Below are 115,343 nucleotides of genomic sequence, written 5' to 3'. Positions count from 1 at the left end.
CCTCTGCCACCATATCTATCATGCTCTTGGGTGTGACTTCAAAATGACACTGCCAGCCCATTACCCAAGTATTCAGCTGTTTGTGTTTTTCACTTTGATAAATAAACCCTTGGTTGCCCCAAAACTGTGAAGTTGCAATAGGGACGGTCCCTTTGGGTCTATCAAACCCATCGCCGTGCCAATGGAAAACGTTAAACGCCTCTTTTGGCAACTGTTGCAGTATGGGATGTGCCTTGCCCTGTTCGGTTAACTCAATCGGCATCCAGCCAATTTCTTTCACCCCTGAAGGTTCCACTTTCGCACCTAAACAGTCTGCTATCAGTTGTGCCCCTAAACATACACCTATTACCGTTTTTCCAGCATCTATACTATTTTTGATAAATTGTTTTTCGTCAATCACCCATGGATAACTGGCTTCCTCATAAATGCCCATAGGCCCGCCCATTATTATCAACCAATCAAAGCTATTGAGGTCAGGCAGTTCGTCGTTTTCATAAAAACGTGTGGTAGTAATACTGTGACCGTTATTGCTAGCCCATTGCTCTATATAACCTAGTTTTTCAAAATCGACGTGGTATAAGGCGTGTATTCTGAGTGGCATGAACGGTTTCCTTGAGAGTAAGTTGGCGTACTAGTAATGACTATACCTGATTCTTCGCAGCAAAGTTTATGCCAAAAAAAACCGCCTAGCCAAAAGCTAAGCGGTTTTTTTATTTAAAGCGTATAAGCAACAGCAAATCTAATTACTGGTTGCGCCCGAACATAGACAACTTGAAATTAATAAATTTATTGTTTCCATTGATTTTGTATAACCAAACTGCTGGCAACGTTCTCACACAAAGGCCGCAATTTTTCAGCTCTTAATTGAGCATACGTATTTGCTTCTGAGCTATCATATACCGTACATTGAATTGAAATCATTTTATTTTTATAAAATATGTTATAAAGTGTTTGGTTAATATAAAAGCTATTATCCAAACGTTGCATATTCCCTTCGACCTGCATCCAATATCCAGGCAGTCTATCTAAAACTATCGGGGCCCCCTTATCTACAACAGACATACCCTCTGGTACCATATCATATATCTCACCTGTATTATAAAGCTCATGCATATCGTTAAGGCGGATATCAGATACAGGCATGTCTTTTATTAGCAACATTATGCTATCTACGCCCGTGCCATTTTGACTAATCCATTTTTTAGCAATATTAGGTCTAGATGCTTCTTGTTCCTGCCAAGATTTGGGTGTCTTGATAGTGACATTCAAACCTTTTGCCTTACTCAGCCCTTGCGATGAAAAAGTGTTGTAAAACCCATCAAGCATTTCCTGTTGCGGCTTATCATTATACTGAATTATCAAAAAATTCTCTAAAAACGGAGACTCAATATCGCCATTCGCTCTGTTATTGACCTCATTAATAAAGTCTATAGCCTCTAATTTGGAGAGATTTTTATTGTTTGCAGATACTAATGCTTGTAACTGCTTGGTACTTTCTTTGAATGCTTGATTAACCTCAGGGATATCTAGTGAGTTAATCACTTTAAAGTGCTTATCTTTTAGATTTGGAAACTTTGTATTAAACCTCGCTTTCGCTAAATATGCTTCTCTTGCTAAATCAGGGTATTGATTTGCAATATTATCTAGAAGGATTTCTTGTCCAAGAAGATAACCGTATCCAGAAGAAAGATTTAAAACAAACTGTCTATTAGTATTAAATGCTAAAACTGAAGAAGAAATAAAACAAAGTATAATAGCTATCAAAAAATGAATTGGTTGTTTAGTAGTTAGCATTGATTATAAGCCGTATTAAAGGTTAAGTATTATTAATAATACAATACTTAACAGCTTATAGTGAAAGGATTGTACAAAAAAACCACCTAGCCAAAAGCTAAGCGGTTTTTTATTTAAAACGTATAAACAATAGTAAAGCTAATTACTGATTACGCTCATATACAGGTAATTCTGCACAGATTTTCTCAACTTTAGCACGAGTGTCTGCTAGTACTTTCTCATCACCACGGCCGTCTAATACATCACAAATCCAACCTGCTAATTCAGCAGCTTGTGCTTCGTTAAAACCGCGAGTGGTAATCGCTGGAGTACCAATACGGATACCAGAAGTTACGAATGGAGATTTAGGGTCATTTGGTACTGCGTTTTTATTCACAGTGATACCCGCATCGCCTAACCATTTGTCTGCTTCTTTACCAGTCATGTCTTGCTTAACTAAGCTAATAAGCATTAGATGGTTTTCAGTACCACCAGAGATGATCTCGTAGCCACGCTCTTGGATAACTTTTGCCATCGCTTGAGCATTTTTGACCACTTGCTGCTGGTAAGTTTTGAAGTCATCTTGTAGAGCTTCTTTGAAACACACCGCTTTAGCAGCGATAGCATGCATTAACGGGCCACCTTGGTTGCCTGGGAATACCGCTGAGTTTAGTTTCTTAGCTAATTTATCATCACGAGACAGAATTAGACCTGAGCGTGGACCACGTAGAGTCTTGTGAGTGGTAGTAGTAACAACGTCAGCAAATGGTACTGGGCTTGGGTATACGCCAGCAGCAACCAGACCAGCAACGTGTGCCATATCTACAAATAGGTAGGCGCCAACGCTGTCTGCGATGTCACGGAAACGCTGCCAATCAACTACTTGTGAGTAGGCTGAGAAACCAGCGATAATCATTTTTGGTTTGTGCTCTTGAGCCAAACGCTCTACTTCATCATAGTCAATCAAACCGGTTTCTTCTACCAAACCGTACTGTACGGCATTATAGTTGATGCCTGAGAAGTTAACATGTGCACCATGAGTTAAGTGACCACCTGCGTCTAGGCTCATGCCTAATACAGTGTCGCCCGCTTCTAGCAATGCTAAAAATACCGCAGAGTTCGCTTGGCTACCGGCGTGTGGCTGTACGTTGGCGTATTCAGCACCGAATAACTCTTTGGCACGGTCAATTGCTAGCTGCTCGATGATATCAACGTATTCACAACCGCCATAGTAGCGCTTACCAGGATAGCCTTCTGCATATTTGTTGGTTAAGTCTGAACCTTGAGCTTCCATTACCGCTTGTGAGCAGTAGTTTTCAGAAGCAATTAGCTCGATGTGGCTTTCTTGACGCTTGGTTTCTGACACCATGGCTTGATATAAGTCAGGGTCATAGTCTTTAATGCTAATATCTTTAAACATATTTTCTATCCTATTAATAAGTCATATATGACATACAAAAAATTCAAGCGCTGAACCAGCCCACCGCTGTCTGCCTTAAAATCTTTTAAACTGCTTACTTAGCCTCTTTAATAACCATTATTTAATAAACATTAAAGAGGACGGAGTACCGCCTATTAAGGCTCAAGTGTAACATGAAAATTGATATATTTTCCCGAAAAAAGGACGCAAAAGTTGACGATTTTTTAAGGAAGGCTGACTAAGATTATATTGTGACGACCTAAACCATTTTTTAAAAGCTAACCCTTAAAAAATTCTGCCAAAAAAGTTTCGCTAATCAGTAAATGCCGTTGATACCAGTTATAAAGGGTATTGCGCCGCCAGCCCTGCTCTGTCCAGTCAATGGTTCGCTGATGAGGCAAGGTAGTTTGGCGTTTAAATAACACGTAACCGATTGGCGTCCCTTGCAAATGCTGCAACCTTTTTGCCTCCCCTTTTAAACTAGTTAAAGGAAAAATGCTTTGCGCTGCCACCCAAGGTTTTTCGCTATTTCCATACAATAAAGACTCCCGCACCCACGCCATGACCGGTCTATTCAATTGGGCGCCTTGATAACCCATCTGCTTTTTCTGCGCCAACGTTAATGCTCGATACCCTTCAAAAGTAGGAGCCACTTTCAAAGGTTGGCCCGCTTTGTCTTCCAATAAAGCGGTTAATGAACCGTCTGAGGTTAGCCAATACAGCGCCTCTTCTGATATAGACATGTTTTGTCCCTTAACTTAGTTCTAAGCTTATCCATTAAAGCTCGGCATATTATCAATATTAAACGGCAATGCTTGGTGGGCTTGCTCACGATACTGTTGCATATATGCGTTATCTTGCTCACAAAAGTTAGCAATCGCCGGCTCAAATCGCGTATCGTAAATCCGATGTAATGAGTGTGTTTTTTGCGGCACAAAGCCTCGAATCAGCTTATGCTCGCCTTGAGTTCCAGGATCGAAGTATTGCAGCCCTTTTTGAATCGCAAACTCGATGCCCTGATAATAGCACAGCTCAAAATGTAAGCTGTCATATTCCTCTAACGCCCCCCAATAGCGCCCAAATAAAGTGGCATTCGGCTGATTAGGAGTGTCATAGAAGAACAGACTGCTGGCCACTATCTCACCACTGTCGTCTAACCCCTGTGCCAACATAATGTGCTCAGACATCGTTTGTGCAATTTGCTCAAAAAACTCTGGCGTTAGATAAGGCGCACGGCCGCGAACCGCATATGTCATGGCATAACACTGATAAAAAATGTCCCAGTCTTCTGCAGTAATTTCTCCACCGGTTTTGATTCGGCACGATAAGTTCTGCTTGGCTATTTTTTTACGCTCAGCCCGAATATTTTTACGTTTTTTGGCGGTTAGCGTACTTAAGAAGTCCTCAAAGTCAGTGTACGCTTTTGGTCCACTATCTGCCTCATGCTCAGTTAACTTCTGGTTTTTCCATAAAAACTGACAGCCTTGACGTTCAAGTAGCTGATGCTCAAATATAGGGTTGGGCAGTTGCTTCGCGGCTGCGATTTGCTCAGATTCAATAAATAAACCGTGCCAACTTGACGCCCTCACTTGCTGTGCCACATCATCGACAGCAGCAATGGCAGCTTGCCATATAGCGGGGGCAATTTCTTCCCCTTCTACTAACCACAGCCGCTGACCCATGACTGGGGTGTAAGGCACACTGGTCACTAGCCTTGGATAATAATCCTCGCCATAGCGTGCATAGGCTTCTGCCCAAGCATGGTCAAACACATACTCACCTTGGTGATGGCCTTTAATAAACAGAGGCATGGTCGCAATTAAGCGATATTCTTTTTCAACTGATTTTGTCTTAATTGACTTTGTCTCAACTAACTCTACCTCAGTGGCTCTTATTTCATCAGCTGTCTCTGCCTGTTCGCTTGCTTTATAAATTTGTAGGTACAACGGTATCCAACCAGCACTCTGTCCAATAGCACCACTGTCTGTCAGCGCTTGCCAATATTCAAAAGACATAAACGGAGTATCAGGCTGCTGCCATTTGGCCTCGGTCTGCCAAGCTAAATCTTGAGTTATGCTGTAACTGTAAGTCATTGCGAGTCATCACTTTAAATCTGGTCGGCTTTATATTGGGTCGACATAAAAACCCTAGAGTAGCAAATTATTAGAATGATGCTGTCATAATTTGCAAAACTGGCACAATTTGCAAAAATAGTTTTCATCCCCATAACTGACCCATCCTGTATATTCAGAAAAGACATATTTGAGAAATAAAATACGCATAAAAAAAGTCATCTACAGTGAGTTAGATGACTTTTGTTAGCTATTTTGTTTTTTTGAAAATAACAATTGAATGTAAAGGATGATATCGACGCGTAGGACTGGTAAAATAGCAGTCCACTAGCTTAATATAATTCGTATACAGAGGGTATGCATAAAAATTGTATACTAAGTTCATTATACGAGATTGACAATCTACCGAATTTATAGTGGCTATCGAATTTATTGTGGATTGCCTATAATATCGCCATGATTGCTCAATTCACATTAGCTTGCACAGTAGGTTAAGCCGATTCTTGTGAGAAACCCTACTTACTTTGGGTCACTATAATTAATTTGGGTCCTTATAAAAAAGACCTAAGCTTACAGCCCTGATAGCCTAATAGCCCTAAGCTTATAACAAGGCCCCTGACCTATTTTATATCTAGTTCGTTGTTACAGCTGTAGATTGATTTTACTCAAGTTTTTTTATTAACTTCAGACTAAAGGAACCGATTACTATAATGTCAAAAATTATTTATACAAAAACCGATGAAGCACCAGCATTAGCAACTTTATCATTCTTGCCTATTGTTGAAGCTTTCACTAAACCAGCAGGTATTTCTGTTGAGACCAGTGACATTTCTGTTGCTGCTCGTATTTTGGCTGAATTCCCTGAATACTTAACTGAAGAACAACGTGTTCCAGACAATTTAGCGGAGCTAGGTCGTCTAACCCAAGATCCAAATACCAATATCATTAAACTGCCTAACATCAGTGCTTCTGTGCAGCAACTAAAAGCCGCTATCAAAGAATTACAAGGCAAAGGCTATGCCATTCCTGATTTCCCAGAAGATCCACAAACCGAAGAAGAAAAAGAGCTTCGTAAGCGTTATGGCAAGTCATTAGGTAGCTCAGTTAACCCTGTATTGCGTGAAGGTAACTCAGATCGCCGTGCGCCTAAAGCGGTTAAAAACTACGCCCGTAAACACCCTCACTCAATGGGCGAGTGGAAACAGTGGTCAAGCACTCACGTCTCTCACATGCATGGTGGCGATTTCTATAGTGGCGAGCAGTCAATGACGCTAGACAAAGCGCGTACTGTCCGTATGGAATTGCTATTAGAAGATGGCTCTACTGAAGTTTTAAAGCCAGAGATTCCTTTAAAAGACAAAGAAGTAATCGACCTTATGTTCATGAGCAAAAAAGCGTTGCTTGAGTTCTATGAGCGTGAAATGGAAGACTGCCGTGACGCGGGTATCCTATTCTCATTGCACGTAAAAGCGACCATGATGAAGGTGTCTCACCCGATCGTATTTGGTCATGCGGTTCGTATTTATTATAAAGAAGCGTTTGAAAAACATGGTGAGCTATTTGATGAGCTTGGCATTAACGTAAACAATGGTATGGCTGACCTGTACGACAAGATCAAAACCTTACCTGCGTCAAAACGTGAAGAAATTGAGCAAGATTTACATGCCTGCCAAGAGCATCGTCCTCGCTTAGCAATGGTTGATTCTTCAAAAGGTATCACCAACTTCCACTCACCAAGTGATGTGATCGTAGATGCGTCAATGCCTGCTATGATCCGTAACGGCGGTAAGATGTGGGGTGCTGATGGCAAACTATATGATTGTAAAGCGGTCATGCCAGAGTCTACTTTCGCTCGTATTTACCAAGAGATGATTAATTTCTGTAAATGGCACGGTAACTTTGACCCAACCACGATGGGTACCGTACCAAACGTAGGCCTAATGGCTCAAAAAGCAGAAGAATACGGCTCACATGACAAGACCTTTGAATCAAGCGCATCAGGTATTGCTCGTATTGTAGACGTTGATACGGGTGAAGTATTGATGGAGCAAGCGGTTGAGAAAGGTGATATCTGGCGTATGTGTCAGGTGAAAGATGAGCCTATCCAAGACTGGGTGAAATTAGCCGTTCGCCGTGCTCGTGAATCAGATACCCCAGTAGTATTCTGGTTAGACCCATACCGTCCTCACGAAAACGAGCTTATCAAGAAAGTTAAAACTTACTTGAAAGATCATGACACTGAAGGTTTACGCATCGAAATCATGTCACAAGTTCGTGCAATGCGTTATACCTTGGAGCGTGTGGCTCGTGGTCTTGATACTATTTCTGCGACAGGTAACATCCTACGCGACTACCTAACTGACTTATTCCCAATTTTAGAGCTTGGTACCAGTGCCAAGATGTTATCAGTAGTGCCTTTAATGAAGGGCGGCGGTCTATTTGAAACTGGTGCGGGTGGTTCAGCGCCTAAGCATGTTCAACAGCTTCTTGAAGAAAACCATCTACGTTGGGATTCACTGGGTGAATTCTTAGCGCTAACTGCGTCTTTAGAGCACTTAGCCTCTACTCAAGACAATGCCAAAGCAAAAGTATTGGCAGAAACACTAGATAAAGCGACTGAGAAACTGCTTGATAACGATAAGTCACCATCACGCTCTACTGGTGAATTAGACAACCGTGGTAGCCATTTCTATCTGGCCATGTACTGGGCACAAGAGTTAGCCGCTCAAGACGAAGATGCTGAGTTAAAAGCACAATTTGCACCAGTGGCTGAAAATCTAGCCAAAAATGAAGAAGCCATTGTTAAAGAAATGAACGAGGTTCAAGGCAAGCCAGTAGATATCAAAGGCTACTACTTCGCTGACGATAGTTTGGCTAAGAGCGTTATGCGCCCAAGTCAAACATTTAACCAAGTCATCGACGCTATTTAATCAGTCAGTTTGACATCGTTAAGTATGGCTAAGTTAGGTTTCAGGTAAGCCTAACTTAGTTGGCTAGATGCTTTTCATATTAATGTTTTTATAGAAATTTAAAATATCCTAAGAATCGAAAATACCCTGAGAGATGGCTCTTGGGGTATTTTTTTGACCTTATTTTGATACCCTAATGTATACATCTGACCTAAGACTTTTTTATTACACCTTCTCAAAGCTGTTAGCTTTATTCAAATCTCTTAACACTCATTCAAATCTATAAAGAATCTGTTTCAAACCTATAATGAGTTAATCCTAGCATAAGCTTTAACCTCATAGTACCCAGGGTTAGCCCTTATAAAAACATAATAATAAGTTGTGGATACGATTTCTAAACTGACGTTATCACCCACCCTTTAGTATCATTCAACTTAAGCGCTATTAAGCTAAGCTAATCCTTACCACATGTAATAGTACAGCTAACAGTTTAGCGCTTTAAAAACTTAGCATCTTATCTAAAGTTTTTTTACTTTCTCATATAAAAATAAAAAAGGATTGAACATAACCATGTCAAAAATTATATATACCAAAACTGATGAAGCCCCTGTACTGGCTACCTACTCATTGCTGCCTATTGTTCAAGCCTTCACCAAAAGTGCTGACATCAATGTCGAAGTCAGTGACATCTCTTTAGCCAGCCGTATTTTGGCGGTTTTCCCAGAATACTTAACTGAGCAGCAACGTGTTCCTGATGCCCTTGCCGAATTGGGTGAGTTGGTTGTTGAACCTGAAGCAAATATCATTAAATTGCCCAATATCAGTGCCTCTATTCCGCAGTTAAAAGCAGCGATTAAAGAACTCCAAGACAAAGGCTATGCAATTCCCGACTTTCCAGATAGCCCACAAACCGATGAAGAGCATGGCATTCGAGCGCGTTATGACACTATCAAAGGCAGTGCGGTAAACCCTGTATTACGTGAAGGGAACTCTGACAGACGTGCGCCGAAAGCGGTGAAAGCTTATGCCAGAGCCAATCCTCATTCTATGAAACCTTGGCGTGCTGACTCTAAGACCCACGTGGCCACCATGAGCCATTGTGATTTCGTTGACGACGAAAAATCAATCACCATAGATAAGCCAACACAGTATCGCGTCGTTTATACCGACGACAAAGGCAAAGAAACTGAGCTTAAATCACCTGCCCCTTTACTCGAGGGTGAGCTGATTGATACCTCTATCTTATGTTTTGATGTATTGACTGAGTTTTTGGAAGAGCAAGTACAAGATGCCAAAGACAAAGAGGTGTTGTTTTCAATCCATCTAAAAGCAACGATGATGAAAGTCTCTGACCCTATTATTTTTGGTGAAGCGGTCCGTGTCTATTTCAAAGATTTATTTGTTAAATATGGACCGCTGTTTAATGAAATTGGGGTTAACGTTAATAATGGCTTTGCGCAACTGCTGTCTAAAATTCAACAGCTACCAGAAGCAAAACGCCAAGAAATCGAAGCTGATATTCAGAAGATTTATGCCAAAAACCCACCGCTAGCAATGGTCAATTCAGACAAAGGCATTACCAACTTACATGTGCCTAGTGATGTGATTGTCGACGCATCTATGCCCGCTATGATTCGGGATGGCGGTCAAATGTGGGGGCCCGATGGACAGCTGCATGATACCAAAGCGGTTATTCCTGATAGTAGCTATGCCGCCCTTTATGAGGAGACCATCGAGTTTTGTAAGCAGCATGGTGCTTTTGATCCAACGACTATGGGCACGGTACCTAACATCGGACTTATGGCTCAAAAAGCGGAAGAATACGGCTCTCATGACACCACTTTCCAACTACCTGGTAAAGGTAAAGTTCAGGTCATTGATGAAGCCGGCAATGTGTTAACCGAACATGCGGTGAAAAAAGATGACATCTGGCGTATGAACCGTGTCAAAGATGCCCCAGTACAAGACTGGGTAAAACTTGCTGTGACACGCGCACGCGCCAGTGGCATGCCAGCCGTATTTTGGTTAGACAAAACTCGCGCTCACCATGCCGCTTTAATTGAGAAAGTAGAGCATTACCTGAAAGATCATGATACTCAAGGGTTAGATATCCGTATCATGTCTATTAAAGAGGCCACTCGTTTTACCCTTGAGCGTTTAAAAGCGGGCCAAGATACTATTTCAGTGACGGGTAACGTACTGCGTGATTATTTGACTGATTTATTCCCAATCTTAGAGCTGGGTACCAGTGCCAAAATGCTGTCTATTGTTCCGCTAATGAATGGTGGTGGATTATTTGAAACAGGTGCAGGCGGTTCCGCACCGAAGCATGTGCAGCAACTTGTCGAGGAAAACCATTTACGTTGGGATTCAGTGGGTGAATTTTTGGCTTTGGCCGAGTCTTTAGAACATGAAGCCAAGAACAACCCTAAAGCTCAGATATTGGCAGACAGCTTAAGTGATGCCACCGAGAAGCTATTGCTTAATAAGAAGTCGCCTTCTCGCAAAGTGGGTGAGCTTGATAACCGTGGTAGTCATTTTTACTTAGCTTTATACTGGGCTGAGGCACTGGCCAATCAAGACAAAGACCTTGAGCTTAAACAAAGATTTACGCCGCTTGCTAAAACGCTTACTGAGCATGAGGACACTATTGTCAAAGAGCTAAATGAGGTACAAGGCAAGCCTGTTGACTTAAAAGGCTATTACATACCTGATGATACGGCAGTAACGCAGATCATGCGCCCGAGTAGTACCTTTAATGAGGCGCTTGCTTCTTTATAAGCCCTCTGTCAGGGTCAGGCTATCTTTATAAGATACAGCCAATTAGGTTGGCCCTTTGTGCAAGCATCCCAGAGCAACACGCTGTGGGGTGCTTTTTATTTCACAGTCTATAAGCATGCTAAAATAAAGTTGCTCTTTAAACTATTTGTTTTTATAAGTACTATTTTTATAACTGTCACTGCTGATAGCTATCCTTTTTTATAACCACCACTTTGTTAATAGTAGACCTTTTATGCCCTCTGTTATCTTATTTAATAAACCTTACGGTGTACAAAGCCAGTTTAGTGATGATGCCAATAATAAATTTGCCCCTTTATCGCAGTTCTTTACTGATAAATCTTTGCGTGTGGCAGGTCGTCTCGATGCCACCAGTGAAGGCTTATTGCTTTTGACATCAGATGGTAGGGTTAACAAAGCCATCACTCATCCACCCAAAGCCAATGCAGGCCGTAAGCAAGGTAAGACTTATTTGGTACAAGTGGAAGGTGAGCCAACGGCAGAGCAATTAGAGCAGCTATGCCAAGGTGTGGTGCTCAAAGATGGTAAGACCCTACCCGCAGAAGTGAAACACTTGACTGAAGAAGAGTTACCCATGCCGCTTTGGCAGCGCGACCCACCGATACGTGAGCGTAAAAACGTCCCTGACTCATGGTTAATGATGACCATTTATGAGGGTAAAAACCGACAAGTACGGCGGATGACTGCCCATGTCGGTCTACCTTGCCTGCGTCTAATTCGTTGGTCAGTGGCCGGCTTTGAGCTAGGCGATTTGGGCGTTGGTGAGTTTGTCCGAGTACATTTAAATGCTAAGCGTTTACAGCAGTTAGGGGTTCAATAAACTCTCTATAACTCTTCCTTTAATAGGACAAAGACAACCAAAATGAACTTAAAAGAGTACTTCGACTGGGCGTTAGTAGAGCAGATAAGCGATAGAGCTTTGGCCATAGATGTCTCATTTCAGGTTAAAAAGTTTAAAGATGCGGTGCCGGCAGACCTGTTATCACTTGAAATGAAAGATCGAGTGAAAGCAATCGCATCAGCGCTCTACTTCTCTATTGATAAGCCCTATCCTGAAGCTCTAAAGCTAATTTTGGCTATGTTAGATGAGAGCGAAGATTTCAAGAGGCTTACAGGATTTCCTGTGTGGGTTATAGCGTATATTGTAGAGCTGTATGGTTTGGATCATCCTGAATTATCTCTGCAAGCCATTCATAAGATTACGCAACATTTCACAGGCGAATTTGCTATTCGTTCTTACTTACAACATCACCGTCAGCTTACGCTTAGCGTATTAGATAAATGGACCAACGATCCATCAGTTGATGTCCGTCGCTTAGTAAGTGAGGGCATTAGACCAAGACTGCCTTGGGGTAAGAAAGTTGACTGGCTAATCGATGATCCGTCAAATATTATCCAACTACTCGATAAACTTTACGACGATGAAAGTGAGTATGTGAGGCGTTCGGTCGCCAATAATCTCAATGATATTAGTAAAGATCATCCTGATAAGGTCATTGACTGTCTCAAAGCTTGGCAATCAAAACAAGGGGACTCGGAGCATCTTGACTGGATCATCCGCCATAGCTGTAGAAGCTTAATTAAGCAGTCTCATGTTGGTGCCTTACAGTTGCAAGGCTACTCACCTACGCCACAAATTAAGGTTAAACAATTTGATATTCAGCCCAATCAAATCAATTTAGGCCAAAAGTTTGAAGTGAGTTTAATTGTAGAGAGTCAGGCTAAGTCTGATCAAGCGCTTCTGATAGATTTAGAGCTATTATCCCCTGGTCTCAATGGTAAAAGTCGACGACGTGTGCTTAAGTGGTGTCGACGAGAGATAACCGCTGGCTCAACTCTATCCATTGCAAAGAAATGGCCTATCAAAGACACAACCATACGCAAAGAACGAGTAGGTATGCACTACATTAACTTGATAATTAATGGTCAAAAGCTCAGTCATGCTAGTTTTGAGGTTGTATAAAAGTGTTAAGCTTTAGTCTTTCAATAGTTAATAATTAAATTAAACCTGTCAATAAAGCCGCTTATTCGCTGCAAGTTGCCTGTAAGCTATATATTCATTAACAAGGAATGGTTGCATGCAACATATCACAGCTCTAGTATTTGATGAGTTCGAGACGTTAGATCTTTTTGGGCCTGTCGAAATGCTTGGTAGCCTGAAGGCCAACTACTCGTTTCAGTTTTGCTCCATGAACGGTGGACTCATTAATAGTGTTCATGGTGTGCCATTAGCGACGATAGCTGTAGCAGACTTGCCTAATCCTACTGATATTTTACTAATAGTTGGTGGGTTCGGTACTCGTCAATTAATCGAGGACAGTCAGTTTTTAGACACTTTAACTAACCTCGCCAATGACGCTAAGTGGGTTCTATCGGTTTGCACCGGTAGTGCTCTATTGGCAAAAGCAGGTTTATTAGACAACAGGCAAGCGACCTCAAATAAGATCGCTTGGGAGTGGGCCACTTCACAATCTGACAAGGTTAATTGGATTAAAAAAGCACGCTGGGTGGTTGATGGTAAATATTACACCTCAGCAGGCGTTAGTGCGGGTATGGATATGGCACTAGGCTTTATTTCTGATAGACAGGGCAATGACGCGGCTGTTCAGGTAGCTAAGCAGGCTGAGTATCGTTGGGCATCAGATAGGGGTTGTGATTAGACAGTTAGTTTAATCTTTTACCTTTTATTCGGTATTGCTGTGCGCCTCTTCCCAAAGCACCTTAACTGGGTTTTGGCGGCGTTCATAGTGAGTGACAAATATCACTGAAGCGATAATCAGTGCTGAGCCTACCCATAGCATGCCAGGCGGAACCCAGCCAAATACGATAAAGCCAGCCAATACATTTAGCGGCAGCTTAATGTGATCAAATGGCTGCACAAATGAGGCATCTGCCACCGAATAGGCTTTAGCAATAGCCCACTGTGCAAACGCGGTTAATGCCCCAATGAGAGCCAGCAATCCCCAGACATGCCAATCACTGGGTAAAGAAAATTTAGGCAGGCCAAATATCATGTTAAACGGCAGCATTAACACCAATAGATAAAAAACAATCGTGGTTGGGGTATCGCGGCTAACCGTAAACTTGGTCATTAACGACGCAATGGCCCAAAAAAACGCAGCGGCCACAGGGATTAAGCTTGCCCACATAAACGTATCTGACCAAGGCTGTAGCACCAACATCGCCCCAACAAATCCAGTTAAGGTCGCTATCCATCGTACTGGACTTACTGACTCACGTAGAATAAGCCCTGAGCCTAGAGTGGCGAATAATGGAGATACCATCAGCAGCGCAATACCTTGCCAAATAGGGACCGGATACGCCAGCGCCCACGTCCAAAGCTGGATACCAATAACCGATACCCCCACTCGTATCACATGCAACAAGCGAAAATCGGAAGTCATCGCCGACCGAATCGAACCGGTACGCATTAATGGTAAAAACAACAACAGCGCGATGCCGTACTGAAGCAGCACCGCCGCACTTGAGCTTACCCCGTAATTCATACCTAAATATTGTAAGGTAGTGTTGATAATGGCAAACATAAATCCTGCTGCCACCATCCAAAATGCGCCTTGTACAGGCTGATGAGTCGTCATACCGTCCTTCTATAAAATAAAAAACAGCACCTTATGCGAACATGAAGGTGCTGTTCCTGCCTTGAACTATGTGAGATGCTACCTGTATTGGGACAGTAGTCTATTTTTAAATAGCTAATCGCTTATATCTGCCTTATAAAGAACCCTATCTGCATAGTTTGGCCCCTCTATTTCACAAAATTTGGGCTCAACCAACTAAGCCCTACTGTCGACGTTTATTTTTTTGATAACCCAGTTAGCATTATAGCTATAACCCTAAAATCTATAGATTTATTTGCCTACTCTAATCCGATAACCTCATCAGCCATTAGCTAATTTGATTTATATCTTAGGGAAAAGAAGTTGTTGAGACGTGGATGAAGAAAATGATTGGCTAGAATTTATAAAAATGCCAAACATTTATAAACTAAACTTTGAAGAAGGCTATTGTGATGACATCAGCAAGTTTTCTGAAACTGTAAGCGAACCTATCAAACATACTCAACTAACAATAAGTATGTATTAAAAGGTTATATTCAGAACCTATAATTTGTATTACCTAATAAATAGAATAAATTATAATACTCCCGGAAAACTAGACCAAAAAATTGTAGCAAATAAGATAGAATAACCTTTAGAAAAAGAGGTCTATCTAATGACAAAAGTACGTAAGCGTCACAATGCTGAATTTAAAAGCAAAGTCGCCGTTGAAGCCATCAAAGAACACAAAACCCTCAACGAGTTAACCGCAGAATATGGGGTTCATGCAACCCAAATCAGCAACTGGAAAAAGCAGGCTTTGGCAGTTATCCCTACTGCATTCAATACCAAACAGCAAGCCAACGAACAAGCCCAGCAAGCTATTATCGATGAACTACATAGGCAGCTAGGGCAAGTCATCAGTGAAAGAGACTGGCTTAAAAAAAAGTCCTTACAGCTACCCTGAGCACTCGTAAACAACTGCTAGAACCTGATAACAAGGATTTTAGTGTTCGTAAGCAATGTGAATTACTCAGTATCAACCGCTCAAGTCTGTACTATCAGCCAAAGCCCATCAGCGAGCTTGATATTACCCTGATGAACCTGCTTGACCAGCAGTACACCAAGACCCCATTTTATGGGGTTAAACGCATGACAGCGTATTTGAGGCAACTAGGCTATCAAGTGGGAGAAGATCGAGTTAGGCGCTTACTACGGCAAATGGGGCTAGACGCTATTTATCAGCATCCTAACACGAGTAAGCCTAACTCTGAGCATCAAGTTTACCCGTACTTGCTTAGGCATGTACCGATTAGCCGTTGTAATCAAGTATGGAGTACTGATATCACCTATATTCGCTTAGCCAAGGGCTTCGTGTATTTGATGGCGGTGATAGATTGGTACAGTCGTTATGTTCTAGACTGGTCGCTATCTACCACGCTTGAGGCGGATTTCTGCGTTGATACGGTAAGTAGCTTACTGCACAATGGGTTACGCTGTGAGATTTTTAATACGGATCAAGGCTCTCAGTTTACCAGCCCAAGATTTACCAGACCGCTCATTGAGCAGGGTATTGCCATCAGTATGGATGGTCGCGGTAGGGCACTGGATAATATCTTTGTGGAAAGGCTTTGGCGATCAGTGAAGTATGAATGCGTGTATTTGCGACAGTTTGAGACAGTCAGTCAGGCAAGAGCAGGTTTGAAAGAGTATTTCGAGTTTTACAATCATGAGCGTTTACATCAGTCGCTCGATTACCATACTCCTGCACAGGTTTATCTGGCTAACAATAGTTCGGATAATAAATCGTTTTATCAACCCAATTCTATCTTAATTTTATGATAATTTGGTCTAGACATTGGGGAGTACCTTAAATAATATCTTTAATAGTAACCTTATTCCTAAAAATTTTTAAGGATTCCTATGAAAGTTTCTGATAAAAATTTCTTACGGTTTACAATTTTTCTTTACAATTTTTTTATTATTGTTGTCTTATTAATCAGTGGCATTTCAATCTACGATTATATGGTTGGTAATGCTAAATTAGGTGTAAATTCGACAATACTGCTTCTAGGCATAATACTGGTCATGTTTCTCAATAAAGCCGTTAATAAACTTAAGAATGACATGAAAGATTAGAATGTTTTTTAATGAAGTTTAGGCTAATAATAACTTACGGCTAATGAAAGAGTTTATAAAGCCTCTAATTGCTTGGTATAAATAAATACAAGTATTATTAGAGACTTTATTCAAAATATTAAAGGAAAATCAAAGTTTAATTTGAGCACTTAGAATAGTTTATAAGCTATTTCACAAAACTTGGGCTCAACCAAATTTCATGCCCAGACTCGTTTAAGCTGAGACTTACCTTATCTAAGCTTGGATTGGCGCTAATACCAGAGTGTGTTTTATTGGCCACATCAAATATCATGAGCTCATCACGGCGGAACGCATGGCAAGTTACCGACTCGAGATTTGACTCAGCCACGCTTTGAAGCTGTTTTTTAGTCGCTTTCACGCCATCAATCGCCACAATCACATCTTTGGCAGAGATGCCTGCTTCAGAGGCCACGCTGTCACGTAGCACCTTATTAACCATAAGCCCTTCCGGATTTTCACTAACTGCAATACCCCATGGTAGCGTATTGTCTTTATTATCATCATTCAGACTAATGCCATTGGCCTGTAGCAGCTCCTTGATAGGTAACTCCTCTACCCCATCTACATACTTGGCTTTGAAGTCTTGCCACACCTGCTTATCGATGAACTGACTGATAACCGCTTCTAAGTTATTGTTGTCCATACCGACACGAATACGATTGCCTGCCTCACCCTGCTCTTTGGCCAGTTGGTAGAAAGCTTTAACCACATCAAATAGGCGGTATTTACCCTCGCTATGTGCCATTAAGGTTAGGTCTAAACATAAGGCAACCAGTGCCCCTTTATTGTAGTAGCTAATCCCTGCGTTACCGGTATTTTCATCGGCGCGGTACAACTTAATCCAAGCGTCATAGCTCGACTCAGCGACGCTTTGTAAGGCACGACCATGTGTCTGGGTATAACGGTTAATTTGGCTTTGCAGTAGCTTCATATAGCTTTTTTGACTGACCACACCTGAGGCTTGAAGCATGAAGTCATCAATATAAGACGTGAAACCCTCAAACACCCAAAGTAAGGGGGTATAAGCTTCGCGGCGCAAGTCCACATTTAGCATCACGTCAGGACGCACTGTTTTCACCCACCAAGAGTGGAAGTACTCATGACTGCAAAGGCCTAGGAATCTTTGGTAGCTCTCGCTAGGCTCTTGCTTTTCCTGAGCGGTTGGCAAGTCACTACGCGGGGTTACCAAACTGGTTGAGTTGATGTGCTCAAGCCCACCATAATCATTACCGCTAGCGTAGGTCATAAAGGTATAGCCATCATAATCATCTGAGCAAAATGGCGCATCGCCTAGCCAATTTAGATAAGTTTGGCAAATCTGCTGTACATCTTGCTGTAGTCTGCCCATATTGGCACTGTGCTTACCTGAGATATAAAAACGGTGAGCAATTGTGTGGTGACTGTCATCGTGTACGATAAAATCAAAGGCATCTTGTGGCGCAATCTCAAATGGATAATCGATTAACTCGAGATAGTTCTCAGCCTGCATGTGGTAGTGGTGCGCGCTGTCACTGTGCAAATAAGTCGATTTAAGACCACAGGCGATTTTCACTTTTCTATCGCTTTGCTTGTCAGTCTGATTAAGTTCATAAAATGCTTGAGGCACGCTTAAAGTAACTTTAACCGGTATATCCTCTAGTCCCTCTATTGCCAACGCAAGCGACGTGAAGTTGCCATATAGACGGGTCTGATCTACGTAAGCGGTACGTACTGACAAATCATAGCAGTACACTTCATAGTCAACCTGTACGCTTTCTCCTGCCTTAACCTCAGTAAGCTGCCATTCATTTTTACTCAGTTTACCGGCTCTATGGCCATGTGACTGTATGCGGGCTTCATTTCCGAATTGGTTTTGTAACTGGTTATGAGACTCGTTTTGCGATTTGGCCTGATAATGAACTGCCGTAATGTTACGTGAGAATTCACGCATCAAATAACTGCCTGGAATCCAAGCCGGCAACCACAATACCGGTGCATCTTGGGCGGCGGTAAATGTCAAAGTGACATCGACTAAGTGTTGTCTAAAGCGGCTAAAATCTAAGTGATACTCAACGGTTGATAAGCTCGCATCAGGATTGTCTTTTTGAGGGTTGTTTTCTAAAGATATATTGTCATCTGTGTGCTGGAAAGTGCACATAATTATTACCGATATCCATGTTAATGAAGGTTTTTTTAATCGATCGTCTTTAATGGAAACTGTCGCTTAAACAAATCAATTGCCTAAATAATCAATTGCCTAAATCTAGTGTGGTTCAAAGTGCGCTGTAAAATACTATTCAAGATAGAGCGTTACCCACTGTATTTTTATTTTTTAACAGTTTTTAAATATACTACCGCTATAATTTACGCTTAGATAGGTTTTAGATTAGGTACTAAGAGGAAAACTTCAACCTCCAGTACTCGGATTACCCTCACACTTTATACTTATTTAAACCTATTATCGATAATAGTAGGCTAAAAAGAGGGCCTTTAAAGATTACTTCCTTAAGACGGAAATAGGAATTTTTTGGCATTTATACCTTCCATGTACTTCTCAAAATAATTTTATTATTTGTAAAAAACTTAGCAATTTAACAATTAATTTGAGAAGATGACTTGAAACTTTTGTCTATCATCGCAATCTATTAGGCAAGGCAATTTGAAGAGGTGTGGTATAAGTCACGTTTAACAGCTGTTGTTAACCGTAATTTTGGCCATCATAAGCACCCTACCTTATTGTATTACTGACCATATAGCACGCCTATATTTATTTGAGGAAATTTTATGACAACAATCGCAAAAGATACTGCCGTACGCTTCAACTATATTCTGAAAGACGAAAATGGTAACGTTATCGACCAATCACAAGGCGAGCCATTGGCTTACTTGCATGGTCACAACAACATCATCCCAGGTCTTGAAAGAGAGCTTGAAGGCAAATCTGCTGGCGATTCACTAACTGCGGTTATCGAACCAGCTGACGCTTATGGTGAATACCAAGAGCAAGCCGTACAACAAGTACCTCGTTCTAATTTCCAAGGCGTTGACAACATCCAACCAGGCATGCAGTTCCAGTCTGAAGCGGAAGGTCAAGTAATGCTAGTTACCGTTACTGACGTTAACGATGATACCGTTACTGTTGATGCAAACCATCCTCTAGCGGGCAAAAAACTAAGCTTTGACGTAGAAATCGTTGAAGTACGTGCAGCTACTGAAGACGAGTTAAACCATGGTCACATCCATGGCACTGGTGGCGTACAACACTAATAGCTAATCATTAGCTAAAGCTTTGAATCTGAGGATTAGATTTTCTATAAATTTAGGGCTGACTTAAAGTCAGTCCATCTCTCAGAACCAAAAAGAGCCGTTCACTAATAATGAACGGCTCTTTTTTATGGTATTTTAGATGTTGGGATTTTTATACTGCTATTTTATGAGCCTTTTAAAGACAGACGACTAAGCTAAAGCTATTTTAACTACTTTGTTTCATGACTCTTATTTTCTATCGTCTTAGTCAGTTCCTTGGGCAGGTTTTTATCGCTGTTGGAACTTTTTTCTTCTTTATAAATACATCGGTCTGGAAAAAAAACAGTAAAGGTTGAGCCTTTATTTTCTTCAGACTGAATGGTTAGTTTGGCACCATGCTGATAAAGCACATGCTTGACGATAGCCAATCCTAGGCCTGTGCCCCCTGTACTTCTACTGCGCCCACTATCCACTCGATAAAAGCGTTCTGTGAGACGATCAATATGCTCACTGGCAATGCCTATACCATTGTCCTGAACTGAAAAAGAGCACCCTCCCTTTACCTCTTGCCAATTAATTCTAATCTCACCGCCTTTGGGGGTGTATTTAATGGCATTGGTAACTAAGTTAAGCAGGGCACTATTAAGATATACCTCTGAGCCATACACATCTAACTGCGAATCAATATGTAAATCAATAAGATGTCCGAAGTCTTTATTATAGGCCTGAGCATCATCAAAGATACTGGTCATAAGCTTAGGCATATCAACACGTTCCGTACGAATAGACTCTTCATTTTCGAGACGTGACAATAGCAGCAAATCATTAATAATACGATTCATGCGCTCCGTTTGCTGAGTCATTAGATTAAACCCACGTCGCCATTTGGGGTCCAAATCGGGTTGGTCTGAAAAAGTCTCGATATAGCCCATGATTACGGTTAACGGGGTACGTAGCTCATGTGAGACATTACCCACAAAATCTTTACGCATTTGCTCAAGATGCTGTAGGCGCGTCACATCATAAATAATAAGCAGCTTTTCAGTGCCGAAGTGGGTTACTTCACACTGTAAGAATCGCTCATAATCTCGCCAAGAACGCAGTCGCAGTCCCTCGTTGGGCGAAATCGCATTGATATAGTAGTTCTGAAACTCTGGAACATCGATAAGATCAAGAATACTTCGTCCCTGATCTTCAGAGCGTAATGCCAACAAGGTCTCAGCAGATTGGTTCCACCATTCTAAGGTATCGTCTTTATCGAGCAATATCACAGCATCTTGTAGCGCCAGTAATGAGCTGCGAATCTTTTTAATCAGACCCATCATCTTCTGGTGCGTCATTTGTTCTTGCTTTTTACTGTCATAAAGCTGATTGGCCATAAAGGTCAAGCTTCCTGACAGCTCAGGCGGTGGCAAGGTTAATGACTTACTCATCCAGTTATAAAACTGCTGTACAGCATAAAGTCGCCAGGCATGATAGACCAGTAATCCGGCAATAATCCCCCATAGTACTGAACCAAAATATGCGCCCAACCCCATGCCTGATAATATCAGAGTGATTAGCCACTTAAAATCAGACCAAAATAAGATAGTGCCATGACGCTCTTTCTTTTTCTTTAAAGGTTTTGCTGGTTTCTGATAAAGTAGATTTGGTGCTTGAGTATTGTCCTTCACCCCAGTAGCGGGCTGAGAAGACTCAGGAGTAGGCGTTTTTGATTCAGCGCTGGCCATCTCTCGTTTATCAGTTTCTAGAGTGCCAGCTTCTGATTTAGACGGATGATCTGGCGATGAACTCATGGCATTCTCAACTTTAGAATTTTTAGCAATTTGGGTAGTTCTAGTAACTTAGTAACCTAAAGGCGTCATTAACCCAAGCCACTATCCCACTATCCAACTATTAATGATAAAAGGATTAAAAAGCCGATAGATTATACCCGCTTTTTAATCCTTTTATTTGTTCAATGGACTTGTGTCGAAAAGCGATACCCAGTGCCACGTACGGTTTGAATAAACCCAGCATAATTATAAGGCTCTAGCACTTTGCGCAAGCGTCTGATGTGCACATCAATGGTACGATCTTCGACATACACATTCCCACCCCACACCTGATCGAGCAGCTGTGTTCGAGTATAGGCACGTTCTGGGTGACTCATGAAGAAAGCCAGTAAGCGATATTCGGTTGGGCCTATTTCTACAGGAGTACCATCCGCCGAAAGACGCTGACTGACAGGATCTAGACTTAGACCTTCTGCCTCAATAGGTTTTTCACCAGATAGAACACTACTACGGCGAAGTACCGCTTTAATTCGTGAGACCAGCTCTCGAGTCGAGAATGGCTTAGTAATATAGTCATCCGCACCGGCGTCTAACCCTTGTACTTTATTATCTTCTTCGCCACGTGCGGTCAACATGATGATAGGAATTTCAGACAGCATTTCATCTTTTTTAAGACGACGGCATAAATCTATCCCTGATTGATTACCTGGTAACATCCAATCTAGTAAGATCATCGCTGGTCTATGGTCCACCACTTGGTTATGGGCGTCATTAACATCTTCAGCCTGCAAGCATTCGAATCCTGACATCTCTAAAGTAGTAACAATCATTTCACGGATGGCCGGTTCATCTTCCACAACCAATATGGTTTCGGTATTCATTTTATTGTTGTCCTATAGTTTTCGTCTCTGCGTTCGGTACGGTGAAGTAGCAGTACGCTATAAATCTGGTTCATATAATTATGACCGTTATATTACAGCTTATAATTATGACAAATAGATGACAATACTAAAACTTATCAGAACAAGCTTTATTTGATCGATGTTTAACAGACCACTTTAATTGTTCATTATCGGCCAGACAACCACGTTTCATTCCCTAGTTTAGCTAAGTTCTAAAATGAAATTCAGTGGCCCATCATTGTCTGCTTTAACCAACATATTGGCACCAAATTTACCCGTTTCCACGTGATGGTATTGCTGCTTAGCGTAGCTTACGAGCTGTTCAAACAGCGCATTTGCGGCATCTGGCGCCATGGCACCTCCGAAATCTGGGCGACGGCCTTTGTCGGTTTTGGCCATTAAAGTAAACTGTGAAACCAGAAGCAAACCGCCCTCGACTTGCTGCACATTTTTGTCAAGCTTGCCTGCCTCATTATCAAAGATACGGTAGGTCAAGATTTTATCGACCATCTTTTGAGCGCTTTGTAAGGTATCCTCTGGCCCAAGACCAATATAAGCCAATATTCCGTGCTCAATCTGCCCTACTGTCTCTGCATCCACCACTACGCTGGCCTGTTTTACTCTTTGAATTAATGCTCTCATTAATCGTCATCCTTTTTTCTATTGTTTCTATTATCTGTATTGCTTAAATACAAAGCTATCGTTTGAATTTTATGTTTCTGTATTTTTCCCTCTATTAACTAATAAGGGAGTCGAGTTCAGTAATGGTAAGTCTCAGTTACTGTCCTCTTATATTGAATAGAAATCATGATAAACTAGCCGTATATTATTTATATAAAGAACCAGCTATATACAGAACTGGCTATATAAAAACCTACTCCCCACTCTACGATGAATTTTATTATGAAAAATCTACTCAAAGACTCATTCAAAAAACAAGCGCAGCAACTACTGACTCGCGATGGTATCTTTACGGCGCTACAGCACGTTGTGCCTCAGCAGAAATTAAGTGAAACCGCAGGTCGCTTGGCTGCCAGTCAAAATCCAATTGTCAAAAAAGCATTCGTTAATACCTTTGCCAAAGCTTACGGAATTACTCTAGATGAGTATGGTAGAAAAGAATTTGGCGATTTTAAAAGCTTTAATGACTTTTTCACCCGTGAATTGGCAGAAGATGCGCGCCCCATCGATAGCACGGAAAAAGGCATCGTTTCACCCGCAGACGGTATGATTTCTCAAATAGGTTATATCGAGCAAAACCAATTATTGCAAGCCAAAGGCCGTCATTATAGCGTCGGTCATTTATTGGCAGATTCAGAGAATAAGGAAGCTAGCTATTTTAATGGTGGCAGTTTCGCCACTGTTTATCTTGCGCCAAGCAATTACCACCGCGTACATATGCCTTTTGATGGCAAGCTCATTGAGACCCGCTATGTGCCTGGTACGTTATTCTCAGTGAATAATGTCACTGCCCAAAATGTCCCTGACTTATTCGCCCGTAATGAGCGTTTGGTTTGTATTTTTGAAACTCAGTATGGCCGTGCTGCCGTAGTCTTAGTAGGTGCGATGATTGTGGCTGGTATCGAAACCGTTGCCACTGGCAAAATCGAGCGTACCGATAGCATTCAAACGCTTGAGCACAACCTTAGCCTCAAAAAAGGCGATGAACTTGGCCGCTTTTATTTAGGCTCAACCGCTATTGTGGTGATGCCAAAGTCTGCCGGCGTTGAGTGGTCACAAGACATGGAGCATGGCTCTGTGGTGCAAATGGGTCAGCTTTTGGGTGTCGCTGCTAAAGCCTAACCTGCTGATATCCATATATTTTCTAGCTCATTATTTTAAAGGTGCACCTGGTGCACCTTTATTTTTATAATAATATTTTTAGTTATCTTTATGCATTACGCATCCACTAGCCAACCCTGCTCGGTGGCATAATCAATCTGTTTTTCTATCCACTGATGAATGACCGGAAAACTGTCTGCGATAAAGGCATGCATACCGGCGACCTGTGAACGCTTAACCCCATGCTCGCTCCAAGTTTTACCGCCGGTATTCAGATTAAGCAAAAACGGCAATAGGCGATCAATAGCTTTTAACAGTTGCGTCTCTTTACTGCCCCCAGTCTCTTGCTCATCCCATACCTCAAGCAAATTATCAATGCCATTGCCCTTATGCGCATGCAAACGAACAATACCCTCTCGCTCCTCAATATGCGCCTCGCTACGAGTCTCGGCATACAAAAAAGTATCACCAGCATAAATTTCACCCAAATCATGGACTAAAGCAAGTTTTAGCAATCTCTCGTGATTGACCTCAAGCTGAAACAACTCAGCGATAGACCAACACGCCATTGCCAAATGCCATGAATGTTCCGCTGAGTTTTCCAGTCGATCAGTTTGAGTGACATAACTGCGTCGGTTAACCCGCTTTAGTGCATCAAGCTCTAACAAAAACTGAGTGACATTTTCAATATTAACGTGCTTATTATCAGTCAATGGCATAACTATTCATCTCATCATCTAAAAATATTTCGGTTCATTCTAAGCGTAAACTCTAGGCTTTATATAATAACAGACCCAATCCACCCCAACTTAGAGACCCATAGGTTTAAGTTGTTTAAACTTCTTGAAAAGCACATACTGAATTTAGTACATATTTAGTTTGTTACCTTTGCCAAATTCATAACTCATGTCACAGACAAGGATTGTCTATGTCACTCAATGACGCTTTAACTAACAGTACCCCTACCCTCATAGATTCTCAACTAGGCCAAAACAAACCGCCCCGTAAATGGCGAGTTATTGCCGGTTTTTCTTTATTGCTTGGGGTGAATCAGTTTTTATGGCTAACCTTTGCTACCATTATTATTAGTACCAAACAGCATTTCGGAGTCAGTGAATTTTTAGCCAACTTATTGACCCTAATGTTTCCTATCGTCTTTGTGATGCTGGCCATCCATTCGGGCAAGGTATTAGATAATGTCGGCTACAAGAAAGTGGTGGGCTACGCTGCTATTTTAATGTTAATTGGGACGATTATACGTTGGTTAGGGGTCAATAATTATTGGGTAGTACTAGCTGGCCAGCTACTTATTGCCATTGCCCAACCCTACATTACCAATGCCATCAATCTTGTTACCACAGATTGGTTTGATAAATCACAACTGGCCACTGTGACTGGTATTATCATGGGTGGTATGTTCTTAGCGACTGCGCTTGGTGCATTTGCTCCAGCCCCGCTAATTGAGCTGTTTGGTTTCTCACAGATGTTATTATTGAATGTCGGAATAACAGCCATCGCTGTGTTGCTGTTTTTCTTAATCGTAGAAGAAAAGCCTAGACAACAGGCGGTAACCGTATCACTTGTTGGAATCGAATCGTTACTTAAGAACAAACGCTTATGGCTGATATCGCTGTCAGTGTTTATTGCCATGGGTTATTTTAATGGGTTAAGCAATTGGATTGCTCCCATTCTTGCCCCAAGAGGTATCACTGAAACTACCGCAGGAACCATAACCGCGATGTTAATCTTTGGCGGCATATTGGGGGCACTAATTATCCCTTTATTGTCCGATTATTTTCAAAAGCGGCGTTTATTTTTAATACTGGCGACGGTGGTAGGTGCTACTGCTACCTACCCTCTCCTGTATTCAACTTCTGGCAGTACCACGCTTATTATCAGCTTTTTTCTAGGGTTCTTTTTACTGGCAGGCTACCCACTACTTATTGCAGCCGCTGAAGACACTGTTCATCCTTCACAGGCTGCTAAGGCAGTTGCGATGTTGATGATGATGGGTAACTTAGGCGGTGTGATAATGGTGCTGTTAATGCAAGGGGTTAAAGCAAGCACCGGTAGTTGGCTACCAACAGGTTGGGTACTGATTATTGCAGTTATTATCGCGGGATTTTTGGTGTTAAAAATTGAGGATAAACCGGTGATAAAAGTACCACCAATGGTCTAACCCTCAATTTCAATCTGGGTTCAATTGTTCAATTTTATGCTTTTTCTAACGTATTCGTCTTACTAAGAGACCAGTAAGGCTACTTCACTAACTGGCTAATCGCCTTAAAAGCAGGGTCTTTGCTTGAGCGACATAGCTCAAACAATATTGCCTCAGTGGTGGTAATCACTGCCCCTGCACGTCGCATACGGCGAATCGCTTGGCGACGATCATAAGCACTACGTGACCCTATCGCATCGGCGATAACTACAGGCTGCATACCGTTGTCTAATAAATCTAATACCGTTTGCATGACGCACACGTGGGCCTCTACCCCAAATACCAATACTGAAATTCGATTTTGTTGGGCTAAATAGTTCCATGTTTCATCGTTGTCACACGCACTAAAAGTCACCTTCTCGATGGTCTTAGACTTAGTGGTGTCTAATACTGCCATAATTTCAGGTACCGTACGGCCTAAACCTTCAGGATATTGCTCATTAAGCAAAATAGGTATGTTTAGAGTCTGTAACCCCTGAATGAGAATTAGGGTCTTTTTAAGGATATCGTTATAGCGGTAAATGTGCGGAGAAAGTTTCTCTTGCACATCAATAATCATGGCTTGACAGTTTTCCCGCTGGATACGATACGTTTTGTCAGTGGTAATCGTTGTTGACATAACACACTCCTTGTGTCGATTAAGAAAACAAAAATCCCTTATGCTTATTAAGTCATATTAAGCCACAGAGGTCAAACATTTGCCTTAGACTTGTTGTAATTACGGTCTTAAACCCTGTCGCCAAACTGAGCCGTTAACGTTCTGCCAATCCCACAACGGTAATCTGACGTTCATAGTGACCCATATGACCATAATTACCGGCCTTACTTATTAATGCTTTGACACGTACCCGATGTAACTCATAAAGAGGATGAACAACCCCTCTTTTCTTGGCTAGGTCATCTATAATATTGCTCGGATCAGAGATATGATACTGCACGCCCTGCTCAGTGGTGAAGCTAAATTGCTCCAAGCTTTTATTGACACTGCCGACCAACACTTGCGGCTGTACCGAATCTTGTCCTGCTTTGTCCGCTAAATTTGTTGCGACCAACTTAGTACTAGTTATCAGACTTAACCCCACCCCTACTGCAGAGATTAAAAACAGCTTGGTCAAAGCCGATTTACGATAAGGATTTTTAGAGGCAAACTGCTCTTTGGACTCAGTAGGGTCAGGTATATTGTAATTAGACATGATATTTCGACCTTTCAAACCTGTACGTTAACGGGTTAACAAATAAGATAATGCACATAAAAAAGCACCTCTAACATTACGCCAGAGGTGCTTTTGATGCAAGATAAATAAATGTTTACTATTTTACTTTTGAAGTCTATTAAAGACTAATTGTATATATCTAGCTACTTTATATAATGCTATAAATTAAAGTAATTTTGGTGGTTCGTCTTGACTCATTCTATTGATTTTATTTCGAACCAAATTTAGAAAATCATCTCTAGCTGGAATCATTCCAGTTTCGGTTAATAAATTTTTCTTTCTTAATGAGACATATAACGCAATAGCCTCAGCCTGACAACTAAAAGATTTCTTAGGATTAAATTCTATATCAGTAAATGCATCATACTGTAGCACTTCATTTTTCAAATCATTATTCAAGTTTAAAACATTTAAATATAACCAATTATAAAAGGCTGTTTTAGGTTCAATATCCCACAGGTCTTTTTTATGCATAAATCCTATAACTTCACCTGAGTTTTTCAGCCTCTCATCCCTTTTAGCGTCTAACGAAGATTTATATCGAATATCTATGAAAGGTCCACCCTGTTCAAAAACTTTTGATGCTTGGTAAAGGCTTTCTACACTTGCTTTATGACCATTTGATAACTCTAAATGTAAATTAAATGCACTAAGATTCACACCTAATTCCGACTCTGACTTGGACGATATCTCTAACACCTTTTTATTTTCATATTTATTTTGAAAAGCTTGATGCAATGATTCAATCGACTTTTTCTTTTGTGTAGCGCTAAAACCAGGAAACCATTCAAACTCAAACTCTTCTACCCTAACTAAATCATTACTTAATTCGCTAGTTATAAATACAGGTCGGCTAGCCATCTCTATATCTCCTCTTATCAAAAACCACTTCATTCTCAGAAACTTTATAACCTAGATTCCTAGCCCAGTTAAGACTGTTATCCTGATAACTAGTATATATCTCATCAATAAATTCTACAGGTATATTGTCTAGATATAGTATTTCTGCTTGATTGTCATATGTATAGGTAGGTAAGCTCATACCTATTGGCGATTCGAACATATTCAAGAAAGCATCACAAGTCATTCTTTGATGAATAGGCTGATTCTTCACCTTCATTGACGCAGCATTAGAACTACAAAAAATCGCCTTATTTAGATAATTGAAATTTAGAGTATTATACGAAAAGCTGTCCTCTCTCCCATATAGTAGTGAGGGTGATATTTTAAGAACCACCCAATTCTCATCACCCGTTTGCTTTCGATATTTATAGAACATTTTGAAATTAGGATGACTAAACGATAATGAAATAGAATCTAATACTCCATCCATTCTTAACTCATCATTAAAAACATACCTTAAATTCATATCATCAAGATTTTTACGTGTTAATATGCCATGCTCTAAAATAGAAGATAAGTTTGCCTTATGTGTAAAATGATACAAAGCACTAATATTCTTTAATTTATTATAATCTAGTTGAGTATTACGAATTATCTCGTCCCAAATTCTGGTGTAATGCTGGGTAGCTAATCCAGGAAACTTATGCGCAAAATAATCATCGATACAATATAACTTAGGATATTTGGTAGTACCAGATAAATAGAACCTAATCTTAAAAAAATCAACTAGATAATTGTCCACTTTATTAGCTAGAACTGCTGGCGATATATTAGTTTTAATCTCATTGGGAGATGATTTTTCAGCTTTTTCTCTCTCAGCTTTTTCTCTTTCAGCTTTTTCTCTTTCAGCCTTTTCTCTTTCAGCTTTTTCTCTTTCAGCTTTTTCTCTTTCAGCTTTTTCTCTTTCAGCCTTTTCTCTTTCAGCCTTTTCTCTTTCAGCCTTTTCTCTTTCAGCCTTTTCTCTTTCAGCCTTTTCTCTTTCAGCTCTTTCTCTTTCAGCTCTTTCTCTTTCAGCTCTTTCTCTTTCAGCTCTTTCTCTTTCAGCTCTTTCTCTTTCAGTTCTTTCTCTTTCAGTTCTTTCTCTTTCAGCTCTTTCTCTTTCAGCTCTTTCTCTTTCAGCTCTTTCTCTTGCGGCTTTTTCCCTTTCAGCCTTTTCTCCTTCAGCTCTTTCTTTATCTCTTAAATATCTACCATATTCACGATTAATGAAATATTTAGTATTTTTTGATGATGAGAATACTCCCTTGGAATGGACTTCTTCAATCACTAAGTGGGATATTTCTTCATAACGACCCTTTTCTTTAAAGTAATCTACGATATTCGTTACATCATCATATCTGTCTAAACCTAAGCCTTGTAGACTCTCATTGATACTATCAATATCTTCTTGCCTAGACATATCAAGTAAAAGTTCTTTATAATTTTTGACAATTTTTTCTTCTGATAGCCTAGACTTTTCAGCTACTGACTTTTCAAATTCTTTATTAAACTCATCTAAGCTACTATTCACATCCTCAAGAAGTCTACTAGTTTCCTTTGTAGCAGTCTTAAAAAAGTTCTTAGCTACTCTTAAATCTTGCAGTTTTGTGTTAGATGTAAAAAGCCATATAACTATGAATGCACCAAAAATAAATAATAGTTCCATAGTACTCTCAAAATAGTTCACGTAAAAAAACACCTCTAACATTACGTCAGAGGTGTCTTTTATACAAGATAAATAAGTAGAACTTGTCGCTCTACTATTTAACCTTTTTTTATTTATACACGTTCAATAACAGTGGCAATACCTTGACCTAGACCGATACACATAGTCGCTAGACCAATTTCAGTATCCATCTGCTCCATAGCGTTTAGAAGCGTTACAGTGATACGTGCACCAGAACAGCCTAGTGGGTGACCTAGAGCAATAGCACCACCATTAACGTTGACGATGTCTTGCTTGTCTAACAAGTTAAGTGCTTTTAGTACTGATAAGCCTTGTGCCGCAAACGCTTCGTTTAACTCAATAGTTTGCATATCATCTAAGCTTAGGCCAGCACGCTTAAGTGCTTTTTGAGTCGCTGGTACTGGACCATAACCCATGATAGCCGCGTCACAACCGGCAACAGCCATGCTACGGATACGAGCGCGAGGCTTAAGACCTAAATCTTTCGCTTTTTGAGCACTCATCACTAGCATTGCAGACGCACCATCTGATAACGCAGAAGAAGTCGCAGCCGTTACGGTACCATTCGCTGGATCAAATACAGGGCGTAGCTTAGCCAATGACTCTAGTGTGGTGTCAGGGCGAATCACTTCGTCAACGGTACAAAGCTGTAAACGGCCTTGTGCATCATGGCCTTCAACGCCGATGATTTCATTATCAAAACGACCTTGTTGAGTCGCTTCCCAAGCACGGCGATGAGATTCATAACCAAATGCGTCTTGTTGCTCGCGAGTGATGCCATTCATACGACCTAGCATTTCAGCAGTTAAACCCATCATGTTTGACGCTTTTGCATAATGCTTAGACGCTTCTGGGTTGATATCGATGCCATGCATCATGCCCACGTGGCCCATGTGCTCCACACCACCGATGATGAAAACATCACCTTGGTTGGTCATGATTTGAGCAGCAGCAGTGTGTAAAGCCTGCATTGATGAACCACATAGACGGTTAACCGTTTGGCCACCAGCAGTTTTTGGGATATCAGCCAACAGACCAATGTTACGGCCAATGTTCATACCTTGTTCTAGAGTCTGGTTCACACAACCCCAGATAACATCTTCAACTTCATTGGTATCAAAGTCGTTACGTTTAACTAAAGCACGTACCAGTTCAGCTGACATGCTGTCTGCACGGACATTGCGGAACATACCGTTTTTAGATTTACCCATTGCAGTACGCACGCCATCTACGATGACCACGTCTTTTGGACTTAATGTTGTCATGTAATACTCCTTGAATTTTTTATATCTTTTAGTTTTTCTGAGAAGGCTTCACCGTCTATCAATTAGAAGGTGAAGCTCAGTAAACTAATGAATTATTTGGTCATCCCTAGTTCATTATCAGCTTATTGATTTATAAGCCGATCAATAATAACTAGGCTTTTGGGTAGAAAGTCTCGCCAGCTGCTGCCATATCACGGATTTTTTGTGGCGCTTCATAAGCTTTACCTAGGTAAGCGTATTTTTCACACAGTGCTAAGTAGTTATCTAGACCTACTTGATCGATGTAACGGCATGGGCCACCACGGAATGCAGGGAAACCAACGCCCATAATCATCGCCATGTCTGCTTCTGCTGGAGTTGCTACGATGTTGTCTTCTAAGCAACGAACCGTTTCGTTACAGAAAGCAAGCATCATACGATCAATGATAGTTTGATCATCAAACTCTTTCTTATCGCTGTCTGTGGTCGCTTTTAATAGCTCATAAGTGGCTTCATCAGCGGTTTTCTTAGGCTTACCGCGGCTGTCAGTTTCGTATTTGTAGAAACCAACGCCATTTTTCTGACCCAAGCGATTGTTTTCAAATAGATGCTTGATTGCGCCTTTGTAGTCTGGCTTCATGCGATCTGGGAAGCCTTCTGCCATAACGTCTGCACCGTGTACGCCAGTATCTAAACCAACCACGTCGATTAAGTAGGCAGGACCCATAGGCCAACCGAATTTCTGCATTACTTTGTCAACATGAACAAAGTCTGCGCCTTCTTTTAATAGAAGATCAAACGCGCCGAAGTATGGGAATAATACGCGGTTCACTAAGAAACCTGGGCAATCATTCACAACAACAGGCACTTTGCCCATACGTTGAGCTAGAGCAACGGTAGTCGCAATCGCTTCTTCTGATGATTTCTCACCACGGATAACTTCTACCAATGGCATACGGTGTACTGGGTTGAAGAAGTGCATACCCACGAAGTTCTCAGGGCGCTCAAGCACAGTGGCCAAATGCGTAATAGAGATGGTTGACGTGTTAGAAGCTAGGATAGCGTTTTCTTTGACTAAACCTTCTACTTCTTTTAGTACCGCGTGCTTAACTTTTGGATTTTCAACAACCGCTTCGATAACGATGTCAGTTTCGCCAAAGTCACCATAGTTCAGTGTAGGACGGATACGGCTTAGCGTTTCACCCATTTGAGCAGGGGTCATTTTCTTACGCTCTACCATCTTACCTAGTAGTTTGCTTGCTTCGCCCATACCTAAGTCTAACTGCTCAGACTTAATGTCTTTCATGATAATAGGTAGGCCTTTTGAAGCTGCCTGATAGGCAATACCACCACCCATGATGCCTGCGCCAAGTACTGCTGCTTCATTGATTTCATGAGCATTCTTAGTGTGTTTTTTGGCCAATTTCTTAACGGTTTGATCGTTTAAGAATAGACCCACTAAGCTTTCAGCCTGAGGTGTTTTAGCAGCTTTAGTAAAACCTGCTGCTTCCACTTTAAGAGCTTCGTCACGAGGTAGGTTGACGTGATTTTCGATGGTCTCGATAGCAATGGCAGGTGCTGGGTACTGTTTAGGATTTGCTTTAGCAAAGATAGCGGCTTTGGCACTGCTGAACGCCATTGTTTGCTCAAGCTGATTTAGCTTAACAGGTTGCAGTTTCTCTTCACGCTTCGCTTGCCAATCTAAATCACCAGCGATTGCTTTTTTAACTAGGTCAATAGCGGCCGCTTCTAAATCGTCTGCAGCCACAACAGCATCCACCAAGCCTAATTTAAGAGCTTCGGCAGGTTTTTGTGCTTTACCTGTAGCGATTAACTCTAGAGCATTATCGATACCGATAACACGTGGCGTACGCACACTACCACCGAAGCCTGGGAAAATACCTAACTGAGTTTCTGGTAGACCGATTTGCGCCTTTTCGCTCATTACACGGTATTCACAAACCAGTGTCATTTCACAACCACCGCCTAGTGCTGCGCCATTAATTGCGGCAACTTTAGGGAATGGTAGATCTTCAAAGCGACTAAATACACCGTTGATTTCAACGATCCAGTTTTTAATTTCTTCTTCTTCTTTGTTGAAATGTGACACAAATTCTGTGATATCTGCACCAGCGATGAACACACCTTTGCTTGAAGTAACAATCAGACCTTTTACATTGTCTGCTTGCTCTAAAGCAGTAACAGCTTCGTCGAACTGTTTGTTGGTTTCGGCATCAAATTTATTAACGCTCTCACCTTCGGCGTTATACTGCATGTTGGCAATGCCATCATCTAACAGTGATACCGTAATGCGGTTACCTTGATATATCATGTAAATCTCCTTGTTATTTTAGCTCTTTATTTTAAGCTTTGCGTGCCGTTACACCACGTCATAAGCTGAATCACATTCATCATATTATAGTTGGCTTAGGTAAATCTTAAGCTTTAAAACACCTGCTGATATAATTCTATAGTACTTAGACTACACACAGTGTATTAAATTACTATTATACAACTTGCCCGTTTATATCTATGCCCCAGCATATTTATGTTGGTTAGATCTTTACGCCGGTTAGTGTAGGGGATTTAACCCCTTGCTGTCACAGCGCAATCACTGACTCATAGGTCATAAATTTTGTCATATAGTGCCAATAAATCCTTTACGTGACCGTTTAAAGTTGTTTCATTGACTGCTCTGCATTAAAAGTCATTGTTAACATATTTTTAAGCGTAATAAGTTTTTTAAACATAGGGCGCTACAACATAATTAGTCTATCAAGTCTTTGATTCGTAACTCAATTACTTTATTTTTCGTCCTACAGTAACTGACAGCAGGCGGCAAATCTGACTTGCACATGTTAAACTAACCCCCATAATATCCCCTATAAGTTAAGTCTGACTGCCCTATTCAAGCACGCTTTTTTTTATGCGGCTAACTGCGCCAGTAACGTCTTAATTTTTCACAACTCCCTTATCTGCATTGAGCATCGGTTCTATGATAAAACAGTCCGTCAATTTTGAAAGTTTAAGCCAACAGGTTATTGCCACATTATCGGCAGATATTGATACCTTGTTAAGCCACGCTGAACTACCCTCGCCCTTAAAAGAAGCGTGTCACTATGCAATGACCGGTCAAGGCAAGCGGGTGCGTCCTTTAATGGCGGCTTGTGCTTATCATACTGTCATCTATAGCAATACTGCTGTGGATTCAGGAGCTGAAGCTTTGTCTAACTCAGTACTGACAGACAACTGCCGCCGAGCGATGCTTGCGGTAGAGTTTTTGCACACCTATTCGCTCATTCATGACGATTTGCCCTGCATGGATGATGATGATTTGCGCCGAGGCCGCCCTACTTGTCATATTAAGTTTGATGAAGCCACAGCCATGTTAACCGGCGATGTATTACAAACACTTGCTTTTGAGATATTAACCGCAGACATTGAGGGGTTTCAGCCTATCTCAGATGAGCAAGCGGCTAAATTGCTGACCGTCTTTGCCCCCAGAGCCAGAAGAATGGTCTCCGGACAGATGCTAGATTTAAATGCTGAAAATAAAGAAATTACCCAAGCCGAGCTTGAAGCCATACATCGCGATAAGACTGGGGCTTTGATTGAGGCTGCCGTACTGATGGGCGGTGTTTGTGCCGAAGCTAGTGCTGAGCAACTGGCTGCTATGACTCAGTTTGCCACTAATATTGGTCTAGCTTTCCAAGTTCAAGATGATATCTTAGATGTGACGGCCAGTACCGATATTTTAGGCAAGCCGGCTGGCAGTGATGAAGGTTTAAATAAATCTACTTATGTCAGATTAATGGGAGTAGACAGCGCCACTGACTATGCCAAATCTTTATTCGTAGAGGCCAAGGAAGTTATAGACGATAGCTTTATGGACGAAAACGCCTTAAACGCTTTAGCAGAATGGCTATGGCAGCGTCAGAAATAACGCTTTTGAATCAACACTTTTGAATTAATAAGGTTGAACTAATAGGGTTGAAGTAACAAGGATACTACTATTAGGTGGATTGATATTTGATTATAATAGCGCGTTGATAGTTGGGTACAGATACCGAGCATTATTTGACTCATTATCTGTATCTCGTTATCGGTATAAGGCGTAAAGATACAGGCGCTATTAAGTCAAAGACAGCTGTGTTTATTTAGCCGCTGTAATGCTTAAATATTCAGAAAGTCTATGTCAGTTTACGCGCTTAACGGCCATGATCCGCTTTATTGTAGTCGCTTAGGCCAGGCTTGCGACTACAAGTCAGCCAAGTTAAGTTGAGTCATAATCCCCTTACTCACCATCAAAACAAATAGCACATAATGCTTGTTTTACACTACTCGGAAAATTATGCTTTTCTTACGTCAGACTGATGAACCTAAAGGGTTGCCAAAAAAGAGGGTCAGAACCGATTTTGACCTTAGTGAGACGCCTTTGCGCATGAGGATTAAACGCTCGCTTTTTGCTAAGAAAACAGCTTTGAACAAACGTGCAAAGGGTACGTTGCGCGGCAATTTACATCATAAAAAGCTCAATCAACGTCTAAACAATCAACGTCTGAACAATCAAAAAAAGTCATTTATTGTTACCCGTCAGCGTTTATTGCGGTTGTGCATCCTACTCAGTTTGGCAAGTATGGCAACGCATTCATTCTCTGCCAGTGCCAGTGTTCTAGACCCCATTCGTCGCGTTTTTTCACCGATTATTAATATCATAGATAAAAAAGACTCGCCTAAACCTTTACCTCAAGCCAATCAGTTGATTACTGAACAAGCAGCACTCGATCCTACGTTAAGCAGTCATCCAATTAATGAGTCTAATGCACGCTTGTCATTGACCAAAGACCGTCCAAGCATGCTTAATGTGATGCAGGCGGAGTTTTTGATCAATCGTGGTGAGATAGATGCAGGTCTTGAACTCTATAAGCAAGAGGCACTTAAGGATGATGCTACTGCTGTTTTTGAGCGTGCCCTTGAGCTATCGTTATTATATGACATGCCAAAAGAATCTCTGGCTTTTGCGCTACAGTGGCAACAGCAAAACCCTGAACATATTCCTGCCCTATTTTATGTGGCTCATTTGGCATTGAAGGCACACGATTATGAATTATCGGGCAAAGTGTTAACTGAGATTCTCGATTATGATACACAGGCTGATTTAAGCGAAATACTCATTGGTATCTATCCTACCAATCAAAAAGACCAACGCTCGCTACTAGAAACACTACTAAGCTTGCCCAAACACGATAATCCTTCTTTATTGGTGATGCAGGCAGGTCTCATGTCACAACTAGGACAGCCAGACATCGCCTTGGTCAGTGTCAATCGTGCCTTAAAGTTCCAACCTGATAATGCGCCTTTTATTGTGTTAAAAGCAGATATTTTGAAGCAGCTAAAACCTGATCGTCAGGTATTAAAATTTATCAGCGGTGAGCGCAAAAGACTAAAAGACAATAAAACGATATTCCTGTATGAAATCCGTTATCGTTTGGAGTTGGGCGAGACTCAGGAAGCTTGGGAGCTCTTACTACAAGCGCATGACTTATTCCAAGATGAGGAAGTCACTCTTTTAGCCGCTCTAGTCAGCATCGATATCGAGGCTTATACCAAAGCAGATGAGTTGCTATCAAGCTTAGCCTCCTCGCCAGCCTATATTGATCAAGCCTATTACTATCTGGGTATCAGTGCAGAGCGACAGCATAAATACGAAAGAGCAGAACGTTTCTTATCAAAAGTAATGCAAGAAAACTTGGTATTGAAAGCGCGTCAAAAGCTGGTGTCTATTCAACTATTGCAAGGTCATAGCGAACAAGCTTTAAATACCTTGACCACATTCAGCCAGCAATTTGATGTGTATGGGCCAGAGAGCGCCATCATGCAGGCCGATATTTTGCGTCAACAAGGCAAGCTGACTGAAGCCAAAGATGTCTTGGCTAATGCCAATAAGCGCTATCCTGATGATACCAAGCTAATGTTTGCGCGGGCACAATTGCTAGACAATGAGACAGATACTGAATTAAAACGCAGGTTACTGGATCGTCTGCTGTTAATTAATCCTGAGAATCCAGATTACATAGTGGCTTCTGCCACCTTGCTATTTGAAGTAGGTGATGAGAAGGAAGTAGAACAAGCAGTCAGTCTGGCAAAGTCCGTCTTAGAAGTGCCTTTTGATTCTCCTCAATTTAATCAAAAAAACTATTTGTCGGCTTTAAACCTTTTGGCAGCAGACGCTTTGTCTAAACAACAATATCAGGTGGTCATTGATTATTTAGAAGTGCCTTATGATATCTCTCCGACTTTAGACTCAGGAATTATCTTACTACGTGCTTACCAAGGTCTAAACCAGCAGGATAAAGTGCTTAGCTTATTTGAAGACATTCAACAACGTTTTGCCGTCGGTCAGCAGGATATCAGTGATAGACTGCAATCGTACTGATACGTTTTGTAAAAAACACCTGTTTATAGAATTAGCTTTAAAACTTTAAAAAGACTATGTCTATCAAAAATAGTCTTGACACAAAACTTGAACGGTACAGACTCCTAAAAATCACAAAGTCTTGCTAACATTGTTGCCCTTAGCCATTTTTTAACTAGCTTATTGTTAACTAGCTTAGTTATTAGCCTACTTAATGATTAGCACACCCTTTAAACTTATACCCCATAACTCATATCTAAGAATTAAAAATTAAGGACAATTATGACCTCAATATCTCGCTCAGTCTCTACAGCGTTAAAAACCTATTCAGCACCAAAATCGCTTGTTTCAAAGAAAAGTTTTGCAGGTCTTGTTTTAGCCGCCAGTGTGCTCGGTATTACCGGCTGTCAAACCACCCAAAATTTAGGCACAGCACCAAACTCAACCACTGAAATGGTAACGGGCGGTGCTTCGCAGTATCCTGCGTTACTTCAAAGCTTTAATATTCGCGGAAAAATTGGGGTCACAACTCCGAAAACAGAGACCAGTGCCGCTCAGACAGGTAGTGCTTTTTATGTGTGGGCACAAGAAGACGAGCGCTTCGCCATAGACCTAACGGGAGCGTTGGGAATAGGCCATACCGTCATTGAATATGATGGCAACAGCGCCAAACTGGTCAGTGAACGTACTGGAGAAATTACCGCTGCCACCCCAGAAGAATTATTACTACAAGCTACTGGTTGGCAAGCACCTATTTCACAGTTACGTTATTGGATTTCGGGTCGACCCGCACCTTCAGATACCAATAGTCAGCTAGATTCACAAGGTCGTATAGACCGCTCTCAAAATGGCGACTGGTTGGCACAGTTTAGTTATAAAAATAATGACCGTTTACCTAGCAAAATTACCGTGACGCGTGGTGATGGCCATAAAGTTATTATGACTATATCGCATGGTTAGAGGACTGTAGGGATGATTTAATATTCTTAAGTCATCCTTCAGCTTGGTTGTTAAAGATTAGTTCTTAAAGATTAACTGTTAAAGATTGGTTCTTAAAGCTTGAAGTTGACGCTTATAGTTGCTGTGATACCTTATAATCGTCTTTGGCCTTTAACTACTTTCAATTAATAAATGCCGTGAATTGTTGTCTATGGCTCGAACCTTTAGATAGGTCTGAGCAACCTCAATTGCACGGCCACTCTTTGTTTTTAATGTGATAACCCTATGACTTTCTTGCCTCAGCTTAGCTTATTCTCGCCTGCGAAAATCAACCTGTTTTTGCACATTACCGGCAAGCGGCCCGATGGGTATCATAACTTACAAACTGTGTTTCGCCTGCTAAACTGGGGGGATACCTTACAATTTAGTGTTAGTGATAAGCAGTTTGACCCTCATGCTAGCTTTGATAGCCACAACCTGCCTATCACTCTAAGCAGTAACGTCGATGTTACCGCAAACCTGATGGATAACTTAGTGACCAAAGCGGCGATTGCTTTGATTGTTTACCTTAAAAGCCAGGCTCAGCGTTCTGCTATACAGTTAACAGACTCGCTACCGGTCATTGATATTAATTTAGATAAGGTATTGCCTACCGGTGCCGGACTCGGAGGTGGCTCCTCAAATGCGGCCACTACCCTACTGGCTCTAAATCAATTGTGGGGATTTAAGTTAGATCAACAAACATTGATTGAGATTGGTAGCGTTGTGGGCGCTGATGTGCCTATTTTTATTCTAGGTACCGATGCCATTGCCGAAGGTATTGGAGAGCGACTAACGCCTATTTCTCTGCCTAAACAATACTACCTGTTGTTAAACCCAGAGGCACATGCTTCTACACAAGCACTGTTTGCTCACCCTCAGTTGCGTCGTGACCTACCGGTTATGAGCGTGTCAGACATCGAAAACAACGCTGAGGGCTATCTTGAGCGGCTATATCCGTCTTTTGGTAATGTCTTCGAGCCAGTGGTAACCGAAGTCGTGCCAGAGGTCAAACAAGCCCTGTTGTACTTAAAGCAGCTTGAATCGATGACTCACAGTAATGCTCGTATGACGGGTACAGGCAGCAGTGTGTTTTTACCGATTCCTGAAGCAATGACCTCTCAAATACAGACTCATATGGTGAACAACCCACCCCCTTGTCAGGCTGTTATCACTCACTCTTTGACACTATAAAAAACCGCTATTCTGAATATCTAAAATGATAATTATTAAAATTCTAGAAAAACAGTTGCAATCACTAAATTCTTCTGTATAATAACTCGCCCATAAAGGGGTATAGCCAAGTTGGTAAGGCATCAGGTTTTGATCCTGACATCCGTTGGTTCGAGTCCAGCTACCCCTGCCATATTCGTCATGGGCTAAGCCAGTAATTTATAAAATTAAACGCTTTAGTTTATTGACATATCTAGTTAGTTTTCGGTATAGTTCGCCTCGAACGCTACCGGGAAGACAACGAGTAAAAAGTATCAAAATATTAGTGAATCGAATTTATTAATATTTTGATAGTAAATTATCAAGAGACATGCTAATTTAACAACAGCATAAGACTTCTTGATAAAGTTTGTCTGTTACAGGGGTATAGCCAAGTTGGTAAGGCATCAGGTTTTGATCCTGACATCCGTTGGTTCGAGTCCAGCTACCCCTGCCATTTTCTACACGTTCAACTTTCTTCTTTATTTGTGCAGTCTTTACTGCTCCTCTCCTAAGTCAAATAAATAGGACTTGAACCATGCCATATCTGGCGATTTTTACGGGTAATGCCCACCCTGAGTTGGCAAAAACTGTCGCTGATCACTTACACATTCCTCTTGGCCGTGCTGATGTCACGCGTTTCTCTGATGGCGAAATAGCTGTTGAGATTAAAGAGCATGTTCGTGGTAAAGACGTCTTTATTCTTCAGCCTACTTGCGCCCCTACTAACGATAACTTGATGGAAATCATGGTTATGGCTGACGCATTGCGCCGTTCAAGTGCGGGCCGCATTACTGCTGTTATGCCGTATTTTGGTTATGCGCGTCAGGACCGTCGTCCTCGCTCAGCACGTGTGCCTATTTCAGCAAAAGTTGTCGCGGATATGCTTAACATCGTTAGCATTGACCGTGTGATGACTGTTGACTTGCACTCTGACCAAATCCAAGGTTTCTTTGATATCCCAGTAGACAATATCTACGGTACCCCTGTTTTGTTAAAAGACTTACAAAAGCAAGGGTATGACAACCTGTTGGTTGTATCACCAGATGTGGGTGGTGTGGTACGTGCTCGTGCTATGGCCAAAGAGCTTGGTGGCAGTACTGACCTAGCGATTATCGATAAACGTCGTGCACGTGCAAACGAATCACAAGTTATGCACATCATTGGTGATGTAAAAGACCGTGATTGTGTGATTGTTGACGACATGGTGGATACTGCAGGTACATTGTGCAAAGCCGCTCAAGCGCTTAAAGACAATGGGGCACGTCGTGTCTTGGGTTATATTACTCACCCTGTATTATCAGGTAATGCGATTCAGACCATTAGCAATTCAGTATTGGACGAGTTGGTAGTTACTGATAGTATTCCTCTTTCTGCTGAAGCGAAAGCTTGTGGTAAGATCCGCCAAGTAACCATTGCTTCTTTATTGGCAGAAAGCTTACGCCGTATCAATAATGAAGAGTCTATTAGCGCTATGTTTGAGTCTATTGACTGAACCAAAGCTGACCAATAGCCTGTATTGATACTAACAAAAACCGCTGTCTTTTAGACAGCGGTTTTTTTGTACTGGATTTTGACAGGCATTACCCGTATAATACGCCCTCTGTATCTACGCAAAACGTGTGAGTGATTATATTAATCATCACTTAATTTGCTGTACAGGACAAAGATGTGTGTCTGGCCACGTTGGTCGCAAGCGTCGCTTGAACGCATCACCAAACCAAATTATTTAATCAAGGATACTCTCATGAGTGATATTTTATATACGGTAAATGGCATTGCCCGTACCGACGATCAGCAGGGCAAAGGTGCGAGCCGCCGCCTGCGTAAGCAAAATCTTGTACCAGCCATTATCTATGGTGGTAACGAAGAGCCTACAGCTATCGCTATTAAAAACAATGAGCTTTGGAAACTTCTAGAAAACGAAGCTTTCTTCTCAAACATTTTGACTATCAACCTTGATGGCGAAGAGCATCTAGCGGTTATTAAAGACTTACAGCGTCATCCTTCTAAAGGCTTCCCAATGCATGCTGACTTCCAGCGCATTGTTAAAGGTCAGAAGATCAACATGAACATCCCTGTTCATTTCGTAGGTCGTGAAGAAGCACCAGGTATCAAAGCTGGCGGTATCTTATCTACACTAATAACTGACATCGAAATCGTATGTCTACCATCTGCTCTACCTGAGTACTTAGAAGTTGACGTATCAGGTCTAGAAATTGGTGAGTCTTTACACCTAACAGACATCAAACTTCCTGAAGGTGTTATCATCTTCGAACTTGACGTTGATGAGCCAGTTGACCGCACAGTGGTTAACATGCAGGCCCCAACTGTTGAAGAAGTGGAAGAAGATACTGCTGAAGAAGTTGACGCAGCTGACGTACCTGCTACTGAGCAAGGTGGCGAAGAAGACAAAGGCGAATAATAATTCTCCTTCTGTCAGTGAGCCAGATAGTTGCTTTATTATACTTTAAGGTAACTATCTAAGTCTCACTACTGACAGTAATACTTTATAATACAGTGAGAAAGCTATGTCCCAACTTAAACTTATTGTTGGGCTTGGCAACCCAGGTCAGCAGTATGTCGAAACAAGACATAATGCTGGCTTTTGGTTTGTGGCCCTGATTGCTGACCGATTTAATATCGAATTGGCAGCTGACAAGAAGTTTCACGGCTTAACCGGACGCGGTCGTATTTTTGACACCGATGTTCGCCTATTGTTGCCGGTTACTTTTATGAATAAATCGGGTCAATCTGTTGAGCCTATGGTTAATTACTATGGCATTAAGCCTCAGGAACTACTCATTGCTCATGATGAGTTAGACATTCCTGCTGGTAGTATCAAACTCAAGACAGGTGGCGGTCATGGTGGTCATAATGGACTTCGTGATATCACCCCTCATCTTGGTAACGACTTCCATCGCCTACGTATTGGTATTGGCCATCCAGGTCATAAATCCAAAGTAAGTGGTCATGTGCTATCTAAACCCTCCCCCGATGAGCAAATTGCTATTGAAGCGGCTCTCGATGCTGCCATGGACTCATTGCAGCTAATGGTTACTGGGGATATAGAAAAAGCCCGTAGCCAAGTTAATGGCTTTAAGCTTCCTAATGCCTAACGCTTGCACCCCTATTTTTTAACAGTGCGTTTTTCAAGCATGTGGTTTTTAAGAAATACCATATACAGAGTGCTGTCTTGATTGATAGCCCTCCCTTCCTATTTCGCTCATGTTTAAAAGCCAGATGTCTGTGTATTTTTTTGATAACTTGATCAAAAATAGCAGAAAATACCTTATTTTATGAGTATAATCTGCTTTCAAGTTTTTTCTGCACAACATCTAGTCCATTATTTCAAGGAAATCCCTTATGTTATTGACCTTATTAAAAGGCAAACTACACCGTGCCCGTGTGACTCATGCTGATTTGCATTATGAAGGCTCTTGCGGGATAGATGGCGATTTATTAGATTTGGCAGGCATCCGTGAAAACGAATCTATTGATATTTATAATGTCACCAATGGCAAGCGCTTTCGCACTTATGCCATCCGTGCTGAAGCAGGCTCTGGTATTATTTCATTAAACGGTGCTGCAGCTCATATGGCAGATTTAGGCGATATCGTTATTATCTGTGCTTATGTGCAAATGGATGAAAACGAAGCGGATACTCATAAGCCGAAGCTGGTTTATTGTAATGAAAACAATACTGTAAAAGATACGGCTAATATTATTCCTGTCCAAGTATCTTAATCCTTACCAGTTATTAATGTAATCATAAAATGCTAAGCGATATAATATCGCTTAGCATTTTTTTATCTATATCATTTTAATATAGTCATGGGAAAGTAAATAAAACATAAGGCAACTGAGTATAAATACTACTCTAGTGAGCTTAGCGAGGTTCACGCTGTCATGTTCTATCTGAACCATGATTATAGTGGAGAGAATTTATGGCATTAGCCATTATTGCTGTTATTATTGGTCTTGCTGTTTTAGTGTGGAGTGCTGACACTTTTATCGACGGTGCGACCAGTTTGGCAGTACGTTTTAATATGCCTAGCTTTTTAATTGGTGTTGTTATTTTAGGTATCGGTACCTCAGCGCCTGAACTGGTGGTTTCTGCTTTAGCTGCCGTAGCCGGTAGCCCAGATTTGGCATTAGGCAATGCTTATGGGTCTAACATTATTAATATTACTTTGGTACTGGGGGTAACCGCGCTTATCAGCCCAATTTTAATCCGTGCTAATGTTATTCGTCATGACTTAATATTACTATTGGCAGTGACCGCTTTAGCAGCTTTTCAATTGCTAGATGGCAACCTGTCGATGACCGATGGTATTGTGCTTATTGCCTCGCTGATTGGTGTATTACTCATTCAAATCTTTTTAAGCCTGCGTAACAATACCGCAGCGGATGTAGACGCCCCAAAAGATATCAATATTGCCAAAGCATTAGCCACTTTGACTTTGGGTTTGGTGTTGTTGATTGTCAGCTCTAGATCTATCGTTTGGGGCGCCGTAGAATTAGCTACTTTATGGGGCATGAGCGAATTATTAATTGGTTTAACCATCGTTGCTATTGGGACCTCTTTACCTGAACTGGTCGCCAGTGTGGCTGCTGCGAGACGCGGTGAACATGATATGGCACTGGGCAATGTCATTGGCTCAAACCTATTTAACACCTTGGGAGTCGTGGGCGTGGCGACTGTTATTAGTCCTATCAAAAATATTGCCCCTGAGATTCTATCTCGCGATGTGTTGATGATGGCTGGGGTTACTTTATTGCTGTTTGTCTTGGCCATTATTGCTTATAACCGTCAAGGAGAGATGAAACGAGGCAGTGGTCTCGTATTGATTCTGACTTTCATCGGCTACTCAGTTTGGCTAGGTACCTCAGCGGTTTAATGGCTTAGCTGTATCGCGTTACTGTATAAGTTACACATATATGCTTTCACATATATGCTTTGTATCTACCAAAAATTAAAACCGTCATAATCTAAGGTTATGACGGTTTTTTTAAGCCTACAAATAGTAAATAGCATCCCTATCTTGTTATATCGCCGTTAGAATAATTAGCCATCAGAAATGGTAGCCTAACTTTAGGCCTAGCGCATAACCTGTACCATCATCAAACTTGGCTAAGGTTCTTTCTGATAGCGATTTATCTATGGGCAATTTAGAGTAAGCTGTGCCTCCTTCAAACCACATATACTGAGCCCCGGCAGAGATGTCAAAGCGGTCATTAACCTTATATTTACCGCCGAGTGCTAAAGTTTTGATGCTGTCATAAGGTCCCAACAAGCTCAGGGGCTCAGCGGTTCCCGAATCGTAGCCTGCTCTTATTTCGCCAGAGAGTTGAGGGTTGAACTGCTTGGCCAGTGCCACTTCTATACTATAAGCATCGTCTTTATATTCGGCTAGCGGCTCTCCCACTACTTGGGTAATACCCGTCGGCGCAATGTTAAATTTGGTCCATTCTACCCATCGTGCATTAACCATTCCCAGTAATTGATACTTTTCACTAAGACCGGTCTGGAAATCTAGGTTTACCGATTGAGGGGTCTTAAAACTTAAATTGGTATCTCCAAATTCTACCTGAGGCAGACCAATTAGACCCTTAATATCTGGGGGAATATCATTATAGTTGGTAGGGCCTGTGGTACCCAAAACGCCATTTAAAATCGTATTATTGACTAGCAAATTCTCATGTGCTTTTAAGCGGTGCTCCCCTTCTCCGCGCCAAGTTACTGCCGCTCGAAGCATGATTTCAGGAACCTCGTAGGCTATACCAATAACCGGAATCATCGTGTCGCTTTTATCATTGATTTTAAGGTTATAGTAAATAGGGTCACCTTCAAAATTTTGAGCCAGCTGTACCGACCCTTCAGCCTCTTGATATTCCATCCCACCATAAAGCCATAAATTATTATTAACCTTGCCACCGCCAAGTAACGTCAAACTGCGCGTATCGACTCGAGCTTCGGTAGTGCCCATATCGTTGCTGAATTCGCTTCCCGATTGGTAGAGGGTATCGACGCCAAATGGTTCATCATAAATTAGAGCCAGAGCAGTGTTCTGACTTGGGGTAACTTTAACGGCGGCACCAAAGATATTGAAGTCATCCATCATATCCTTGATTTCGTTATTTTGTGGAGAACCAATGCCACCTTCTACGTCAAGGCCTTCAATCTTTGGATCGACATAGGCATAGGAAAGCTCAGCATAATTACCCTCTTCAAATAAGGGCAGAATAGATTGCTTGGTATATTCTAGACCAGCAGCGTGGGCGCCTATTGTCGTTAGCAGACTAAGTGTTCCTATAGTCGCTAAAGGCAGGCCCGTATTTAATATAAGTTTTTTCATGACAATTCCTTTTGTCAGAGAGAATAAAAGTACGATATGAGTTTGAAAAGGTACTGTATTTGCCTAAAAAGATAGTATTCTTAGAAAGCTACTATATAAGTTTGAAAAAGCCCTATATATGCTTAAAAAGTACTATATACGTTTAAATCAAACGATGGTCCTCTTTACCTACCAGCTATTTACTAGGCATTTATAACTCATACTGTATTTAATATACGCTTATTAGCGACTACTGCCCATAAAAAAAAGAGGTCGTTATTTTTAATAACGGCCTCTTTTTGTTTTTCTACTCTTCTATTCTGCTTACTGCTTACTGCTTACTGCTTTTAAGCATTACCTTTTATCGATACAAGGTTTGCTTAATAGGCAGTCCTTTAAAAGGATATTACTAAAGTAACACTATTAAAGTGAGGCGGCAAGCTCAGCGCCATCACGAATGGCACGTTTGGCATCCAGCTCAGCAGCCAACTTAGCACCACCAATAATGTGATACTGAGTTTTGCCTTTTTTAATAGAGGCATCTTTTTTGATATCTGTCACCGCTGGCATTAAGTCATTGACTGATTCTTGTCCGGCACAAACCACAATAGTATCTACTCGCAGCAGCTGACTGTGACCTTGTGGCGTTGTCACCCACAATCCTTCATTGGTTACTTTATCATAAGTCACACCTGGCATTTGCATCACGCCATGTGATTTAACATGCGCACGATGTACCCAGCCAGTGGTCTTATTTAGACCTTTACCCAGACTACCTGCACGACGTTGTAGCAGATATACTTGACGGGTTGGAACAATTTTTTCAGGTCGAGTCAGACCACCATCTGTTTGATAAGTGACATCCTCGTTCACTCCCCACTCTTTTTTCCAGTCAGTAACTGACTGAGGTTCAGGACGATAACTTGGGTCTTTTAAAGTTTCAGGACCTAGCTCATGCAAGGGTTGACCATGACGCGCTGTTAAGTACTCACTGACATCAAAACCGATACCGCCTGCCCCAATAACCGCCACCTTGTCACCGACCGCTTTCTCGCCAGATAACAAATCAGCATAGCTAATCACTTTCGGGTTGTCTGCGCCTTCAAGTTTGCCTTCTAGACTACGTGGTACCACACCAGTGGCCACAATCACATGGTCATAGTCAGCGTCATCGAGCATCTCTGAGGTTACTTTGGTGTTCAGCTTGATGGTCACGCCTTGGTGATTTAACTCATTCAGATAATAACGTGTGGTCTCAAAAAACTCTTCTTTACCAGGGATAACTTTGGCATAGTTAAACTGACCGCCTAAAATATCTTTGGCCTCATATAGGGTGACCTGATGTCCACGTTCAGCCGCAACGGTCGCAGCAGACATGCCAGCCACACCGCCACCAATTACTGCTACTTTTTTCACTTTCTTAGCGGGCTCATACCGCAATTCAGTTTCATAGCAAGCGCGCGGATTAACTAAGCAGGTCGAACGCTTGTTCTCAAAAGTATGATCAAGACACGCCTGGTTGCAAGCAATACAGGTATTGATGCGATCGGTTTCTCCGTTTTCCGCTTTGTTAACCCAATGTGGATCCGCTAAGAAAGGACGGGCCATTTGAATTAAATCTGCTTTACCTGATGCCACAATACTTTCAGCCGTTTCAGGCATATTAATACGGTTGGCTGCCATTACTGGAATCGACACATGTTTTTTGACCTCTGCCGTATAGTCGACAAAGGCAGCACGGGGTACACTGGTCACGATAGTAGGAACACGCGCCTCATGCCAACCGATACCAGTATTGATAATGGAGACGCCTGCTTCTTCTAGAGCTTTAGCTACCGTAATCACTTCATCCATCACGTTGCCGTCTTTGACCAAGTCAATCATAGAGAGACGGAACACAATGATAAAGTCTTCGCCTACTGCCTTGCGTACGGCATTGACCACAGCAATCGGGAATTTCATACGACCATGAATATCACCGCCATATTCATCTTTGCGCTGGTTGACATGACGCGATAAAAACTGGTTCAGCAGATAGCCCTCTGAACCCATAATTTCCACCCCATCATACCCTGCTTGCTTGGCCAAAGAGGCTGAGCGTGCATAGTCTTCGACTGTACTTTCAATATTTTTAATACTCATCTGACGAGGTTTAAACGGCGAGATAGGCGATTTAAATGGACTGGCCGAAACCACAAAAGGGTGATAACCATAACGACCACTGTGCAAGATTTGCATAATAATCTTACTGTCATGGCGATGTACAGCACGGGTTAAACGCTGATGATTAATCACATCGGCTCTGGTATTCATCGTGCCACCCGCAGGTATCAACCACCCTTCGCGGTTCGGAGAAATACCCCCTGTGATCATCATTGCCACGCCACCTTTGGCACGTTCTGCAAAGTAGGCCGCTAGCTTACCATAGTTATAAAAGCGGTCTTCCAAACCGGTGTGCATTGACCCCATGACAATACGGTTTTTTAACTTAGTATGACCTAAGTCTAGAGGCTCAAAAATGTGCGGATAAGCAATGTTGGTTGCCGCAATATTTTTAGATTTTGAAACGGTTTCTGCACCGTTATTTTCCAGATGATTATTGCGGTTATCTACGCCATTTGAGTTATTTGAATGATTTGAGGTAGCGGCTGCTGCCATAGAAAATATCCTTATTAAATACAGAGTAATTACTAAACCCAATGAGTAGTAATGTTTAACACAACTATGAGGCCAAGAAGACCAGACACACTAAGCATCTGATGACTGGGTCTATGATGGTATTAACCGATAAAATTATTTCAAAATAATGAGTTAAGACCAATTTATTGATTGTAAATTAGTGCCTATGAGTTGACTACACAAATTCGGTTAACCTATACTCATTGACTATAGTTTTCCACCCACTATTGTATCATAAGCTGACTAAGATGGCGCATGCAAAGGTTATGCAATGACCGTCTAGGCACGCTGATAGCGATACGAACTCCTAAAATTCTGATAAAGGACTATCATCAATGACCGACTATAGTACCGGCCTAGACAAGACTGATGCCAATCATCAACCGCTTACCCCTGTACAGTTTATCGCACGCACTGCCTCCGTCTACCCCAATAAGACCTCGATTATTTATGACGATTTGGTACACGCCCCAATTCATTATACTTGGTCACAAACCTACGCCCGCTGTCGTAACTTAGCTCATGGCCTAAGAAAGCTTGGCATTAGTAAAGACGACACTGTAGCGATTATGGCGCCCAATACCCCCGCTATGGTAGAAGCTGCCTTCGGGGTACCTATGTCTCAAGGCGTACTGTGTACTTTAAACACTCGGCTTGATATCGGCGCCCTCACTTTTTGTCTTCAACACTCTGAGGCTAAGTTACTTATTATCGACAGTGAGTTTGCTGAGCATATCGACCTTATCGAAGAAACCTTTCCTCATTTAATTCTTATTCATGCCACTGATAGAGCGTTTGCCGAGACCAAACCTTTTGGCAAGATGAGCTATGAAGAACTGATTCAGTTTGGCGAATTCGATGACGAGCAAGCCGCAAAAGACTTTGACCTTACGATATATCCAGCTGATGAATGGGATGCAATTGCTCTAAACTATACGTCTGGTACTACCGGTAAGCCTAAAGGCGTGGTGTATCATCACCGCGGGGCGACGCTAAATGCGGTGTCTAATATCTTAGACTGGGACATGCCTAAGCACAGCACTTATCTTTGGACGTTGCCGCTATTTCACTGCAACGGCTGGTGCTTCCCTTGGACCGTGGCCGAGCGCGCAGGTATCAACGTTTGCCTACGTCAAATCGATGCCAACTTAATTCTAAAACTCATCGCCAAATACAACATTAGCCATTACTGCGCTGCCCCTATTGTGCACAATATGATTTCAACCGGCGATGAGACTTTAAAGCAAGCCATTACGCATACGGTTAATGGCTTTGTGGCCGGTGCGCCGCCTTCAGAAGCTATGCTAGAGAAGATGGAAGCCATGAACTTCCACATTACCCATGTTTATGGCTTGACCGAAGTTTATGGCCCAGTGACTATCTGTGCTGAGCATGATGACTGGCAACAACTGTCCGTCTCTGAGCGCGCCTCCAAAAAATCTCGTCAAGGCACTACCTCACATCTAATGACAGGCTTTGAAGTATTAAAGCAAGGTACTAATGAACCGGTTGCTGCTAACGGTGAAGAGATGGGCGAATTGGCATTAAAAGGCAATATGGTGATGAAAGGCTATCTAAAAAATCCGAAAGCCACAGAAGAGGCTTTTGCCGGAGGCTGGTTCCGTACAGGTGACTTAGGGGTAAAACATGCTGATGGCTATATCAAGATTATGGATCGCCTAAAAGACATCATCATCTCAGGCGGTGAGAACATCTCTAGTATTGAAATCGAAAATATCTTATATGGCCTACCTCAAGTCAGTAGCTGCGGTGTGGTAGCAGCTTCTAATGACAAATGGGGCGAAGTGCCTGTCGCTTTTATTGAAATTGCCGAAGGTGCTACTTTAACCCGTGAGCAAGTTATCGAGCATTGTCGCCAACATTTGGCCAAATTTAAAGTTCCCAAGCATGTCATCTTCTGTGAAATTCCTAAGACCAGTACCGGTAAGATTCAGAAATTCGAATTGCGTAACGCCGCCCAATCCATGGCCAATGAAGAGCCAAAAGTTATGCACTAAGAGTTTATGACCTAGACTTTGATAAATAACTTTGCAAAAAAACACCCACTTATAAGTGGGTGTTTTTTTGATGAAAAGCACTCTACGTTAAGCAGGTTGTGCTTTATCTTAGGCAGGCTTTACTTTATCTAACACTGTTTTGAAGCGCTCTACCGCCCCATCAATGTCAGTTAGTTTATCTAGACCAAACAAGCCCAAACGGAATGTTTTAAAGCCATCAGGTTCACCCACTTGTAGCGGTACACCAGCCGCAATCTGCATGCCTTCGGCTGCAAACGCACTACCTTTATGCATCCCATCATCTTCAGTATAGCAAACCACAACACCTGGGGCCTGATACCCTTCGGCCGCTACGCTTTGAATACCACGGTCTTCTAACAGGTCACGAATGCGATTGCCCAGCTCCCACTGTGCCTCTTTTAAGGTATCAAAACCCACTTCTTTGGCTTCTAACATCACATCACGGAACATACGTAAGCTATCGGTTGGCATTGTGGCATGATAAGCATGCCCACCATTTTCATACGCGCGCATGATGGTTAACCATTGCTTTAGATCTAGGCTAAAGCTGTCTGACTCAGTTGCTTCTACTTCTGCAACCGCTTTTTCACTTAGCATTACCAGCCCGGCACATGGGGTGCTGCTCCAACCTTTTTGTGGGGCAGACACCAGTACGTCAATACCGAGCTGTTTCATATCTAACCAGATACAGCCTGAAGCGATACAGTCAATGACCAATAGACCGCCCACACTGTGTACCGCATCTGCCAGTTGTTTGATATAGTCATCAGCTAAAATCATACCTGATGCAGTCTCAACATGTGGCGCAAATACCAAAGCAGGCTTTTGCTCTTTAATGGCTGCCACAGCTTCCTCAATGGCCACTGGGGCGAAAGGATTGGGAGAACCGGCTTCTGATTCGCCTTCAACTTGGTGTGCTTTTAGGGCAGCGACAGACTTAGCAAATTTGCCTTTTTCCAAAATCTGAGTCCAACGGTAGCTAAACCAACCATTGCGCACGACCATGCAGTCTTTATCGGTTGCCAGCTGACGGGCAATTGCTTCCATCGCAAAAGTACCTGAGCCTGGAACGATAGCGACCGCATCTGCCGCATACACTTGTTTCAAGTTAGTGGATAAGTCATTCATAACTTGTTGAAAGGCTTTAGACATATGGTTTAAGGCACGATCGGTATAAACCACTGAATACTCTAACAAACCTTCTGGATCAACATCTGGACGTAATGCAGCCATACTTACTCCTATTTATTATTTAATAATCTTGCTGTGTTTGGGCAGCGCTACTGGTGCCACCTTTTTATCCTTGCGTTTTAAGTATAGCCCTAACTGGCTTGTGAGTACAATATGACGGCTAAATGGCTTATTCAATCAAAAAAGCCAGCTGAGTCAGCTGGCTTTATTTATTATCCTAACAATTAGACATTAAGACAATTAAACATCAAGTCTCTATCGTTCTCTTTAGTCGTCAATTTTTGCTTGAATATAATTCTCAAGACCCACATCACGAATTAAATCTTGCTGCGTATCTAACCAGTCAGAATACTCTTCATTACCGTCTTTTAAATCTAAAAGTAGCTTGCGTGAGACATAATCTTGTTTTTGTTCACACAATGTAATGGTATCAGTAATAGTGGTAAATTTCTGGTTCTCTAAACGCACATTACACTCAATCATTTCAGCGACATCTTCGCCGATAAAAAGTTTGCCATACTCTTGTAGGTTTGGCAGTCCCTCTAGTAACAAGATACGTTCAATCAGTGCATCTGACCATTTCATCTCTGCAATAGATTGCTTATAAAACGCTTCATTTAGTTCTTCAATACCCCAATTCTTAGCCATACGGGCATGCAAGAAATATTGGTTGATAGCGATTAGCGAATAACCTAAAACTTTATTCAAACTGCGAATGACTTCTTTATCGCCCTGCATAACTTTCTCCTACTTGTTATAGTTATTAATGACACATAATTTTTAATTAGAAATAACTGCCAATTAAACCAGTGACTGCCAAGCTCTATCTCATCTACTATGTATTTTAGAGTCTAGCTCTTAGCCATTCGCACTATTATTGTGGAATGTCACCCATTTGGCTTTGTAGGTAATTTTGCAGACCGACCATGTCAATCAGACGCAATTGTTGCTCTAGCCAATGTGCATGGTCTTCTTCAGTGTCCTCTAACTGGGCCACAAGCATATCACGCGTGACATAGTCATACTCTTGCTCGCACAGTGCGATGCCTTGTTTAAGGTGTTGTTGAACCTGATATTCTAAATCCAAATCTAGTTGTAGCATTTGGGGAACATTATCGCCGACATTGATTTCATCAACTGTCATATCTGGCTTACCGCCCAACATTAAAATACGACGAATAATGGCTTGCGCATGAGAAGTTTCATCTTCCATTTCGTGATGAATACGATCATATAACTTACCGTAGCCCCACTCACCATACATCTCTGAATGAATAAAATACTGATCGCGAGCCCCAAGCTCACCCCCCAGTAAGAAATTTAAATAGTCGATAACTTTTTGACTGCCGTTCATGGTATCCGTCCTAGTTTATTGTTTTTTATCATAGATTAACTGTTAGATTTACCAACAATAGACGCCACTCTATTTAAATCCGTAAGCACTATTCAATATAGTAACAAAAAACAGACATAAAGAATGTTATTTTCGGAACTAAGAATAGGGAGACAATAAAGAATGCATCTTAATACGGTTAACCCTTAGCACAAATATAACTAATGACTGTTTAAATCAAAATTAATAAATAGCTAAGGGTTAAGAATTGGATAATTGAAGGTTTTGAAGGATTTAAGACGATGACTTATTGTATAAGTAAAGAAACTTATAATAAAAGGGGCTAAAGTAATAAGAGCTTAGAATAAGTAAAGCATGCTATAGATTAAAGCATTTAAAACTCTTTCTTATTTTCCTCTATTTAAGCAGCGTTTTTGTCGTTGCTAATCTTTAGACTGCATAGGCCAGTTGACTTACTAAATCGACATCAATCTGATTGGCATGATGCTCCTCTAATAGATCATTAACCATCGGCTCGCAGCAGCCACAACAATTGGCCACATCAAGGGCTTCTTGTAAGGCTTGTAGCGAATCTAGTCCAGAAGCCATTGCGGCTTTTATTTGACGGTCTTTAACGTTATTACATATGCAAACTATCATGGGCATATCCTCAATCTATTACAGCAACGCATTGCTGTACATTGGGTATTTATTTTAGGGTAATACATATGATAACGATAACAATTCTTATTTACAATAATTTATTTTAGTCAGACACAATTTAAAGCAATCAAGAAACAATTGTCTTTGCCTCACCTCTTTACCTAACTCATGTCGCCTTCAAATAAACTCCTTATAAAATAAAAATAAAAAAGACCGAGCAATGCCCGGTCTTTTCTATTTCAGCGTCATGGTTCACGCCTTTACAGCAATAGTCTTTTAAGCAACTGAATCTAAAACCATTGTCTTAAAACTATTTGCCTGCTTTTAGATCTGTACGTACTTTTTTCACCAAATAATCGACAACTTTAGGCACTTGCTCAGACTCACCCTGTACCACGTACTTACCATGGACCACAACGGCTGGAACGCCTGTTAACTGATAGCGTTTGGCACCTGCTTTTGAGCGCGCTACTTTGGTACTGACCGCAAATGAATTGTATAAGTTGTTAAATTTCTTTTGATCTAGACCTTGGCTTGCATACCATTTAGACAATGAATTTTGATCAAACAAACGTTGGTTATCTTTGTGGATGGCATCAAATAATTTATTGTGAGTTTGTGATTGATAGCCCATCAATTGAGCGGCGTAGAAACCACGAGCATTGACTTCCCAAGTTGGGTTAAGCGCTGCTGGAGATTCTAAGAAAATCACATCATTAGCTTTAGTTTTAGACCATTTCTGCATATGTGGATTTAAAGCATAGCAATGCGGACAACCATACCAGAAGAATTCGCGCACGATAATTTTGTCGCCGCTGATACTTTCAGGATTATCCAATACTATATAGTCTTTACCGGCCACATAATCTGCTGCGAAAGCTGGCATCGAGGCGAAGCCTACAGCGGCAACTAAAGAGGCTAGAGCAAAACCTCGCTGAGAATAAAACTTCATTGTCATTCCTTAAGAATATGTATCTAGATAGATTGAGATCAATATTGAATTTGAAGTTCGCCACTCAAATATTTGTGATTCTTAAATTTTTAGCTGTTAACTTTATCACTGTTACCAAAATTACTGCTAACAACGGTCACAAATATCAAATAACGGTTAGCCTAAATATTCTATAATAAAGGCCAACAAGTCGTCGCTACTTATTCAGGTGTGGCTATGATAACGCATTTATCAGTACTCTGTGAACCGCGAGCATTGCTAAAACCTTAATAGATGGTTAAATAAGCGTTATTGACCTATCGCAATTACTGTCATATATAGCGTTAAATCTTGTAAAACACTGTAAATTATCGTCTGTAAACCCCGCCATGGAAGATGCCCTATTCCGGTAAGCATGATAAGATAGACCTTATATAATTGAATAATAAAGTTAACCCTTTTTGTAGTAAACCCGGTTAATACTTACATAACGTTAGGTTTAGGATAACTCATGACCCAGATCAATACAGAAAACAGCCCAGCACTTTCTGCTAATCAAGCGACCAATCAGTTCAATAACCAAGTTAATAATCAGGTTACTGATACGGATACGCAAGGTAGTAATACCACCTCACAGCAGCCAAATAGCAATATGGGCAACAACGTAGACATGAGTGAGATCGGTAAATTTACTCAACTTGCCAGCCAGTGGTGGGACAAACAAGGTCCTTTTGCTACTTTACATGAGATTAACCCACTTCGCCTTAATTGGATTGAAGAAAATGTTATTCGCTATATGAAGACCGGCCTAACAGGCAAAACTGTGCTAGATGTGGGCTGTGGTGGTGGTATATTAACTGAATCAATGGCACGCAGAGGCGCTGATGCGACCGGCGTTGATCTAGGTCTTGAGAACTTACAAGCTGCCAGTATTCATGCTGAGCAAAACGGTTTGACCGATCGTTTGCGTTATAAGCATATTGCCATTGAGCAACTCGCTGCTGAACAGCCTGAAAGCTACGATGTGGTCACTTGTATGGAAATGCTTGAGCATGTACCTGACCCTAGCCAAATTGTACAAGCCTGCTTTGACTTGTTGAAGCCAGGCGGCGTTTGTGTACTATCTACCATCAACCGTAACCCAAAATCTTACTTATTTGCCATTATTGGTGCAGAGTACGTATTGGGCTTATTAGACCGTGGCACTCATGATTATGCCAAATTTATTACGCCCGCTGAACTTGATAAGATGGCTATCACCGCCGGGTTTAACCGTCAAGACTTGATAGGGTTACACTATAATCCTATTACTAAGCGTTATTGGTTGGCACAAAACGTCGATGTAAACTACATGATGGCAGTGGTTAAACCTGCTTAGCTTGAGCACCCTTTGGCTTAATTAGAGCCTGCTTCAGTTAAGTTAAGCCTGAAGTGTGGCTCGCAGCCCTTAATACATTACTTCTTTACTATTAGACTCAACACTCAAAAAGAAAAAACTATGTCAACAAATTACGTTAAAGCCGTTCTATTTGATTTAGACGGAACCTTAATCGATACGGCGGCAGATTTTACCCGTATTATTGGTCGTATGTCCGAAAAAAATGGTTGGCAGACGCCTTCCAGTGATGCCATCCGTGAACAAGTTTCTGCCGGTGCAGGAGCTATGGTTAGTTTAATGCTTAAGCACAACAATCAGCCTTTAACCGACGACCAAGTACAACAATATCGTCAGCAATTTTTAGATGAGTACGCAGCCGATATTTGTGTTGATAGTCGTGTGTTCCCAGAGCTTGACGCATTACTAGAGTTCTATGAAAAAAATGATATTCCTTGGGGCATTGTGACCAATAAACCTCGTTATTTGGCCACTAAACTTCTCGAGTGTCTAAATCTAACTGAGCGTTGTTCAGTCTTGGTCTGTCCGGATGATGTTAGCAATACCAAACCTGATCCAGAACCTATGTACTTGGCATTAGAAAAGCTGGAGCTGCCACGTGGTGTTGCCAATAGTGTCATTTATGTCGGTGACCATATCCGTGACATTCAAGCAGGTGCAGCGGCGGGCATGACCAATATACTTGCCAGCTATGGCTATATCCCACCAGAGGATCAAGATACGATTGATTCTTGGGGTGCAGATTATATTGCAGAAACTCCGAAAGCATTGGTTAAGCTGCTACGCTCTAAAGAGTTTGACTATTTATAACTTAGAAGCCCGTCTTATAAGTTATAGGCCCATCTTTCGCATGCCCGCCCTACTCTTATAAACTAGCTGTATTTAGTTATCTTAGTTATAAAGTAGGACTAAGCTAATTTTTATATCTAACTTTTTGTGACTTACTTTTTGTAAATTACTTATTATAAATTAATAGTGAAATTATGACTCAACAACAGCCTTTAACACACGAACAAATACGTAACTTTATCCCTGAGCCAAATTGTTTAGAGGGTAAGACTATTTTGGTCACTGGTGCCGGAGCAGGTATAGGCCGAGTAGCGGCTTTAACCTATGCTAAGTATGGAGCAACGGTGCTACTGCTTGGCAAGACTTTAAGCAAGCTAGAAGCTGTATATGATGAAATCGAAGCAGCAGGCGGTAAACAGCCTGCGATTATGCCGATGAATCTTGAAACGGCAAGCTACAGCGATATGCAGCAGCTGGCCAATCTGATTCAAACAGAAATTGGTGAGCTTCATGGTGTGTTACACAATGCAGGAATTCTAGGCGCTTTAACCCCTCTTGAAATGTACGACATTGTGACTTTTGAGCAAGTGATGCGTGTAAACACTACCGCAACCTTTATGCTGACCCAAGTATTGATGCCCTTGGTCAAAGCAGTAGAAAACGGCTCATTTGTGTTTACTAGCAGCTCTGTTGGTACTCATCCTCGCGCTTTTTGGGGGGCATACGCCCTTTCAAAACAAGCTGTAGAAGGCATGAGCGATATCTTTACTCAAGAGACGCAAAATACAACGACCTTACGCTTTAACTGTATCAATCCAGGTGGCACACGTACCAACATGCGTGCTCATGCCTATCCGGGCGAAAACCCCATGAGCCTTAAAACACCTGAGGATTTAATGCCCGCTTATGTGTGTCTAATGAGTGATGCCAGTATTGGGGTAAGAGGTCAGGTAGTCGCCTTGCAACCTAAATAACTACTTATGTTGTGCTTTTATCGTGTTGTGCTCCTAATAGATTGTACTAGTCAAACCGCTTAAATAGCCTTAATAACTTAAGCAATAATAAACGCAGAAGCTCAGTAGAGTTTCTGCGTTTTTTGTGCCTTTAAGCTTATTCTAACCGCCAATCTCTACCTTGAAAAATCGCCTTATAGCCCCATATTATAAGGATACGCCCTTATTTTATTTGGGCAAATCTAAATAAGAAAAGGAGTTGAGTATGGCAGGAGGATGGGCGCGCGATGGCGCGGAACACGAGCAAATGGATGCCACAGTCAATGATGCTTTAGAGCGGGCTAGAAGAGCTTTACCTTCAGGTAAAAGTTTAGAGTTTTGTGATGAATGTGGTGAGCGTATACCAGAAGTACGTCGTCAAGCATTGCCAGGGGTTGAGCACTGTGTCAGATGCCAAACCGAGCTTGAAGCACATCTTAAAACGCAAGAGCTTTATAATCGCCGTGGCAGTAAGGACAGTCAGCTTCGCTAAACCTAGTTTAAAGACACTTATGGGTTTAACTCGTTTGTTGGTTTAACTTATGATCTTTAGTTAAGTAATATTTGATCACTGGCTTATATTTAACCTACAGCTCAAAAATAAAAAAGGCACTCTATATTGAATAGAGTGCCTTTTTTAATAGTTCGGTAATCTATTATATTAATAATAAATTACGCCATTATGCGCCATTTAGGCGTCTTCTTCATCGGGTACAAACACGTACCCCACACCCCACACGGTCTGGATATAACGGGCTTGAGAAGGATTGTCCTCAATCAAACGACGCAAGCGTGACACTTGAACGTCAATTGAGCGCTCCATAGCACCCCACTCTCTTCCACGCGCCAAGTTCATCAACTTATCGCGAGTTAACGGCTCACGAGGGTGTTGAACCAGTGCCTTTAAGACAGAGAACTCACCCGTGGTTAAAGTCACTACGTTGCCGTCTCTCTTTAAAGTACGGGTTGATAAATCTAGCGTCCAAGGACCAAACTCTACCACTTCCACTTGCTGCGAAGGTGCACCAGGTAACTCTCGGCTATGACGACGTAATACTGCTTTGATACGCGCTAACAGCTCTTTTGGATTGAAAGGCTTAGGTAGATAGTCATCAGCACCTGCCTCTAGTCCAGCGATACGGTCACTGTCCGAGCCTTTGGCGGTCAACATAATGATTGGAATGTCACTGTTGTCCTCGCGCAAGCGTTTACAGATACTGATACCATCTTCACCAGGTAGCATCAAATCTAACACCACCAGTGAAAATAACTCACGTTGCATCAGCTTATCCATTTGGCTGCCGTCGTGAGCGGTACGGACCACAAAGCCATCGTCTTCTAGGAAACGTTGTAGCAATGAGCGTAAACGAGCGTCATCATCTACCACTAATATGCGGTGGGTTAGACTGTCGGTGTTGTTAATTTTATTGTCTGACATAATATTTTCCTATTGTGTATTTATTATAGTAACCCAAAGGGTAAAGGGAAAAATACGTTTTACAGGGTTATTCTCTAAAACTGACCACGAAGCTGTTTTAAGCTTCTTATACGTTATCTTGAATCGCCTGATACTAGTTTATTAAAGGTCTTAATTATCAAAGGTCTTATACTATATATGGTTACTCTAGCACTGTTAATCAATATCTAACCACATAATAGTGTGGGGGTAACTGTGCTTTTTATTGGCTCAATTTCATCGGTTCAATTAGTATAGGCTCTATTAGAATCTTAAACATATCAGAATATTCAACCAACCTAGCCCTAATGGACTATTGTCACTAGTGCAAACTACTAATAGAATTTACACTAACCCTGACAGTCGCTACTATTTAGTGTATAAGACACTAAGTTAGTGTATAAGATTATGAGATAAATTACACACCTATTGCATACTAATGCTGTATGGGTTTGTTAATTCATCAAGAGTTATTGACAGAAATGAACATAAATGAGCAAAAGCGTTTTTATTATGTCAGCTTTTGCTATAATGCCAACCACATTAATTAACTTCGATACGGATATGAACCAAACCGATACCCCTAATACCACCACTCCTACCAGCCAAGGTAACACTAATTTACCCGCTGATGTCATTGCCAACATCCATACCAAGCTTGCAAAAGAGCTGGGCATTAAGCCTGCGCAAGTCAATGCGTTTGTGAAGCTTTACGACGAAGGTGCGACGGTGCCGTTTATCGCCCGTTATCGTAAAGAAAAGACACAGGGTCTTGATGACAGTCAATTACGCGCTTTAGAAAAAGGTTTGAATTACGAGCGTGATATGGCAACGCGTCGTGCCAAGATTCTTGAGCTACTTCAAAGCCAAGGCAATCTGACTGAAGCGTTGCAGACTCGTATTGAGAAAGCCACCTCAAAGCTTGAGTTAGAAGACATCTATTTACCTTACCGTCCACGTCGTCGCTCTTTGGCGGCTAAAGCACGTGCGGCTGGTTTAGGGGAAGTTGCTGATAAATTATTGACCTCTGAAGTTTCACCGACCGAAGCTTTAGAAGGCTATCAGTTACCTCAGACCATTACCGACGATACCGGCAATGAGATTGAAGTTGATTTTTCTGATACTGAAAAGCAACTGGCCGGCGTAGAAGCCATTATTATTGATAATTGGACCCAAGAGCTTGAGTTACTTGATAACTTACGCAACGGTTTTGCCAAGACCGCTACCATCAATTCAAGTTTAGCCTCTGAGGAGAAACGTGAAGTTGGTGAGAAGTTTGCCGATTACTTCGACCACACTGAAAGCTTAGCACGCCTACCCAATCATCGCCTATTGGCCATGTTGCGTGGCCGTCAAGAAAATGTGCTGGTATTAAAAGTTGATGGCGAAGATTCCGCTTTTGTTGAAAAAATTATCAGTAAGTTTGAATTAGACGCCAAACAGCCTGAAGCACGCCGTGAATTCTTAGTCGCCGCTGCCAATAGCTTGTGGAAAGACAAATGGCGTCCGCATTTAGAGCATCGTTTATTGACTGAGAAGCGTCTCGCTGCTGAAGCCGACGCTATTGATGTTTTCGCCAGTAACCTACAGCATTTATTGATGGCAGCTCCTGCCGGACGCAAGGTTATTCTTGGTGTCGATCCTGGTATCCGCCACGGTGTCAAAATGGCTGTTATTGATGCACAAGGTCATGTCATCCGTGATGCTGAAAACAAGCCAGCTATCGCCACCGTGTATCCTTTTGCACCTGACAACAAGATGGAAGAAGCAAAAGCCACTATTGCTGCGCTATTAAAAACTCATCAAGTAGAACTGGTGGCCATTGGTAACGGCACGGCAAGTCGTGAGACTGATGCCATGATTAAAGAGCTTATCGATGCTGATGACGCCATTACTGCCAAAGCGGTTGTGGTCAATGAATCTGGTGCTTCGGTTTATTCAGCCAGTGAGCTTGCTAGCGATGAGTTGGCCGACTTAGACGTGTCTATCCGTGGTGCAGTCTCAATCGCCCGTCGTCTACAAGATCCTTTATCGGAGCTGGTAAAAGTTGAGCCTAAAGCCATTGGTGTGGGTCAATATCAACATGATGTTAACCAATCACAGTTGTCTGATAGCTTAGACAAAGTAACCCAAGACTGTGTAAACGCAGTGGGTGTCGATGTTAATACTGCCAGTCCTGCTATTTTGGCTCACATTGCCGGCTTAAACCGCAACGTGGCTCAACAAATCGTTAACTACCGCAAAGAGCATGGTGCTTTCACCAATCGTGAGCAGCTAAAAGATGTGCCAAGACTTGGTGTTAAAACCTTTGAACAAGCAGCTGGTTTCTTACGTATTCGTGATGGTGAAGAGCCATTAGATGCCACCGGTGTGCATCCAGAAAGCTATGATTTAGTCAAAGAAATCTTAGCAAAGTCTGGCAAGCAAGTGACTGAAGTACTGGGTAATGACAGTGTGATCAACACCCTAGCCGTTGATGGTATTGAAGCGGCCAATGATGAAAATATCAGTATCGCTGCCATCAAACAAGAGTTGGCCAAACCTGCCCATGACCCTCGTCCCGAATTCAAAACGGCTCAGTTTAGAGATGACGTCAATAGCGTTAGTGATCTTGAAGAAGGCATGCAACTTGAAGGGGTTGTAACCAATGTAACCGGCTTTGGTTGTTTCGTTGATGTCGGCGTTCATCAAGATGGATTAGTACACATCTCTGAAATGGCCAACGACTTCGTTGAAGACCCCATGAACCTGGTTAAGCCAGGAGACATCGTTAATGTACGTGTGATTTCGGTCGATGTCAAACGTAATCGTATTGGTTTTAGTATGAAGTCTGAGCAAGCAGCACCGGCCAAGCGTCCTACGGCCAGTAAGCCAGCTACTGAGAAAACAGACGCTAAGCCGACTCGTGCACCGCGTAGAAACACCAAGCCTAAAACTCCCGCTAAAGAAGGTCGTTCAAAGCCGCGCAACGACAAGGTGAAAACGGCTAAGCCTGCTACTAAGGGCAAACCTGAAGAAAATAAGATTGGTTCATTAGGGGCTTTACTGAAGCAAGCGGGCCTTAAAAAGACTAAATAGTATGTCGTGAATACTGGTTTTTATACTGACTAGTTTTTATACCAAATACTTTTTATCTTAACGGTTTTTATTTTAATGAGTCTCATCTTAATAAAAAAGGCCCGCTAATAAATTAGCGGGCCTTTTTTATTTAAGAATGTTTGCTTTTTAAACCTATTTGCGGTCTGACAGTCTTTAATCACTGACCCTTTATAAAAAGATATTTATAGAAAGCTAAGGATTAATATCAACTTATTAATAACCACTTTATGTTAAGAGTCTAGATTCTAAAAGTCTAGCTTATTGAACAATAGTAGTGGGCTGTTGTACTTTAGGAACAACGTATACAGGGACTTCCTCAGTTGGGCGCTGTATATTTTCAAGCACTTCATCACCTGCTTCTTCACCAACGACAACCGCATTTCGTTGCTGGTTTTGAATAGCAATAGCGGTATCGCCAGTGTTGGTTTGCAATTGTTTTACTTGATCACTAGGTACCATGAGGACTTCTTTTACGTTGTAAGTCGTCGGACGAGCCGTATTATTATTGGCCACTCGGCGAACCGTACGAGTTTCAGAGGTAGTGACTACTTCCATGTCTCTTTTCTCTTCAATCTGTACTTCAGCGTCTGGCGCTTTCGCTTCACTCACGATTGGCATCGGGAAGTTACTGCTAAAATGGTTGTCACATTGCTGCATAGTGATACGTACTGGATTGCCTGCGCGGTCCATATAGACATTTACGGGCATATCTGCAGCAATAGGTACATATTTACCTACTAACTCGCCTGAGACACCATATCGACCTTTTGATTGACCCACACCGCGGTCGCACGCACCGGCTTCATAGTCTCTTGTCTTAAAAGATTTATCGTTTGACACGCTTTCAGGAATTTCTACTTCAGATAGGGCCATCTTTTTCACAGAGGCTTCACCCTTCCACAACTTAGGCTTTTGATAAGTATAAGGGGTATAAAATTTAGCATCGCCAGAGTTTACAGCAGCGACACACTCGTCATAACTATCGTAGCCTACGTTGCCGTGTTTGTCTGTGGTTACCGCAGCATTCGCTGAAGTGGCAAAAATTGCCATGCCTGAAGCCAACATAGTCGCGGTTAAAATATTAAGTTTCATAGTACATCCTCTATAAGTATCCATTAAAAAAATTATGAATCACAGTTTTATTAGGCGTTGCTGATTAACTTGTTGTACTGATTAACTTGTTGAATAATTAACCCGTTGAATCAGCAATTGAAATTATTAATCTTATCTTGTAGTTTCTAATTATCGCTAAAAATTTCTTACCAACATTCACTAAAAAACTATCATTCGTTGATTTACTTTCTAAACATAGAATAAATGCTTTTATTTCTTATAGGTGTTTAAATACTCTAACAAAATGTAGCGTTATGTACTGCTGCAACATTTAGATACGTGAATACTACCTTTCTACTATTTAATATTATGGATAGCTTTAAAAATTTGTTAGATTTATTTATAAGCCTATATTTCTTAATAAAGTTTTATTATCAAAAAATATAGCGATGAAAAAAGCTTCTAAAAAGAGCCACTGAAAAAACAACCAAAAAAAGCTGCTAAATGTTTTAGCAGCTTTTTCAAATGGTTTGTCTCAGTCTATGCCAATAGCGGGCTTATTGCATAATCTCGTACTTGCTATTCGATATGAATATAAAAGTTAGCGACAAAAGCACCCCGAATAGAATCACTAAAATCTATTCATGCCATATACCTAATATCTAACTAAGCTGAAATATCGACAAACTTGATACCTGCATGCTGTTGTAAACGATCAATTAAAGCGTCTCCCATAGAAGAAGCTGGGGTCCAGAAGCCGCCTCCAATATCACCTTTATCAATATCCTGTAATAAACATAAGGCACTTTGAGCCAGCATCTGACAAGTACTGCCATAACCAGGATCTTTATCACCTGTAACCTTGGTCAATACCTTATTACCATTATTAGCATACCCAAAGAACCGGATATCAAAGTAACCATTATCACGCTCAGATTTAGAAGGGCCATCACCTGACTTGGGTAATATATGATCATTTAGTAAGTCACGACTGGGTTTGAACATCATACCTGCTGCAAATCCAGCAATACCCGCGGTCATGCCATAACTCATTAAACGTCCTTTCAGACCAGCTGGCAGCCACATTGCTTCATCGTATTTAAACTCACGACCATACTCATAGTCACGTAATTGATTAGAACGGTGTACCACGCGAGTATTAATAGACGCCATGATAAAAGGGGCCAGCCAGCGATTATTCTCAGCATCCCATTGTGGAATGCTCACATTGGCCTGACGCACATTGGGACGATTGTCATCATCGTTTAAGATGTAAGGATTTGATAGCTGTTTACGTAGCGACTTGTCTTGGCCTAGTTCTTCAAAGATGGTCCCCATAGAGGCCACTGTCCCACCCGATAACCCACCTTTGGCAGCTTTAACCCGCATATTAATAGTTTCACAATATTCGCCAAACTTTTGCTGTGCACATTGTTGGGTAAATAGCACGCCCAAGTCAGAAGGCAAAGAATCAAAGCCACAAGAGTTTACAATGCGTGCCCCTGACTCTTTGGCGGTTTGTTGATATTTATCCAACATGTTTTTGATAAATAGTGCTTCGCCGGTCAAGTCTACATAATCAGTGCCATTTTCTGCACAGGCTTTAATCAATGGCTCACCATATTTTAAATAAGGCCCTACGGTGGAGATAATCACTCGACTCTGTGCAGCCATCTCATCCAGACTAGCTTCATCTTCACTGTCAGCAATGAGTATGGCAAGTTCGCTGTTCTGTAAATCTTGCTTGACTTGATTGAGCTTTTTTTCATTGCGTCCGGCAATGGCCCAGTTGACGGCATTAGACGTACTTAATCCGTCTTCACTATCATTGTCTTTACTGTTATTGGCACCCTCACTATCACCGTCTTTAGCCAAGAACTTTTGCAGATAAGCAGCCACTAATTGGCCAACGAAACTGGTCGCTCCATATAAGACGATATCGTATTTACGTTCGGTATTTTTTATGCTGTTATTACTCATGTATACTAATCCTTTAAAGAGTTTATTATCTATTGTCGTGGTCGTTGTCAGTCTTTTTATTAAAGCATACTCCCCCGCTCTAGGTAACTACTGTTTGTAAAAGAAAGTGAGCCTGCTGTAATGTAATGATATTACCGGACGGTATTTGTATAAAAAGATGAACTTTAAGGCAAGGAATTCACTTTTTATTCATGTTTTTTATTAAATGTGAGGTATCACACAGCGTCATTTAGACGTAAAATAGGTTAATGATTGCGTGAGCAGGAATGTGCTACACTAATTGCAATTTTTAACCGTGAAGCCTATTTTGATGCCTATAATTTTTGATATCTACAATTAAGAATCAGAATAATAGGGTCAGTCGATTGCAGATAAACAAAGAATGTTTTAAAAGCATTGACGCTTAATAATTTTCAAACACGATTGGTTGCGCTTTAATAGGGTTGGTTGAGCTTAGGTACTGTCAATAACGCTGATTATTTTTGTTTGATTTTGCATACCCAACTATTAAACTGGATATCAAACGAATTTATAGACTCCAATTCTCTCAAAGAAATTGATAAGACAAATAAACACGCTAAGATATTGAAATAATTTTAGTTCAAAATAACAAGGCAATATTATGAGTAACCCTTATTCTGATTTCAAAACCCAATTACAAGGCTCCATGGTTGCCTTAGTCACGCCTATGCTAGCCAATGGTGACGTGGATTATCCTCGTTTGGCTGATTTAATCGATTGGCAGATTGAGCAAGGAACACATTGCTTGGTTGCCGTCGGTACCACTGGTGAGTCGGCTACACTGTCCATGCAAGAACACAGTGATGTGATTCACTTTTTCGTCAAGCATGTGAATGGTCGTATTCCTGTCATCGCCGGTACCGGGGCTAATAACACCAAAGAAGCCATCTATTTGACCTCAGAAGCTAAAGAAGCAGGAGCCGATTGTGCCTTGTTGGTTGCGCCTTATTACAACAAGCCCACTCAAGAAGGCTTATTTCAACACTATAAAGCGATTGCTGAAGCTGTAGATATGCCACAAATGCTTTATAATGTGCCCGGCCGTACTGTGGTAGATATTGCACAAGAAACTGTCGAGCGCTTGGCAGACATTGAAAATATCGTTGCTATTAAAGATGCCACCGGGTCTGTAGAACGTGGCAAGCTGCTTATTGAAGCGTTAGGAGACCGTATTGTGGTTCTATCAGGAGATGATGGTACTGCTTTAGAGCTTATGAAGCACGGCGCTAAAGGCAACATCTCTGTGACCGCCAATATTGTGCCTAAAGCGATGAGCGACGTATTTACCGCTGCTTTAAAAGGTGATTTTGAAACGGCTACTAAGGTACATGCTACTATTGAGCCACTACACAAACTAATGTTTGTTGAATCAAGCCCCATTCCTGTGAAATATGCTTTAAACAAAATGGGCAAGATTGAAAAAGGCATTCGTCTGCCAATGGTTTGGTTAAGTGAACAATACCATAGCCAAGTAGATGCAGGCTTACGTGCAGCAGGTTTAATCGATTAGTACTGTGTAATTAGTGCTGCCCGACTAGTACCGCCTATTGATTCGCAGTATTTTTGATTTCTATACTTTTGACTCTCAGTATTTCGACTCTTAGTATTTTTGAATACCAGCTATTTAACATTGAGAAATAAGTCACAATGTTTTTAGAGCTGACAAAGGATGACCCATGCACCATATTCAATTTGCAAAAAATTCACAGTCTTCAATCAAAACCAAATTGCTGACAGCAATTCAGGTAATGGTGATTGGTGCGACCAGCGTTGCTTTTTTATCAGGATGCCAAGCCACTAAAGGGGCATTCGGCCGTATTGATGATGGCAGCTTAGCTTATCAAAAATCAGAAAAGCTTGATCCTATTGAATTACCTGCCGATCAAGAAGCAGCTCCTTTTATTCCTCTTTACCCCACCCCAGCTGTGGGTGTAAATACACTTAAAACAGAAAACGAGTCGGGCAAGCGTTTTGAACTACCGCCTCCTTATCGTCAAGTGCCAACCAATAATAAAGCGGACCAATAACATCCGCTTTAACATTGGTTTTCCCACTCTACTCTTTTAAAACCCCCTTTAGTTACTCTGACAGATTTTGTCAGATAGCTATATGCATAGGACTTAAATCATGCAGCTTCAAAAACAAGACCTGCTTTACAAAGGCAAAGCCAAATCTGTTTATGAAACAGAAAATCCAGATTACTTAATCCTTCACTTCCGTGATGATACTTCTGCTTTTAACGGCGAGCGTATCGAGCAATTAGGTCGCAAAGGACAAGTCAATAACCGTTTCAATGCCTTCATTATGCAGAAGCTTGATGAAGCGGGTATCGAAACGCATTTTGAAAAGCAGCTTTCTGATGACGAAGTATTGGTTAAGCGTTTAGACATGATCCCTGTAGAATGCGTGGTACGTAACTTTGCGGCAGGTAGCTTAGTGCGTCGTCTTGGTCTAGAAGAAGGTCAAGCACTTACACCACCAACTTACGAATTGTTCTTCAAAGATGATGCCCTAGGCGACCCTATGGTAAATGAATCTTTATCAGTCGCTCTAGGCTGGGCCACACCTGAACAATTGGATAAAATGAAAGAACTTACTTTCAAAGTTAATGATGTGTTAAAAGAGTTATTTGATGCGGGCGGCTTAATGTTGGTTGACTTCAAACTTGAGTTTGGCGTATTCCAAGACCGTATTGTATTGGGTGACGAGTTTTCACCAGATGGTTGCCGTATCTGGGACAAAGAAACTAAGAAAAAATTAGACAAAGATCGCTTCCGTCAGAGCCTAGGTGACGTTATCGAATCTTATGAAGAAGTGGCTCAGCGTATTGGTGTGCCACTTAACTAATTAATTGGCTAAGTCTACTCTATAATACTTGGATAAAAAAAGCCGACTATGATTTAATCATAGTCGGCTTTGCTATATCTAAACCAAGCGATATTTAAAATAAGCGCTATCTAGAATAGTTTTTATCGCAAAATTGTGACCCATGCTTTATCTTAACGGCTATCTCCAGTTATATTGTTATCTCTAATCATAAGGTAAATAGGTATGTATAAACTTACTGTCTTTATTCCAGAGGCCAATCTATAGTCAAAGAACGAATAAAGTGGTACACTAAAACTTATGGCATATTCAAAAGACTACCGACAAATGATTCTTAGCAAACTTGACGAAGGCTACAGCTTTCGGGAGTTAGCCGAAGAGTATCAAATTAGCCCAACCAGTATACAAAACTGGAAGAAACGGCTTGAGCGCAAACAATGCAAACGAATCCCTAGTAAGATAGACAACGATGCCCTTATAGCAGATGTCAAAGCCTATCCTGATGACTATCATTATGAACGAGCAAGGCGATTTAACTGTAGCGACAGAGGCATAGGAAAAGCTCTCAAGCGTATCGGCATTACTCAAAAAAAAGACACTAAAACACCCTAAAGCAGATGACAATCTAAGGCGTCTATTTCTTGAACAACTGTCTGAGTTTGAAGAAAGCGATAGAGCTATTATTTATTTAGACGAAAGTGGTTTTAAGTCTCATGAGAATCGACCACACGGCTATTCCTATAAAGGCAAACCGTGCTTTGGCAGTTATAACTGACAACTAAAGAATCAAACTAATGCTATCGGTGCTATTCACAATAATCAACTATTCGCTATTGGCCTTTATGATTGTAATGTCAATGCCGACGTCTTCTATAGCTGGGTGACACAATTGCTACTGCCAAACCTACCTAAGAATAGCGTTGTTGTTATGGACAACGCCACCTTCCATAAAAGACTTGATATTCAAGAGCTTATTAATGATGCAGGACACTGTATTTTATGGCTACCACCTTATAGCCCAGATTTAAATCCCATCGAAAAAGCCTGGGCTTGGATCAAGCGTAAACGTAAAGACTGGCGTCTGCATTGTATCGATACTTTGTTCTTTTATTTTCTTTGGCTTTGTAACAGTTTATAAGTTCTTTCACTATAGAGCAAGTGAAACATGCTTTATTTGAAGCAGGGGCTGGCCATATCGGTAACTACTCTCATTGCTGTTGGCAAGTAAAAGGCACTGGACAATTCATGCCCATGGCAGGCAGCCAACCTCATATCGGTAAGCAAAATATCATTGAAGAAGTGCCCGAGTGGCGAGTAGAAATGGTGGTGGCTGAAGACAAAATAAACGACGTTATAAAAACATTAAAGCAGACGCACCCTTACGAGACGCCTGCTTATGATGTGATACAAGTGCTTGATATCTAAACTTAATCCAGCTGAGAACTAATCCAACTGAGTTAAGATAGCGACTTCTTTGATATAACTCATTAAGTCCGTTTCTGACTCTTGGAGTAGCTCGTCATCATTCGTGTGCTTTGCATATTCAATCCATAATAGAAGCTGATATAAACTATTACGCTCAGCTGCTTTGAACTGCTTACAAAACTGTTTTAAGGTGCCTTCATCATTGATATTTAAGCGCGTATACCAGCCTTCAATTTTGACTGCTTGCTCTTTACTAAAGCGAATCTGAAATAAGGCGTCTACTAAAGCATGACGATCTTCTTCACTAATCAGCTTACCTACTCGCTTAATTTGGCGATTACGAGCAGTGGCACTGGTAATATCAGCCAAAGCCATCAACTCAGCCAAAAAGTACTCTGTTGCTGGCAATTTCTTCATTTGCTTTTTCGATAATGCTGCCAAAGGCACAGACAGCTGTTGCAAACGCTCGTGCGCCTTCTTCAGCTCAGTGCGAGAGACTCGCATATCGTGTTCGGACCAATCAATCATAAAACTCTCAAATTATTAAACATAAAAATAGGGGGTGGCAGTAGTAAAAAGCAGCAGTTCACTGCTGTGCTTTGCTGATGTTCTTTAATGCCAATTAATGCCCCCAGTGTAATTTTTCACGGTGCTTCACCATAACCTTCAACTCATAAGGTAAGCTCTGTGACAATCTAGCAAACAGGGTTTCTGTCATAAATACTGAACGATGCTTACCGCCTGTACACCCAATAGCCACGGTTACTGTGTGACGGTTGTTATGTAAAAATTCAGGCAGCCAACGGTTCAAAAAAGTATAAATATCTTGCTGCATGTCATTTACTTCTGGAAACTGAGCAAAAAACTCAATTACCTCAGCATCTGTACCGGTCTTTACCCGTAATTCAGGATTCCAATGCGGATTAGGCAAAATACGTACATCAAAAACGAAATCAGCATCGATTGGAACACCAAATTTAAACCCAAAAGACAGCAAATTTACTGTGATTTGATTATCAATACCGACATACTCACGTACTCGCTCTTTGAGCTGATGGATATTAAGAGTACTGGTATCGACGATTATGTCGGCATTGCTAGAAATCGGCCCTAGTGTTTCAGTTTCTCTTTTAATAGCACTGGGTAAATTTTTGACATCGTATCTGTCCATCGCCATTAACGGGTGTACCCGGCGCGTGGCAGCAAAGCGGGCCACCAATACAGATTCTTGAGCAGTAAGATAAATAATTTTAACTTTGTCAGTCCCATAAGTGCTCAGCAACTGCTCATAGATATATTTAAAGTTAGCAGAATCCGCCGCTAAGGTTCGTATATCCACGCCTAACGCCAACTTACTGATATTACTGTCTTCCGTTAGCCTTTGAGCGGCAGCGGGTAGCAAAGATAAAGGCATATTATCAATCACGTAATAACCTAAATCTTCTAGAATATTAAGCACTGAGGTCTTACCTGAACCAGAACGACCTGAAACGATAAGTACTTCTACTGAGGATTGCGTCGGCATTAGCTGTTGTTTTGCTTCGACCTCTGACTGCATAGCAGACATACGGAAAACTCCCTACCCTATTATGAGGCTATAAATACTGCCATAAAAACAAAGAAATCCTGCTTTGAACTTTTATCACAATACCACACTTAAAAACACAAACCCACTGTACCCGTTAGTCTACAGTCTCAAGCTTTGCTGAAACTCTACGGCGAAAGTTAACGGTCGTTATTTGTTAACCACAACCTGTTGATTGTCTAGTAACCGCGCTTTACCTAGCCAAGCCGCTACTGCTATCACCCACTCTTGCGGTCCATTAAAATCCATAATTTCAGTCAAATCTTGATTCTTCACTGCTAAATAATCTACTTTGAAACCTTTAGCATTAATTTCTGCAATACTAGTATCAATAAGACTTTGTAATGACTCTATACTGTTGGCTTCTGCATTTTCTAATTTGACCGCCAAATCTAGGACAGCTTTATGAAGCTCTGGAGCTATCGCTCGCTCGTTGTCTGTCAAATACTGATTACGTGAAGACAATGCCAAACCATCTTCAGCTCGAACAATAGGGCCGCCGATAATCTGTATATCAAAGCTCAAATCACGCACCAATTGTTTAATAATAGCCAATTGCTGATAATCTTTTTCACCAAAGATAGCCACATCTGGCTGCACAATGTTGAATAACTTAGTAACCACAATTCCCACACCATCAAAGTGAGTAGGGCGTGATTGACCACACAGTTGCTGACTAATGCTACCTGCCAGCACTTGGGTAGGCGGTGGCATTATGGGATACATCTCTTCAACCGTCGGCGCAAAAATATAGTCCGCTTCTGCTTCTATAAGCTTTTGAGTATCGGCATTCAAGGTTCTGGGATAACTGTCCAAATCTTCACCAACACCAAACTGTGTGGGATTGACAAAGATACTGACCACCACAATATCCGCATGCTGCTTGGCCAACTTAACCAAAGAGATATGACCTTCATGCAAATTGCCCATGGTCGGAACTAAAGCTATTTTTTTATCGGCTCTTAACGGCTTAAGAGTATCACGTAGCGTTTTAATTGATTTAAAGGTGGTGGTCATACTGTTATCCAAAATAATCTTAACGAACCCAAACAGTTACTAAAATTAATGAGCTTTTCCAAATAAGATAGACTTTCTAAAAAAGCGATCCAACTAATGAGTACTAGGTGAATTGATGCTCAAGCTGAGGATAGCTCCCTTCTATGACGGACTTGTGAAATAAGGCAAAAGCCCCTTCTACACTACCGGCATATTCGCTGTTTTGGTTGCGTTCATCTGTTAGAAAGTCATGGACAAAGCGTGCCACTCTGCCTTGAGTCACTCCTAACATATCGTGCATAACCAGCACCTGACCATCTGTATCTGCCCCTGCCCCAATGCCAATGACCGGAACGCTAACGGACTCAGTAACCTTTTTGGCTAAAGCAGCTGGCACACATTCAATCAAAATCATCGCAGCGCCGGCTTCGACAACCGCTTTAACATCTGCCATTAATTTGGCAGCACTGTCTTCCGTTTTACCCTGTACTTTATAGCCCCCAAAGACATTTACCGACTGCGGGGTTAGACCTAAATGAACACAGATTGGGGTACCTGCGGCTGTTAAGGCAGCTACAATATCGACAAGCTCTGCTCCACCCTCAAGCTTCACAACTTGAGCGCCTGCTTGCATTACCTTCCTAGCATTGGCAATGGCATCTTCTAAAGTCACATAACTCATAAAAGGCAAATCTGCCAGAATTAAAGCATGCTTGTTACTACGGGCTACATTAGACGTATGATATACCATGTCTTCAACAGTCACTGGCAGTGTAGACTCATGCCCCTGCACTACCATGCCTAAGCTATCCCCGATCAAGATGGTATCTACTTCAGCATTTTGCATCATTTTTGCAAACATCGCATCATAGCAAGTCAGACAACTAAACTTACGACCATCTTTTTTGTATTTATTTAATGTGGATAAGGTAATCATAAAGGGCCACCTAAAGATAAGTAGGTAAATAACAAAGGCTATCAAAGTAAATATTGAAATCTAGCCGTCTAGGGCAGTCGAGTTAACCCCGTCCAATCCTGACTTTGCGCCAAATCAGTAATGGGTACCTTATTAATTGCAAGGGTAGGATTTAGCTCAGACAAAGGGATTAAAACGAAATTACGCTGTGTGATGCCAGGGTGTGGGACTTTTAGTGTCTCAGTATCTATAAACTCGTCTGCATACAACAACACATCCACATCTAAGCTGCGTTCTCCCCAATGACGCAATCGAACACGCTGGGCTTGCTGCTCTAATTGTTGACAAAAGCTCAGCAAATCATGCGGCGTCAATGTGGTATCGATTTCGACTACTGCATTAATGAAATCAGGCTGATCTTGTGGCCCCATGGGCTTAGAGGCATAAAGTGAAGAGGCTTTTACCTGCGTAATTCTAGGGTGAGCCTGTAAACTTTCAATAGCAGTTTGAATATGCTGACTCGGGGTACCAAGCTCATTGGTAAGATTTCCCCCCAAGCCAAGATAACAGCGTTTAGAGTTTTCGCTATTCGATACTTGCTCCATATTAACTTTTACCTTCACCCTAATAATAGACTACGACTGGCTTGTTTCGCTGGTCGCTCTTTCACTCACACTTAAGGTAGAGCTTGGCTCACGGCGACGGCGAGTGGCTGGCACTCGATCGCTTTTGGGTATAACTTTATCGGTAACAGCTGCCACAGCTTGTTTGGCTTTACTCTTCGACTTAGGCGCTTTAGCTTTGTCTTCAGCAAAATCCTTTACAGCTTCTGGCTTTGATTCTGGTAACTTCTCAGTATTAACAACTGCTTTACTCTGGTTCGCCTGTAGTCGTTCAGATTGAGACAACTCTTGGCTCGGTTCACGACGACGACGCTTACTAGGTATAGGCTCTGCCTTTGGCAATAGCACCACATCCTTCTTAACCACAAGCTGAGAAGAAACCACTTTTTCAGCACTGTGTTTAGTGGCACTATGAGACTTTGAAGACACTTTGGCTTTGGCGGGTGACTCACTTTGAGATGACTGCTGTTCTTTAATGGCAGTCGCTCGGTCTTTCTCAGTCTGCTTATTTATTTCAACTTGCTTGTCTATATCAGACTGCTGAGGCACTTGCTTGGCCATTTTGTCCGCATTAATAGTAAACAAAGGACTAGGCTGATTTTGCTTAGTCAACTGTTCACCCACCAACCTTCCTAATGAAAGCTTTTCAAGCTGTGCTCTTTCTTCGGCATAATGTTTGTCTTGAGTGGACAATGTCGCTGATTTTGAGTGACTATCTACTTTATGTTTAGGAGGCTTGGGTGCGTAGTCTATTCCGCTATTTGCCGTTTTAGGCGTCGTTGACTGTTGACCTAGGTCCGTATCAACCAAGCCATTTTTATCTTCCTGACGGTTGCGACTACGGCCGCGGTTACGACTTGACTTACTTGCCCCACGGCGACTGTCACCGGCGAAGTCATCAATAGCTTGCTGCTTTTGTTTCTCTGATAAAGTCTGATAGGTTTGCCACCACTCGCCCATACCATTGGTCGATTCAGACAACGGGTTCAACTCATCATCACACTGTTCACGCAATAATAAGAAGTCAAAAGCGGCTCTAAATCGAGGGTGTTCAGCCAATTGTGCAATTTGTTTCACACGTGGATTGGCAAGCTTAGGCTGAAGAATCCAAATATCACGGATAAACTGTTCAGCAAAACGCGGAATTGCTGTCTTAATACGCTGACGGTCAATAACTTTACTGGCCGCTTGTAGTTGTGCATCATGGAATGGCATGTTTTTCTTTTTAAACTTAGCCAGTTGATGCAGATAATTTTCCCATAGCAGCGCAGCATAGAAAAAGGCAGGATTAATACTTTTGCCCAAGGCAATACGCTTATCAGTATTAATCGCTACCTGATTCACCAATCGACTTGGCTGCTCAGGCGGATATATAATCAGATGGCGGATCGCACCATACTCAAATAAAAGAGGCAATAAAGGTACCAAATAACCGCCAGTAAACATCTTTTGCGATTCATCATACAATCTATGCGGAGAAACCTGATCTAATAATGCCCAATTATCATCATGAAACTGCTCTGACAAATCTGCGTCAAACTCAAAGCCCAATTTGGCCTTAAATCGCAAAGCACGCAGTAGACGAACCGGATCTTCTTCAATTCTAAGCGGGGCATGACCCAATAATCTTAGAGTTTTATTTTTGATATCGTCTAGTGCATCACAGAAATCATAGACCACGCCTTTTAAAGGCTCATAATACATGGCATTGATTGAGAAGTCGCGGCGGGCAAAATCTTGATGGATGTCACCCCAGACATTATCGCGGACAATCATACCATCACTGGTGGTATGTGCGTCACCACTCGGTGGCGCACGAAAAGTGGCCACTTCAATCATGTCGCGGCCTGAATACACATGTGCTAACTGAAAACGACGCCCAATAATACGGCAACGCTTGCCAAACAAGTCTTTCACTTCATGCGGTCTTGCATCAGTTACGGCATCAAAATCTTTTGGATTTAATCCTAAAAGTGTGTCACGGACCCCACCACCAACAATATACGCGTCGAAACCCGCTTTACTTAGCGTGGCTATAACTTCAATTATCGAATTGGGTAAATCCGCCTTACTTAACCCTAACTGCTTGGCTGAACGTTCTGCCATGCATCTACTCCCTACAAACTAACAAAAGCCTACCATTATCCGCCAAAATCTAGGATGGATAATACAAGGCATATATAAGTGCTAGTGTAACAAATTTTCAAGGTTGATGCCCAACATACTCAACCTTAACGATATTAATACTGGCTTAATTACCTTTAGTATAATAATGTTTTGAGTTTGCCCCAATTAATAAACCCACACACAGTCCGCCAAAATGAGCAGCGAACGAAATACCTGATTGTGGCATTAGCCCTTCTTTTAAGATAAACCAGTAGCTGGCACCCATTATTATGCACGCCAACAAATAACCCCAACGTTTTGCAAAAACTGCACCACCTACCATATAGCCGAGCATTGCGAATATCAGTCCTGATGCCCCAATATGTATAGAAAAGGGAGAGCCTAATCCCCATGTCATTAGGCCAGAACCAAGAATAAGCTTCACTATGGTGCGATAGGCATTACGTTCAAACAACCCGAATAAAAATAATATTTGTACCAAAATAAGTGAATTGCCCATCAAATGTGCAAAATTCCCATGCATGGTCCAAGAGGCTGTTACCCCTATTAAGCTATTTAAACTTAAGGTACGTGGAATAATCCCCAACGCATTCCAGTAATTAAATAATACGGTGCTGTTTAAAAAATACATTACCCATATGGGAATTAACACAAAACCATAAAGCCCCACTACTTGGCCAATACGGTGCTTAATCAAGTTAAATATTTTCTGCCAGTTCATAATGGTCGCCATAGAATAGGGCTTGCCCTATTGTCATTAGATACGAGTCAGTCGTCTTACCCTAGCCCAATCCAAGTAGAAAGCACCACAGCGTTAGCTGTCTATTGGCGTCCAAGTGTGCTTGTATAGCTTAGAAGTAGAATGATAAGGGACCAAAGCAGTAGGTACATAATTTCTCGCTGCATCAATATGTTGTATCGAATCATCAAAGAAAATATGCGGGGCAAAGGTTTTTAGAACAGAAGTTTTCTCGAGACCGCCTAAGAAAAACGCCACATCTACTGAAACGCCCCACTGCCGCAAGGTTTTGATAGCCCGTAAGTCAGCGGGCGCATTTCGGGCGGTTACTAAAGCAATTTGAATGGGCTGAAAATCTTCTAGATGAGGCAACCTTGCTTGTAAGTGTGACAGCTTTATCAATAAATCAGCATACGGACCTTTCTCAATAGGCAGGTCTGCCATCATTGCTTCCCTATCGTGAAATGCTTTTAATCCTTTTTGTTTATACAGCAATTCCCCAGAATCATCAAATAGTACTGCATCGCCATCAAAAGCAATACGCAGTTGATCCGTATCTAATTTAAAGGTATTAACCGGTGTGGCATCTAAAATAGCACAGGCGCAAATCTGAGCATCGGCAACACTTTGTGCGTCCTCTCGATTGGTGGTTAAAAATAAATCTACTTTGAAATCAGCAATATAATCAGCAACCTGACCACCAGAGATAAATGCTGAACGGGTAATACATAAGCCACGTTGACGAATGGCGTTTAATACTCGAATCCCAGTTTCGGGGCAACTTTTCGAGATAATGACCACTTCCACTAATGGGGCATTTTTTTCATAACTGTCTTCAGAAGTTGTTTCCACACAGTTATTGAGATTTAATATGGCTTGAATTAACGGGTATCCGGCACCTATTTCTAAAGGGTCGTTCTCATGTTGTTGCATATACTCGCGAAACAACTTTGTTGCTTCTTTAGGGTTTTCCTTAAGCTGTTGTTCACGATATTGCTCTGATTCTGTTAAATCAAAAAGTGCGGTAGCAGAGATTGCAACGATAAGGGTATTAGATAAGTCGATGGACATTGAATATAGACCAAATAGATAAAATGAAGTAAAAAGCTTAAAATTTAGCCAGTCAGATAGTCCTCAATTATATAGACTAAGGCGGGATAATCAGTTTAATTATGTTTCTTCTATTATTGAGTAGCTATTATTTAGCTTTTTGGACAGTGCGATATATATTTAAGGTCATTAGCCAATAAATAAGCCATATTATCAAAGCAAATAGTATGGCTAGCCAATTAAAAACCCAGACATAAAAAAAGCCCCCATTCAGAAATGAATGGGGGCTTTTAAGGTATAGGGAGCTGACGATGACCTACTCTCACATGGGCGAACCACACTACCATTGGCGCAACGATGTTTCACTTCTGAGTTCGAGAAGGGATCAGGTGGTTCCATCGTGCTATTGTCGTCAGCAAAGGGGGTATAGATATGAGTTGGTTAAGCTATTAGCTCAACTTTGTTTGACTATTATATCAGAACCTGAATCAATATATTATCAGGGTGATATCGAAATAATTATAGCTTGCTCTTTATAAGGAGCTACAAAACCACTTGGGTGTTGTATGGTCAAGCCAAACGAGCAATTAGTACAGGTTAGCTACACGCATCACTGCGCTTCCACACCCTGCCTATCAACGTCCTAGTCTTGAACGGCTCTTAAGGGAAATCTAATCTTGAGGTTGGCTTCCCGCTTAGATGCTTTCAGCGGTTATCCAATCCGAACGTAGCTACCGGGCAATGCCATTGGCATGACAACCCGAACACCAGCGGTTCGTCCACTCTGGTCCTCTCGTACTAGGAGCAGATCCTCTCAAATTTCCAACGCCCACGGTAGATAGGGACCGAACTGTCTCACGACGTTCTAAACCCAGCTCGCGTACCTCTTTAAATGGCGAACAGCCATACCCTTAGGACCTGCTTCAGCCCTAGGATGAGATGAGCCGACATCGAGGTGCCAAACACCGCCGTCGATATGAACTCTTGGGCGGTATCAGCCTGTTATCCCCAGAGTACCTTTTATCCGTTGAGCGATGGCCCTTCCATACAGAACCACCGGATCACTAAGACCTACTTTCGTACCTGCTCGACTTGTGGGTCTCGCAGTTAAGCGCGCTTTTGCCTTTATACTCTATGAACGATTTCCGACCGTTCTGAGCGCACCTTCGTACTCCTCCGTTACTCTTTAGGAGGAGACCGCCCCAGTCAAACTACCCACCATACATTGTCCTCGGTATTGTTATACCTGAGTTAGAACCCCAACATGACCAGGGTGGTATTTCAAGGATGGCTCCACAAATACTGGCGTATCTGCTTCAAAGCCTCCCACCTATCCTGCACAAGTCAGGTCAAAGTTCAATGTAAAGCTGTAGTAAAGGTTCACGGGGTCTTTCCGTCTAGCCGCGGGTACACAGCATCTTCACTGCGATTTCGATTTCACTGAGTCTCTGCTGGAGACAGCGCTGCCATCATTATGCCATTCGTGCAGGTCGGAACTTACCCGACAAGGAATTTCGCTACCTTAGGACCGTTATAGTTACGGCCGCCGTTTACTGGGGCTTCGATCAAGACCTTCGCATACGCTAAGCCCATCAATTAACCTTCCAGCACCGGGCAGGCATCACACCCTATACGTCCACTTTCGTGTTTGCAGAGTGCTGTGTTTTTAATAAACAGTTGCAGCAGCCTGGTATCTGCGACTGCTAGAAGCTTACGGAGCAAGTCCTTCACCTCCAGCAGCGTACCTTCTCCCGAAGTTACGGTACCATTTTGCCTAGTTCCTTCAGCAGAGTTCTCTCAAGCGCCTTGGTATTCTCTACCTGATCACCTGTGTCGGTTTAGGGTACGATTCGTTTATGACTATAGTTTAGAAGCTTTTCCTGGAAGCATGGTATTTGCCACTTCGCTGTACAAGTACAGCTTGCTATCAGATCTCAGTATTAACAGCCCGGATTTGCCTAAGCCGTCTACCTACATCCTTCCACCTGGACAACCATCGCCAGGCTGGCATAACCTTCTCCGTCCCTCCATCACATCATAAACAAGTATCGGAATATTAACCGATTTCCCATCGACTACGCCTTTCGGCCTCGCCTTAGGGGTCGACTCACCCAGCCCCGATTAACGTTGGACTGGAACCCTTGATCTTCCGGCGTGCGAGCTTTTCACTCGCATTATCGTTACTCACGTCAGCATTCGCTCTTGTGATACCTCCAGCATACCTTACGATACACCTTCACAGGCTTACACAACGCTCCCCTACCACTTGAAACAATTTTCAAATCCGCAGCTTCGGCTCCTAGTTTGAGCCCCGTTACATCTTCCGCGCGGGCCGACTCGACTAGTGAGCTATTACGCTTTCTTTAAAGGATGGCTGCTTCTAAGCCAACCTCCTAGCTGTCTATGCCTTCCCACTTCGTTTCCCACTTAACTAGGAATTTGGGGCCTTAGCTGGCGGTCTGGGTTGTTTCCCTCTCCACGACGGACGTTAGCACCCGCCGTGTGTCTCCCGGATATCACTCATCGGTATTCGGAGTTTGCATCGGTTTGGTAAGTCGGTATGACCCCCTAGCCGAAACAGTGCTCTACCCCCAATGGTGTTCGTCCGAGGCGCTACCTAAATAGCTTTCGGGGAGAACCAGCTATCACCGAGTTTGATTAGCCTTTCACCCCTATCCACAAGTCATCCCCTGGCTTTTCAACGACAGTGGGTTCGGTCCTCCGGTGCCTGTTACGGCACTTTCAACCTGCTCATGGATAGATCACTCGGTTTCGGGTCTATACCCTGCAACTATACGCCCTATTAAGACTCGGTTTCCCTACGGCTCCCCTAACGGTTAACCTTGCTACAGAATATAAGTCGCTGACCCATTATACAAAAGGTACGCGGTCACCCAACAAGTGGGCTCCCACTGCTTGTACGCACACGGTTTCAGGTTCTATTTCACTCCCCTCACAGGGGTTCTTTTCGCCTTTCCCTCACGGTACTGGTTCACTATCGGTCAGTCAGGAGTATTTAGCCTTGGAGGATGGTCCCCCCATCTTCATACAGAATTTCTCGTGTTCCGCACTACTTAATATGCTTCATTATATGTTTCGAATACGGGGCTATCACCCACTATGGCCAGTTTTCCCACACTGTTCTTCTACATATAAATCCGTCGGCTCCTCCCCGTTCGCTCGCCGCTACTAGGGGAATCTCTATTGATGTCTTTTCCTAAGGGTACTGAGATGTTTCACTTCCCCTCGTTCGCTTACTAATAAATTAGTATACCTAGCTTACGCTAAGTGGGTTTCCCCATTCAGAAATCTCCGGATCACAGGATATTGCCGCCTCCCCGAAGCTTATCGCAGGCTGTCACGTCTTTCATCGCCTCTGACTGCCAAGGCATCCACCATGTGCGCTTAATTACTTGACCATACAACCCCAAAGGGTCTTTAGTCTGTAATTATAACGATATCACCTTGATAATTTACGCTTGATTCAGTTCTCTTTACTTTGATAACCAACCCCTTGGGATAACAACTGATGTCATTAAAAGGTTGGTTATCTGGTTAGACAATGGCTCAGTGAATGATTCATCGTCTAACCGTATATTACAACTCATATCTATGTTTTTAAATAGTAATAACGTCTTCATCAGATCGTCATATATTTTCTGTATAAAACAGAAGTAAGTAATCATTACCTTCATTATAAAGATGAATCACTTAATTCTATTTTATCTACTCTTAATCCGTAATCCAATATGGTGGAGCCAAGGAGAGTCGAACTCCTGACCTCCTGCGTGCAAGGCAGGCGCTCTACCAACTGAGCTATGGCCCCGTATCGGGATAAGTGGTGGGTCTGATAAGACTTGAACTTATGACCCCCGCGTTATCAACACGGTGCTCTAACCAGCTGAGCTACAGACCCTTAAGAGCTTGCTAAATCAAAGAACAACTTGTTGTGAATTCTTGCTGACCGAATGCGTCAATAAGGAGGTGATCCAGCCGCAGGTTCCCCTACGGCTACCTTGTTACGACTTCACCCCAGTCATCGACCACACCGTGGTGAGCGCCCTCTAAAAGTTAGGCTACCCACTTCTGGTGCAATCAACTCCCATGGTGTGACGGGCGGTGTGTACAAGGCCCGGGAACGTATTCACCGCGGCATTCTGATCCGCGATTACTAGCGATTCCGACTTCATGGAGTCGAGTTGCAGACTCCAATCTGGACTACGATAGGCTTTTTGAGATTCGCATCACATCGCTGTGTAGCAGCCCTCTGTACCTACCATTGTAGCACGTGTGTAGCCCTGGTCGTAAGGGCCATGATGACTTGACGTCGTCCCCGCCTTCCTCCAGTTTGTCACTGGCAGTATCCTTAGAGTCCCCGGCCAAACCGCTGGTAACTAAGGAAAAGGGTTGCGCTCGTTGCGGGACTTAACCCAACATCTCACGACACGAGCTGACGACAGCCATGCAGCACCTGTATTCTAATTCCCGAAGGCACTCCCGCATCTCTGCAGGATTCTAGATATGTCAAGACCAGGTAAGGTTCTTCGCGTTGCATCGAATTAAACCACATGCTCCACCGCTTGTGCGGGCCCCCGTCAATTCATTTGAGTTTTAACCTTGCGGCCGTACTCCCCAGGCGGTCTACTTATTGCGTTAGCTGCGTCACTAAGGAATCAAGTTCCCCAACGACTAGTAGACATCGTTTACGGCGTGGACTACCAGGGTATCTAATCCTGTTTGCTACCCACGCTTTCGAACCTCAGTGTCAGTATGATGCCAGGAGGCTGCCTTCGCCATCGGTATTCCTTCAGATCTCTACGCATTTCACCGCTACACCTGAAATTCTACCTCCCTCTCACCTACTCTAGCCCAACAGTATCAGATGCAGTTCCCAGGTTAAGCCCGGGGATTTCACATCTGACTTATTAAGCCACCTACGCTCGCTTTACGCCCAGTAATTCCGATTAACGCTTGCACCCTCTGTATTACCGCGGCTGCTGGCACAGAGTTAGCCGGTGCTTATTCTGCAGCTAATGTCATCGTCTATGGGTATTAACCATAGAGTCTTCTTCACTGCTTAAAGTGCTTTACAACCAAAAGGCCTTCTTCACACACGCGGCATGGCTGGATCAGGGTTGCCCCCATTGTCCAATATTCCCCACTGCTGCCTCCCGTAGGAGTCCGGGCCGTGTCTCAGTCCCGGTGTGGCTGATCATCCTCTCAGACCAGCTACAGATCGTCGCCTTGGTAGGCCTTTACCCCACCAACTAGCTAATCCGACTTAGGCTCATCCAATAGCGAGAGCGCAAGCGCCCCCTTTTCCCCGTAGGGTGTATGCGGTATTAATACGAGTTTCCCCGTGCTATCCCCCACTACTGGGCAGATTCCTAAGTATTACTCACCCGTCCGCCGCTCGTCAGCAAGAAGCAAGCTTCTCCTGTTACCGCTCGACTTGCATGTGTTAAGCCTGCCGCCAGCGTTCAATCTGAGCCATGATCAAACTCTTCAGTTTAATCTTGCTATGAAGTCCTTTAAAGAGACTTCTAAACTTGGCTCATTCAATACTAGCAAATTGCTTTTCCGTATGTTTCATATAATGAATTAACTTCGAGTTTCTCTACTAATAAAGAATGATAATTTTTATAGTTAGTCCTCATCCCGAAAAGAGATAAGCCCAACTTTAATTTTTAGCATTCTAAATCAGCAAAAATCCACACAAGTTGTTCTTTGATTTTAGCTTTTAAATAGTTGACTTAGTACGTCGTCCGTATTAAGTTGTGCTATTAAAGGATACTCTATCTTCAATTCGAAGATTGGTTAGCCTTAGTAGCGAGCCGTCTAGTATATCTTATTCAAAATATTTGTCAACAGCTTTTTTAAATTCTTTATCAAGTCATCGTAATCAAACCAAAGACCGAAGTCAATATTCATTAACTACGTTGTCCCGATGAGGTGCGTATTATACGCGTTTTGTATCTGGTGTCAAGGGTTTGTTTTGTTTTATTTGAAAATTGTTTATCAAACTCATTTCAAACAACATTCACAAATTAGCCAAAACATACCATTAAATACTTGTTTTACATCAAGTTTTAATTTAGATGATTGGGCTTTGTTCTTAACAGATGGCTAGTATATAGTGTTTTTTGTAAGCGTCAAGGCATTTTACTACTTTTAATGACTTACTTTATTAACCCTAAAGCTATAAACTTTAAAGCTTTATTTTTATAGTACTCTGCTTGAATCTACATTCAACGATATACTTCTGACCTTGATAAGTACTTTATATATGACTCTACCCTTACCTCACCTCATGGATTTATCTAAATCTAACTCTAATCACAACCAGTTTTCTACTAAGCTAGCACCCAATGAGCAACCTTATCCCCAGGATACGCTTCTACATGATACTTATCTAAAGGATGCTTATTTGACTCTACCACGACATATTAGAGAAGCTCTTTTAGACAATAGCCGCGTAATATTTGTTGCTAACAACCCTTCTATTACTACAAATGATTTAGATCAAACGCTACAGAAAGGCGATATTGTGGTCTTATTTAACCATTTTATTCAAGCAGAGTATTTCGCTCATAGTCCATTAGCAGCGCAGCTGACTAAACTACTGTTCTTTAGACAAATTGGTGACAGCCGTATCCACTTCGGATTACCTCCGCGCCATAATAATATAACTATTATTGAGCAGATGCTTAAAGATAATAAGGTAGGCTTCTTGTTCGGTAATGATAGGTATCATTTTCCGACACTAGCGGACGATCCCAGTCCTGATGACGATCCTATTGATGATACTGTAACGCTTGAGCTGAGCGATTCATTGAGTGCAGCGATTAAAAACGCTCATTATTCTAGTATCTTACCCGACACGCATCCTGTAGTTGCAGATTATCCTATTTATGAACATATTCATTCGTCGGCACCCTCTTCAGGGTTTTTGATATATCGTCTGATGCTGGCTATTAAAACCTATTTGTTACAATATCATGGGCATCAACTGCAACTGGCCCTTTTGGGCTTTAATGACGATGAAAAAACGGATTATTTCTGGTCTGGTCATAATTGGGTGTTTGAGAGGCAAGAGATGGCAAATCCCCCTGAGAACGTTACTCTCATTAAAGTAGGATAAGCTACTAAAAACCGCGGATATATAGAAATAAAGACGTGTTTTGAAAAATCCTTTATAATAGTGGGAATAGCGACTATTTAGCTGGCTTTTAAGTCGGTTTTTTTGTTTAACGGTTGTATTTATTATTATCATCACAATTATTATATGATGATTTCTTTGTTTGCGTTATAGATTATTTGGATTTGAGATTATGGTTGCAATTACTTTACCTGATGGCAGTGTAAAAGAGTTTGACGGTGCGACAACAGTCATGCAAGTCGCAGAAAGCATAGGTCCAGGCCTTGCTAAAGCAACAGTTGCAGGACGTGTGGATGGTAAGCTTGTCGATGCAAGCGATCCAATTACCCATGACGCAAAAATTGAGATTGTGACCCCTAAAGATGCAGATGGTGTCGACATCATTCGTCACTCTTGCGCTCATTTATTGGGCCATGCGGTAAAACAGTTGTATCCAGACGTTAAAATGGTTATTGGTCCTGTCATCGAAGAAGGTTTTTACTACGATATCTTTAGTGAAACGCCATTCACACCTGATGATATGTCAGCGATCGAAAAACGTATGGCAGAGCTGATTAAGCAAAACTATGACGTTATTAAAAAAATGACTCCGCGTGACGAAGCGATCAGAATCTTTAAAGAACGTAATGAAGATTATAAGCTGAAGCTTATCAATGACATGCCAGAAGAAAAAGAGTTTGGCCTATATTTCCACCAAGAATACGTCGATATGTGCCGTGGTCCACACGTGCCTAACACTCGTTTCTTAAAAGTATTTAAGCTTACCAAGATGAGTGGTGCTTACTGGCGTGGTGATGCCAAAAATGAACAGCTTCAACGTATTTATGGTACGGCTTGGGCAGATAAGAAAGACTTACAAGCTTATATTACCCGCATTGAAGAAGCTGAAAAGCGTGATCACCGTAAGATTGGTCGTCAGCTAAACCTATTCCATATGCAAGAGCAGTCACCAGGCATGGTATTCTGGCATCCAAATGGCTGGACTATCTATCAAGTACTTGAGCAATACATGCGTAAAGTACAAAAAGACAATGGCTATCAAGAAATTAAAACGCCGCAAATCGTTGATAGAAGCCTGTGGGAAAAGTCGGGACATTGGGGTAACTATGCGACCAATATGTTCACCACTTCAAGTGAAAGCCGCGATTATGCGGTTAAACCAATGAACTGTCCTTGTCACGTGCAAGTGTTCAATCAAGGCTTAAAGTCTTACCGTGAGCTGCCTATTCGCTTAGCAGAATTTGGTTCATGTCATCGTAATGAACCATCAGGCTCATTACACGGTCTAATGCGTGTTCGCGGCTTTACTCAAGATGATGCTCACATCTTCTGTACTCAAGCACAGATTCAAGAAGAAGTGGCTAATTTCATTAAGCTGACACTGGATGTTTATAAAGACTTTGGTTTCGACCAAATCGATATGAAACTGTCTACCCGTCCAGAAAAGCGTGTGGGTACTGATGAGTCTTGGGACATCGCTGAGAAAGCACTTGCGGAAGCACTGGATAGTTCAGGTCTTGAGTGGGAGTATCTACCTGGTGAAGGCGCATTCTACGGACCAAAAATTGAATTTAGTTTAAAAGATAGCTTGGGTCGTGTTTGGCAGTGCGGTACTATTCAGGTAGACCCTAACATGCCAGAACGCTTAGACGCTGAATTTGTGAACGAAAATAATGAACGTGAAACCCCTATTATGCTGCATCGCGCCATCTTAGGTTCATTCGAGCGTTTCTTAGGTATGTTAATTGAACACTATGCAGGTTGGATGCCAGTATGGCTTGCCCCACAGCAAGTTGTGGTCATGAACATTACCGATAAGCAGTCAGAAGCTTGTCAAAACGTGGTCGCTGAGCTACAAAATGCAGGTTTGCGTGCTATTAGTGACTTGCGTAATGAAAAAATTGGATTTAAGATACGAGAAAGAACATTAGAACGTATCCCCTATATGCTAGTATTAGGGGATAAGGAAGTTGAGTCAGGACAAGTCAACGTACGTACTCGTGAAGGCGAGAACCTTGGCGTAATGTCTGTGGCTGACTTTATAGAATTAGTACAGAAAGCTGTCGATCAAAAAGGTCGACTACAACCTAAAACTGATGAGGAGTAATACCTATTAAACAGTCAAACCGTTTGAACATCAACGAAGAGATTCAGCAAAAAGAAGTTCGTCTTGTTAAAGAAGATGGCGAACAAATGGGCGTTGTCGATATTGAAACTGCCCGTAAAGCGGCTCGTGATGACAATCTAGATTTGGTTGAATTGGTACCGGATGCTAAACCGCCTGTTTGTAAGATCATGGACTACAAGCGTTACTTGTATGACCAAAAGCAGAAGGCGAAAGAAGCTAAGAAAAACCAAAAGCAAACTCAGCTTAAAGAGATGAAACTACGTCCAAGTACGGATGAAGCCGATTACCAGGTAAAACTGCGTAAAATTATCAGCTTCTTGGAAGATCAGGATAAGGTTAAAGTAACCATCCGCTTCCGTGGCCGTGAAATGGCTCACCAAGATCTTGGTCGCCAGCAGCTTGAACGTATCATTGAAGATACAGCTGAAATCTCAAATGTCGAACAACATCCTAAGATGGAAGGTCGTCAAATGGGTATGCTACTTGGCCCAACACGTAAGAAATAAGCTGATCGGGATAGCGTTAACGGTTAAAGGTATTTGATTTATCAATTACCCTTTGATTGGTTATATCTCTTTCCCCACAGAATCTTATTGCAGTATTGAACTATTACCGTCAATTTGCCACAGCAGATTGACGGTTTTTTATTGTCTATTACTTGTGATTCCTTAGGCTTCCTCTTGTAGACATTCAGGTAGCTATCAATACAGGCATTTGATATGGCCATTAAAAATGCTAAATAGCGGCGAACTACTGTTACTGATTACTATTTTTAAATAAAAGGCTTATCCAGTATTTAGAATTCTTTACTTTTATTCAATATCATCATTGCCTAGTTTCTTGTAATATTTAACTCATAGCTTTTGATTAGCGAAAAATCAGTGATAGAAAATAAATAACATCTACTAAAATTTAATTAAAAATAAGGAACGCTAAATGCAAGAATTGACCCCACCAGAAACAGCTTCTACCCCTTCTATTACGCTAACACCACCTGAGCCAGTGAAAGAAGTTCCGACCAGTGAAGCTGATCAGATAGTTAAACTAGATCCCAATCAAATCCCAGAATTAGATGCTAAAGTTGATGCTTTTGTCAGCCATGTTTTGAATAACCCTGTCCAAAGTAGCGAATTTAAGCAAAACGTACAGTCGATTCACAACTTAGGTAATCAAGAAATTCGCGAGTCTGCCCAAGTGTCTAACCGCATGTTGGAATTGCCTGCAAAGAGTTTGGATAAAGGCTTATTTGATAACTCACCTATCGCGAAATCACTGACCGAACTTCGTGGTATTGTTGAAGATTTAGATCCGAGTAAAAAGCAGCTAACCAGTTCGCGTAAACTCTTTGGTCTTATCCCAATGGGCAATAAGGTACAAGATTATTTCCGTCAATATGAATCTGCACAATCGCATATTAATGCGGTAGTCACCAGTCTTTATAATGGTAAAGATGAACTGCTAAAAGACAATGCCATGATTGAGCAAGAAAAAGTCAATATGTGGAATTTGATGCAGTCTATTCGTCAATATGTCTATGTTGGCAAAAAGATCGATGAGCAACTAGAGAAAAAAGTTTACGAAATTGAAGCCACTGATCCTGAAAAAGCACGCATCATCAAAGAAGAGATGCTATTTTATGTGCGTCAGAAAAATACTGATTTCTTAACGCAACTGGCCGTTAACGTTCAAGGTTATTTGGCATTAGACACCATTCGCAAAAATAACTTAGAGCTCATTAAAGGCGTGGACCGTGCGACCACTACCACAGTTTCTGCTTTACGTACTGCGGTTATTGTGGCTCAAGCAATGACCAACCAGAAATTAGTACTAGATCAAATCACTGCTTTAAATAAAACCACTAGTAGCTTGATTGAATCTACCTCGGCTATGATGAAACGTCAGTCAACTGAGATTCATGAACAAGCCTCTAACAGTACCATTGAGCTTGATAAGCTGCAAAGTGCCTTTAACAATATTTATGAAACTATGGATATGATTAGTGATTATAAGGTAAAAGCTTTAGACAATATGAAGCAGACCGTAGACACCTTAACTACTGAAGTGGATAAAGCGCAAAAATATCTTGATAAAGCCAATCAGACTACAGTGCTTGAAGTCACCAAAGAGTTGGATACTAAAAAGATTACCAATCAAGCCAATAGCTCTAATACCGTAGATATTGATATTTAATGGCCATAGTAGTGTTATAGAAATAAACCTTATAGAAAATTTAAGCCATAAAAAAACCCCGCTACGAAGTAGCGGGGTTTTTATTGTCCTATCATTTAATCATTAAAAATTTCATAAATAATAGGGATCTAATTTAATCTATAAAAGATATATTAGATTTTACCTACTAGGTCTAGGCTTGGCTTAAGAGTGGCTTGACCTTGTTCCCAAGCTGCTGGACATACTTCACCGTCGTTTTCACGAACATATTGTGCCGCTTTAGTTTTACGTACCATATCTTTAGCGCTACGGCCGATACCACCAGCATGAATTTCAGCTACTTGGATCTTGCCATCTGGATCTACTAAGAAAGTACCACGTTCAGCTAGACCGTCTTCTTCAATCATTACGTTAAAGCCACGAGTGATACGGCCAGTTGGGTCACCGATCATTGGGAATTTTACTTTACCAATGGCTTCTGAAGAATCATGCCATGCTTTGTGGGTGAAGTGAGTGTCAGTAGATACTGAGTATACTTCTACGCCTAAACCTTGAAGTTCTTCGTACTGAGCAGCCATGTCTTCTAGTTCTGTTGGGCAAACGAAAGTAAAGTCTGCTGGATAGAACATGAAGATAGCCCATTTGCCTTTCACATCGTCTGAAGTGATGGTTTTGAATTCACCATTTACAAATGCTTCAGCTTTGAACTCAGGGATTTCTTGATTAATAATTGACGCCATGTTTCGGCTCCTTTTTTTGGTGGGTTTAATTAAACGACTGTTATTAAATAAACTGTTAGTAAATAAATTTATGTAAAAACTAAGTTAGTATTTTTCTTGGAATTTTTAAAACTTCTAGCTTTCTACGATGCTTAACCTATCATAGCGCTATTACATTTCTATGACGTTAGCGATTGTACTAACTAGTGGTGTTTTTATGTAGCTAATAGTTGAATTTTCAGGCTAAAGAACCATATTCATACCAATTCTAAAAAATAACACTCAAGTCGCACCACTCCCGCTGAGTGATAGACCTAATTAAGTTAGTCTGATTACACAATGCATTCCAAGCGTCACATGCCGCATCGACAATCGCATCATAACTCTCAAAACAGCGATTAGATAACCAATGCTGTTTAAGGTACTGCCATACCTGTTCAGCAGGGTTAAGCTCAGGTGAGTAGGGAGGCAATTTAAGCATGGTCACATTGTCTTGATCCAAACTTGGTTGGTGCCATAGCGCCCCATCCATAACCACCACGGCATGCCGACCTTCGGGAACAGCTTTACTGATTTCCTCCATATGCAATGCCATAGCTTGCTTATTCACATAAGGTAGAACAAGTCCAACACTCTCACCTGTCGCCGGATTAAAGGCACCAAATAGATAAGTTGATTCAAACTGCTGCTGCCTGACTACTCGAGGTCTTTGTCCTTTATAGTGCCAAACCCTTGTGATAGAGCCTTGTTGGCCAATACGTGTTTCATCCTGAAACCATATATCAACTTGCTTGATATCAACACCATCAGGTAGAACTTGCTTTATCTGCTCAAGGAAGTTTTTTTATATGCCTCCATGACTTTAGGATCTGCCTTAGGATGCCGACTACGCGCAGATACCCAGCTCATACCAATACGTTTCATGAGAGGATAGATCGCTTTAGGGGTATAGTTGGCGTTAAATTGCTCCTTGGCGATTTGTGCGATGTCTTTTGCCGTGAGCCTACCACCACCTCTTTGCTGCTGAGCTTCTACTATCGCTTGTTTGAATGGTTCTATGTCTTTTTCTGCTAAAAGACTCTTTCTGCCTCTGCCAGCTGCGTCATAGACACTAGTGATACCATGCAACCAGTATTTCCTTCTTATGGTATAGACGCTTCTAGGGTTATAGCCAAAGTTCTCTGCTACGGTCGCTATAGGATGACCTTGACTCAGTTGATGCAGCATGAGTAGTCTGATTCGTGCTCTGGCATTGCCTTCTGTTTTAGATAATTGCAGAAAATCGTGGTCTGTGAGTTTATGATTTCTAGGGGTTTTTTTCGGCATGTGATTCTATTATGTTGTTGAGTTGGTTATATTGTACCTTATTTTTTGGAATTGGTATCACTTATTATCTCAGACCGCTAGTTATAACACTTTAAGCATCGCTCCTTGCTAACTACAAGACTTATTATAGCAAGCTTCTATATTTAATCTAATTTAAAGATTATAACTTGACGTTTTGTTTAATAAAACATACATTTTGTCTATAGTGACCTGATATTATTGCAGGTACAGTGATATTGTAGATATAACACGTATAGAGACATCGTAGATATCGCAAAAGAAATAATTATAGAATGAAAGAGAGTGGACGAAAACTAAGTTAGAAACGGCAAGCGCTTGATGACCAAAACTCGGCCAAATCAGATATTTATTATTATTGAGTATTTAATGTCGCCCGTCATTGATAGTATATTCTTATCACGTTGACAGTACATTTTTCTTAAAAGCTTAATATGTTTCAGACAGAGCGTTTAGGCCATTTCTTTTTCTAAAATAAGCCGCCGACCAACCCATAAGAGACTTTCCATGATTACTTTAAGACAATTAGAATTTGCGCTTGCTGTCGCTAAGCATCGCCATTTCAAACGAGCAGCAGAAGAATGTAATATTTCTCAATCTGCACTGAGTCTAGGCATCGCCGAACTAGAAAAGCAATTGGACACTCAAATTTTTGAGCGCAATAACAAACAAGTTCTAATTACACCGATTGGCGAAGAAATTTTAGTCCGTGCACAGCGTGTTTTCTCAGAAATAAACGACTTAACTACTCGGGCGCAAAGCCATCAGACTCCTCTTGCCTACCCAATGACGGTGGGTATGATTCCGACCATTGCCCCTTACCTATTACCAAAAGTATTGCCTGAACTTAAAGCCCAATATCCAAACTTCCGTATGACCGTGGTTGAGCAGCAAACCGAGCGGTTGTTAGAGCAAGTACGCTATGGTCATATCGATACGGCTATTATTGCGCTGCCCTATCCCGTAGATGGGCTACATACTTTTGAGTTTTGGCAAGAAGACTTCTTTGCTGTCTTCCCCAGTGATGATTCTCTGGCCGATTTGAAGACGATTTCTTCAGATCAGTTAAGCACTGCAAATTTAATGCTGTTAGGCGAAGGTCATTGTTTGACAGATCAGGCGTTAAACGTTTGTTCATTTGATCGAGATGAGTTTAAATCTAATTTCTCAGATGCCAGTTTGAACACCTTGATTCAGATGGCATTGGCCGGCATGGGCACTACCTTAATACCAGAAATGGCCTTACAGCAGGTTCGTCGTCAGAACAACGACGTTGCTACTATTCCATTAACTGAAAAGGGGCCACACCGCCGTATCGCCTTTGTGACACGTCTAAACTATGCGCGCGTTGATGATGTTAATTTATTGGCCACCATCTTTAAAAAAGCGTTAGAAGCAGATCAGCAGTAAGACCCATAAATTGTTCCTGTTACTACATCTCTTACTAAAAACCCCTCTAAAATTTAGAGGGGTTTTTTATTGACTGTTATTTTATTGAATCTTGAAGAATAACCGAAACTGATTCAGAAATTAATCTATTATGAAACGAGCGCAAACCCGACAAATCGTCAGTTCTGCAATTTGAACGACTATGGGTTGTTTTATGATAGAGATAGGTTGTTTTATAGAAAAAGCTGAATGGGTTTATAGAAAAGCACTAATCAACGATTCCTGATTTACCCGCCAACATATCATGCCAGCGCTTATAATCAGGCATTGAGCGCTTGACCTCATGCCAAAATGCAGGGCTATGGTTGGCTTGATGCAAGTGACACAGTTCATGCACAATGACATACTCCGTACAGGGTAGCGGAAAAGCGGGTAGATAGACGGACAACCAAATTCGCTTAGCCTTAGTATTACAACTGCCCCAACGCGTGCTCATTTTTTTAATACGAGTTTCATTGGCTACTTTACCAACGACGGGTTGCCATTTTTGGAATAGCTCAGGCATCACACTTTGTAGCTCATGGCGATACCAGTGAAGACGCTCTGCTTCACTCATTACTCTATTTTGAGTCTCGCCCCAAAGCTTAATAGGCGATAAACCATTCTTCGAACTTGTGTTTGAATGATGGCCACCCAGTTGCTGCTTTTGCTGATGCCGCTTTAGCAACTCTGTATGATGATTAACAACCCAGTCGAGACGCTTACTTAGTGCATTGATTATCTCAACGTCACTGACAAAATAAGGAGCAGAAACAGATAGCTGATAGGGTTTGAGACGAAAATTAATATTTTTAACCCGTTTGCGAGTTATGTTCAGCTGTATTTGTGCCTGACTAAGTTCAGTCTCAATGACAGTATATAAACATCGCACCTGTTCAGACTGAGTCTTGTTATGTGTCGCAGCTGTTGTAAACATGGTTCATCGCCGTTTATCTATTTATAAGCCAGTGGCTTATAAATTCGTGGTTAATAGCCACCTATTTCCTTTCAATAACATTGAGATGGTTATCAAAAGCATAAGGCTGTTGCACTTTTTCCACTTTAACAGAAAACGGGCGAGTCTGTATATTCACTTTAATTTGGGTTAATGCGCCCTGTCCATCACTTACTAAAAAGGTCGGTGATTCTGCTTTATCAGTAGTACTGTTGTGCCAAGTCGATGAAGGATAGACAGCTACCCCTGCACAGTCGGCCAAATCCACACTTTCAATTAATTCACCGCTATTTAAATCAAATACCGCTGCACAGCCCCCAATCGGACTGGTAGCACATACTAGATTGCGATTAGAATCCACACTAACACTGGCAATATAATGATGAAAGCGGTGCCAACCATTAGGATTTGTTTGATCCATTTGCAAAGCGGTAAATTCAGATTGGCCCAAACGATGGGTCAATATCATCGGTACATTTAAATGGCGCTCGCCTTGAAACTGAATACCAATTATTACTGTACCATCACTATGCATGGTCAAATGACGCACACTCATCTGATTGTGCGCTGGGTATACTTGCTGAATCAGCTTACCTTCATGACGGTCTAAATAAACCAATGAAGGCTGCATGCTATAAATATTCAGTTCTTCGCGTGAGGCTCTTTCAGTTTTAATACCGCCATTGGCGATAACCAAGGTTTTACCATCAGGGTGCATGACAATTTCATGCGGTCCAATCCCTTGCGTGGCAAACTCGCCTATTTTTTTATAGCCTGATGCAACGTCATAAATACCGATAACACCGCTAAAATCTGACGTATTATTTTCAGTCACATACAGTAGGTCGCCCTCTAAGCTATAACAAGCATGCCCATAAAAATGACGATTGGCTTCCGCCTTAATGCTATATCGTAACTTACCGCTATCCGCCGCCAAAACCCAAAACCACTCGCTAGGACGACGGCCCATTACTGCCACATCAATACTGTTATTCCGAGCAATACGGTTATCATGGGTAGCACTAGCGTTAGAAGACTCCTGATCCGGCTGTATTAAAATATCATGGACACGCTCTGGCATAGCCGTTTGCCAACAAATCTGGCGTTGACTATCAATGCCGACGACCGCGAACTCATTGTTGGTTAAATCAGCGACGCCACTGACCCAGCTTACTTCTGGCATAAATGGTTTAGTGTCAGCAGCAACCTTTGTAGGCATAAATAAAGCCTGAGTTACGCCTTCGACATAGTCCATTAATCGAGCGTTAGCATCATATTGTTTGCGTCCCAAATGATGGGCACCCACTAGAGCTATGGTTCCCGCCGTACTTAATGCCAAGGTCTTAAGACTACTAGATAATCCTGTACGCAATGACTTAGCTAGCCCAGTATTTTCGGTTACAAAGGCAGCGTGATGCTCAGCATTAGACATTAGTCACCATCCGTACTGTTAAAGCCCACTTGTATTCCTAAAGTCGGCATTAATTGACGTTTAATAACTTGGGTGAGCTCGGTCAACTTCTCATACAGTGCTTTTTGCTGATCTGGTGTCGCTTGTGCGAAATCCTCTGGTAATTGAGCCAATAGTGTTGATGCTTCTGCCAATAATGTTGACATTTCATCCGCCAAAGTATCATTGCCATTGTCAGACAAAATGGCTACCAATGCTGGATCAGTTAAAGCTTTATTTAAAGCAGCTACTTTAGCCGTAATGATGGCTCGACTCTGTCCTGCGGCGGCTGCTGGCAAATGTCCTTTTTTATTACCCGTAATACCTAATGGTTGGTCTAATGAGGTACTCTTTGTGGTCTCTACTAAGGCCAGTACTGAGTTAATCCAGCGGTTAAGCCCTGTCTTGTTTTGATCGCCACCTATGCCCAACAGTTGCTCAGGAGACTCCTGCCAAGCTTTTTGCACATCACTTAATCTCGCTGTTAAGGCTTCACTGGCACTGACCACATATTGGCACTGCTCTTTGGTTAAGCTGTCATTGGCATACAAAACTTCCTCCAGTCCTGGTATACCTTGTACGATAGCGCTCTCTGATGCTAATTGATCAGCGGTCAGTGTTGGGTTTGCGGCAATTAAGTCGATGACCCCTTGATGGACTAGGCCACGTTCATCAGGATAGTAGTTAATGTATAAATTACTCATACTATTCATGGCAGGACCAAAGCCAACCACTTCTGCTTGAGCCCAAGCTTTAGCCAATTCTAACCATTGAGCACGTAATGCGGTTAGCTGTTCGCCACTTACTGCGCTGCCTGTTTGGCAACTTTGCGTAGCAAGTGAGCCTAAAGCACTACTTTGTTCAACCACATTTTGATATGCGGTAAGGATTTGGTTATTGGCCACCTCGGTTAAGTAGCTTTCTGCCGTATTAGGGTCAATATCGATAGTTTTAATATTCACACCATTATTGGTATTGTTACTATTCGCACTCGGCGTCGTTGGTGTTTCTTTCACCGCGACGTCCTGCTCTTTAGCGGTGGTTTGGGTGTCCTCGTTGGGCTTGGTACAGCTGATTAAAATACTGGCACTTAAAGCAGAGAGCACCATAGCCGTAAGTTGATATTTTTTCATAAAATTCTCATTGTTTTGGGTAACTGACCTAGGCCTAGGTCATTTCTTCTATAGTAAATTAGTCGCTTTTATTGATCGTAAATTGGTCGCAAGTTTTAGGTCATAGCGAATTTAAGAATGCCTCTAATTCTTCGCGGCCTTTTTTGTCTAGTTTCAATACTCTTTGTTTATGCGGTTGTGCCTCACCACCATGCCATAGTACGGCTTCCATTGGACTGCGTGCGCGTCCATCATGTAAGAAAGTGGCTTGTGAATCTACTTTCTTAGCCAACCCAATGCCCCATAGTGCAGGGGTTCGCCATTCATACGAAGTCGCCAAAAATTCAACTTGAGCATCTTTGGCAGGTAACTTACCAGCGATGGTGCGGTCTGCTAAATCATCCCCCATATCATGCAATAACAAATCGGTATAAGGATAGATAATCTGACCTTGTTGCTCTAAGTGATTGTCCTTGCCTTTGGGTAATTGATAACGTGGAGTATGGCAACTTTGACAGCCCATATCATAAAAGCGCTTTTTCCCTGCCAATACGGTTAGGTCATTAGCATTACGGCGGTCTGGAACGGCTAAATTTTGCGTGTAGAACTCGACAAACTTAGCAACTTCATCACTCACTTCCACCGGCGACTTACCATCGCCTTGATCATCTGCGCCAGTGGGCGCTTTTAGACATTGAGGTTGGTTTTTGGTACAAGACTCTACGGGGCGAATACGCGAGGTTAATCCCATATCTTCATTAAAGGCACTCATATTTTGGGTAATTAAGCGTGTCTGACCGGCTTTCCAACCAAATTTACCCAAAGATTGTTTGCTGGTTTCGGGATCTATGACCCAATTATATTTGCCACTGATGCCGTCTTTATCGTCATCATTGATATCCGCTTGCCGCTTGATGGCTTGTTCTGGGATATATTCCAATAGACCAAGGCCAATCATAGGTAAAGCCACCCTTGGCGACACCATTAACTCGGCATCAAAAGCACCATAACCAGGGTTTTTTAATTGAAAATTAGGACGGCGCAAATTTACCACATGACCATCTTCAAAAGTCACAGGTACATCAGTCCAACTTACGGCTACTTTGGCTTCGGCAGGCACACCTTGGATACCCCGATCTTGGAGCTGACCACCATATATGGGATGCGCCACCTTCTCTATTTGTGACTGCTTTAACGCTTCACGCTGCTGTTCAGTAGTTGCTGGCATTGCCAAACGAATTAACAAACTATCAGCATCATCTTCAGCATTTAGCGGTGCGTGTCCACGACCATCTTTAATGTGGCAAGATTGACAGGCTGCCACATTAAATAAAGCCCCTAACCCATCTCGACTGTCTGTGCTGGCAGGCGCTATGACCCAAGGTTGTTTAAAAAAGGCATTACCAATGAAAAAGTTGCCTTTCCGTGAGGCCGATATGTTGGAAGAAGGCTTAGAATAACTCTCACTTGAAACTATTGCGATACCCGTATCGCCCCCTTGTCTAATCTCTTGAGGATCGAAAGTGACCAGTTGTTGGTAGGGAACCCCTGCAAGATCTTCGACGATTTGAAGTCTGGCTTTAGTCGTTACTCCCTCCTCCTTGTTATCTGTCGACTGTTGACAGCCACTGATTGCAACTAAGGATAAGGCAGTTGCTAAACTAAGGGCTAAACTTTTTTTCACTGGAAATGACATAGGCTTGTCTTAAGTGGTTTTTGGATAAGAAAGTTTTGGATAAAAGGGACCGACAACAACTTTAAATTTAGGGGCTATTAACCAAAACACGTTGCCAATTCTACACTGGCAACGTGTCAATCCATCTATCCCTGTAGTTGTGCTATTTATTTATTTATTAACTAATTAGCTCGTCAAATCAGCACGCAACCTATCATACAATTACGCACTCAATAGTATTGGAACAAAGCGTCATGATGACTCTTTGTCTAAAACTGTGAACCAGTGTCAGCATCTAGATTTTCAATACCGATACTTTTTGCTGAATATTCGATAGCATCTGTTAGAGATTTCAAATCATTGATCGCAGATTCTACCCAGCCTCGGCGTTTGTTTTGTTCTTCCGCTGAAACATCATGTTTACTCGCCTGCCCAACCGTAGCAATCATTTGATCTACTTTAATACCGTTTTTCTCGCCTTGTTCAACGATGGTATCAAAGCTTTTCTCAACTTTATTAAATTCTGCCTCTAATTTATCAGCTGCCTCTTGTTGACCGGCATCAATTAGAAACTGCTTAATACCATAATTACCGACTGTGTTGCCTGATACGGTCTTATATTGACCTTTAAACACGTTGTCGATACCGTGGGCATTATTGGCGTAGCTTAAATGGGTCAAATCACTAAAGCATTCATGCTCATCTTCTGTTGAACCAGTGACAAATGCAACCTGCATACGCTCTGATGCTAACTCCCCTAGAGCCAAACTGCCCATTTGATAAAATAACTGACGTACAGCGTTGTTCGAGCTTCTTGCCATTAAATCGCTACGCAACGTGTTCTCTGAATTAGGCTGCCACTCGGCTACCATAGTGGTCAAATCATTAACCAATAACTGCGTTGCTGCTTTTAAGTATTGGCCACGCTTGGCACAGACACTTGCATCAACTGTGTTGCCTTCACCGCTGGTACATTGCTCATTGGTCATATAGTCCGTCACTGGACGATTGCCCGCGCCTTCTGCCGTCCCATTGTTGTCTTGACCCCATAATAAGAACTCAATTGCATGATAACCGGTAGTAACATTGGCTTCACTGCCGCCAATCTCATTCATCTCGGCCAATAAATCAGGCGTGATGTTTTTGGTATCCTGTTCGACACTGCCTACGGTAATATGGTCTGAATTAATAATATTATCTTTGCTGTTATATTCACCCGCATAGCCTTCAGACACATAGTCAATTAACGCCTCATCAAGTGGCCAAGCGTTTACTTGTCCTTCCCAGCCATCAACACTACCCAAAGCTCGCTTATCATTGGCAGTAACAAATCCTTCATCAAAACGAAAGATTTCAGTTTGCGAATAAGGTTGGCGCGCTGCTTTGTAGGCGGCTCTTGCGGCTTCTAAATTGGCCTCTGTCGGATCTGCGATAAAAACATCTACTGCTTGTTGTAATTTTTTGGCTTCAGTCAATGAGTCTTCATAAGCGGCTTGTGCCATGTCTGCATAATTGGTAAGTAGTTTATTAACAGAGGCTTCATCTCCTGCAACGGTAGCGGTTCCTTTTTGAGCATTATTTTCGACGGCTACTTCCTGATTACTTTGTGCAGCATCGTCTTTTTCTTTTGAGCATCCTGATAATGCTAAAGTTGTTATAAGAGCTGACATCAATACAGTATTTATTTTTGGTCTAATTAAGTTGCTCGTCATTGCTAAAGCCATAGGGTATTCTCAGAATAATGTATCTAAAGTGAGGGAGTGATAATAGCGATGAGCTATCAGAAACCCTGATTAATAACATTAGTTTTTTTTAACTTATAACACTATAAGTTAATATAAACAGCATTAATGAAGGATAAGTATAATAGTATTGATAACCATTATCAATAAAAAATTAAGGGTATCTGCCTATAAACTAATAGACCCTTTATTACCTTCATTAGAAACCCTATGAAAAAAAATAAGCCGACAATTATTGTCGGCTTATTTTATTGGTTTAGTTAACTATATCTTTGAATCCGTTAACTTAACACCTATCTGTAATATCGAGTAAGCAAACTGCTTAATTCGTTATTATCTTAGGTTTTGTGGTGCATTTAATTTAATTTCAACACGGCGGTTTTGCATTCTGCCTTGCTCAGTGCTGTTATCAGCAATAGGTTGGCTCTGACCATAACCTAGAGTTTGGATACGTGCACCTGAAACACCACGGTTTACTAAATAGCCGGCAACAGATTGAGCACGACGCTGTGATAAACCTTGGTTATAAGTTGGGTTACCAACGCTATCTGTATGACCCATTACTGTTACTGTGGTTTGGTTATACTGGTTCATAGTAGAAGCCAGTTTGTCTAGCGTATTGTAGAAAGATGGGTTGATGTTGGTGCTATCATGAGCAAACGTGATATTACCAGGCATGATTAGGTCGATGTTACCTTGACCGTCATGCTTAACTTCTACACCAGTACCTGCCATTTGCTGTTCAAGCTGTCTTTTTTGGTTTTCCATATATGTACCAACAGCACCACCTAAAACAGCACCGATAGCAGCATCACGACCTGTTTTGTCACCGCCAGTTACTTTAGAAATACCTGCACCAGCAGCAGCGCCGCCTAAAGCGCCTAGTACGCCTTTATGAACAGTTTGTTGGCCTGTAGCAGGATCTGTTGCACAGCCTGCTAGAGCTAGTGAAGATGCCAATGCAGCAATCATTAATTTGTTATTCATAATCGTTCCTTAAATTTTAAAAAGGTAATTTTTATTTGTCTAACGGACTCTGCTCTACAAAACTGACTATATTCTATAATTAGCTCAGCTATTTTTATAGTAACATCGAACCAACTAACATCGCAATCAAGTGCCTAATAAGCAGCGTCTTATATAGTAAAAAAGATGCGATTACCATACAGTATTTGGTGTGATAATTGTATAACAATCATTATTGTAGAAAGATTCACTTAATAAAGTTAGCAAATGTTTCATGAATTATTATGCCTTTTTCAATACGCTAATATGTAATAATTTGTGGTTTTGCTGTATGACATCTATGCATTATCTAACGCTTTTATCGCTTACAAACCTCAACTTTGTGTCCTCTATTCTTATTTTCGATAAGTAGAGAAAGGTATTAGTGATAATTAGTTTTTGCACTTTTAGCATCTACTTAAATGACATTGCTCGGCTGTCTCTTTAAAGTTGTTGATACTCTCACTAAATTACCATCTTACTGACCCATCTAATTAACCCGCATCTCATCGAGTAGCCTTAAAAAGATATTTGACGCTTAAATCTCTATATATTAATGATGGTCATTGTTATGATAGCGAATCTTGGTTTACAATCGTAAACTGCACTGGATAAACAAGATTCATATTATTTTCCAAAGTACTGTTTTCCACAGCCCTGTGCTTTAAAGTTTTAACACGCCTATATTTAGCCTATTATAAAGGGGCTATTTAGCGATTTATTAAGCTAAGGGCGTGTTGGCTCATATGTTCCTAAACTATGCTTTTGACTCACCCAAACGGTCTTTTCTATGAAAAACAAAATAAAAAACATATATCAAAAATTGCATACTAAGGCACCCTCTATCGGTAAAGCGGCTTCTTTTGCTACTGCTGCAGGGGTCATTGGTGCCAATACATTCACCATTGGCGTTCCGTTATGGTTATTAGGGGCCACTAAAGTCGCTACTGGCTCAAGTGTGGCAGATAAAAGCGTTATCAAAATTACTAAACATTGGATTGAAACCAATAATAAGTTAATTGATAGTGTGTTACCTGAAAGAGATTGGCGTATCGAGCTTCCTGATGACCTTGAGGAAGACAAGCAATACCTGTTAATCAGTAATCACTTGTCTTGGGTAGATACCAGTGTGGTTCAATACATCAGCCAAGATCGCCTACCCCTTACCCGCTTCTTTACTAAATTCAATCTGATTTACATTCCTTTCATTGGTCAAGCTTTTTACTTCTTAGATTTTCCGATGATGAAGCGTCATACTAAAGAAGAGATTGCTAAACACCCAGAACTAAAAGATAGAGACATATTAGAAGCAAAACGTGCCTGCGAGCTACTTAAAGACAAACCTTTTGCTTTGCTGAACTATCTAGAAGGGACTCGTTTTACTCCAGAAAAACGAGATGCTCAGAAGTCGCCTTATAAAAATCTGTTGAAGCCTAAGGCCGGTGGCATTTCATTGGCTATCCAAGCTTTAGGGCCTCAGATCGATGGTATTTTGGACATGACGATTGTCTATCCTGATGGTAGCCCCTCTTATACTGACTTATGGAAAGGTAATGTTAAGCGTTTGGGGGTACATGTACAGCGTATTGACATTCCACAGGCCTTATTCACTGCTATCGAAGAAGGTGACTATAATAATGATGACGCCATGAAACAGACTATGTATGCTTGGTTGGATGAAATTTGGCGCAATAAAGACGAGCAAATTTCACGCATGAAAGCTGATTTTGAAAACTCTCCTAAGCCTTTATAAGCTTAACCGTTTATAATTACTGTTATTTTCTATTGTCGAGGCTACAGTTACTTGAGGTCTAAAGTCGCAAGTAATCGTAGCCTTGAGTCGCTATTGACTTGACCATACCTTAATATAAAGGGCTAGCAAAAGCATGACTGACCCCCAAAATAACACCCCATCGCCGCCAAGCAATATTGACCCTAATATCAAATCACCAGAAAACCCCTTAAGAAGTAAGACTGCTGTCAGACTGGCTTTATTATATGATATTGTCATGTTGGTGGTCATTGTGATTGATCTAAGTATTATCAGCCTTGACTTACTATTAATGAGTAAGTTCATGAGCCAAGTGGCTGACTGGCTAAATCTATCACAACAATTGCTATTTTATGTAGACAATATCCATCACCCTCTTAGGGTACTGGGTGGATTTTTTACTATTTTTTTAATTGCAGAGTTAGCCTTTCGCTGGCTACTGTCTATTATTGGCAAAGAATACAGTCGCTGGTTTTTCTTCCCCTTTGTGCATTGGTACGAAGTGCTTGGCTGTTTCCCTCAGTTTCGAGCATTACGATTATTGCGTGCTTTTTTTATTGGTCGCAAACTCTATCAACTCGGCTATCAAGTCTTGCCACAAAAATGGATTGATAGTGGCAAATTTTATTATGATGTTATATTTGAAGAGATTTCTGACCGCGTCATCTTGACTGCGACTGACAATTTGCGTCAACAGTTCGCGGATGAAAAAGCCAATCAACGCTTTATCGAAGAGACCTTTAATAAAAATCGTCCGCAAATACAAGCGATGGTGTCCTCTATACTCAAACAAGAGCTTGGCCCGCAGTTAAGACAACTGGCCCAAAGCAAAGCCACCGAAGAGCTTTCAGTTCAGGTTGGCGTCGCGGTTCAAGAGGCCTTAAACAATACCCCAGAGTTGAGACGCTATTTGCGCATGATACCTATAGCGGGGAGTCTGATCGAAGGGCAACTACACAGCATTAGCCAAAATATTGGTGAAAATATCACTCAAACTTTATTCTCGCATTTAACCCAAAGCCATATTACCGATGCCATAATTGATGAAATCGCCCAAACCGTGGCCAATATTGATTTACAAAATCCGGAACTGGATGCGCTAGTGGCCACTATCGTCAATGATGGTCTAAATGCCTTTGAAGAGCAGGTCAAAGTTCAACAGTGGAAACATCAAAAGTATTTGCATCTATAGCTTATAATTATAATAATCACTCATGAAAATAAGACCATAAAATCTCAAAACTCCTAACATAAACTATTAAAAAACTTGCTATTTTTCTTTAAGGATTCGTTATGACAGCTTCTACAGAGGTTAACTCAACGTTAAAAATGTATGGCAAGATGCTGACTTTTACTCGCATCAAACTTGAAACCGCCAATCTTAGTGAGATTGAAGCGTATCTAGCAGATACTTTGAGTAATAAGAGCAGTCAAATTCCGGTCATTATTGATAGCGATGTAGAACAAGATTTAGATAGCTTAGTGGATCTTTTTTGGTCTTGGGGCCTACAGCCTATTGGTGTGGTAACCGGTATCCTTGATGAGGCGGCGAAAGCATTACGTCTCGCCATATTTCCAGGAGATGGAAAGCGTATCGAACTGCTTAGACCGAGCAAAAAACAGTCTACTGTTGCTAGCACTGCAGTGCCTAATAGCTCGCAAGGCCATGACCCTAAAGAAGCACCTCTTAAAACTGAAGCACCAGCCAAAGAACAGAATGGCATAGCTGAAACGGTTGTTACCTCTGAAAGCAATCGTAATGGAAGCGGTTCTGACTTTATTGAAGCCGATGCCATGACCACGCTTTTCTATGATCAAATGCTGCGTTCAGGACAAAGCATCAACCATGTCGGCGGAGATTTAGTGTTAACCGATAGTGTCAATAACGGTGCTGAAGCCATTACTGACAATAGCCTTCATGTTTATGGGCGTGCCCAAGGACGTTTGGTAGCAGGTGCAACGGGGGACAAAGACGCTCGTATTTTTTGTCAGCGCTTTAATCCCTCATTAGTGTCTGTTGCCGGTACTTATTGTCTGAACGACAATATTCCTGCAGAAATGATTGATAAACCAGTTCAGGTGAGATTCGTTGAAGGTCAAGGCTTGGTTTTTGAAATAATCAAGGAAAGCTAATTTGGCTATTTAGGTAGCGCCAACAGAATCTTACAATACATTGTTATGGGGATAAGTGATACTTGATGGGCTTTTTGTTCCTAAGAGCCGGTCACATTTATCTCCTACACAGGACTTTTATTGACATTGCTCAGAAATTATTATTGGCAATAAACTTTTATGAGCAGTTCTCAGTAATATGCCAGAAATAAAAACACGTATTAAATTCACACACACATCAATGCTTACGCCTTTATAATCAAGCGAATGCTGTTACTTCAAACTTATCTGTGATAATCTAATGGCACAAAATTTGACTTATTGGGTCGCTTTGTGCTGTATAAGATTTTGCTATACATTCGGCTGAAAATTTAGCTGCGCAGTGTGTCCAAATTCATTTTAGTGATGGGCAAATAAGAATTGTCCATTTTCAAATTTATAGGAGTATGCCATAGTGGCAAAAATCGTTGTAATTACCTCAGGCAAAGGCGGTGTCGGTAAAACTACGACCAGCGCTTCATTTGCTGCAGGCTTAGCATTACGTGGTCATAAAACAGTCGTCATCGATTTTGATGTGGGCTTACGTAACCTTGATTTGCTTATGGGCTGTGAAAACCGAATTGTTTACGATTTCGTTGACGTCATTTCGGGTAACGCGCGTTTACAGCAAGCGTTGGTGAAAGACAAGCAGCTAGACAATTTATACATTCTTCCTGCCAGTCAGACTCGCGATAAAGACGCATTGACTGATGAAGGTGTGGCAGAAGTTATTGAAGAGCTGTCTAAACAGTTCGACTATATCATTTGTGATTCTCCTGCTGGTATCGAACGTGGTGCTCAGCTTGCGATGTATCATGCTGATGAAGCTATCATTGTGACCAACCCTGAAATCTCTTCTGTACGTGACTCAGACCGTATTATCGGTGTTTTACAAAGCCGTACTAAGAAAGTAGAAGAAGGCACAGGTACGGTTCGTGAGCATTTGGTTATTAACCGCTACAATCCTGAACGTGCTGCTGCTAAAGAAATGATGGACATTGATACCATCTCTAATGACATCTTAAAAGTGCCTTTACTTGGCGTGGTTCCTGAAAGCAATAGTGTTCTTGAAGCCTCTAACCATGGTGAGCCAGTTATTCATTACCAAGATTCTATCGCCGGTCAGTGTTACGACGACATCGTTGCTCGTTTCTTAGGTGAACAAAGACCATTACGTCACATTGATGTTAAGAAGAAGAGTTTCTTACAACGCTGGTTTGGGGGTTAAGGATGTCTAAGAAAAGAGGATTTTGGAGTAGCCTGTTTGGCCCAGAGACCAAGAGCTCTGGTAGTGCCAATACAGCTACTGAACGACTGAAAGTTATTGTTGCCAGTGAAAACCGTCTAAACTCTCGCTTAACGGCAGACCGCATTGAAAAGATGAAACGTGAAATTCTTGAAGTGGTCAATAAGTATGTCAATGGCGTACAAATTAATGATGTGAACATCAATCATCGTCATGAAGATAATCTTGACGTGTTAGAAATGAACATTAACTTGCCAGACGCTAAATAGTACTGACTTCTCATTTTCAGCTAAAACAAACTGTTTACTCATAAAAAATCGCCTCAGAAGAGGCGATTTTTTGTGGCTTATGGCTTTAGAACCACAACTAAAATTATTATTTTATCCTAGAGATAATATTATCTTTCTTAATAAATTGATGTTGCAAGGCTCCTAAAATATGCAATGCCGTAAACACCAGTAGCGTGGTCCAAATCACATTCGTATGTAGGTTGTTAAATAAGCGAGCCTGACCACGATCCGTGACTAATATACTAGGCAACTCAAATAAACCAAACATATCAATACTACGTCCTCCATACCAAGTCATTAAGATACCTGAAATTGGCATAGCAAATAATAAGATATAAAGCAGTAAATGAGTCAGATGCGAAACAGTAGTCTGCCATTTTGGCATTGGCACGTCTGCTGGCGTGGGACTGATAATTCGACTAATTACTCTGGCAATCATCCAAAACAACATGCTGACCCCGAACGCTCGGTGTAAATTCAGATAGGTATCACCATCCGAATTTTGATACAAGGTTATCATGCCCCATACCACAAGTAGCAATAACACACTGCCCCAGTGAAAAACCTTTACTGCGGCTGACCATTTATTGGGTTTGACTGCTGTCACTGTATTAGCACGAGGGCTATTTGGTGCAATAGACATACTCTACCTATCCACTTAAAATTATTAAAACAAAATAATAGCTCATTCTCATAAAAACGCATCATTATTTTGTGTAAATATTCATCTGAGCAGTTGTTATCAACTTGCTGTCGCCGTTTTAGACATTAACCTCTCAACATTTAATGACTGATACCTAGCAACTGATATCTAATTAGCTAATATTTAGTGGCTCCTGCTGAGGATTTGGCATTTATAAGTTGATAGCACAGATAGAAACTAGTAGCCAGTAATTGAGCCAAACTAAGCCCTATGCGCTTTGCACAGGACGGTAACACAACTATCAAAACAGCTAACTATCACAAACACAGACACTGTGATTACTAAACAGTTTTGATGTTAAACTGCTTACTGCGCCGGTCGCGCTTTAAGTAATCGTTTGTTGCTATTCTTACTCAGATGATTAACGCTATTTTTAGCATAAACTTATGAGATTTACTACTACCACCTCTAATGAGACAGTTCAGTCGTAAATAAAATCCAGTTATTTGAGCATGGCCTAAGTTAATAACTAGCTAATTATTTTTCTATAAAGAGTGGTATTTTTATAAAGATAACTTTTATAAAGAGAACGCGGTTCTATAAAGATAGCTGTCTGCTAGATATAAAACGCCCGTATTAGACCCTTATAAAAAAGAAGAACCTTATATTTCATAGTTACCAATGTCTGTTTTCATCAATTATGGAGACGATACCGTTAGCTGTGTAACAATAGCGAAGAAAAGTAACAAACTGTGTATTGTTAAGATAGGCAGAGACTTATCATTATAGTTATAATACAGGTAACAATGGGATTCATAAGCATTTAGTATGACCGAAATTATAATTCAACAATAAGTCACTATAAGATCCTAAGTGCTTTGTGACTCCCGCAGAACCACAGATAATTTATACATAAATTTTGAATATTTTAAGGACTACTATGAGTAAGCAAATATTAATTATTGAAGATGATCCAGACTTAGCAGAATTGATTAGTGACTATCTAACGATGAACTATTATGAAGTCCATCATGCCCCTACCGGTCAAGAAGGTTTGGATATCTTAGACGCCAAAGAGCGCGCTATCGATTTAATTATTTTAGATTTGATGTTACCAGATATGGATGGCATGCAAGTCTGTCAAAAAATTCGAGGTGGCAAAAACACTCAAACCAATAAAGTGCCTATCGTGATGCTAACGGCAAAAGGTGACACTACTGATCGCGTCCTAGGACTAGAGATGGGTGCTGACGATTATATTGCCAAACCGTTTGAGCCACGTGAGCTATTAGCGCGTATCCGAGCAGTACTACGTCGTCACGAGCAGCCAAACCAAGCTGACAGCCAATCAGACAGTCTAACATTTGGTCGCTTGAGCGTGTTCCCAGACAGCCATGAAGTGACTATTGATGATAAACCTGTTCGCTTGACGACGCATCAATTTCAATTGCTACACTACTTTGCTACGCATGCAGGTAAGGTATTAAACCGTGAGCAACTGTGGCAGGCAATGCCTAACGATGACAGCTCAGACAACATTGATCGCGCTATCGATGTGCACATCTCTCGTTTAAGAGCGTTAATTGAAGACAATCCTCGCCAACCAAAGCGTATCATTACCGTACGTGGCGTGGGCTATCAGTTTGCTACTGACCAAGTATAATTTTATACGCCTGCTGTTGTAACGGATTAGCGATTCAATTTTTATTATAGGATTGAATCGCTATCTTATTTTTAGCAGGTTCAATTTATATTAGACATCTCCCTTATGCCTCGTACCCCTAGATTTGCTTTTACCTCCGTCTTTAGTAAGCTTTTTACCAGCGTCGTTTTGACCTTGGTTTTATTCGCTGCTGCCATGGTTACACTAATGAACCTGGTGCACAACAATTCAGCCGATGCGCGATGGGAAGTGCTGGCCAAACAAATTGTTAGCCAAATTGATCCTTTCGTGGATGAGCTCGACAATGCCACCACCATGAATGAGTTATTGCAGGCTCGTTTTATGTTGGCAGTCATCAAAAAGAGCTTTGATGTTTTTGATGAATCATTGCAGGCAAAAATGGGACTGTACGATCGTAACGGTCATTTACTGATTCAGACCGACGACAGTGATTTACCGAAAACATTGCCAGATGACCCCTCTTTCATCTCACGTATGTTGCCGGCCTTCTTCTCGACCGATCAAGTTAACGTTCAGGCAATGAGTGATCGTGGCTATACGCTACTGTATGAGCCAAGAAATCCTCCAAAACGTTCAGAGTTATGGGCGGTGCTTAATATCTTTACGGGTACCATTGCCCTTATTGCCATAATGTCATTTGTTTTATGGTGGATTGCCCACTCTATGACCTGGCGTATTGACCAGATGAGTAAGCAGATGGCGAAACTTGGTGAAGGTGATTTCAGTGTGCGCGTGCCGGCCAAAGGTACTGATGAGATTGCTAGCCTCGCTAGGGGCTTTAACCAAGCGGCCCAAAAAATTGAACAACTCATTGATGCCAATAATTTATTGTTGGCGCATGCCTCGCATGAGTTACGTACCCCCATCACTCGCATTCGTTTGCAAATCGAGATGATGGAGATGCTGGCCAGCGAAATGTCTGAAGAAACTCAGGCTAAATTCCACAAAAGAGCTCAAGCCGTTAACCGTGACTTAACTGGTTTAAATGACTTAGTAGAAAGTATCTTGTTAGTCAGTCGACTTGATGCTGGTCATGCGGCGCAGAACAATGAGCGTTTTGATTTCTATGAATTGGTTAACCAAGAGTGTCAGCACTATCCTGAAGCCACTTTATACGGTAAATCTCTTGTTCTTGAAGGTCAGCCTAAACTGTTAATTCACTTGATTCGCAATCTATTAAATAATGCGTTGATTCATGGTGAGCCTCCTATTGAAGTGCACTTATACGGTGTGGTTGCGCAAGAAGAGGCGCTCTATCCTCCGAAGCAGCTATTGGATCAAATTGAAGCAGCCAAGATTGAGGCTACCAGAGAATTAAACGACTCTTTAGAGGATCAGTCTACGGCTACCAAGGGTCCTGATAGCGACACAGAATCAGACTCATTAAGCAGTTTAGCCGTTGAAGATCAAAATGGTGGTACAGAGTTAGCTACTTCAAATGGCGAGGGGCAATCATCATTGACTACTGGTCAAGTGGCGTCCAAAGAACAAGATAAAGGCAATAACAAGGCCAAAGCCGATGGCTCAAAACTTAATGAAATTGGCTTTACCAAGCGTCTGCGTCGACCCAAAGCAGAGCCAATTATTGAACCTAACTTTGCAGTATTGGCAGTCATTGATCAGGGTAAAGGGATTCCGCTAGATAAGCGAGAGGAGATATTTAGTCCTTTCGTGCGTTTGCAACAGCAGAAAAAAGGATCTGGCTTAGGGTTATCTTTGGTTGCCCAAATCGTTGAAGCCCATAATGGACGCATTCGTACCGACACTTATAATGGCCGTACCCGTTTCATTGTGTTACTGCCCGTTAATGATACCGTGACCGTAGAGAAGCCCAATTTTACCTAAACTGATTAAGATGAGTCTGCTAAGCAGTTAAGTTAAAAGACTGGGCTTTATATTAAAAGACAAGCTGCAAAAAAGGTGCCTATAAAATAGGCACCTTTTTTATGAGTTATGTTTATACCGATGAATGGCATCAATGGGTAATATCTGACGGGTACCGACTTAGATTGCACTGACGTTTGGAGGTGTAGTTAGCCAAAGAACAACTGCTTTGCCAATCTAAAGGTATTACAGTGCGCTTCCACCACCTGTTCAACTTCCTCAGAGTAACCACCGCCCATAACAATCGCAATAGGAATGTTATGCGCTTTTGCTTGGCTCAATACAAACTCATCTCTTTGTTTGCAGCCCTCAAGTGTCAGGGATAGCTTACCCAGTTTGTCAGTGGCTAGTACGTCTACTGCCGACTGATAAAAGATTAAATCGGGGTTATGCTCTGCAATTAGCCTTGGCAAGGTTTGCTTTAAGATATTGAGGTAGGTTTCATCATCCGTCTCATTCGGTAAATCAATGTCTAAATCCGAAGGTGGCTTTCGAAAAGGATAGTTCTTCTCTCCATGCATGCTAAACACGAACACCCTTGGTTCATTGGCCATAATACTGGCATTACCGTTACCTTGATGTACGTCCAAATCTACAATAAGGATTCGATTTGCCTCACCGCGTGACAGAAGCAAGTTGCTGGCAATACACACATCATTGAAAACACAAAACCCTTCGCCATGATCCGCAAACGAGTGATGCGTGCCACCGGCCACATTCAAAGAGACCCCATATTGCTTGGCATATAATGCGCATTCGTAAGTAGCATGAGCAATATATCTACCCCGCTCTACCAACTCAGGCGTCATCTCAAAGCCTATGGCTCGTGCCTCTTTGCGTGATAAGGTCTGAGTCTTAAGCTTGTCCCAATACTCAGCCGTATGCGTGGTTAAAATCTCTTGCTCAGAGGCTTTACTGGGCGCAAAGAAATTGTCCTCGCTTAGGGTACCTTCTTCTACCAATCGTTCTGGTATTAGCCGATATTTTTGCATGGGAAAGCGATGCTTTTCTGGGACTTGGTACAGAAAAATGGGAGAAAATGCGACTTTTAACATAGTGTCTAATAAACTAATCTGAAAAACATGTATTGGAGAATCTAACTGTCTGTCGTCTGTAGAAGGGGGCTACTACTGTCGAACCCGAGTTGCCAAAAAGAAGGTCTTATCCATTTGGGCTTTATTTAACTCTTCAAGCAAGGTGTCTAGTTCAAAATCTTGCGGATCACTGGCAATTAAGTCACTAAACAAAGGGGCAAAAGAGGCCGTCATTGCCATCACCCCTTTTAATAAATAACTAATCACCGTAGGTGGCACAAAGCCCCCACTGGCATTAATCACTGGCTCAAGATCTAAAGAATTCTTAAACCGTATCTCACCATCACGAATGTCAACTTCCACACAGCCGAGCATCATATCGTAATTAAGTTGAGTAGCGAGCACCATACCTGCCTGCAGGTGCGATTCAGGCAACTGGAAAGGTAGAACTCCATAAAATGCCACTAATTGAGTGTGTTCGTGCACTCGAATCACACAACCCCACTCGACCTCTCCCTTTTCTGTCGACTGCTCAGTGCCAGGCTGTTGCACTATAGGGCTGTCAGAAGTATCGCTATTACCGCCTTCACTATAATAGCGCATGGCCATAGAAATATGATGCACGTTTCTTTTACTAACGCTGCCCTGATATTTTTGGGTTTGATTGCCAGAAGGGACATCGGAGGATTCTTGCTCTGGATTATTAAAGTCCCCTTCTTGCGCCGGCTCATGATAATAATAATTCAAATCACTCGCTTCTAGGAAATCTAAAATACTGTCAGTGATGGGATTATCAGAGTTCTGAAAAGATGCCGTGCGCAGCTTCATATTATCTGCCTCATCGAGGTTGGACAAGCTAATGAATTTTGCAGAACCCTCTTCTGTCTCGGTCTGTAAGTGGTCTTCTACCGTATCGCTATTGGTCGAGTGGTAGCCGTCAGGAGTCAGCTTGAAGGCATCACTGCTGCCTGGCTTATGTGCTTGACTCTTACCATAATTATAAGCCCGCTGCTTCTCAGACTCTGTTTTAGACGGTTGTAAGTGCTCTTCAGTCTTTGCTGAGCTACTCTCAGATCGGTTGATAGAGACATCAGACTGGACCGTAGTGGCACGGCTTTTAATGCTATTTTCTTCAGCGGTTAGGAGATACTTTAATCGTTGCCAAAAAGACGGTTTTTTTTGTGAGCTCATAATAGGGACAATACGTTAGTTGTGGGTCGAGGTTTGATATACTATGTTATATTTATAGTCTGTGATATTGGTAGCTTTTGATATTTATAGTTTTCGATATTTATAGTCAGTTAAAATTGCAGCTTATAAGCAATCACTCTAACCTTAAATTAATCTCAGTCAATATAATGCCTCATAGAAGAGCTTTATAAATGACGGAATAAATAGCTATTAGTGCTATATGACGGCGGGCACTGCTTATTGCAATAGCAGTGCAAGAACATAGCAGTAAGAGAGCCCATACGACAACGATGTGGCAGGCTGTCTCGTATAAATCATACATTATTGTATAAGTCATACTACTCTTTATAAATTAGGTCATCATGCACTCCAATAACCGTTCTTTCTCTGAGTCCTCCCACTCTACTCCTACTGTACTAGCGCTGCAAGACATTACCATACAGCGCGGTGACTTTCCTTTATGTGAAGGCGTCACCTTGAGCTTACACAGTGGCGAAATTTGTCATCTTGTCGGTGCCAATGGTACAGGTAAAACCACGTTATTAATGCAATTAGCAGGACTATTGCCCCTACTTGAAGGCGAAGTTATTTATCAAGGCCAGCCGACGTTACCGATCGCCCCTTTATATGTCTCCCATCAATTAGGAATTCACCCCAGCTTAACGGTCAAACAAAACCTTACCTTTTTATTGAATCTATATGGCATTAAGCCTACTGCCCAACAAATCGAAACCGCGCTGGACTGGGTGGACCTGTCAGGGTTTGAAAACATGGGTAGTAATCAACTGTCAGCAGGTCAGACCCGCCGAGTCACTCTTGCTAGGCTTTATTTGATGCGTGTTGAGCAAACCCCATTATGGCTGTTAGATGAGCCTTTTACCGCTCTTGATGTGAGCATGGTGGCACGACTACAACAAAGGCTACAAGACTTCGCTAATAGTGGCGGTGCGGTATTGATGACCAGTCATCAACCTGTAGAGGTGGCCAATAAATCGCTTAATTTATCTGATTATTTGCCAGACTATAGCTCTGATGATTTTTTAAGCTCTGATGAGAGTGCAGACTATGCATCAAGCTCGTTATCAGACGATGAAAACACTATAAACACTGATAATGACTCATTGCATAATGAATCGCTGCATCACGATAAAGGGACTTGGTAATGACATCCTCTACCGTAAATTCAACGCATCGTACTGTCGTCCCCGTGGGAATAACCACCACTGATTTGTGGCGCCTCGAATGGCAGGTGAAACAGCAGGGCGCGGTGCAATGGTTATATCCGCTGGTACTATTTTTAGTCATTATTACGCTGTTCCCGCTTGCGGTCGGTAGTGAACCTCAACTATTGCATCGCTTGGGCGTGCCTGCGGTATGGATCGCAGCATTATTGTCTTTAGTGATGGGAGTTGATGGACTATTTAAGCCAGCAATGGATAATGGTACTTTGGCACAGTTGGTGGTTTCAAGAACGTCTTTGCCACTTTGGGTATTGATTCGTCTCACTATTCACTGGATATTCAGCAGTGGCTTGGTAGCGTTACTAAGCTTGCTAGCAGTGCCCCTGTTTGGCCTATCTTGGGGAGAAGCTGGGGCGTTACTGGCCTCTATCCTTGTCGGTAGTCCGATGTTACTGATGTTATCGGCGATTGCCAGTAGCTTGACCCTGTCTCTCAAAAATGGGGCGGTATTGGTGCCCCTTATTGCGCTGCCTTTACAATTACCCGTATTAATATTTGCCACAGGTGCGGTGGACTTGTATGCTACTGGCCTAAATGGACTGCCTATATTGGCACTTCTGGGCGCTGGTAGCATTATTTCAGTACTGATAATGCCTTGGGTTATTGCGATGACATTAAAAATGGCGTGGCTTAACTAGCGCCATTATTTGTTATAATAGTACATTACCACATACTATTAGTTGTCATCGACTAGATACTATCGATCTGTTACTTTTTAAACGGCTGTTAAGGTTAAGCGTTCTTATTCCTTATATAATAGTCAGCCCCATAGTCAGATATGGCAGGTAAGTGAGGCACAAGGCGACCGAGTACAAGTAGTACTCTATTCAACCTAGTCGACTTAATGAAGT

Annotated in this window: 90 protein-coding genes, 4 tRNA genes, 3 rRNA genes and 1 pseudogene (1 of these 98 cut by a window edge); 46 read left to right on the top strand and 52 right to left on the bottom strand. The window is 41.7% G+C overall.

Going from position 1 to position 115,343, the window contains the following annotated elements; all coding sequences use genetic code 11:
• The 5 genes from LK453_RS06120 to LK453_RS06100 all read right to left on the bottom strand — a co-directional run.
• Positions 1 to 601: the 5' portion of a type 1 glutamine amidotransferase gene (locus LK453_RS06120; RefSeq protein ID WP_201536485.1), read on the bottom strand. The gene continues 149 nt to the left of window position 1, outside the view; the window shows 601 of its 750 coding nt (coding positions 1–601); it begins with the start codon at positions 599 to 601; the stop codon falls past the left edge of the window.
• Positions 602 to 786: 185 nt separating this feature from the next.
• Complete coding sequence (locus LK453_RS06115) at positions 787 to 1,794, bottom strand: hypothetical protein (protein WP_201542081.1); 1,008 nt, start codon at positions 1,792 to 1,794, stop codon at positions 787 to 789.
• 142 nt (positions 1,795 to 1,936) lie between these two features.
• Positions 1,937 to 3,193, bottom strand: coding sequence for a serine hydroxymethyltransferase (gene glyA / locus LK453_RS06110; protein WP_007395778.1), 1,257 nt, complete (start codon positions 3,191 to 3,193; stop codon positions 1,937 to 1,939).
• A gap of 278 nt (positions 3,194 to 3,471) precedes the next feature.
• On the bottom strand, positions 3,472 to 3,936 hold the full coding sequence (locus tag LK453_RS06105; protein WP_201536478.1) for a chorismate--pyruvate lyase family protein: 465 nt from the start codon (positions 3,934 to 3,936) through the stop codon (positions 3,472 to 3,474).
• Positions 3,937 to 3,963: 27 nt separating this feature from the next.
• Positions 3,964 to 5,286, bottom strand: a complete 1,323-nt coding sequence (locus LK453_RS06100; RefSeq protein WP_201536475.1) for a GNAT family N-acetyltransferase — start codon at positions 5,284 to 5,286, stop codon at positions 3,964 to 3,966.
• Positions 5,287 to 5,975: 689 nt separating this feature from the next.
• Here LK453_RS06100 and LK453_RS06095 point away from each other — a divergent pair.
• The 5 genes from LK453_RS06095 to LK453_RS06075 all read left to right on the top strand — a co-directional run bounded on the left by LK453_RS06095 (position 5,976) and on the right by LK453_RS06075 (position 13,633).
• Positions 5,976 to 8,195 carry an NADP-dependent isocitrate dehydrogenase gene (locus tag LK453_RS06095; RefSeq protein WP_201529467.1) on the top strand — a complete coding sequence of 740 codons (2,220 nt, stop codon included), beginning with the start codon at positions 5,976 to 5,978 and terminating at the stop codon, positions 8,193 to 8,195.
• Positions 8,196 to 8,744: 549 nt separating this feature from the next.
• Positions 8,745 to 10,955 (top strand): NADP-dependent isocitrate dehydrogenase, encoded by a 2,211-nt coding sequence (locus tag LK453_RS06090; RefSeq protein ID WP_201536472.1) that lies wholly within the window; start codon positions 8,745 to 8,747, stop codon positions 10,953 to 10,955.
• Positions 10,956 to 11,187: 232 nt separating this feature from the next.
• Positions 11,188 to 11,793 (top strand): pseudouridine synthase, encoded by a 606-nt coding sequence (locus LK453_RS06085; protein WP_201536469.1) that lies wholly within the window; start codon positions 11,188 to 11,190, stop codon positions 11,791 to 11,793.
• A 42-nt stretch (positions 11,794 to 11,835) separates the two neighbouring features.
• Complete coding sequence (locus tag LK453_RS06080; protein WP_201536466.1) at positions 11,836 to 12,936, top strand: DNA alkylation repair protein; 1,101 nt, start codon at positions 11,836 to 11,838, stop codon at positions 12,934 to 12,936.
• 115 nt (positions 12,937 to 13,051) lie between these two features.
• On the top strand, positions 13,052 to 13,633 hold the full coding sequence (locus LK453_RS06075) for a DJ-1/PfpI family protein (RefSeq protein ID WP_201536463.1): 582 nt from the start codon (positions 13,052 to 13,054) through the stop codon (positions 13,631 to 13,633).
• 24 nt (positions 13,634 to 13,657) lie between these two features.
• Here LK453_RS06075 and LK453_RS06070 read toward each other — a convergent pair whose 3' ends face one another.
• Positions 13,658 to 14,572 carry a DMT family transporter gene (locus LK453_RS06070; protein WP_007395788.1) on the bottom strand — a complete coding sequence of 305 codons (915 nt, stop codon included), beginning with the start codon at positions 14,570 to 14,572 and terminating at the stop codon, positions 13,658 to 13,660.
• A 634-nt stretch (positions 14,573 to 15,206) separates the two neighbouring features.
• Between LK453_RS06070 and LK453_RS06065 the strand changes: the two genes are divergently transcribed.
• A protein-coding gene (locus tag LK453_RS06065; RefSeq protein ID WP_227945133.1) for an IS3-like element ISPpy1 family transposase occupies positions 15,207 to 16,372 on the top strand; the annotation gives its coding sequence in 2 pieces (ribosomal slippage) (positions 15,207 to 15,480 and positions 15,480 to 16,372; 1,167 coding nt in all).
• A gap of 463 nt (positions 16,373 to 16,835) precedes the next feature.
• On the opposite strand, the gene LK453_RS06060 is transcribed toward LK453_RS06065, so the two are convergent.
• Positions 16,836 to 18,827, bottom strand: a complete 1,992-nt coding sequence (locus LK453_RS06060; protein ID WP_201541616.1) for a M61 family metallopeptidase — start codon at positions 18,825 to 18,827, stop codon at positions 16,836 to 16,838.
• 626 nt (positions 18,828 to 19,453) lie between these two features.
• Here LK453_RS06060 and LK453_RS06055 point away from each other — a divergent pair.
• Positions 19,454 to 19,936 (top strand): FKBP-type peptidyl-prolyl cis-trans isomerase, encoded by a 483-nt coding sequence (locus LK453_RS06055; RefSeq protein ID WP_007395792.1) that lies wholly within the window; start codon positions 19,454 to 19,456, stop codon positions 19,934 to 19,936.
• Between the two features lie 209 nt (positions 19,937 to 20,145).
• Here LK453_RS06055 and phoR read toward each other — a convergent pair whose 3' ends face one another.
• The 3 genes from phoR to dtd form a co-directional block, all read right to left on the bottom strand.
• Positions 20,146 to 21,711: a phosphate regulon sensor histidine kinase PhoR gene (gene phoR, locus LK453_RS06050; RefSeq protein ID WP_227674357.1), complete on the bottom strand. Its 1,566-nt coding sequence runs from the start codon at positions 21,709 to 21,711 to the stop codon at positions 20,146 to 20,148.
• 161 nt (positions 21,712 to 21,872) lie between these two features.
• Entirely contained in the window at positions 21,873 to 22,571 is a 699-nt protein-coding gene (phoB, locus tag LK453_RS06045; protein WP_007395794.1) for a phosphate regulon transcriptional regulator PhoB, read from the bottom strand.
• A gap of 222 nt (positions 22,572 to 22,793) precedes the next feature.
• Positions 22,794 to 23,234: a D-aminoacyl-tRNA deacylase gene (gene dtd / locus LK453_RS06040; protein WP_007395795.1), complete on the bottom strand. Its 441-nt coding sequence runs from the start codon at positions 23,232 to 23,234 to the stop codon at positions 22,794 to 22,796.
• Between the two features lie 261 nt (positions 23,235 to 23,495).
• Between dtd and asd the strand changes: the two genes are divergently transcribed.
• On the top strand, positions 23,496 to 24,395 hold the full coding sequence (gene asd / locus LK453_RS06035; RefSeq protein WP_144295757.1) for an archaetidylserine decarboxylase: 900 nt from the start codon (positions 23,496 to 23,498) through the stop codon (positions 24,393 to 24,395).
• A gap of 95 nt (positions 24,396 to 24,490) precedes the next feature.
• On the opposite strand, the gene LK453_RS06030 is transcribed toward asd, so the two are convergent.
• On the bottom strand, positions 24,491 to 25,093 hold the full coding sequence (locus LK453_RS06030; RefSeq protein WP_201529481.1) for an HD domain-containing protein: 603 nt from the start codon (positions 25,091 to 25,093) through the stop codon (positions 24,491 to 24,493).
• Positions 25,094 to 25,302: 209 nt separating this feature from the next.
• Here LK453_RS06030 and LK453_RS06025 point away from each other — a divergent pair, with 209 nt between their 5' ends.
• The gene (locus LK453_RS06025; RefSeq protein WP_201529483.1) at positions 25,303 to 26,553 is read left to right on the top strand and encodes an MFS transporter; all 1,251 of its coding nucleotides are present in this window, start codon (positions 25,303 to 25,305) and stop codon (positions 26,551 to 26,553) included.
• 79 nt (positions 26,554 to 26,632) lie between these two features.
• Here the strand turns inward: LK453_RS06025 and LK453_RS06020 are convergent, their stop codons facing one another.
• The 6 genes from LK453_RS06020 to fadB form a co-directional block, all read right to left on the bottom strand.
• Positions 26,633 to 27,211 carry an isochorismatase family protein gene (locus LK453_RS06020; protein ID WP_201538326.1) on the bottom strand — a complete coding sequence of 193 codons (579 nt, stop codon included), beginning with the start codon at positions 27,209 to 27,211 and terminating at the stop codon, positions 26,633 to 26,635.
• Between the two features lie 133 nt (positions 27,212 to 27,344).
• Complete coding sequence (locus LK453_RS06015; protein ID WP_201538328.1) at positions 27,345 to 27,785, bottom strand: hypothetical protein; 441 nt, start codon at positions 27,783 to 27,785, stop codon at positions 27,345 to 27,347.
• A gap of 186 nt (positions 27,786 to 27,971) precedes the next feature.
• On the bottom strand, positions 27,972 to 28,667 hold the full coding sequence (locus LK453_RS06010; RefSeq protein ID WP_201538330.1) for a DarT1-associated NADAR antitoxin family protein: 696 nt from the start codon (positions 28,665 to 28,667) through the stop codon (positions 27,972 to 27,974).
• Entirely contained in the window at positions 28,660 to 30,354 is a 1,695-nt protein-coding gene (locus tag LK453_RS06005) for a DarT ssDNA thymidine ADP-ribosyltransferase family protein (protein ID WP_201541618.1), read from the bottom strand. The genes LK453_RS06010 and LK453_RS06005 overlap by 8 nt, the downstream gene beginning before the upstream one ends.
• 113 nt (positions 30,355 to 30,467) lie before the next feature.
• A complete protein-coding gene (gene fadA / locus LK453_RS06000; RefSeq protein WP_007395801.1) occupies positions 30,468 to 31,640 on the bottom strand; it encodes an acetyl-CoA C-acyltransferase FadA in 1,173 nt (390 codons plus the stop codon).
• Between the two features lie 151 nt (positions 31,641 to 31,791).
• Positions 31,792 to 33,951 carry a fatty acid oxidation complex subunit alpha FadB gene (gene fadB, locus LK453_RS05995; RefSeq protein ID WP_201537830.1) on the bottom strand — a complete coding sequence of 720 codons (2,160 nt, stop codon included), beginning with the start codon at positions 33,949 to 33,951 and terminating at the stop codon, positions 31,792 to 31,794.
• Positions 33,952 to 34,614: 663 nt separating this feature from the next.
• Here fadB and LK453_RS05990 point away from each other — a divergent pair.
• The 11 genes from LK453_RS05990 (at position 34,615) to LK453_RS05940 (ending at position 45,125) form a co-directional block, all read left to right on the top strand.
• Complete coding sequence (locus LK453_RS05990; protein ID WP_201537832.1) at positions 34,615 to 35,562, top strand: polyprenyl synthetase family protein; 948 nt, start codon at positions 34,615 to 34,617, stop codon at positions 35,560 to 35,562.
• Positions 35,563 to 35,970: 408 nt separating this feature from the next.
• Complete coding sequence (locus LK453_RS05985; protein ID WP_201537834.1) at positions 35,971 to 38,055, top strand: tetratricopeptide repeat protein; 2,085 nt, start codon at positions 35,971 to 35,973, stop codon at positions 38,053 to 38,055.
• A gap of 261 nt (positions 38,056 to 38,316) precedes the next feature.
• Positions 38,317 to 38,994 (top strand): lipoprotein insertase outer membrane protein LolB, encoded by a 678-nt coding sequence (lolB, locus tag LK453_RS05980; protein WP_201537836.1) that lies wholly within the window; start codon positions 38,317 to 38,319, stop codon positions 38,992 to 38,994.
• Positions 38,995 to 39,258: 264 nt separating this feature from the next.
• Positions 39,259 to 40,206, top strand: a complete 948-nt coding sequence (ispE, locus tag LK453_RS05975; protein ID WP_201537838.1) for a 4-(cytidine 5'-diphospho)-2-C-methyl-D-erythritol kinase — start codon at positions 39,259 to 39,261, stop codon at positions 40,204 to 40,206.
• 96 nt (positions 40,207 to 40,302) lie between these two features.
• Positions 40,303 to 40,378 (top strand) — tRNA-Gln (locus LK453_RS05970).
• Positions 40,379 to 40,605: 227 nt separating this feature from the next.
• A tRNA-Gln gene (locus LK453_RS05965) sits at positions 40,606 to 40,681 on the top strand.
• An 81-nt stretch (positions 40,682 to 40,762) separates the two neighbouring features.
• Entirely contained in the window at positions 40,763 to 41,719 is a 957-nt protein-coding gene (locus LK453_RS05960; protein ID WP_007395807.1) for a ribose-phosphate pyrophosphokinase, read from the top strand.
• Between the two features lie 252 nt (positions 41,720 to 41,971).
• Positions 41,972 to 42,649, top strand: a complete 678-nt coding sequence (locus LK453_RS05955) for a 50S ribosomal protein L25/general stress protein Ctc (RefSeq protein ID WP_201529497.1) — start codon at positions 41,972 to 41,974, stop codon at positions 42,647 to 42,649.
• 106 nt (positions 42,650 to 42,755) lie between these two features.
• On the top strand, positions 42,756 to 43,343 hold the full coding sequence (pth, locus tag LK453_RS05950; RefSeq protein ID WP_201537840.1) for an aminoacyl-tRNA hydrolase: 588 nt from the start codon (positions 42,756 to 42,758) through the stop codon (positions 43,341 to 43,343).
• Between the two features lie 247 nt (positions 43,344 to 43,590).
• Complete coding sequence (gene panD / locus LK453_RS05945) at positions 43,591 to 43,971, top strand: aspartate 1-decarboxylase (protein WP_201529501.1); 381 nt, start codon at positions 43,591 to 43,593, stop codon at positions 43,969 to 43,971.
• Positions 43,972 to 44,171: 200 nt separating this feature from the next.
• Complete coding sequence (locus LK453_RS05940; protein ID WP_201529503.1) at positions 44,172 to 45,125, top strand: calcium/sodium antiporter; 954 nt, start codon at positions 44,172 to 44,174, stop codon at positions 45,123 to 45,125.
• A gap of 174 nt (positions 45,126 to 45,299) precedes the next feature.
• On the opposite strand, the gene LK453_RS05935 is transcribed toward LK453_RS05940, so the two are convergent.
• Both LK453_RS05935 and LK453_RS05930 read right to left on the bottom strand, forming a co-directional pair.
• Positions 45,300 to 46,583, bottom strand: a complete 1,284-nt coding sequence (locus LK453_RS05935; protein ID WP_201537842.1) for an outer membrane protein transport protein — start codon at positions 46,581 to 46,583, stop codon at positions 45,300 to 45,302.
• A 402-nt stretch (positions 46,584 to 46,985) separates the two neighbouring features.
• Complete coding sequence (locus LK453_RS05930) at positions 46,986 to 49,220, bottom strand: NADPH-dependent 2,4-dienoyl-CoA reductase (RefSeq protein WP_265335049.1); 2,235 nt, start codon at positions 49,218 to 49,220, stop codon at positions 46,986 to 46,988.
• Between the two features lie 356 nt (positions 49,221 to 49,576).
• On the opposite strand from LK453_RS05930, the gene LK453_RS05925 reads away from it, so the two are divergent.
• Positions 49,577 to 51,259, top strand: a complete 1,683-nt coding sequence (locus tag LK453_RS05925) for an AMP-binding protein (RefSeq protein ID WP_201537844.1) — start codon at positions 49,577 to 49,579, stop codon at positions 51,257 to 51,259.
• Between the two features lie 108 nt (positions 51,260 to 51,367).
• Here LK453_RS05925 and LK453_RS05920 read toward each other — a convergent pair whose 3' ends face one another.
• The 5 genes from LK453_RS05920 to LK453_RS05900 all read right to left on the bottom strand — a co-directional run bounded on the left by LK453_RS05920 (position 51,368) and on the right by LK453_RS05900 (position 55,419).
• Entirely contained in the window at positions 51,368 to 52,513 is a 1,146-nt protein-coding gene (locus LK453_RS05920; RefSeq protein WP_201537846.1) for an aminotransferase class V-fold PLP-dependent enzyme, read from the bottom strand.
• Positions 52,514 to 52,738: 225 nt separating this feature from the next.
• Positions 52,739 to 53,209 carry a bacterioferritin gene (gene bfr, locus LK453_RS05915; protein WP_201537848.1) on the bottom strand — a complete coding sequence of 157 codons (471 nt, stop codon included), beginning with the start codon at positions 53,207 to 53,209 and terminating at the stop codon, positions 52,739 to 52,741.
• A gap of 136 nt (positions 53,210 to 53,345) precedes the next feature.
• Positions 53,346 to 53,825: a bacterioferritin gene (bfr, locus tag LK453_RS05910; RefSeq protein ID WP_201529513.1), complete on the bottom strand. Its 480-nt coding sequence runs from the start codon at positions 53,823 to 53,825 to the stop codon at positions 53,346 to 53,348.
• Between the two features lie 429 nt (positions 53,826 to 54,254).
• Complete coding sequence (locus LK453_RS05905) at positions 54,255 to 54,464, bottom strand: (2Fe-2S)-binding protein (protein ID WP_044298391.1); 210 nt, start codon at positions 54,462 to 54,464, stop codon at positions 54,255 to 54,257.
• Positions 54,465 to 54,777: 313 nt separating this feature from the next.
• On the bottom strand, positions 54,778 to 55,419 hold the full coding sequence (locus LK453_RS05900; protein WP_201537850.1) for a thiol:disulfide interchange protein DsbA/DsbL: 642 nt from the start codon (positions 55,417 to 55,419) through the stop codon (positions 54,778 to 54,780).
• A gap of 631 nt (positions 55,420 to 56,050) precedes the next feature.
• On the opposite strand from LK453_RS05900, the gene ubiG reads away from it, so the two are divergent.
• The 4 genes from ubiG (at position 56,051) to LK453_RS05880 (ending at position 59,068) form a co-directional block, all read left to right on the top strand.
• The gene (ubiG, locus tag LK453_RS05895; protein ID WP_044298558.1) at positions 56,051 to 56,776 is read left to right on the top strand and encodes a bifunctional 2-polyprenyl-6-hydroxyphenol methylase/3-demethylubiquinol 3-O-methyltransferase UbiG; all 726 of its coding nucleotides are present in this window, start codon (positions 56,051 to 56,053) and stop codon (positions 56,774 to 56,776) included.
• Positions 56,777 to 56,896: 120 nt separating this feature from the next.
• Positions 56,897 to 57,604, top strand: coding sequence for an HAD family hydrolase (locus LK453_RS05890; protein WP_007395823.1), 708 nt, complete (start codon positions 56,897 to 56,899; stop codon positions 57,602 to 57,604).
• A gap of 173 nt (positions 57,605 to 57,777) precedes the next feature.
• Positions 57,778 to 58,557 carry a YciK family oxidoreductase gene (locus LK453_RS05885; RefSeq protein WP_201529519.1) on the top strand — a complete coding sequence of 260 codons (780 nt, stop codon included), beginning with the start codon at positions 57,778 to 57,780 and terminating at the stop codon, positions 58,555 to 58,557.
• Between the two features lie 244 nt (positions 58,558 to 58,801).
• Positions 58,802 to 59,068, top strand: coding sequence for a DksA/TraR family C4-type zinc finger protein (locus LK453_RS05880; RefSeq protein ID WP_201537851.1), 267 nt, complete (start codon positions 58,802 to 58,804; stop codon positions 59,066 to 59,068).
• Between the two features lie 198 nt (positions 59,069 to 59,266).
• Here LK453_RS05880 and ompR read toward each other — a convergent pair whose 3' ends face one another.
• Positions 59,267 to 60,013, bottom strand: a complete 747-nt coding sequence (gene ompR, locus LK453_RS05875; RefSeq protein WP_007395826.1) for an osmolarity response regulator transcription factor OmpR — start codon at positions 60,011 to 60,013, stop codon at positions 59,267 to 59,269.
• 582 nt (positions 60,014 to 60,595) lie between these two features.
• Here ompR and LK453_RS05870 point away from each other — a divergent pair.
• Positions 60,596 to 63,109, top strand: coding sequence for a Tex family protein (locus LK453_RS05870; protein ID WP_227674359.1), 2,514 nt, complete (start codon positions 60,596 to 60,598; stop codon positions 63,107 to 63,109).
• A gap of 279 nt (positions 63,110 to 63,388) precedes the next feature.
• On the opposite strand, the gene LK453_RS05865 is transcribed toward LK453_RS05870, so the two are convergent.
• Together LK453_RS05865 and LK453_RS05860 are read right to left on the bottom strand one after the other, a co-directional pair.
• On the bottom strand, positions 63,389 to 64,222 hold the full coding sequence (locus tag LK453_RS05865; protein ID WP_201538430.1) for a hypothetical protein: 834 nt from the start codon (positions 64,220 to 64,222) through the stop codon (positions 63,389 to 63,391).
• 627 nt (positions 64,223 to 64,849) lie between these two features.
• Entirely contained in the window at positions 64,850 to 66,163 is a 1,314-nt protein-coding gene (locus LK453_RS05860; RefSeq protein WP_201541620.1) for a saccharopine dehydrogenase family protein, read from the bottom strand.
• Positions 66,164 to 66,785: 622 nt separating this feature from the next.
• On the opposite strand from LK453_RS05860, the gene dapA reads away from it, so the two are divergent.
• The 6 genes and pseudogenes from dapA to LK453_RS05830 all read left to right on the top strand — a co-directional run bounded on the left by dapA (position 66,786) and on the right by LK453_RS05830 (position 70,435).
• Positions 66,786 to 67,694 carry a 4-hydroxy-tetrahydrodipicolinate synthase gene (dapA, locus tag LK453_RS05855; RefSeq protein WP_201529525.1) on the top strand — a complete coding sequence of 303 codons (909 nt, stop codon included), beginning with the start codon at positions 66,786 to 66,788 and terminating at the stop codon, positions 67,692 to 67,694.
• Between the two features lie 166 nt (positions 67,695 to 67,860).
• On the top strand, positions 67,861 to 68,211 hold the full coding sequence (locus LK453_RS05850) for a hypothetical protein (protein ID WP_007395832.1): 351 nt from the start codon (positions 67,861 to 67,863) through the stop codon (positions 68,209 to 68,211).
• 100 nt (positions 68,212 to 68,311) lie between these two features.
• Positions 68,312 to 69,031: a phosphoribosylaminoimidazolesuccinocarboxamide synthase gene (gene purC / locus LK453_RS05845; RefSeq protein WP_007395833.1), complete on the top strand. Its 720-nt coding sequence runs from the start codon at positions 68,312 to 68,314 to the stop codon at positions 69,029 to 69,031.
• Positions 69,032 to 69,310: 279 nt separating this feature from the next.
• Entirely contained in the window at positions 69,311 to 69,622 is a 312-nt protein-coding gene (locus LK453_RS05840) for an IS630 transposase-related protein (protein ID WP_201541622.1), read from the top strand.
• Positions 69,623 to 69,806: 184 nt separating this feature from the next.
• Positions 69,807 to 70,148 (top strand): annotated as a pseudogene (locus LK453_RS05835) (transposase); the annotation flags it as partial.
• An 11-nt stretch (positions 70,149 to 70,159) separates the two neighbouring features.
• Positions 70,160 to 70,435, top strand: coding sequence for an NGG1p interacting factor NIF3 (locus LK453_RS05830; RefSeq protein WP_320157811.1), 276 nt, complete (start codon positions 70,160 to 70,162; stop codon positions 70,433 to 70,435).
• Between the two features lie 18 nt (positions 70,436 to 70,453).
• Here LK453_RS05830 and yjgA read toward each other — a convergent pair whose 3' ends face one another.
• From yjgA to LK453_RS05765, 13 genes are all read right to left on the bottom strand, one after another.
• Entirely contained in the window at positions 70,454 to 70,963 is a 510-nt protein-coding gene (yjgA, locus tag LK453_RS05825; protein ID WP_007395835.1) for a ribosome biogenesis factor YjgA, read from the bottom strand.
• Positions 70,964 to 71,057: 94 nt separating this feature from the next.
• Positions 71,058 to 72,002 carry an RNase adapter RapZ gene (gene rapZ / locus LK453_RS05820; protein ID WP_007395836.1) on the bottom strand — a complete coding sequence of 315 codons (945 nt, stop codon included), beginning with the start codon at positions 72,000 to 72,002 and terminating at the stop codon, positions 71,058 to 71,060.
• 168 nt (positions 72,003 to 72,170) lie between these two features.
• Positions 72,171 to 73,037: a pantoate--beta-alanine ligase gene (gene panC / locus LK453_RS05815; RefSeq protein WP_201538453.1), complete on the bottom strand. Its 867-nt coding sequence runs from the start codon at positions 73,035 to 73,037 to the stop codon at positions 72,171 to 72,173.
• Positions 73,038 to 73,140: 103 nt separating this feature from the next.
• Positions 73,141 to 73,953 (bottom strand): 3-methyl-2-oxobutanoate hydroxymethyltransferase, encoded by an 813-nt coding sequence (panB, locus tag LK453_RS05810; protein ID WP_201538455.1) that lies wholly within the window; start codon positions 73,951 to 73,953, stop codon positions 73,141 to 73,143.
• Positions 73,954 to 74,021: 68 nt separating this feature from the next.
• A complete protein-coding gene (folK, locus tag LK453_RS05805; RefSeq protein WP_201538457.1) occupies positions 74,022 to 74,537 on the bottom strand; it encodes a 2-amino-4-hydroxy-6-hydroxymethyldihydropteridine diphosphokinase in 516 nt (171 codons plus the stop codon).
• Positions 74,538 to 74,567: 30 nt separating this feature from the next.
• The gene (gene pcnB, locus LK453_RS05800; protein WP_201538459.1) at positions 74,568 to 76,661 is read right to left on the bottom strand and encodes a polynucleotide adenylyltransferase PcnB; all 2,094 of its coding nucleotides are present in this window, start codon (positions 76,659 to 76,661) and stop codon (positions 74,568 to 74,570) included.
• Between the two features lie 145 nt (positions 76,662 to 76,806).
• Positions 76,807 to 77,403 (bottom strand): rhomboid family intramembrane serine protease, encoded by a 597-nt coding sequence (locus LK453_RS05795; RefSeq protein ID WP_201538461.1) that lies wholly within the window; start codon positions 77,401 to 77,403, stop codon positions 76,807 to 76,809.
• A 93-nt stretch (positions 77,404 to 77,496) separates the two neighbouring features.
• Entirely contained in the window at positions 77,497 to 78,492 is a 996-nt protein-coding gene (locus LK453_RS05790; protein ID WP_201538463.1) for a 5'-nucleotidase, read from the bottom strand.
• 282 nt (positions 78,493 to 78,774) lie between these two features.
• A 5S ribosomal RNA gene (gene rrf, locus LK453_RS05785) occupies positions 78,775 to 78,888 on the bottom strand.
• Between the two features lie 149 nt (positions 78,889 to 79,037).
• A 23S ribosomal RNA gene (locus LK453_RS05780) occupies positions 79,038 to 81,890 on the bottom strand.
• 331 nt (positions 81,891 to 82,221) lie between these two features.
• A tRNA-Ala gene (locus LK453_RS05775) sits at positions 82,222 to 82,297 on the bottom strand.
• Between the two features lie 13 nt (positions 82,298 to 82,310).
• Positions 82,311 to 82,387, bottom strand: a tRNA-Ile gene (locus LK453_RS05770).
• A 61-nt stretch (positions 82,388 to 82,448) separates the two neighbouring features.
• Positions 82,449 to 83,983: ribosomal RNA gene (locus tag LK453_RS05765) — 16S ribosomal RNA — on the bottom strand.
• Together the 16S, 23S and 5S rRNA genes with 2 tRNA genes alongside form the textbook arrangement of a ribosomal RNA operon.
• Before the next feature lie 774 nt (positions 83,984 to 84,757).
• Here LK453_RS05765 and LK453_RS05760 point away from each other — a divergent pair.
• The 4 genes from LK453_RS05760 (at position 84,758) to LK453_RS05745 (ending at position 89,948) form a co-directional block, all read left to right on the top strand.
• Complete coding sequence (locus LK453_RS05760) at positions 84,758 to 85,612, top strand: hypothetical protein (RefSeq protein ID WP_201542259.1); 855 nt, start codon at positions 84,758 to 84,760, stop codon at positions 85,610 to 85,612.
• A 190-nt stretch (positions 85,613 to 85,802) separates the two neighbouring features.
• Positions 85,803 to 87,737, top strand: a complete 1,935-nt coding sequence (gene thrS / locus LK453_RS05755; RefSeq protein ID WP_201530212.1) for a threonine--tRNA ligase — start codon at positions 85,803 to 85,805, stop codon at positions 87,735 to 87,737.
• Between the two features lie 23 nt (positions 87,738 to 87,760).
• Positions 87,761 to 88,264 (top strand): translation initiation factor IF-3, encoded by a 504-nt coding sequence (gene infC / locus LK453_RS05750; RefSeq protein ID WP_007395847.1) that lies wholly within the window; start codon positions 87,761 to 87,763, stop codon positions 88,262 to 88,264.
• A gap of 430 nt (positions 88,265 to 88,694) precedes the next feature.
• Positions 88,695 to 89,948 carry a toxic anion resistance protein gene (locus LK453_RS05745; protein WP_007395848.1) on the top strand — a complete coding sequence of 418 codons (1,254 nt, stop codon included), beginning with the start codon at positions 88,695 to 88,697 and terminating at the stop codon, positions 89,946 to 89,948.
• A 152-nt stretch (positions 89,949 to 90,100) separates the two neighbouring features.
• Here LK453_RS05745 and ahpC read toward each other — a convergent pair whose 3' ends face one another.
• The 3 genes from ahpC to LK453_RS05730 all read right to left on the bottom strand — a co-directional run bounded on the left by ahpC (position 90,101) and on the right by LK453_RS05730 (position 91,972).
• A complete protein-coding gene (gene ahpC / locus LK453_RS05740) occupies positions 90,101 to 90,667 on the bottom strand; it encodes an alkyl hydroperoxide reductase subunit C (protein WP_007395849.1) in 567 nt (188 codons plus the stop codon).
• A 247-nt stretch (positions 90,668 to 90,914) separates the two neighbouring features.
• Complete coding sequence (locus LK453_RS05735; RefSeq protein ID WP_227945203.1) at positions 90,915 to 91,442, bottom strand: IS630 family transposase; 528 nt, start codon at positions 91,440 to 91,442, stop codon at positions 90,915 to 90,917.
• Between the two features lie 26 nt (positions 91,443 to 91,468).
• Positions 91,469 to 91,972: a winged helix-turn-helix domain-containing protein gene (locus LK453_RS05730; protein WP_201534378.1), complete on the bottom strand. Its 504-nt coding sequence runs from the start codon at positions 91,970 to 91,972 to the stop codon at positions 91,469 to 91,471.
• Between the two features lie 525 nt (positions 91,973 to 92,497).
• On the opposite strand from LK453_RS05730, the gene LK453_RS05725 reads away from it, so the two are divergent.
• Positions 92,498 to 93,400 (top strand): hydrogen peroxide-inducible genes activator, encoded by a 903-nt coding sequence (locus tag LK453_RS05725; RefSeq protein ID WP_201530210.1) that lies wholly within the window; start codon positions 92,498 to 92,500, stop codon positions 93,398 to 93,400.
• Between the two features lie 247 nt (positions 93,401 to 93,647).
• Here the strand turns inward: LK453_RS05725 and LK453_RS05720 are convergent, their stop codons facing one another.
• The 6 genes from LK453_RS05720 to LK453_RS05695 form a co-directional block, all read right to left on the bottom strand.
• Positions 93,648 to 94,355: a M48 family metallopeptidase gene (locus tag LK453_RS05720; protein WP_201537645.1), complete on the bottom strand. Its 708-nt coding sequence runs from the start codon at positions 94,353 to 94,355 to the stop codon at positions 93,648 to 93,650.
• A 61-nt stretch (positions 94,356 to 94,416) separates the two neighbouring features.
• Entirely contained in the window at positions 94,417 to 95,805 is a 1,389-nt protein-coding gene (locus LK453_RS05715) for a DUF1513 domain-containing protein (RefSeq protein ID WP_201537643.1), read from the bottom strand.
• The gene (locus tag LK453_RS05710; RefSeq protein WP_201537641.1) at positions 95,805 to 96,956 is read right to left on the bottom strand and encodes an imelysin family protein; all 1,152 of its coding nucleotides are present in this window, start codon (positions 96,954 to 96,956) and stop codon (positions 95,805 to 95,807) included. The genes LK453_RS05715 and LK453_RS05710 overlap by 1 nt, the downstream gene beginning before the upstream one ends.
• 100 nt (positions 96,957 to 97,056) lie before the next feature.
• On the bottom strand, positions 97,057 to 98,631 hold the full coding sequence (locus LK453_RS05705; RefSeq protein WP_201537639.1) for a di-heme oxidoreductase family protein: 1,575 nt from the start codon (positions 98,629 to 98,631) through the stop codon (positions 97,057 to 97,059).
• Positions 98,632 to 98,879: 248 nt separating this feature from the next.
• On the bottom strand, positions 98,880 to 100,334 hold the full coding sequence (locus tag LK453_RS05700; RefSeq protein ID WP_201537637.1) for an imelysin family protein: 1,455 nt from the start codon (positions 100,332 to 100,334) through the stop codon (positions 98,880 to 98,882).
• 351 nt (positions 100,335 to 100,685) lie between these two features.
• Positions 100,686 to 101,339, bottom strand: a complete 654-nt coding sequence (locus LK453_RS05695; protein ID WP_007395856.1) for an OmpA family protein — start codon at positions 101,337 to 101,339, stop codon at positions 100,686 to 100,688.
• Positions 101,340 to 102,147: 808 nt separating this feature from the next.
• Here LK453_RS05695 and LK453_RS05690 point away from each other — a divergent pair.
• From LK453_RS05690 to minE, 5 genes are all read left to right on the top strand, one after another.
• Entirely contained in the window at positions 102,148 to 103,110 is a 963-nt protein-coding gene (locus LK453_RS05690) for an acyltransferase (protein WP_007395857.1), read from the top strand.
• A 133-nt stretch (positions 103,111 to 103,243) separates the two neighbouring features.
• A complete protein-coding gene (locus LK453_RS05685; protein WP_201537635.1) occupies positions 103,244 to 104,320 on the top strand; it encodes a hypothetical protein in 1,077 nt (358 codons plus the stop codon).
• A gap of 101 nt (positions 104,321 to 104,421) precedes the next feature.
• A complete protein-coding gene (minC, locus tag LK453_RS05680) occupies positions 104,422 to 105,261 on the top strand; it encodes a septum site-determining protein MinC (protein WP_201537633.1) in 840 nt (279 codons plus the stop codon).
• Positions 105,262 to 105,694: 433 nt separating this feature from the next.
• Complete coding sequence (gene minD / locus LK453_RS05675) at positions 105,695 to 106,507, top strand: septum site-determining protein MinD (protein WP_007395860.1); 813 nt, start codon at positions 105,695 to 105,697, stop codon at positions 106,505 to 106,507.
• A gap of 2 nt (positions 106,508 to 106,509) precedes the next feature.
• The gene (minE, locus tag LK453_RS05670) at positions 106,510 to 106,794 is read left to right on the top strand and encodes a cell division topological specificity factor MinE (protein WP_007395861.1); all 285 of its coding nucleotides are present in this window, start codon (positions 106,510 to 106,512) and stop codon (positions 106,792 to 106,794) included.
• A 106-nt stretch (positions 106,795 to 106,900) separates the two neighbouring features.
• Here the strand turns inward: minE and LK453_RS05665 are convergent, their stop codons facing one another.
• Positions 106,901 to 107,458, bottom strand: a complete 558-nt coding sequence (locus LK453_RS05665; protein ID WP_007395862.1) for a cytochrome b — start codon at positions 107,456 to 107,458, stop codon at positions 106,901 to 106,903.
• Positions 107,459 to 108,398: 940 nt separating this feature from the next.
• On the opposite strand from LK453_RS05665, the gene LK453_RS05660 reads away from it, so the two are divergent.
• Both LK453_RS05660 and LK453_RS05655 read left to right on the top strand, forming a co-directional pair.
• Positions 108,399 to 109,121 carry a response regulator transcription factor gene (locus LK453_RS05660; protein ID WP_007395863.1) on the top strand — a complete coding sequence of 241 codons (723 nt, stop codon included), beginning with the start codon at positions 108,399 to 108,401 and terminating at the stop codon, positions 109,119 to 109,121.
• 105 nt (positions 109,122 to 109,226) lie between these two features.
• On the top strand, positions 109,227 to 110,987 hold the full coding sequence (locus LK453_RS05655; RefSeq protein WP_201537629.1) for a sensor histidine kinase: 1,761 nt from the start codon (positions 109,227 to 109,229) through the stop codon (positions 110,985 to 110,987).
• 188 nt (positions 110,988 to 111,175) lie between these two features.
• On the opposite strand, the gene LK453_RS05650 is transcribed toward LK453_RS05655, so the two are convergent.
• Together LK453_RS05650 and LK453_RS05645 are read right to left on the bottom strand one after the other, a co-directional pair.
• Positions 111,176 to 112,081, bottom strand: coding sequence for a histone deacetylase family protein (locus LK453_RS05650; protein WP_201537627.1), 906 nt, complete (start codon positions 112,079 to 112,081; stop codon positions 111,176 to 111,178).
• 72 nt (positions 112,082 to 112,153) lie between these two features.
• A complete protein-coding gene (locus tag LK453_RS05645) occupies positions 112,154 to 113,251 on the bottom strand; it encodes a type III secretion system chaperone family protein (protein ID WP_007395866.1) in 1,098 nt (365 codons plus the stop codon).
• Positions 113,252 to 113,613: 362 nt separating this feature from the next.
• On the opposite strand from LK453_RS05645, the gene ccmA reads away from it, so the two are divergent.
• Both ccmA and LK453_RS05635 read left to right on the top strand, forming a co-directional pair.
• Positions 113,614 to 114,414 carry a heme ABC exporter ATP-binding protein CcmA gene (ccmA, locus tag LK453_RS05640; RefSeq protein ID WP_201537625.1) on the top strand — a complete coding sequence of 267 codons (801 nt, stop codon included), beginning with the start codon at positions 113,614 to 113,616 and terminating at the stop codon, positions 114,412 to 114,414.
• Entirely contained in the window at positions 114,414 to 115,130 is a 717-nt protein-coding gene (locus tag LK453_RS05635) for a heme exporter protein CcmB (RefSeq protein ID WP_227674442.1), read from the top strand. Before ccmA ends, LK453_RS05635 begins: the two co-directional genes overlap by 1 nt.
• Positions 115,131 to 115,343 lie beyond the last annotated feature (213 nt).

This window comes from Psychrobacter sanguinis (assembly GCF_020736705.1).
Classification (GTDB): Bacteria; Pseudomonadota; Gammaproteobacteria; order Pseudomonadales; family Moraxellaceae; genus Psychrobacter; species Psychrobacter sanguinis.
This window is presented reverse-complemented; position numbering and strand designations above follow the sequence as displayed.

Excerpts from the sequence above, each read along its gene's own strand:
- LK453_RS05660 (WP_007395863.1), top strand. The coding sequence starts at position 108,399 with ATGAGTAAGCAAATATTAATTATTGAAGATGATCCAGACTTAGCAGAA.
- LK453_RS05730 (WP_201534378.1), bottom strand. The coding sequence starts at position 91,972 with ATGCCGAAAAAAACCCCTAGAAATCATAAACTCACAGACCACGATTTT.
- panB (WP_201538455.1), bottom strand. The coding sequence starts at position 73,953 with ATGATTACCTTATCCACATTAAATAAATACAAAAAAGATGGTCGTAAG.
- LK453_RS06030 (WP_201529481.1), bottom strand. The coding sequence starts at position 25,093 with ATGCCATTGACTGATAATAAGCACGTTAATATTGAAAATGTCACTCAG.
- LK453_RS05790 (WP_201538463.1), bottom strand. The coding sequence starts at position 78,492 with ATGTCCATCGACTTATCTAATACCCTTATCGTTGCAATCTCTGCTACC.
- glyA (WP_007395778.1), bottom strand. The coding sequence starts at position 3,193 with ATGTTTAAAGATATTAGCATTAAAGACTATGACCCTGACTTATATCAA.
- LK453_RS05940 (WP_201529503.1), top strand. The coding sequence starts at position 44,172 with ATGGCATTAGCCATTATTGCTGTTATTATTGGTCTTGCTGTTTTAGTG.
- LK453_RS06060 (WP_201541616.1), bottom strand. The coding sequence starts at position 18,827 with ATGTGCACTTTCCAGCACACAGATGACAATATATCTTTAGAAAACAAC.
- LK453_RS05760 (WP_201542259.1), top strand. The coding sequence starts at position 84,758 with ATGACTCTACCCTTACCTCACCTCATGGATTTATCTAAATCTAACTCT.
- LK453_RS05655 (WP_201537629.1), top strand. The coding sequence starts at position 109,227 with ATGCCTCGTACCCCTAGATTTGCTTTTACCTCCGTCTTTAGTAAGCTT.
- pth (WP_201537840.1), top strand. The coding sequence starts at position 42,756 with ATGTCCCAACTTAAACTTATTGTTGGGCTTGGCAACCCAGGTCAGCAG.
- rapZ (WP_007395836.1), bottom strand. The coding sequence starts at position 72,002 with ATGTCTGCTATGCAGTCAGAGGTCGAAGCAAAACAACAGCTAATGCCG.
- asd (WP_144295757.1), top strand. The coding sequence starts at position 23,496 with ATGAAAAATCTACTCAAAGACTCATTCAAAAAACAAGCGCAGCAACTA.
- LK453_RS06090 (WP_201536472.1), top strand. The coding sequence starts at position 8,745 with ATGTCAAAAATTATATATACCAAAACTGATGAAGCCCCTGTACTGGCT.
- LK453_RS05840 (WP_201541622.1), top strand. The coding sequence starts at position 69,311 with ATGGCATATTCAAAAGACTACCGACAAATGATTCTTAGCAAACTTGAC.
- LK453_RS05665 (WP_007395862.1), bottom strand. The coding sequence starts at position 107,458 with ATGTCTATTGCACCAAATAGCCCTCGTGCTAATACAGTGACAGCAGTC.
- LK453_RS06085 (WP_201536469.1), top strand. The coding sequence starts at position 11,188 with ATGCCCTCTGTTATCTTATTTAATAAACCTTACGGTGTACAAAGCCAG.
- LK453_RS05720 (WP_201537645.1), bottom strand. The coding sequence starts at position 94,355 with ATGTTTACAACAGCTGCGACACATAACAAGACTCAGTCTGAACAGGTG.
- LK453_RS05880 (WP_201537851.1), top strand. The coding sequence starts at position 58,802 with ATGGCAGGAGGATGGGCGCGCGATGGCGCGGAACACGAGCAAATGGAT.
- LK453_RS06080 (WP_201536466.1), top strand. The coding sequence starts at position 11,836 with ATGAACTTAAAAGAGTACTTCGACTGGGCGTTAGTAGAGCAGATAAGC.
- dtd (WP_007395795.1), bottom strand. The coding sequence starts at position 23,234 with ATGAGAGCATTAATTCAAAGAGTAAAACAGGCCAGCGTAGTGGTGGAT.
- LK453_RS06015 (WP_201538328.1), bottom strand. The coding sequence starts at position 27,785 with ATGTCTAATTACAATATACCTGACCCTACTGAGTCCAAAGAGCAGTTT.
- LK453_RS05905 (WP_044298391.1), bottom strand. The coding sequence starts at position 54,464 with ATGATAGTTTGCATATGTAATAACGTTAAAGACCGTCAAATAAAAGCC.
- LK453_RS05635 (WP_227674442.1), top strand. The coding sequence starts at position 114,414 with ATGACATCCTCTACCGTAAATTCAACGCATCGTACTGTCGTCCCCGTG.
- LK453_RS05925 (WP_201537844.1), top strand. The coding sequence starts at position 49,577 with ATGACCGACTATAGTACCGGCCTAGACAAGACTGATGCCAATCATCAA.
- LK453_RS05885 (WP_201529519.1), top strand. The coding sequence starts at position 57,778 with ATGACTCAACAACAGCCTTTAACACACGAACAAATACGTAACTTTATC.
- minE (WP_007395861.1), top strand. The coding sequence starts at position 106,510 with ATGTCTAAGAAAAGAGGATTTTGGAGTAGCCTGTTTGGCCCAGAGACC.
- LK453_RS05705 (WP_201537639.1), bottom strand. The coding sequence starts at position 98,631 with ATGTCATTTCCAGTGAAAAAAAGTTTAGCCCTTAGTTTAGCAACTGCC.
- lolB (WP_201537836.1), top strand. The coding sequence starts at position 38,317 with ATGACCTCAATATCTCGCTCAGTCTCTACAGCGTTAAAAACCTATTCA.
- LK453_RS06025 (WP_201529483.1), top strand. The coding sequence starts at position 25,303 with ATGTCACTCAATGACGCTTTAACTAACAGTACCCCTACCCTCATAGAT.
- LK453_RS05870 (WP_227674359.1), top strand. The coding sequence starts at position 60,596 with ATGAACCAAACCGATACCCCTAATACCACCACTCCTACCAGCCAAGGT.
- LK453_RS05795 (WP_201538461.1), bottom strand. The coding sequence starts at position 77,403 with ATGAACTGGCAGAAAATATTTAACTTGATTAAGCACCGTATTGGCCAA.
- ispE (WP_201537838.1), top strand. The coding sequence starts at position 39,259 with ATGACTTTCTTGCCTCAGCTTAGCTTATTCTCGCCTGCGAAAATCAAC.
- LK453_RS05890 (WP_007395823.1), top strand. The coding sequence starts at position 56,897 with ATGTCAACAAATTACGTTAAAGCCGTTCTATTTGATTTAGACGGAACC.
- thrS (WP_201530212.1), top strand. The coding sequence starts at position 85,803 with ATGGTTGCAATTACTTTACCTGATGGCAGTGTAAAAGAGTTTGACGGT.
- fadA (WP_007395801.1), bottom strand. The coding sequence starts at position 31,640 with ATGACAACATTAAGTCCAAAAGACGTGGTCATCGTAGATGGCGTGCGT.
- LK453_RS05935 (WP_201537842.1), bottom strand. The coding sequence starts at position 46,583 with ATGAAAAAACTTATATTAAATACGGGCCTGCCTTTAGCGACTATAGGA.
- ubiG (WP_044298558.1), top strand. The coding sequence starts at position 56,051 with ATGGGCAACAACGTAGACATGAGTGAGATCGGTAAATTTACTCAACTT.
- bfr (WP_201529513.1), bottom strand. The coding sequence starts at position 53,825 with ATGAACGGCAGTCAAAAAGTTATCGACTATTTAAATTTCTTACTGGGG.
- LK453_RS06075 (WP_201536463.1), top strand. The coding sequence starts at position 13,052 with ATGCAACATATCACAGCTCTAGTATTTGATGAGTTCGAGACGTTAGAT.
- LK453_RS05990 (WP_201537832.1), top strand. The coding sequence starts at position 34,615 with ATGATAAAACAGTCCGTCAATTTTGAAAGTTTAAGCCAACAGGTTATT.
- LK453_RS05930 (WP_265335049.1), bottom strand. The coding sequence starts at position 49,220 with ATGGCAGCAGCCGCTACCTCAAATCATTCAAATAACTCAAATGGCGTA.
- LK453_RS05700 (WP_201537637.1), bottom strand. The coding sequence starts at position 100,334 with ATGGCTTTAGCAATGACGAGCAACTTAATTAGACCAAAAATAAATACT.
- LK453_RS05695 (WP_007395856.1), bottom strand. The coding sequence starts at position 101,339 with ATGAATAACAAATTAATGATTGCTGCATTGGCATCTTCACTAGCTCTA.
- LK453_RS06005 (WP_201541618.1), bottom strand. The coding sequence starts at position 30,354 with ATGGAACTATTATTTATTTTTGGTGCATTCATAGTTATATGGCTTTTT.
- LK453_RS05850 (WP_007395832.1), top strand. The coding sequence starts at position 67,861 with ATGCACCATATTCAATTTGCAAAAAATTCACAGTCTTCAATCAAAACC.
- LK453_RS06115 (WP_201542081.1), bottom strand. The coding sequence starts at position 1,794 with ATGCTAACTACTAAACAACCAATTCATTTTTTGATAGCTATTATACTT.
- LK453_RS06020 (WP_201538326.1), bottom strand. The coding sequence starts at position 27,211 with ATGTCAACAACGATTACCACTGACAAAACGTATCGTATCCAGCGGGAA.
- LK453_RS05920 (WP_201537846.1), bottom strand. The coding sequence starts at position 52,513 with ATGGCTGCATTACGTCCAGATGTTGATCCAGAAGGTTTGTTAGAGTAT.
- LK453_RS05710 (WP_201537641.1), bottom strand. The coding sequence starts at position 96,956 with ATGAAAAAATATCAACTTACGGCTATGGTGCTCTCTGCTTTAAGTGCC.
- ompR (WP_007395826.1), bottom strand. The coding sequence starts at position 60,013 with ATGTCAGACAATAAAATTAACAACACCGACAGTCTAACCCACCGCATA.
- LK453_RS05900 (WP_201537850.1), bottom strand. The coding sequence starts at position 55,419 with ATGAAGTTTTATTCTCAGCGAGGTTTTGCTCTAGCCTCTTTAGTTGCC.
- purC (WP_007395833.1), top strand. The coding sequence starts at position 68,312 with ATGCAGCTTCAAAAACAAGACCTGCTTTACAAAGGCAAAGCCAAATCT.
- ccmA (WP_201537625.1), top strand. The coding sequence starts at position 113,614 with ATGCACTCCAATAACCGTTCTTTCTCTGAGTCCTCCCACTCTACTCCT.
- LK453_RS06010 (WP_201538330.1), bottom strand. The coding sequence starts at position 28,667 with ATGGCTAGCCGACCTGTATTTATAACTAGCGAATTAAGTAATGATTTA.
- LK453_RS06100 (WP_201536475.1), bottom strand. The coding sequence starts at position 5,286 with ATGACTTACAGTTACAGCATAACTCAAGATTTAGCTTGGCAGACCGAG.
- fadB (WP_201537830.1), bottom strand. The coding sequence starts at position 33,951 with ATGATATATCAAGGTAACCGCATTACGGTATCACTGTTAGATGATGGC.
- LK453_RS05985 (WP_201537834.1), top strand. The coding sequence starts at position 35,971 with ATGCTTTTCTTACGTCAGACTGATGAACCTAAAGGGTTGCCAAAAAAG.
- LK453_RS05955 (WP_201529497.1), top strand. The coding sequence starts at position 41,972 with ATGAGTGATATTTTATATACGGTAAATGGCATTGCCCGTACCGACGAT.
- ahpC (WP_007395849.1), bottom strand. The coding sequence starts at position 90,667 with ATGGCGTCAATTATTAATCAAGAAATCCCTGAGTTCAAAGCTGAAGCA.
- LK453_RS06070 (WP_007395788.1), bottom strand. The coding sequence starts at position 14,572 with ATGACGACTCATCAGCCTGTACAAGGCGCATTTTGGATGGTGGCAGCA.
- LK453_RS05690 (WP_007395857.1), top strand. The coding sequence starts at position 102,148 with ATGAAAAACAAAATAAAAAACATATATCAAAAATTGCATACTAAGGCA.
- LK453_RS05685 (WP_201537635.1), top strand. The coding sequence starts at position 103,244 with ATGACTGACCCCCAAAATAACACCCCATCGCCGCCAAGCAATATTGAC.
- bfr (WP_201537848.1), bottom strand. The coding sequence starts at position 53,209 with ATGCAGGGCGATAAAGAAGTCATTCGCAGTTTGAATAAAGTTTTAGGT.
- yjgA (WP_007395835.1), bottom strand. The coding sequence starts at position 70,963 with ATGATTGATTGGTCCGAACACGATATGCGAGTCTCTCGCACTGAGCTG.
- phoR (WP_227674357.1), bottom strand. The coding sequence starts at position 21,711 with ATGAGTTCATCGCCAGATCATCCGTCTAAATCAGAAGCTGGCACTCTA.
- minC (WP_201537633.1), top strand. The coding sequence starts at position 104,422 with ATGACAGCTTCTACAGAGGTTAACTCAACGTTAAAAATGTATGGCAAG.
- phoB (WP_007395794.1), bottom strand. The coding sequence starts at position 22,571 with ATGAATACCGAAACCATATTGGTTGTGGAAGATGAACCGGCCATCCGT.
- panD (WP_201529501.1), top strand. The coding sequence starts at position 43,591 with ATGTTATTGACCTTATTAAAAGGCAAACTACACCGTGCCCGTGTGACT.
- LK453_RS05715 (WP_201537643.1), bottom strand. The coding sequence starts at position 95,805 with ATGTCTAATGCTGAGCATCACGCTGCCTTTGTAACCGAAAATACTGGG.
- LK453_RS05865 (WP_201538430.1), bottom strand. The coding sequence starts at position 64,222 with ATGAAACTTAATATTTTAACCGCGACTATGTTGGCTTCAGGCATGGCA.
- LK453_RS05745 (WP_007395848.1), top strand. The coding sequence starts at position 88,695 with ATGCAAGAATTGACCCCACCAGAAACAGCTTCTACCCCTTCTATTACG.
- panC (WP_201538453.1), bottom strand. The coding sequence starts at position 73,037 with ATGACCACCACCTTTAAATCAATTAAAACGCTACGTGATACTCTTAAG.
- pcnB (WP_201538459.1), bottom strand. The coding sequence starts at position 76,661 with ATGGCAGAACGTTCAGCCAAGCAGTTAGGGTTAAGTAAGGCGGATTTA.
- dapA (WP_201529525.1), top strand. The coding sequence starts at position 66,786 with ATGAGTAACCCTTATTCTGATTTCAAAACCCAATTACAAGGCTCCATG.
- LK453_RS05645 (WP_007395866.1), bottom strand. The coding sequence starts at position 113,251 with ATGAGCTCACAAAAAAAACCGTCTTTTTGGCAACGATTAAAGTATCTC.
- LK453_RS05725 (WP_201530210.1), top strand. The coding sequence starts at position 92,498 with ATGATTACTTTAAGACAATTAGAATTTGCGCTTGCTGTCGCTAAGCAT.
- LK453_RS06055 (WP_007395792.1), top strand. The coding sequence starts at position 19,454 with ATGACAACAATCGCAAAAGATACTGCCGTACGCTTCAACTATATTCTG.
- LK453_RS06105 (WP_201536478.1), bottom strand. The coding sequence starts at position 3,936 with ATGTCTATATCAGAAGAGGCGCTGTATTGGCTAACCTCAGACGGTTCA.
- LK453_RS06095 (WP_201529467.1), top strand. The coding sequence starts at position 5,976 with ATGTCAAAAATTATTTATACAAAAACCGATGAAGCACCAGCATTAGCA.
- LK453_RS05960 (WP_007395807.1), top strand. The coding sequence starts at position 40,763 with ATGCCATATCTGGCGATTTTTACGGGTAATGCCCACCCTGAGTTGGCA.
- LK453_RS05860 (WP_201541620.1), bottom strand. The coding sequence starts at position 66,163 with ATGAGTAATAACAGCATAAAAAATACCGAACGTAAATACGATATCGTC.
- folK (WP_201538457.1), bottom strand. The coding sequence starts at position 74,537 with ATGGAGCAAGTATCGAATAGCGAAAACTCTAAACGCTGTTATCTTGGC.
- LK453_RS05650 (WP_201537627.1), bottom strand. The coding sequence starts at position 112,081 with ATGTTAAAAGTCGCATTTTCTCCCATTTTTCTGTACCAAGTCCCAGAA.